Origin of the sequence: Streptomyces sp. NPDC006296 (assembly GCF_040613235.1) — a bacterium.
Taxonomy (GTDB): domain Bacteria; phylum Actinomycetota; class Actinomycetes; order Streptomycetales; family Streptomycetaceae; genus Streptomyces.
This window is the reverse complement of sequence record NZ_JBEXRT010000008.1, coordinates 57,672-168,197: the sequence shown is the minus strand read 5'-3', so window position 1 is coordinate 168,197 and position 110,526 is coordinate 57,672. Positions and strand designations below refer to the sequence as shown.

Sequence of the window (110,526 nt, the reverse complement as noted above, 5' to 3'; positions counted from 1 at the left end):
CCGACTGGCCCGCCCTGTACGACGCCGAGCGGCTCGCGGCCAACGAGGTGCCGGTGGCCGCAGCCGTCTACCACGACGACATGTACGTGGACACCGGCCACGCCCTGCGCACCGCGTCCTCGATCCGCGGACTGCGCACCTGGGTCACCAGCGAGTACGAGCATGACGGTGTCCGCGCGGGCGGACCGCACGTACTGGACCGGCTGCTCGCCCTGGTGCGGGGCGAGGCCGACCGCTGACCGTCAGCCCCGCAGGGCGTCCAGCGTGGCGTCGAGACCGGCCGTCCCCTGCGGGGCGCGGTTGTGCGGGAGCCTGCCGAGGGCGGCCGCCATCCCGCAGCTGTCCGTGACGGCGGAGAACACGAGGCCGGCGCCGATGCCCGCCGACAGCCAGCGTGCCGCCGGGAGGCGCCGGCCCGCCAGCAGGCCGGCCACCACCAGCGAACCGGCGGCGAGGCGCACCTGGCGCTCCATCGGCCAGACGGCCCGGGCGCCCGCCGGCCGGTCCAACTCGTGCCCGGCGCCCTCCCAGGCGGAGGTGCCCCCGGTCAGGGCGGCGGCGTCGACGTCCGCCCCGGCGAGGATCTCGCAGGCCCGCGAGGACCTGACGCCGGAGGCGCACACCACCAGCAGCGAGCCGCGGGCCGCCGCGGACTTCAGGGCGGGGAGGGCCTCGGCGAGCCGGTCGAGCGGGATGTTCAGGGCGCCGGGCACGTGCCCGGACGCGTACTCGCCGGGGGCCCGCACGTCGATGACGGTGAACTCCTCCAGACGTGCGGCGGCCTCGGAGGGGGACAGGGCGGTGGTGCTGATCACGAGCGGGGGTCCTTTCGGTCGCCGGAACGGTGCGGTCCGGGGCGCCCGCTGCCGCGGGCCCCGGTCGGCCAACAATACCGGAGGGGGTATATCGGCCGTCGGTCCCGTCCGGTCCCGCGTCTCCCAGCCCCTGCCCCGAACCCCTTCCGCCATGCCTGCGCCCGGCCCCGCGCCTGCGGTGCGCGGCGCGGACCGGAACGCCGCCCTCCGTGCCGTGTGCACGTGAACGGCCCCGCCGTGCCGCCGGCTGCCGCAACCGTCGTCGCGCGTCCACCGGGGAGCGCGGGACAGCCCTTAGCCTGCTGCGCATGACACAGCAGTTGGAGCCCATGCCCACGGACTGGCGCCGCGCGCTCGCCGTGGTCGCGCACCCCGACGACCTGGAGTACGGCTGCGCCGCGGCCGTCGCCGGCTGGACCGACGAGGGCCGTGAGGTCGGCTACCTCCTCGTGACCCGCGGCGAGGCCGGTATCGACACGATCGCGCCCGCCGACTGCGCGCCGCTGCGGGAGCGGGAGCAGCGGGCGAGCGCCGCGGCCGTCGGCGTCACCTCGGTGGAGTTCCTCGACCACCGGGACGGTGTGATCGAGTACGGCACGGCCCTCCGCCGCGACATCGCCCGCGCCGTCCGCCGCCACCGGCCCGAGCTCATCATCACCCTCAACCACCGCGACACCTGGGGCGGGACGGCGTGGAACTCCCCGGACCACCGCGCGGTCGGCCGGGCCGCGCTCGACGCGGCGGGGGACGCGGGCAACCGCTGGATCTTCCCCGAGCCGGGGCTCGACCCGTGGGACGGGGTGCGCTGGGTCGCGGTGGCCGGCACGGACCGGCCCACGCACGCGGTCGACGCGGCGCCGGGGTTCGAGCGGTCGGTGCGGTCGCTGCTGGCCCACCGCAGCTACATCGAGGTGCTGACGGACGAGGAGCCGGAGGCGTACTGCCGCAGGTTCCTCACCGGCACCGCGTCCGCCGCCGCCGAGCGCTTCGGCGGGCGCCCGGCCGTCGCCTTCGAGCTCTTCGCGCGCTGAACCGAGCCGCACCGGCGCCGCCCCGTGTCCTGCGTGCCGACCTGGGGCCGCCCCCGGGTCGCCCCCGCGCCGGCCCGGCGCCGCCGGAGGGGCCGGGCCGGGGCCCCGGGACTCGCACCGATTGACAAACGGGATTGCTGATTCTGCAATGGGTGCCATGACCGAACAGAAGCAGGACGACCCTGAACTCGACGCCGTGCTCACCGGGGTCGGTCCGCGGCTGCGGCGGCTCCGCAAGGACCGGGGGGTGACCCTCGCGGCGCTCTCCGAGGTGACCGGGATCTCCGTCTCCACCCTGTCCCGGCTGGAGTCCGGCGGGCGCCGTCCCAGCCTGGAGCTGCTGCTGCCCATCGCCCGGGCCCACGAGGTGCCGCTCGACGACCTCGTCGGGGCGCCGCCGGTGAGTGACCCGCGGGTCAAGGCGAAGCCCATCGTGTACGGCTCGAAGACCTTCCTGCCGCTCACCTCCCGGCCCGGGGGTCTCCAGGCGTACAAGGTCGTCCAGGACGTGCCCTGCACCGAGAGCGCCGAGCAGCGCACCCACGAGGGGTACGAGTGGGTGTACGTGCTCAACGGGCGGCTGCGCCTCAAGCTCGCCGAGCACGATCTCGTCCTCGCCCCCGGCGAGGCCGCCGAGTTCGACACCAGGCTCCCGCACTGGTTCGGCCCCGCGGGCGACGAGCCGGTCGAGTTCCTGAGCCTCTTCGGACCGCAGGGTGAGCGCATGCACGTCAGGGCCCGGCCGAAGCGCTCGTGAACCGGGTCCGGCCGGTGGGTGCGGGGTGTTCCCAGAGGGGCAAGCGACCGCTTAGTATGCGCCGGAGCAGTGGTATTGCCGACAGTGTTGTGGAGGCCCCTCATGCAGGCATGGCGAGTGCACCGGAACGGCGAGCCGGGCGAGGTGATGGAGCTCGGGGAGACGGACCGGCCGGTCCCCGGGGACGGGCAGGCGCTGATCACGGTGCGCGCCGCGAACATCAACTTCCCCGACGCGCTGCTCTGCCGCGGCCAGTACCAGGTGAGGCCCCCGCTGCCCTTCACCCCCGGGGTGGAGGTCTGCGGCGAGACACAGGACGGACGCCGGGTGCTCGCCACCCCCGCCCTCCCGCACGGCGGCTTCGCCGAGTACGTCGTGGCGGACGAGGCGGCCCTGCTGCCGGCCCCCGACGCGCTGGACGACGCCGAGGCCGCCGCACTGCACATCGGCTACCAGACCGGCTGGTTCGGACTGCACCGGCGCGCCCGGCTGCAGGCGGGGGAGACGCTGCTGGTCCACGCGGCGGCGGGCGGCGTGGGCAGCGCCGCCGTCCAGCTCGGCAAGGCCGCGGGCGCCACGGTCATCGGAGTCGTCGGCGGGCCCGAGAAGGCCGCCGTCGCCCGCAGCCTCGGATGCGACCTGGTCGTCGACCGACGCAGCGAGGACATCGTCGCGGTGGTCAAGGAGGCCACCGCGGGACGGGGCGCGGACGTCGTCTACGACCCGGTCGGCGGCGACGCCTACGCCAAGTCCGTCAAGTGCATCGCCTTCGAGGGCCGTGTGGTCGTCGTCGGCTTCGCGAGCGGCGTCGTCCCCACCCCGGCGCTCAACCACGCGCTGGTCAAGAACTACTCGGTCGTCGGACTGCACTGGGGCCTCTACAACACCAAGGACCCCGCCGCCGTCCGCGCCTGCCACGACGAGCTCTCCGCACTCGCCGCGCAGGGCGTCGTCAAGCCGCTGATCAGCGAGCGCGTCCCGATGGCCGACGCGGCCCGGGCCGTCCAGCGGGTCGCCGACGGCACCAGCACCGGCCGTATCGTCGTCCTGCCGTCGGGAGGCGACCGATGAGCACCGCCCCCGACGCCTCGCAGATCCGCCGGCTGACCCGTGAGCTGCTGGCCGCCCACCCGCCGGCCACCACCGGCCGGACCGACTTCCTCAGGGCGCGCTTCGACGCGGGCCTGGCCTGGGTGCACTACCCCGTCGGGCTCGGCGGTCTCGACGCGCCGCGCTCCCTGCAACCGGTCGTCGACGACGCGCTCACCGCCGCCGGAGCCCCCGACAACGATCCTCGCCGCATCGGCATCGGCCTCGGCATGGCCGCCCCGACGATCCTCGGCTACGGCACCGAGGAGCAGAAGCAGCGCTTCCTGAGGCCGCTGTGGACCGGCGACGAGGTGTGGTGCCAGCTCTTCAGCGAGCCCGGCGCCGGGTCCGACCTCGCCGCGCTCGGCACCCGCGCGGTCAGGGACGGGGAGGACTGGGTGGTCGACGGCCAGAAGGTCTGGACGTCCAGCGCCCATCTGGCCCGCTGGGCGATCCTGATCGCCCGCACCGACCCGGACGTCCCCAAGCACCGCGGCATCAGCTACTTCGTCTGCGACATGACCGACCCCGGCGTGGAGGTGCGGCCGCTCCGGCAGATCACCGGCGAGGCCGAGTTCAACGAGGTCTTCCTCACCGGGGTGCGCATCCCGGACAGCAGGCGCCTCGGCCCGGTCGGTGACGGCTGGAAGGTCGCACAGACCACCCTCATGAACGAGCGCGTCTCGATCGGCGGAGCCCGCATCCCCCGCGAGGGCGGCATGATCGGCACCGTCGCGAAGACCTGGCGCGAACGGCCCGGCCTGCGCACCCACGACCTCCACCAGCGGCTGCTCACCCTGTGGGTCGAGGCCGAGGTCGCCCGCCTGACCGGCGAACGGCTGCGCCAGCAGCTCGTCGCGGGGCAGCCGGGCCCGGAGGGCTCGGGCATGAAGCTCGCGTTCGCCCGGCTCAACCAGGAGATCAGCGGGCTGGAGGTGGAGCTCCTCGGCGACGAGGGCCTGCTGTACGAGGACTGGACCATGCGCCGCCCGGAGCTCGTCGACTTCACCGGACGGGACGCCGGCTACCGCTACCTGCGGTCCAAGGGCAACTCCATCGAGGGCGGCACGAGCGAGGTCCTGCTGAACATCGTCGCCGAACGCGTCCTCGGCCTGCCCGCGGAACCCCGCAACGACAAGGACGTCGCCTGGAAGGACCTCGCCCGATGACCGAGCAGACCCGAGCCGACCGGACCCCCGACCTGCTCTACTCGGAAGCCGAGGACGACCTGCGGTCCGCGGTGCGTGCCCTGCTGGCCGACCGTGCCGCCGCACCGGACGTGATCGCCCGCACGGAGTCCGGCACGCCCTACGACCCGCGGCTGTGGGAGTCGCTGTCCGCCGGGATCGGCGCGGCGGGGCTGCTGGTCCCGGAGGAGCTGGGCGGCCAGGGCGCCACCCACCGCGAGGCGGCGGTGGTCCTGGAGGAACTCGGGCGCAGCGTCGCCCCGGCCCCGTACCTGACCAGCGCCGTGGTCGCCACCGAGATCCTGCTCGCGCTGGCGGCCGACGGAGGCCCGGCCGCCGTGCTCCTCGGGGAGCTCGCCTCGGGCGGCAGGGTCGCCGTCCTCGCCCTGCCGTTCACCACGCCGCCCGGTGACGCCGCGGCGATGACCGGCACCCTGGAGAGGACCGTGACCGGCGTCGCCGAGGCCGCCGCGGCCGATGTGCTGCTGGTGCCCACCGCCGACGGCCTGTACGCGGTGGAGACCGGCGGGGACGGCGTCGCCGTACAGCCGCTCGTCCCGCTGGACCTGACCCGCCCGGTGGCCACGGTCACCCTCACCGGCGCGGCCGGCACCCGCCTCGCGGATGCGGGTCCCGCGGCCGACGCGGTGGGCCGGGGGCTGCTGGCCGGCGCCGGACTGCTGGCCTCCGAGCAGCTCGGGCTGGCCGAGTGGTGCCTGACCGAGACCGTCCGGTACACCCGCGAACGCCACCAGTTCAACCGGCCGGTGGGCTCGTTCCAGGCGCTCAAGCACCGCATGGCCCAGCTCTGGCTGGAGCTCGTCTCGGCACGCGCCGCCGCCCGCAACGCCGCCGACGCCCTGGCGACCGGCAGCCCCGACGCCCCGCTCGCGGTCGCCGTGGCGCAGGCCTACTGCTCCGGGGCCGCCGTGCGCGCGGCCGAGGAGTGCGTCCAGCTGCACGGCGGGATCGGGATGACGTGGGAGCACCCCGCGCACCTGTATCTGAAGCGGGCCAAGGCGGACTCCCTCGCCTACGGCACCGCGGGACGCCACCGCGCTTCGGTGGCCGCGCTGGTGGAGCTCCCGGCCCCGTAGCGGGGACGCGGTGCGGGGCCGGGGCATCCGTCCGGGCCCCGCCCCGCGCCGTCCGGGAGGCGGACCGGGAGAACGGCGGGCGCAGCGCAGCCGACGCGCGGGCGACGGGATGCTCAACTCTTGGCAGGTACCTGCCTATAGAGGGCTTCCGCCGCCCATACTCAGGGCGTCCCCACGCCCGCTCTGCCCGCCCGAACGCCTCAGGGAGACCCCATGGCACACCTGACCCGTCGCAGAGTCGTCACCACCGCCCTCGCCACCGCGGCCGCGGGCGCCCTCGTCCCGGCACGGGCCGCCGCCGCGACGCCCGCCGCCCGTCCGCACGGTCCCCGTCCGCTGGCCCGCGCCCACGCGCACAACGACTACCTGCACCCGCGCCCCCTGCACGACGCGCTCGCCCACGGCTTCACCAGCGTCGAGGCGGACGTCTTCCTCGTCGACGGCGAACTCCTCGTCGCCCACGAGGCCGAGAGCCTCGACCCCGCGCGCACCCTGGTCTCGCTCTACCTCGACCCGCTGCTCGCCCGGATCCGCGCCCACCACGGCTCCGTGTACGCGGGGCACCCCGGCCCGCTGCACCTGCTGATCGACCTCAAGACCGACGGCGCCGCCGCCTACCTCGCGCTCGACCGTGTGCTCCGCCGCTACCGCTCCGTCCTCAGCCGGTCCGTCCACGGGAGGGTCCGCCCCGGCGCGGTCACCTGCGTCATCTCCGGAGACCGGGCCGCCCGCCTCCCGATGGAGGCGCAGACCACCCGGTACGCCTTCTACGACGGCCGGCCCGAGGACCTCGGAACCGGCGTGCCCGCCTCCTTCATGCCGCTCGTCAGCGGGAACTGGACCACGAGCTTCGGCTGGCAGGGGACCGGCCCGTTCCCCGCCGCCGAGCGGGACCGGCTGCGCACCTTCGTCTCGGCGGCCCACGCCCACGGGCAGCGGGTCCGCTTCTGGGCCACGCCGGACACCGCCGGCCCGGCCCGCGACGCGGTCTGGGCCGAGCTCGTCGCCGCGGACGTCGACCACCTCAACACCGACGATCTGGCCGGCCTCGAAGCCTTCCTCCGCCGACGCCCGGCCCTCGCCCGCGTCGGCGGCTGACCCGGAGCACCCCCGTCAGCGGTCACCGTGCGTGACCGCCCGTTCGGCGGACACGCCAGTGCGCCGAACGGCCTCCCCGCTGCGCCACACTGGCCGCCGAAGGCCGCCGATCCGGCGCGGCGGAGGAGGTTGGCGATGGCCGTTTCGATCTCAGTGGTGCTGCTCCTGCTGGTCCTCGCAGTGATCTTCCTGCGCAACGGCGGTCTCAAGCTCTCGCACGCGATCGTGTGCGGACTGCTGGGCTTCCTCCTCGCGGGCACCAGCATGGCGCCCACCATCCACGAGGGGATCACCGCCACCGCGGACGTCGTCAGCGGCCTCAGGCCCTGAGGGCGCGGGTGCCCACGGGACCGCGGAGAACCGGTCCGATCACGGCACCGCGGCCCGCGGCACCCCACCGGGGCGATACGGTCGACGGGGGCGCTCCGCGCGCTCCGTGTCGACAGGGCCCGGACCGCACCGGTCCGGGCCACGCACCTGGAGAACGCACGCATGTCCTTCCCTCACCCCGGGCGGCAGTCGGGCGCCGCGCACCACGAGTACTGCAACAACGCCCTGTGCTGCCGCTGCCAGCAGCGGCAGTGGACGACGAAGCTCGGCGACGAACGCCTGTGCGGCCCCTGCGCCGCCTGCTGCCGGGACTGCGGACGCGCACCCGCACCCCACCTGGACGGGCTCGACGACGGGCTCTGCGCGGAGTGCCGCGGCCGGTGCGGCCGGTGCCAGAGCGCGCTGCCCGCCGAGGGCCCCTGCCCCTGCCGCAGATGGCGCGAGCGCGCGGCGGGCGATCCGGTCGCCTACATCCTGCAGGCGCTTCCGCAACCGCTGGTCCAGGCACTCGCCCACCGCCACCCCCGCACGGTGCACGACCTGATCCACCAGGAACTCGCCCGGCGCACCCCCGACCAGCTCCTGGAACGGCTCGAACGCCGCTGGAACGTCCGCTGGTCCCACGCCCTCCACGAGAAGGACGAGGACGGCCGGCGCCGCTGGGCCCCCCAGGAGATCGCCGAGGCGCTCGTCAGCCCCGGCCACTGCGCGAACCCCCAGTGCGAGGACGGCTACCTGCTGACCACCGACACGCCCTGCGGCCAGTGCCTGCGCCCGACCCACCGCTTCGTCACCTCGGTGGCCGACCGCACGGCGACCTCGGACCACGCCCGTGCGACCGCCGCGCAGATCCGGCGCGCACTCGTCGAGGGCCGCTCCACCAAGCCGGGCGGCCGGCGGCCGGTGAACTGAGCGGCCGGGCCCGCAGCCACCGGCCCGGCGGTTCCCGCCGGTGCCGGAGGCGGCCGGCTGCCTCAGCCCTTGTCCAGCGCCTCCCGGACGAGGGCCGCCCCCACGACGGCCGGATCCCGGTCCTTCACCAGCCGGGCCAGCTCGGCCGACCCGGTGGGCAGCCCGAGTCGTCGCGCGCCGCTGAGCGCCTTCGCACCGAGGTAGGGCGTGGTCCCGGGCCACACCGTCTGCACCTCGCGCAGGAAGATGTCGGCGCCCGCCGGCCCGATCCCGGGAAAGCGGCGGAGCGCCGCCTCCAGGAGGCCGGGGTCACCGCCGGCCTCCCGGCGCAGCCGCCGCAGATCCCCGCCGTACACGTCGAGCAGGAGCAGCGCGCCGTCTCCCAGCTGCGTCGCCGTGCGCTCGTCGTACCGGCGGTAGCCGCCCTCCCCGAGCGCGTCGACGCGCTCCTGCCACGCCGCGTCAGCCATCCGGCGCGGGGTGCTCAGCCGGTGCGCGAACAGTGCCCGCGCGGCCGTCACCGCGATCCCCGCCCGGATCCGCGCGCTCAGCAGATGGCTCAGCACGAGCAGCTGGTACAAGGGCTGCGGAGTGTCCCGCAGCCGGATGCCCGCCTCGGCCGCGTACGTGGTGCCGTGCCGCTCCAGCAACGCGTCCAGGGTCCCGCGACCGCTCATGCGAAACCGAAGATCCGGGCGAGGAAGAAGCCCGCGACGACGACGGACCCGAGCAGCACCAGACCGGCCCAGAGGGCCGGGTGCTCCCAGATCCCGCCGTCGGGCCGCTCGACGTGCGCTTCGCTGATGCAGCCCTCCGCCGGAGGTGTCTCGCCGGGGGGTGTGCGTGAGATAGCCATGCATCCACCATCACTCCAGGCGCCCGGCACCGCGAGGCAGGCGCCGATGGCGGCACGCGTACGTCCGTACGGGCTCCGGCCGTGCGCCGAAGCGCTGCCGCGGCCCGGAACGGGGCACCGTCAAGGAATGCCCGCAGTCTCCGCGCCCGAGCCCGTCGTCAAACTCGTCCAGCGCACCACCGAGCCCGCAGCGGCCCAGACGCTCAGGTCGACGGCCGCGGCCGTCATCGCCTTCGCGGTGGCCCAGTCGGTCCTGCCCGCACCGCACCCCGCGCCCCTCACCGCACCGCTCACCGCCCTGCTCGTCGTCCAGGTCACCCTCTACGCCACGCTCACCACCGGGATCAGGCGGGTCAACGCCGTCGTCGTGGGAGTGCTGATCGCCAGCGGATTCAGCTCCCTCGTCGGGCTGAGCTGGTGGACCCTCGGGCTCACGATCTTCACCTCCCTGCTGATCGGACGGGTGGTGCGGGTCAACGAGTTCGTGCCCGAGGTGGCCATCAGCGCGATGCTCGTCCTCGGCGTCGCCCAGGTCGCCGACACGGCCTGGGAACGCGTCCTGGAGACGCTGATCGGGGCCGGGGTCGGCCTGCTCTTCAACCTCCTGCTGGCACCGCCCGTCTGGGTCGAGTCGGCGGGCGTGTCGATCGGCGGCCTGGGGGAGCGGATGGGCACCATGTTCCGCGCGCTGGGCGAGGAGATCGGCGGCAACCACCCGGTACGGGAGGCCGCCGCGCGTCTGCACGAGGCGCGCCGCCTGGACCACGACATCGTGGAGGTCGACGCCTCCCTGCGGCAGGCCGAGGAGAGCCTGATGCTCAACCCCCGGGTCAGGGAGGGACTGCTCCACCGGGTCGTCCTGCGGACCGGACTCGACACGCTGGAGATCTGCGCCGTGGTGCTGCGCGTCCTGACCCGGACCCTGACCGACCTCGCCAAGGCGCGGACGGAGGAGGCGCTCTTCCCCGAGGACGTGGCCACCGGTCTCCGGGAGCTCTTCGGCCACATGTCCGACGCGATCGAGGGCTTCGCGCTGATGATCACCACGCCCATGTCCCGGAGCGGGGAGGAGGCGGAGGACCGCCTGGCCGACGCGCTCGCCCGCAGCCGCAGGACGCGCGACCGGGTGGCGGACCTGCTGCTCGAGGACGTCCAGGAGCACACCCGGCAGTGGCAGTTGCACGGTGCGCTGCTGGCCGAGGTCGACCGGATCCTCGACGAACTCGACATCGACAAGCGGACCGAGCGCCTGGGCGAGGAGCTGGACCGCCGTTCCGCGGAGGCGCACGACCGCCACCCGAGGCTCCGGGCGCTGTCCCGCCGGCTGCGCGGGGCGACGTCGGCGCGGCTGCGGGCGGACGGCTGAGGACGTCAGTCCGCGGGGCGCCCGGTGTCCTCGCCGGGCGGTCGGCCGCGGCGGCGGTGGCTGGTGTCGCACCACGGGTACGCCCGGCTCCGCCGGCACAGGCACAGGGCCACCAGGAAGCGGTCGGACACCGCCACGGTGCCGTCCGCGCAGGTGACCTCGACGGGTCCCTCCACGAGCAGCGGCCCGTCGTCACCGAGGCTGATCCTGCGCGGGTGTTCAGAGCCGTTCGGCACGGATCACCACCAGTTCCTCCGCCGTGTCCGCCGCCCCCATCAGCCCGGCGTCCCGGAGCCAACGCAGCCTGGAGCGCAGCACGGGCCCGAGGGGCACGAGGGCGCGGTCACTGACCCGGGCGCGCAGCCCGGCGTCCGAGAGCCGCCGCACCGTGGCCTCGCCGTCGCAGAGGCCGGAGTGCACGAGGAGGAGCCGGCCTCCCGGGCGCAGCGCGGCCGGGGCCGCCTCGCAGACCCGGTCGAGGACCGCCCGGCCGTCGCGACCGGCGTCCCAGGCCCGGGCCGCCCCGTGCCCGGGCAGCCGGTCCAGGGGAGACGGCACGTAGGGCGGGTTGCAGACGACCAGGTCGTAGGACCGCTCGGGCACCGCCGACAGGAGATCGCCGCGCTGCACGGTGATGCGCCGCCGGTGCAGCAACGCGTTGAGCCGGGCGGTCGCCACCGCCCGCCGCGCGACGTCCACGGCCGTCACCCGCGCGCCCAGCAGCGCCGCGTGCAGGGCGAGGGCACCGCTCCCGGTGCCGACGTCCAGCACCTCGGTGCCGGAGCCGATGCCCTCCCGGTTCAGCGCGGCCATGAGCAGGCGGGTGTCGTGCTGGGGCGCGTACACGCCCGGCAGGGTCATCAGGGGGAGACCGGTGCGGCCGGTCCGGGCCGGATCTGCGGACATCTGCGACTCCGTTCGACGCTCCGACGGGGCGGTTCGCGGACGGGGCTGGGGTTCAGACGCCCCAGCCCGCCAGCAGGCGGTCCCCGAGCCTGTCCTCGACGAACGACGTGGCGGTGATGCCGAACGCGATGTCGTCCGCCAACGCGGGTTCGTCGTCGAGCAGACCGCCGACCACGTCGCGCCGCACGACCTGTTCGTGCACCGCGTCGGCCTCGACGTGCTCGGTGTAGAAGAACTCGGCCGCGGGCCCGGCACCGGTGCGCTTCATGGCGTGGGCCAGGCGCCGCGAGGCGGGGGAGGAGGTGATCTCCACGGCGGCGAAGTGGCCCACCAGCGCCCCGCGAAGCCGGCGGTGCAGCCCGAACAGCGACATGAGGTTCACCAGGGCCAGCATGGCGGCGCAGCCCTGGTCCAGGTAGCGGCCGTACGCGGAGTCCAGGCCCAGGTCCGCCATGAGGCCGGCGTACAGCCGGGCGTGGACACGCTCCGCCCGGCCGGCACCGAACTCGTCGTACTCGATCGCCGCCATGCCCGCCTTCGCCCGCCCGCCGAGCCGGGGCAGTACCCAGGCGTGCGGGTCGGCCTCCTTGAGGTGGTAGAGCGAACGCTGCACCGCGTAGTCCCGCAGGTGACGCAGCTCGCCGCGGTCCTGGAGGAACCAGGAGACGCCGGAGCCGCGGACCGGTTCGACCAGGAGACCGCCCAGGACGGCGTCCAGGTCGCCGGCCGCGGGGACGTCCTGCCGCAGGGCCGTCAGGAAGCGGTCCTCCAGCGCGCCCCGGACCGCCAGCAGCGGCGGGTCCCATTCGAGCTCGGGACGCACACCGGCGAAACCGCGGTAGTGCAGCTCGTAGCAGACGTACAGGGCGAGCTGCAGATCGTCGCCGTAGGGATCGGCGTCCCGGGCGGCGTCCGGGTCCGGCAGGGCTCCCTCGTCCCGCAGGCGGGCGATCACACCGGCGGACAGGACCCCGCGTGGGCGGGGGAGAGCGGGTGCTGCGCGGTGGGGTGACATGGTCCTCCCTCCGCCCCGGCGGGTCCCGGGGCCACCTGGGCAACCGTGATCGACTCTACGCCGGACCCCGGTGACCGGCCTGTCCTGGCCGGGCCGAGGCTCCGGCCTGCGCCGCGCCGGGCCCGCTGCCGGCGGGGCCCGGCCCGGTCACCCCCGCGTCCACTCCAGGAGCCGTTCCCGGGTCCACGAGGTGACGACACGGTCCACGGGGACGCCGCACTCCTCGGCCCGCGCGCAGCCGTAGAGCTGCCAGTCCAGCTGCCCCGGAGCGTGCGCGTCGGTGTCGATCGAGAGGAGGGCCCCCGATGCCACCGCCTTCCGGAGCAGCGCGCGCGGCGGATCGAGCCGTTCCGGACGGCAGTTGATCTCCACGGCCGTCCCCGCCTGGGCGCACGCCGCGAAGACCCGGTCGGCGTCGAACACGGACTGCGGCCGCTTCCGCCCGCCCACCAGCCTCCCCGTGCAGTGCCCCAGGATGTCCGCGTGCGGATCGCGGACGGCCGTCAGCATGCGCTCGGTCATCGCTGCGGCGTCCATGCGCAGCTTCGAGTGGACGGAGACGACCACCACGTCGAGCCGGTCCAGCACCTCGGGGTCCTGGTCCAGCGAGCCGTCGTCCAGGATGTCGCACTCGATCCCGGTGAGCAGCCGGAAGGGCGCCCACCGCTCGTTGAGTTCGGCCACCACGGCCAGTTGTTCGAGGAGACGCCGGGTCGACAGCCCGTTGGCGACGGTCAGCCGCGGGGAGTGGTCGGTGAGCACCGCCCACTCGTGCCCCAGCTCCTGTGCCGTCCGGCCCATCTCCGCGATCGGGCTGCCCCCGTCCGACCAGTCCGAGTGCAGGTGACAGTCCCCCCGCAGGGCGGCGCGCAGCGTCTCGCCTCCCGTGGCCAGTGGCGCCGTGGCCTCCTGCTCCAGCGCTTCGAGATAACCGGGCGTCGCGCCCTCCGCCGCCTCCCGGATCACCTTGGCCGTCTTCGGGCCGATGCCGCGCACCGCCTCCAGCGACCCGCGCCTCACCCGGTCGGCGACCTCCGCACCGTCCAGGGAACCGATGACGTCGGCGGCCGTACGGAACGCCTTCACCCGGTAGGTGGCGGCCTGTGAGCGCTCCAGGAGGAACGCGATCCGCCTCAGGGCGTCCACCGGGTCCATCGTCAGGGCCGAGCCGTGTGCTGCGGGTGCCCGTGCGTACGGCGGGCTTCCTTCATCTCGGCCTCGTAGAGGTGGCGCCGCCCGCCCACGAGTTCCTGCCGCACCCGCTTCTCGATCTCGGTGAACGGCCGGTAGTACGTGTCGTCGTACGCCTCGACGAGCTGGAAGGTCCAGCGGCCGGGGACCACGTTGCGGCCCAGGATCTCCCGCTCCACCAGATCGGCGTGCTCCGGGTGCCCACCCATCCGCAGCAGCTCCACCGCCCTGTCGAGCGTCAGGTCCGCGCCGCCCATGAGTTGGTGGAAACCGTAGAGCTGCCCCCGGGCACGCTCCACCTTCTCCAGGGCCTCCGTCAGCGCGCCGAGCGCCTCCACCGTCGTGTCACCGGTCCCCGGCGGCCGTACGTGCTCTTCACCGGGTCGCTCGCTCTCACTCATGCCTACGACTGTGCACGCGGCCCCCTTGCCGCACCGGACCGGAGCGCCGATGGAGTGAGAGCCCCACCTGCCCGGCCCTCTGCCGAGATGCGTCCCAACCGATCCTGTCCAGACTGGATTCCATGGCAGAGAACAGGCCCGCCCGGTCGGGACAGACGGCGAAAAGGGCAGTGAAGAAGTCAGCGAAGAAGGCGGCCCCCCGCCCCTCGGTCCGGCGCGGTCCCGAGCACGCCGCCCGTGCAGCCTGCGAGAGCCTGGAGAGGCTGATCTGCCACGCAGCGGAGGGGGTGTCCGCCGTGAGGCGGAAGGACGACGGATGGTGCGTCGTCGTCGACGTGCTCGAAGTCCCCCGCATCCCGGACACCACGAGCCTGCTCGCCTCCTACGAGGTGCGGATCGACGAGCGGGGCGAACTCACGGAGTACAGCAGGGTCCGCCGGTACCGGCGCGGCTCCGCGGACGAATGACGCGCTCACCCCCATCCGAAAGGACTTTCCATGACCACGACCATGTACGCCGACGAAGTCGTCCCGTGCCCGCCGAGGGCCGGCACGCTCTACGACGTCCTGGAACTCATCCTCGACCGCGGCATGGTCATCGACGTGTTCGTCCGGGTGTCGCTCGTCGGGATCGAGATCCTCAAGATCGACGCGCGCATCGTCGTCGCCAGCGTGGACACCTACCTGCGCTTCGCCGAGGCGTGCAATCGCCTCGACCTGGAACGGGACTCGGGCAGCACCACCGTGCCCGAACTGCTCGGCGGCGGTGTCGCCAAGTCGGTCGGCAAGCGCAAGGTCCGCCGAGCGGCGGAGTCCGTCGGCGACACCGTGCGCAAGGCGGTGGGAGGCGGCGACGACGACGAGGACGACGGCCGGGATGATCGGCCGAAGCGTCGACGGGCACCCGCACGCGACGGCGCGAGCCGACGCCGACGCGTGGATGCGTGAGCCGTGACCGGCAACGGCGTGTACGTCTACGCGATCGTTCCGACGGGTGGGGCGATCCCGGCCGGTACGGCGGGAGTGGGCAGCCCGCCCGCCGCGCTGAGGCTGGTGGTCGAGGGGCGGATCACCGCAGTGGTGAGTGAAGCGCCACCGCAACTGCGCGCCCGAAGACGAGATCTGATGGCCCACCAGGATGTCCTCCTGCGTCTCACGGACACCGGCCCCGTCCTGCCCATGCGCTTCGGAGCGGTCGCACCGGACGACGAGTCGGTACGCGCCCAGCTGGCGGGAGCGCAGGAGGAGCACCTCGCCACGCTGAGCCGTCTGGACGGCGCCGTCGAGTTCAACCTCAAGGCGCTCCCCGCCCAGGACGCGCTCGCTGCCCTCGTCGCCGAGGAGAAGAACGTGCGACGACTGCGCGAGGAGGTCCGCAGGCGCCCTGGATACGAGGCGAACGTCAGGCTCGGTGAGGCCGTGGCCGCCGCCCTGGCGCGCCGTGCGGCCGAGGCGGGGAAGAAGGTCCTCCACAAGCTCACGCCCCTGGCCCATGAGACGGCGACGGGTCCGGACGTCCAGGGATGCGCGCTCAACGTGTCGCTCCTCGTCGACCGGAGCCGGAGCGACGACTTCCGGGCCACCGTGCAGCGGTTCGCCGACACACACCGCGCCCATGTCGAACTCCGGGTGGCCGGGCCGCTGCCCTGCTACAGCTTCGTCTCCTCCCGACCCCTCCGGACACCCGTCGCGGGGGGCTGACATGGGACTGCTCTCCGGCTTGCTCCTGCTGCCCCTCGCACCGGTCCGCGGCGTCATCTGGGTCGCGGAGAAGGCGGAGGACATCGCCGACCGCGAACTCCACGATCCGAGCGTGATCCGGGCGCAGCTCATCGCGCTGAACCAGGAGTTCGAGGACGGCACCGTCGGCCTGGAGGAGTTCGAACGAGAAGAGGAGGAGCTGCTCGACCGGCTGCATGCCGGACGGGTCCGCTCCACGCCGAACCATCGGAGGTGACTCACTCATGGAAGATCAGACGAAGGTGACGCTCGCAGCAGCCGTGGTGGGCGGATACGTACTGGGACGCACGAAGAAGGGCCGTCTCGCGCTCTCCATCGCGACCTATCTGGCGGGCAGGCGCTTCGGCCTCGAACCGCGTCAGATCGCCGCCGAAGGCATGCGCCGACTGGGCGAGATGCCGCAGTTCGCCGAACTGCAGGACCAGTTGAAGGGCGAGGTCCTCGATTCCGGCAGGAAGGCGCTGACGGCCGCGGCGGACCGGGGCATGAACTCGCTGGCCGACGCGCTCAGTGACCGGACCTCCCGGCTCGGCGCGTCCGACGAGGAGTACGAGGAGGACGAGGACGAGGAGGACGAGGGCGAGTACGAGGAGGACGAGCCTGAGTACGAGGACGAGGAGGAACTCGAGGAACTGGACGAGGAGGAAGAGGAGCCGGAGGAAGAAGAGCCGGAGGAAGAAGAGCCGGAGGAAGAAGAGGAAGAGGAGCCTCGACCAGGCCCCCGACGGAGCAGGTCCTCCGGCGGAGAGGCCGGGCGCGGTGCCGGAAGGAGGGCGGCAGCCAAGCAGCCGTCCGCAACGAAGACCGCGGCCAGGAAAGCGCCTGCGAAGAGGGCCGCAGCCGAGAAGGCGGCGGTGAAGAAAGCCGCACCGGCGAAGAAGGCGGCAGCGAAGAAGACCGCACCGGCGAAAAAGGCGGCGGCGAAGAAATCCGCACCGGCGAAGAAGGCCGCGGCGAAGAAGACCGCACCGGCGAAAAAGGCGGCGGCGAAGAAGACCGCACCGGCGAAGAAGGCCGCGGCCAGGAAGGTGCCGGCGAGGAAGTCGCCTGCTCGGACCGCCGCTTCGGCCACGAAGGCGACGTCATCGAAGCGAACCGCGTCCACGCGCGGCGAACGGCGGAGGTAGGCAGCCATGGCCAGGACGGACAAGGGTGAGCCCGAGGCGGGGGAATCGGGTATCGACCGGCTCCGCGAGGAGTTCAGCAATTTTCTGGGGGCGCATACGGAAAAGATCACCCAGAAGGCCGGCGACAAACTGACCGGTCTCACGGGGCAGCTGACCGACATCGCGGAGAACGGCGGTTCACTGGCGTCGGTCGCGTCGCGCGTCATGCAGGGCGAATCCCCGGTGAAGGCCTTCGTCTCGGAGAAGGCCGGGGACGTCAAGGACAAAGTCGTGGACAAGGCGAAGGACGCGTTCGGCGGAGGCAAGGGAAAGAGCCAGTCCGGCGGCGGCAAGTCCATGAACATCATCGAGGTCCTCGACGTGGGGGTGCCCCTGCGCGATGCGTACGATCACTGGACGCGGTACGACAAGTTCGGCAGCTTCACCAAGGGCGTCCAGAGCGTCTCGATGGACGAGGAGATGTCGAGCGACTGGAAGGTCAAGATCGGACCGTCCTCGCGCGGCTTCAAGGCGACGGTCCAGGAGCAGGTGCCCGACGACCGCATCGTCTGGACCTCGGAAGGGGCCAAGGGCTCGACCCGTGGGTGCGTCAGCTTCCATGAACTGGCGCCGAGCCTGACCCGGATCGTTCTGGTGGTGGAGTACTACCCCTCCGGATTCTTCGAGAAGACGGGGAATCTGTGGCGTGTACAGGGCCGTCGTATGCGACTCGACTTCAAACTCTTCCAGCGTTTCGTGACACTCACCGATGAGGAGCCCGAGGGCTGGCGTGGTGAAATCCGCGACGGTGAGGTCGTGGTGACGCACGAAGAGGCCATGGAGAAGGAGGATGACGAGGGCGAGGAGCCCGACGACTCCGAGGACGAGGACGAGGAGAGGTACGAGGACGAGGACGACTCCGACGACGAGTACGACGACGAAGACGAAGCGGAGTCGGAGTACGACGACGAGGCGGAGTCCGACGAAGAGGACGAGGAGGAACCGGAAGAGGAAGAGGAGCCCGAGGAGGACGAAGAAGAGGAAGCCGCCCCCAGGAAGCGACGACGAAGGACGTCAAGGTGACCGATCTCGAATTCAGGCAGGAGGCCCAGCCCATTCCGGGGCCGCCGAACAGCAGCCTCGCCGACATCCTCGAACGCGTCCTCGACAAGGGAATCGTCATCGCCGGTGACATCAAGATCGACCTTCTCGATATCGAGTTGCTCACGATTCGCCTGCGTCTGTTCGTGGCGTCGGTCGACACCGCGAAGAAGGCCGGAATCGACTGGTGGGAGACGGATCCCGCACTGAGTTCGCGCGCCGCCCAGAACTCCCTCCGGGACGAGAACCGCGCACTGCGCGAGCGTCTGGACGCGCTGGAGGCCAGGACGGAAGAGACGTCGGACCACACATGAACAAGGAGGATCGAGCCACATGACGGACCGGGGACCCGAACAGGGCACGGCTGGAAGCGCCCTCTACGTATTCGCCGTGTGCAGGCAGCCCGATCCGTCGGCTCTCACGGGACTGCCGGGTGTCGCGACGGGCGAAGCGCTGCGCCGGCTGCGGTTCGGCGAGTTGACCGCGATCGTCCAGACCGTGCGGGCGGCCGACTTCACGGACGATGCGTGGCAAGCGCGTATGGCGGACCGCGGCGAGCTCGAACGGTACGCGCGCGCACACCACGACGTGGTTGCGGCGGTCGCCGCATCGTGTCCCACGGTGCCTCTCCCGATGGCCACGCTTTACCACGGCGAGGAGCGGGCCCGGCAGGCACTCCTCGACGAGACCGAGCGGTTCCGGACCGTTCTGCGGCGCATCACTGATCACTCCGAGTGGGGAGTGAAGGTCTACGCGGCCGAAGCCGCGGCTTCGGAACCGGCTCGGACCCGCCTCGGCACCCCGGCCCGAGACTCCCTCCCCACCCCGGGAGCGGGACTCGCCTACCTGGAACGAAAGCGGGGAGCACAGGTGCGGCGCGACCGGCGTCACGAGGACTCCCTCCGGCTCGCCGAGACGGTGGACGCCGCGTTCCGGGGCCTCGCCGTCGCGGGACGCAGACTGCGGCTCCACGCTCCTGAGCCGACCGGAACGAGCTGCATCCAGGTACTCAACGCGACCTACCTGGTGGCGGAAGGCCGAGCGGCTGAACTGGAGCCCCTCACCCGTGCGCTGAGGGAGTCGACCGGTGCCCGTGTCGACATCTCGGGCCCCTGGGCGCCGTACTCCTTCGTCGGTGGGGTGGAGTGATGGAACGCGAGGTGGTCCCCTGGGACAACCCCGAACCCCTGCGCGGCCCCATCGGGGTCCCTCTGGTCGACCTGCTGGACCGGGTCCTGGCGACGGGCGTGGTGATCAGCGGTGATCTGGTGATCGCGATCGCGGACGTCCCCCTCGTACGGCTGTCGCTCCACGCCCTGCTCTCCTCCGTGAACGAGCGGGTTCCGGCTCCCTGGGCGGACGGAGGGCCACTGTGAGCAGCTCACGGCTCGATGTCGAACCGGGCGAGCTGGGGCGTGACCTCGTGACCCTGGTGCTGACGGTGGTGGAACTGCTGCGGCAGCTCATGGAGCGGCAGGCGATCCGCCGTATCGACCAGGGGGACCTCACCGACCTCCAGGTGGAGGAGATCGGAACCACGCTCATGATGCTGGACCAGCGAATGGCGGAGCTCTGCGAGCAGCACGGAGTACGTCCCGAAGACCTCAACCTCGACCTCGGACCGCTCGGCTCGCTGCTGCCCCGCGAGTGACGTCCGCCGGCCGTGCGGGTGGACGCGGTCCGGGAATATGATCATATGTGCGAGCATTCTCCGTGCAGAATGCGGTGACTGGAGGCAGCCATGATCATCATCGGAGCCATCCTTCTGATTCTCGGCCTGGTGACAGGGCTCGGGATTCTGTGGACCATCGGGATCATCCTTCTGGTGATCGGGCTCGCTCTGTGGGTCCTGGGAGCGGTGGGGCACGCCGTCGGCGGCCGTCGCCACTACTGGTGAATCCCGCGTCGGGTCCGTACGAGGCGGGGGCGACCGGGTGCAGCCGCGGCTCATGGCGGCGTTCCCGCGCGGGACGGCCGGTCCCCGCACCTCCCCGATGAGGCGCCCGCGACGTGAGGCACGCCGCGGACGCCTCGTCCGGAACACCCGCGGTGGGCCACGGGCCCGGAGGCTGTGCGCCGGACCGGCGTCACGCGATCACGGTGGGCCCCAGGGCGCGGCGTGCGGTGCGGTGGGCGTCACCCATGGGCCGGACGCACGTCCTGGGCAGCGGCGTGACCTCCGCCTGCTCCTGTCGCCGGATCCATGCGGCCCGGCGGGCAAGCGCGTCAGGCGGGCATCAGGCGCGTCGGCAGACCGGCGTCCGCAGTCCGCCGGGTGATCGATTGGCGGTGCCGTCCGGGCCGTCCTAACGTCGACGAGTGACTGTTTTCGTCCACTTTCGTACTGCGTGGCATCGAGCACCATGACTGGATCCCGAGCGAAATCCGCGCCGACTGCCGATTCCCCGGAGCGGGGACACGGCAAGGGCATCGCGCTGCTCATCATCGCCTCGTGCCAGCTGATGGTGGTCCTCGACATCACCATCGTGAACATCGCCCTGCCGCACATCCAGTCCTCGCTCGGCTTTTCGACCGAGAGCCTGTCGTGGGTGATCAACGCCTACACCCTGACGTTCGGCGGCCTCCTCCTGCTGGGCGGACGGCTCGGCGACATCCTCGGGCGACGCAGGGTGTTCGTCTTCGGCGTGCTGCTCTTCGTGCTGGCCTCCCTGCTGGGCGGGCTCTCCCAGGAGTCGTGGCAACTGCTCGCGTCGCGTTCCCTCCAGGGCGTCGGGGGAGCGATCGCCTCGCCGACCGCGCTCTCCCTCATCACCACGACCTTCCGGGAGGGGCCCGAACGCAACCGCGCGTTCGGTGTGTTCGCCGCGGTCTCCGCGGGCGGCAGCGCGATCGGCCTGCTCGCCGGCGGTGTCCTGGTGGAGTGGCTCGACTGGCGCTGGGTGTTCTTCGTCAATGTGCCGATCGGCCTGCTGATCGCCTTCGCGACGCCCCGGTTCATCAGGGAGTCCGAGCGCCATCCCGGCCACTTCGACCTGCTGGGCGCGCTCACCTCCACCGTCGGCATGGTGCTGCTCGTCTACGGCTTCATCCGCGCCTCCGAGAAGGGGTGGACCAACGCCCTGACCCTGGGGGCCTTCGCGGGCGCCGTGGTGTTCATGGCCGTCTTCGTGACCGTCGAGCGCCGTTCGCGACAGCCCATCACACCGCTGCACATGTTCCGCGACCGCAACCGTGCCGGGAGCTACGGGATGATGCTGAGCCTGGCCGCGGCCATGTTCGGCATGTTCTTCTTCCTGACCCTCTTCGTGCAGGACGTCCTCGGCTTCAGCCCGCTGCGGGCCGGGCTCGCCTTCCTCCCGGTGAGCGCCATCATCGCGGTCAGCGCCGGGTTCGCCTCGCAGCTGCTGCCCCGGTGGGGCCCCAAACCCTTCATGGTGACGGGCGCGGTCCTGGCAGCCTGCGGTCTCGCCTGGCTCACGCGGACCGATGTCGACAGCACCTACCTCGGCAGCATCCTCGGGCCGCTCCTGGTCTTCGGCTCCGGCATGGGCATGCAGTTCGTGTCCCTCACCCTGATGGCCGTCTCCGGCGTCGAGCCGAGGGAGGCGGGAGCGGCGTCCGGCATCCTCAACGCGACCCAGCAGGTGGGCGGTTCCCTGGGGCTGTCCATCCTGGTCACGGTCTTCGGCACGGCCAGCCGCAACGAGGCGACGGACCAGATCCCGCGCTTCCTGGCGCAGGCCACCCCCGCCCAGCAGCAGCAGTTCCGCCGGACGGGGCAGCTCCCCGCGCCGTGGGGCGACCAGGTACTCGCCTCCGGGGTGTCCACCGCCTTCGTGGTCGCGGCGGCCATCTCCGTCGTCGCGGCACTGATCGCGTTGTTCGTCATCCAGGTCCGCGCCTCCGACCTGGAACGCCTGCGCGGCGGAGGCGCCCCGGTACCGGGCGGCGCCCCCGGCGGGGACTCGGCCGGCAGCGGATCCGAACAGGGCGGCCGGGACCCCGGAGGGCCGTCCGGGTAGAGGACCGTCCGCCCGGTGCCGGAGGAGAGAGTCGGCGCCGCACACCCGGGTACGGCGTCAGGCCAGGTTGACGAGCCGGATGTACCGCGCCCAGTCCCAGTGCTCACCGGGGTCCGTGTGGTCGCTGCCCGGCACCTCGTGGTGGCCGATGATGTGCGCACGGTCCCTGGCCAGTCCGTAGCGGTCGCAGAGATCCGCGGTGAGCCGCGCCGACCGCTCGTACATCGGGTCGGTGAAGTACTCGGGCCGGTCCACCCAGCCCTCGTGCTCGATGCCGATGCTCCGGGTGTTGTGGTCCCAGTCGCCCGCGTGCCAGGCGATGTCCCGCTCCCGCACGCACTGGGCGACGAGCCCGTCGCCCGAGCGCACCACGTAGTGGGCGGAGACCCGCTGGGCCGGGTTCCGGAAGATGCCGATCGTCTCGGTGAAGGTCTGCTGTGCCACATGGATGACGACGCGATCGACCCGGCGGGCCGATGTCCCGGCGGACACCGTGCAATTGGCGTGGTGTGCGGGCCGCCACCGCGCCGCCGGATGATCCGCCTCCTCCGTCGGGGCGGCCACGGCACGCACCGAGGAGGGCAGGAGCGCCCCGGCGGCCGTGACCGCGGCACCCCGGAGAATCCGTCTGCGTCGCATCAGCACTCCCGCGGGTGGGATGAGTTCCGGTCCACGGCTCAACACGCACCGCTGCGCCGTGCGGTTCCGCACGGCGCAGCGGTTACGTCACACAGCCCCCGGCCCTCACGAGCCGGACGGTATCCCCGCCAGCGCGACCGCCGGATCGTCCTCCGCCGGCCCGGCCGGCACCCAACGGCCGCGCTCCTTGGTGTACGGCCACCACCGGCCGTCCCGCCCGTACCGCAGCTGAGCGTGCGAACCGGCCACGGTCCAGCGGTTGCCGGCCGCCCGCAACCGTGGCGCCTCGCCGTCCTCCCACGCCGCCGCCAGCCGGGCCCGGGCCCTGGCGAGCTCGTCCGGGCCGGGCAACTCGTCCTCGTCGCCGACGGCCAGCGCGGCGGCCCCGCCGAACCGCCAGGCCCGCACCGCGACGTCGAGTCCGGCCGGGGTCCGGCCCGAAGCCGAGGCGAGGCGCGCCACGAGCCGGGCACCGGGACGACCGGCGGCGGTGAGCCGTACCGCGTCCTGCGCCGGCGTCGGCTCGGCCGCCGGCGACTGCCGCTCGTGGCCGGCGGCGAGGGCCTCCGCCAGCAGGGCGAACGCCCGTACGGCGCTGTCCGCCGCCAGGAACTCCAGCCCCGCGGGATCCGTGCCGGCGGACACCGGGGTCTCCACGTCCAGTGCGGGCGGCGGGCCCGGTTCCGCGGGCAGCGGCGGAGGAGGGGGCAACGGCGGCAGCGTCTCCCGCGCCGCGTACGCCTCGTCGGCGCGCACGCCCCGCGGCGCCGGGGCGCCGGCCGGGTCCCCCGCGGGCACCTCGGAGTCAGGTCCCCGGACCGCACGGGCCGCGCTGCGCACCTGCAGCTCGTCCAGCAGCCGCCGTTCGCCGCGCCCCCGCAGCAACAGCAGCACGAAGGGATCCTGGTCGAGCAGTCGCGCCACCTGGTAGCACAGGGCACCCGAGTGCGGGCAGTGGTCCCAGGTCCCGCAGCCGCACTCCGGCTCCAGATCACCGATCCCCGGCAGCAGGTCGAGCCCGGCCGCGGCGGCGTCCTCCACCAGGTCCGGTGGCATCTCACGGTCGAGCAGGGCGGCGATGTGCCCGGACCGCTCGGACGCCATCTCCAGGAAGCGGTCCCACTCCTCCCCGCTCAGCTCCTGGAGCAGCACGTCACTGCGGTGCGCCGTCGCGTCCCGGTCCTGCACGACCGCCGTGAGCCGGCCCGGCCGGACGGACACCGCGCCGACCCTGCCCTCGCGTGCCAGCCGCCGCCCCTCCGCGAGCTGTCCGCCGTCCAGCGCCGTGTCCTCCAGCGCCTTCAGCCAGGCCCGTCCCCACCACGACGTGGCGAAACCGCGTCCCCGGGCCGGCGGCAGCGCGGCGAACACGCGCTCCCGCTCGTGGTCCTCGTTCATCGTGCGCCCCCTCGCAGCTCGACCAGTTCGGCCAGTTCCGCGTCGCTCAGTTCGGTCAGTGCCGCCTCGCCGCCGCTCAGGACCGCGTCCGCGAGCCCCTGTTTCCGGGCCAGCATGGCGGCGATCCGGTCCTCCACGGTGCCCTCGGCGATCAGCCGGTGCACCTGCACCGGCCGGGTCTGGCCGATCCGGTGGGCGCGGTCGGTGGCCTGGGCCTCGACCGCCGGGTTCCACCAGCGGTCGAAGTGCACGACGTGCCCCGCCCGGGTCAGGTTGAGCCCGGTACCCGCCGCCTTGAGCGACAGCAGGAACACCGGGGCCTCACCGGCCTGGAAGCGGTTCACCATGGCCTCCCGTTCGGCGACCGGGGTACCGCCGTGCAGGCACTGGGTGACCGTCCCCCGCGCCGCCAGGTGCCGCTCCAGCAGCCGCGCCATCTGCACGTACTGGGTGAACACCAGCACGCTCGCGCCCTCGGCCAGGATCGTGTCGAGCAGTTCGTCCAGCAGCTCCACCTTCCCCGACCGGTCCGCGATCCGGGGATGCTCCTCCTTGAGGTACTGCGCCGGGTGGTTGCAGATCTGCTTGAGCGCCGTCAGCAGCTTCATGACCAGCCCGCGCCGCGCGAAACCGTCGGCGCCGGAGATCTCGTCGAGCGTCTCGCGCACCACCGCCTCGTAGAGACCGGCCTGCTCCGCCGTCAGTGTCACCGCGCGGTCGGTCTCCGTCTTCGGCGGGAGCTCCGGAGCGATGCCGGGGTCGGACTTCCGGCGCCGGAGGAGGAAGGGGCGCAGGAGCGAGGCGAGCCGCTCGGCCGCGGCGGGGTCCGCGCCGCCCTCCACCGCGTTCGCGTAGCGGGTACGGAAGGTGCCGAGCCGGCCCAGCAGTCCCGGGGTCGTCCAGTCCAGGATCGCCCACAGCTCGGAGAGGTTGTTCTCGACCGGGGTGCCGGTCAGGGCGACGCGCGCCTTCGCGCCCACGGTGCGCAGCTGCCGGGCGCTCGCCGAGTGCGGGTTCTTGACGTGCTGCGCCTCGTCGGCGACGACCAGGCCCCAGGACGTCCGGGCCAGCCGCGCCGCGTCGAGCCGCATCGTGCCGTAGGTGGTGAGGACGAACTCGCCGTCCGCCAGGCCCTCCAGGGAGCGCGAGCCGCCGTGGAAGCGGCGCACCGGGGTGCCCGGCGCGAAGCGTTCGATCTCCCGCTGCCAGTTGCCCATGAGGGAGGTGGGGCACACCACGAGCGTGGGGCCCGCAGCGGACGGGACGCCCTGCCGGTGCAGATGCAGCGCGATCAGTGTGATCGTCTTGCCGAGTCCCATGTCGTCGGCGAGGCAGCAGCCCAGGCCCAGTGAGGTCATGGTGTGCAGCCAGTTCAGGCCGCGCGTCTGGTAGTCGCGCAGGACGGCGTCGAGGGCGGCCGGCGGGCCGACCGGCCGACCGGCCCCCGACTCCGGATCGGCGATCCGCGCGCGCAGTTCCTCCAGCCAGCCCGTCGCGGAGACCTCCACCCGGCGGCCGTCGACCTCGGTGGACCCGGTCAGCACGGCCCCCAGGGCGTCGACGGGGGTGACCTTGCGGTCCAGGGACCGGCGGGCACGCCGGGCGTCCTCCGGATCGACGAGCACCCACTGGTCCCGCAGCCTGACCAGCGGTCTGCCCGCCTCGGCCAAACGGTCGAGCTCGGCCCGGCTCAGCTGCCGCCCGCCGAGCGCGAACCGCCAGTCGAACGCCAGCAGCGCGTCCGCCGACAGACGGACGGAATGCCGGACCCGGTCCGTGTGCCGTCCGCGGCACCGTCCTCCTGTGGACCGACGACCGCCCGTGCGGTGAGCTTCCGTGCGAGCTCCTTGGGCCAGTGCACCCGCATCCCGGTCGCCGCGAGTGCCCTGCCCGCCGCACCCAGCAGCTCGGCGATCTCCTCGTCCGCGGGCTCGACGGCGTCCGGGACGGGGGCCGACAGCAGGGGCGCCAGCGGCGGCCAGGCCCGGGCGGCGCGCCGCAGGGCGAGCAGGGCGTCCATCCGTGCGCGCGGGCCGAAGGCCGCCGGTGAACGGCCGGCCCACACGTCCGCCGCGTCGGCGACCAGCGCGGGGTCCTGGACGCTGTGGATCTGCAGGACCGCGCGGAAGGAGGGCGCGCCCTCCTCGGCGTCCCGGGCGTCGCCGAGCCCCGAGACCTCCACCCGCAGCGAGAGCCGCACCCCCGCGTCGTGGCCTGCGGCCACGTCGGCGGCCCACGGACGCAGATGCGGCAGATGCCGGGCGGCCCGTGCGGCGAACGCCGGTCCGCCCGTGACCGACCCGGCCGCCGGCGTGCGGGGCAGACCGTCCGTCACCGCGTCGAGGAACGACCGCAGCAGCGGTTCCGGCTCGGGCAGCAGCAGGGGCATGGCCGCCGCGTCGAGCGGCACCGCGTGGGCCTCCGGCGGCATGGACGCGGCCAGGGCCCGGATGCGTTCGAGGTCGTCCGGGGTCAGCGCGCCGGCACGCCAGGCATCGTGGTCCGCGGCGCTCAGGCCGGGCAGCAGCAGCCCGCGCGCGACGAGTTGGAGCGCGAGGACGCCTGCCGCACCCCAGAACGCCGTGGAGGGCGAGGCACGGCTGCCGGTCCTGGCCCGGGTCAGCACCGGGAGCGCGTCCCGTACGGGCATCAGCAACGCCGGGACCGTGTGCGGGCGGATGTCGCTGCCGACCACCGTCAGGTCCGCCCGGCTCGCCTCCGTGCCGTACTTCTCCGCCGCCCCGGCGGGGCTGCCCGCACCGCCGGGGGGAGTGCCGCCGTCCGGGTTCCAGAACGCGATCCGGCCGGTACGGGCCGGGTCCGCGGGGAGGAAGACCGCGGAGCAGCGGGACAGTTCGGAGATCTCGTCGGGCGTTGCCGCGGGGAGCCTGTGCACAGCGATGTCGGATTCCTCAAATTTGACTAGTGGGTCCGGGGCCGCCGAGGGTACCCCACCCGCGGCCCGTTCCGGGAGCACCGCCCAGCCTGCCCACCCGCCCTCCGCCCGATCCTGCCGCCGGGAACCGGCAGGGGACTTCAGAGCCGCCCGAGGGTCTTCGAGGTCCTCGGCGGCCAGGAGGTGCGGTCCGCACCACCATCCGGGACGGGGGATTCCCCCCCCCGCACGGCCGGGGTGTTGGCGCCATGGCCGCCACGGCCCCGCCCTTCGTACGTTTGTCGAGGTCAGCGCAGATGCCGAGACACCGGAGACCTCATGCCCCAGGCGGTAGCAGCCACCGCTGCGCAACACGCACGCGACGGATCGGAGAGCCCGGGGAGCCCGCAGGCCCCCGGCAGTGACTTCGCTCCGCTCCTCAGGGCCGTCAGGGAGCAGGGACTCCTGGAGCGGCGCACCGGCCGGTACGCCCTGGGGGCGGCCGCCGACCTGGCGGCCCTGGGAGCCGTCGTCACCGGCATGTTCGTCCTCGGCGACACCTGGTGGACCCTGCTCCTCGCCGTGCCGCTGGCCGTCCTGTGGGCCCGTACGGCGTTCTACGGACACGACGCCTGCCACGCGCAGATGTCCGCGGGTCGGCCGGATCCTCGGACTCGTCCACGCCGATCTGCTCCTCGGCATGAACGCGGCCTGGTGGAACGACAAGCACGTCCGCCACCACGCCAACCCGAACCACGTGGACAAGGACCCCGACGTCGGGGTCGGCGCGCTGGTGTGGACCCGGAAGCAGGCCGCCCGGCGCGAAGGACTCGCCCGCCTGCTCACCCGCAACCAGGCGCGCCTGTTCTTCCCGATGCTGCTCCTCGAAGGCATCGCCCTCAAGGTCCACGGCGTCCGCTTCCTCCGGAACCAGCCCGTCCGTGAGCGCGTCCTGTCCAGCCTCCTGCTGGCCGCTCATGCGGCCCTGTACGCGACGCTGCTCCTGACGGTCATGTCCCCGGGCAAGGCCCTGGCCTTCGCCCTCGTCCACCACGCGCTCTTCGGACTCCACCTGGGCATGGCGTTCGCCCCGAACCACAAGGGCATGGAGATGCCCGACCCCGACGGCGCCCCCTGGGGTCACCTGCAGCGGCAGGTCCTCACCTCGCGCAACGTGCGGGGAGGCGTGGTCACCGACTGGCTGCTGGGCGGGCTCAACTACCAGATCGAGCACCACCTCTTCCCCAGCATGCCCCGGCCCCACCTGCGGCTCGCCCAGCCGCTGGTGAAGGCGCACTGCGCGTCCCTCGGGATGCCCTACGCGGAGACGGGCCTCGTCGAGTCCTACCGGCAGGCGCTGCGGCACATGCACGAGGTCGGTGAACCCCTCCGGTGACCCCTGTGCCAGGCTGCCGGGCGTTCGTCCCGCGCGGCAGGAACCGACGGGGGCGCACAGGCGTTCTCCCCTCAGGAGCGGTTCCGGCCGCAGAGGAGGCACGGATCATGTCGAACGGTGCAAAGATCGCCATCGGAGGAGTCGTCGCGGCAGTCGTCCTGATTCCGTTCATCGGTTTCTGGTGGTCGCTGCTGGTGCTCGTCGGCGTACCCGTGATCGGGTACCTGATGCTCGACCCGTCACAGCGGCGCAGGCTCCGCAGGATCAGCCGTAAGGAGATAGGGCGCTGAACAGCACGGTCGTCGCGGTGAGCAGCAACGGTGTCCACTCCTTCACCAAACCGAACAAGGACAGTGTCACGCTCCTGGCCGGGCTGGGCGTGGAGGGCGACGTCCACGCGGGCGTCACGGTGAAGCACCGCTCGCGTGTCGCCCAGGACCCGACACAGCCCAACCTCCGCCAGGTCCACCTCATCGACCAGGAACTCCTCGGCGAGCTCGGGGACGCCGGGTTCGAGGTCGCCCCGGGGGAGCTCGGGGAGAACATCACGACCAGCGGGATCGATCTTCTCGGCCTCCCCGAGGGGGCGCTGCTCCGCCTCGGGGACGAGGCCGTGGTCGAGGTGACCGGCCTGCGGAATCCCTGTCTGCAGATCGACGCCTTCCAGGGCGGACTGCTGAAGCAGGTCGTCGGCCGGGCGGACGACGGCAGCATCGTCCGCAAGGCCGGGATCATGGGCATCGTCAGGTCCGGCGGGGTGGTGCGGCCCGGCGACGCCGTCGAGGCGGTGCTGCCCGCCGGGCCGCACCGCCGCCTGGAGCGGGTGTAGGAGCCACCGGCCGCACCGGCGCCGACCGCCCCGTCAGCGCACGCGCGGCGGAGCAGGCGGCGCAGCCGTCGGCCACCTCGACGCGATCCCTCGCTCCGCGCACCCGAGGCGTGGCTGTCCCGCACCAGGTCGTGCAGCCGGTGGCGCGCGTCCCGAGGACGCACGCGAGGCGGGGCCTGTGCGCGGACGGAGCCGGGAGAGCCGCACGCAGGCGCCCGCGCGGGGTGCGGGGCGCGGATGCTCCCCGCACCGGGCGGGTCCGCAGGCCCCGCCCGCGGGTGCCGTGCGGGGTCAGGAGGGCCGGACCGCCAGTGCGTCGAGTGAGTGCAGCAGCCCCGGCAGCTCGGGGCCGCGGTCGACCGGAATGACCTCTCCCGGCTCGTCGTCCAGCAACACGAACGCGATGTCGTCCGTCCTGGCCACCAGCGACCAGCCGGGCCCGTCCACCCGCAGGGTGCGCGCGCCGCCCGGGGCGAAGGCGGAGCGTATCCGGCCGGGCGGAGGCGGAGCGCCGAGGTAGGCGGCGGCCGCCTCGAGCGCCCTGCGCACACCGGGATGCCCGCCGGAGCCGGTGGGCCGGGCCGGGCCCGCGTCCCCGGTGACTCCGTCCGCGTCACCGGTGGCCCTGTCCGCCCGGTCCGCGTCGCCGGACGAGGGATCACCGGACGGGCCGGACGCGTCCTCGTCCTCCGTCCGCCTCCGCCAGGCCGCCCACTGCAAGGCGATCTCGTCGGCCCCGAGGCGCCGTTGCGGAGGCCCCCACACCTCGGTGTCCGGCGGCGTGAGCGGCGCCGGATCGTCTCCGCCGGGACCGGGCGGCGGGTCGTGGGGTGCAGGGACCCCGGGTGCGGCGACCGCCAGTGCCAGCGGCCACCCCGGAAGCGCGCAGACCACGGAGCGGTCGTCGGGGGAGAGGTCGTACTCCATCCCGCAGTCCCACGCGGCGATGGCGACCGCCACCAGGGAGACGTCCTCGACCACGACCGTCCAGCGGGCGCCGCCGCCGTCCTGGCCGAGCACGAGGCCGTACCCGTCGGCGTACGGTTCGAGGCCGAGCGCGGCGCACGCGGCCACGTAGTCGTCGCCCAGCACACTGGGGAACTGCGCGGGCGTCAGCAGCACCGCGGTCAGCACGAACAGCGCGTCGTCGTCGGCGGCCGTATCGTCCGTTCCCGCCACAGAGCCCACCCTCGTCCCTCGTTCGTTCCCGCTCGCTCGGTCCGTCGGCGCACCCTAACCACTCGGTAACCTCCCCGTCGAGGCCCTGACGAGCGAGGACCGCCGGGTGACCGGAGGGCCGGAGGGGTCGCCGGCGTGCCGGGGCGCCCCGCGTCCCGTGGTGCCGGAAGGCGCGCCGGCCATAGGGTTGTGGCTCCGTCCGACGAGGGGGCAGCATGAGCCAGCGGTACGAACGACTCGGGCAGATCCGGCGGCTGGACCCGGAGCGGGACTTCCTCGAGATCTACCGGCTCACCGTCACCTGCGAATTCCCCTGGGACATCACCCGCGCTCTGGAACTCGCCCTCTACCGCACCTACGCCGTCCCCCGCATCGGCCGACTGCTGGCCCGGACGGCCGAGCTGACGGAGCGTTCGCAGAAGAGGTACGACGACACCGCACTCCTTCTCGACGCCGTCGTGGAGCACGGCTTCGACAGCGAGACGGGCCGCACGGCCATCCGGCGGATCAACCGGATGCACCGCAGCTACGACATCAGCGACGACGACATGCGCTATGTGCTGTGCACGTTCGTCGTCACCCCCAAGCGGTGGCTCGACCTGTACGGCTGGCGCCGGCTGTCCGGCCACGAAGTCCGGGCCTTCGCCGCGTACTACCGCACCCTCGGCGCACACCTGGGGATCCCCGACGTCCCGCACACGTACGAGGACTTCGAGCACGTCCTGGACGCCTACGAGCGCGAGCACTTCGGGTGGGACCCGGGGGCGCGCGCGGTCTCCGACGCCACTCTGGAACTGATGGGGTCCTGGTATCCGCGCCCCCTCGCGCCCCTGGTGCGCAGGGCCGGCCTCGCGCTGCTCGACGACTCGCTGATCCGGGCCTTCCGCTACCCCCGGCCCGGACCCGTCGCCCGGGGACTGACCCGCGGCGCACTGCGGTTGAGGGCGCGTGCCGTGCGGCTCATGCCACCGCGTTCCACTCCGCATCACGCCCGGCAGAACCCCGAGATCAAGGGGTATCCGCACGGGTACGAGGTCGCCCGGCTCGGCACGTTCCCCGTGCCGGGCGTGCGCGGCTGCCCCGTGCCGCAGCCCGGTCGCGGCGAGCGCGCGCAGGGAGCTCCGGACACCCCGCCGGAGTGAGGCGCGGACGTTGCGCCTGAGCGATTCCGGGCACCGGTCGGAGTGCGGCATGGGCGTTCCGTCGGAGCGGGCCCCGGGCACCCGCCGGAGCGGGGCGTCCGCTCAGGCGGTCCGCACGGCGAGTGCCAGGAACCGGTCGTCCTCGTCGGTGTAGGTGTCCAGCCGCCAGCCCGTGTCCGCCAGCAGCGGCGTGAGGCGAGGCCGCGCCCGGAGGTCGTCGTCCGCCAGGCTGCGGCCGTGCCGAGCGGCCAGCGCGGCCCGCCCGACGGGATGGAAGAGGGCGAGCCGGCCGCCGGGGCGCACCACGCGTGCCAGCTCGGCCAGCCCCCGGGCGGGATCCGGGAGGTGCGAGACCAGCCCGGCGGCGAAGACCGCGTCGACGGCCCCCGAACGCAGCGGAATCCGGGCCGCGTCGGCCAGCAGGAGTGCGCCGCTCGCCTCCCGTCCCGCTCGCCGCGCCGCCTCCAGCATCTGCTGCGTCAGATCCGCCCCGGTCACCGTGCCTCCGGGGCCGACCGCCTCGCGCAGGGCAGGCAGGGCGCGCCCCGTCCCGCAGCCCGCGTCGAGCACCCTGTCGCCGGGGCGAAGGCGGAGCGCGCGGACGGCTGCGGTGTAGGCGGGGCCGTCGTCGGGGAAACGGCTGTCCCAGCCTGCTGCCCGTACGGCGAAGAAGTCCTGGACGTGCGTGCGGTCGTCGGCCATGAGGACATGATCACCCGGTCCTCGAACGAACGGAACGATGCGGAGCGGGGTACGTGTCCGCGCCCGGCCCGATCGTTCGGAAACATCTCCCTGTCATATGTCAGCACTTTCGAAACCCGGCCTGATTCCGGTCCACCGGTGGCCTAACGTCATTGACACAGGGGGGCACTTGCACCACGTCCCCTTCGGCCGGCCGACCCTCGTGCCGGCGTACGCGCCGGCGACCGGCTCCGTACCCGGAGTGCGCCGTGCGGCGCGCACCCCCGGTGCCGGCGGCGGTTCGTGTCGTCCCCGGCTGCCGACGGCTGCCTCGGCACCGGCATCCGAACGATGCGCGCGGTCGAGTGCGCCGGGCGGTCGCGCGCCGCCCGGCTCCTGGACTCCGTCGGCCGAGCGGCCGGACCGGAGCGAGTGAGGGTGCGTTGGCGCGAAGCAACGCCCCCGGGGTGGTGAGGCGCTTGCCCGCAGGGGAGCGGTGCGCGAGGCTTGCGCGGAAGGCGGGGGGAACTGATGAACGGGGAGGACGAGCACATGGCGCTGGACCGGGGACTTGACTGGCTCCTTGACGATCTGACCAGCCGGGTGGAACACATCCAGCACGCACTGGTGCTGTCGAACGACGGGCTGGTGACCGGGGCGGGCACGAGCCTGGCCCGCGAGGACGCGGAGCACCTGGCGGCGGTCTCGTCGGGGCTGCAGAGCCTGGCCCGCGGCTCCGGGCGCCACTTCGGGGCGGGGAAGGCGCGCCAGACCATGGTGGAGTTCGAGGAGGCCCTGCTCTTCGTGACGGCCGCGGGGGACGGCAGCTGCCTGTGCGTACTCACCGCCGCCGAGGCCGACGTCGGTCAGGTCGCCTACGAGATGACCCTCATGGTCAACCGGGTGGGCGAGCATCTCGGAGTGACGGCACGACAGGATCTGGACAGCGTCTGAGCAGGGCTTTTCGCGGCTTGCGAGGAGTTGTCCACAGGCTCACCGCGTCACCCCTCCCGGAGCTACCGTGGTCACACGGAGTGTTCGAGCTCACAGAGAGTTCGTTCCGGCGGGGGAGGAAGAGCATGACGGTCGCGGAAGACACCCGAGCGCGCGCCGCGGGGGCGCAGGCGCTCATGTCCGCAGGACGCGCTGCGGAGGAACTCGCTCTGCGAAGGAGCGAGTTCGAGTTGGCCGTCCACCTGGGGCTGATCGGCGCGGAGCCCGCGGTGGACGGACGGAGGACCCGTTTTCGGCGGGAGGAGATCGACCGGCTGCGCGCGCGGCCGTCCTTTCCGGCGACCCTGCGGGACCGGGTCCGCACAGCGGGCACGGCCGAGGGCGCGGCGCTCCTCGGGATCGGCGTCCCGCGCTTCACCGGCCTGGCGCGCGTCGGCTGCTTCACGCCGGTCGCGTTCTGTCTGAACCGCTGTCGTGCGGTGGTCTGGCTCTACCTGGTGGACGACCTCCTCGCGTTCGCCGCGCGAGAACCGCACCTCCTCGCGGGGAGAAGTCCGGTGGGGATGCGAGCCCTGCTGGAGGCCGGCACCGACCGGCGTGCGCGCAACTGGCGTGCACGCAGGGTCGACCGCTTACTGAACCGCACGGAGGACCCCTGGGTGCGGGCCGCCCTGCAGTCGTCCGCTCTGGGGCCGGTCCAGCTCGCCGAGGTGGTGGATGATCCCCACGAGCGGGCCCACCTCGTCCGGATGACGCCCTCCCACACCTTCGGGCATCCGGGTTCCGTGGCAGGCAGAGAGGCGATGGCCCGGCTGGTCCGGGCGGACGACCCGGACGAGATCCTCTGGCGCCGGATGAACCTGGAGCGGGAGCTGGGGCGGGCACGCGCGCTCCGGCCCGCTCCCCGGCCCTGGCCCGACCCCATGCGGCGGCCGCTCCGAGCCAGGTCCTCGCCGTCCCGGCCCCGGCCTTCTCCGTCCGCCCGGGCCGGATCCCTCACGCGCCCCGGCCCCTGCGGGCGGCCGGCGCGAGGGAAAGGGTAATGCCGGACTGCCCCGGGAGCGGGCCATGGGGGTGGACGTCGCCGGACCTGGGCCGGGCGCCGCTCCGGAGGCTCCGGGCCGGCACCGGTTCGGGACCCGGCCGGGACGGCCCGTCAGGAGAACGCGGTGCGGGCCCGGTCGGAGAGCCCGGAACCCGATTGCACGAGGCCGGCCGCCCCTGCCATCTTGGCGCCCATGCTGATCAGGGAAGCCACGGAGAAGGACTGGCCCGCCATCTGGCCGTTCTTCCATACCATCGTCGCAGCGGGGGAGACCTTCACCTATCCCACCGACCTCGGGCAGGACACGGCGCAGAGCTGGTGGCTCCTGGAGCCCCCGAGCCGCACGGTCGTGGCGGTCGACGAGACCGGGACCGTGCTGGGCACGGCCAAGATGAACAGGAACCACATGGGCAACGGCGCGCACATCGCCAGTGCGAGCTACATGGTCGCCCCGGAGTTCTCGGGCAGGGGCGTGGGTCGCGCCCTGTGCGCGTACACCCTCGACTGGGCGCGGAAGGCGGGATATCGCGCCATGCAGTTCAACGCCGTGGTGGAGACGAACGTGCACGCCGTACGGCTGTACCGATCCCTCGGCTTCGAGATGACCGGGACCCTGCCCGAGGGATTCAACCATCCCGAACACGGCTATGTAGGACTGCACATCATGCACAAGTCCCTCTGAAGCACCCCCACGTCCCGCACCGGTGCACGACAGGAACGACTGCTTCCGGCCATCCTCAAGTGTCCGTGATGTCACAAGTCGCGGCGATTGAGGCACTGTTGATGCATGTTTGAAACGTGGGGCGGGTGCGCCACGGGGGGCCGGGGGCAGTACTGTGCGCCACACCGCCATACAGCGGTGTACTCATATGGAGGAAGAATCCATGACCATACCCAGGAGATCGTGGCGTGGCGCGGGAGCATTCGCGGCCGCCGCGGTGGTCGGCCTGGCCGGTGGGGTCATCTCCGCCGGTCCGGCTGCAGCTCACACCCCCAACTGGGCCGTGACCTGCTCCGAAGTCACGCTCAACCTGAAGGCCTACTCGGACAAGGCCACCAACGAGGTGACCGTCTCCGTCGTCGGTGGCGAGGACATCCTGGCCAAGACCGAGTTCGGCCGTGAATACAGCACGAGCACCCCGCTCCAGCTCCCGAAGCACGACAAGGAGCTGCAGGTCCGCCTCGTCGTGAAGGCGGGAGACAGCGACCGGTACTCCTTCGAGGACACGAAGACCGCCCCGGTGTGCGAGGACGACGAGACCCCGTCGACTCCTCCGACCGAGGAAGCGCCTTCGGAGGCCCCGAGCACGGAGCCGCCCGCCTCCGAGACCCCCGAGCCGAGCGCCACGCCGAGCGAGACCGCCACGGAGGCGGCACCCGCCCCCGCGGAGTCCAGCAGCAGCGCGCCCGACCTGGCCGAGACCGGTTCGTCGTCCGCCACGCCCGTCATCGGCGGAGCCGCCCTCGCGGTTCTGCTCGCCGGCGGCGGCATCCTGTGGTCCGTCCGCAAGCGCCGCGGCGTGCAGCACTGACGCGTCCGAACCACTCCGGCACGACGGTGACACCACACCGGCGGCCGGACGGGGGCGCATCGCACCGGTTCCGGTGCGATGCGCCCCTTCGGCGTCCCACCGGTGGTCACCCGACCCACCGTGCCAAGCCTCCGCGCCGGGCCTCGGTGCCACAGCCGACCGCCTGCGCCACCCTCCGTGCCAAGCCTCCGTACTACCCGCCGTGCCATGTCTCCGCGCGGCCCGCCCGCGCTCCGTGTCCGTGCCACTCGCCCGCACCGAGCTTCCGCGCTACGCCCCGGCCTTCCGCCTGCGCCACTCGCTCGTGTCAAGCCTCCCCGCCACGCCCGTGCGGAACGTTCGCGTCACTCGCCCGCACCGAGCTTCCGCGCCATGCCCGTGCCTTCTGCCCGCGCCACCCGCCCGCGCTCCGTGTCCCCGCTGCTCGCCGGTGGGCAGCGCTGCGGACGGGCTCCGCCGGGACCGCTCGCTCGCCCGTGCCTCCTCGGCCCCGGACCGCACTGTGCCGATGTGGCCCGTGATCCCGTGAAGCGCGCGGACCCCGTGAAGCCCGCGGACCCCGTGGGTCCCGCACGACTCCGGCCTCAGCCGCACGGCCGGCGGCTCGGGCCGATCTCGCACCACACGGCCTTGCCCTCCCCGCGGGGTTCGATGCCCCAGCGCTCCGCCACCGCGTCGAGGAGAAGCAGGCCCCGCCCGGAGTTCGACGTCTCGCCCGGAGTGCGCCGCCGCGGCCAGACACTCGACCGGTCCTGGACCGACAGCCTGATGCGCCGTACGGGCTCCGGCAGCACCTCCAGCGTCAGCACCGCCCCGCCCTCCGTGTGCAGCAGCACGTTCACCAGCAGCTCACCGGCGACCAGTTCGGCGTCGTCGGCCAAGCCGGCCAGGTCCCAGTCGGTCAGCGCCTGACGCACGATCGACCGGGCCTCCGAGAGCCCCTGCGGATCCGCCTGGTGGACGTACTGATGCAGCCGGGGCGCCTGTGGTGACCCCAGATCAGGACTGCGCCGCAGGACCAGCAGCGCCACGTCGTCGCCCGAACCCCACCGCTCCCACAGCCGGTCCGAGAGGTGGTCGGCCAGGGCCTCGGCGCCGTCGGGCCCCTCGCCCACCTCGTGGATCAGCGCGGCGATCCCCGTGTCGACGTCCGCCCCCGGTTCCTCGACGAGCCCGTCGGTGTACAGCACGAGGGTCTCCCCGGGCACCAGGTCGAGACGGGTCTCCGGGTACTCCTCGTCACGGAAGTCGGACGAGATCCCCAGCGGCAGGCCGCCGCGCACCTGGGGCACGCCGACGCGGCCGTCGGTGTGCCGGACCAGCGGTCCGAAGTGTCCGGCGCGCGCCACCCGCACCGCACCCGTGGCCAGGTCCACCTGCGCGTACGTCGAGGTCGCGAACCGGTCGGTGTCCAGCTCCGCGAGGAAGCGGGACGCGCGCGCCAGGACCGTGGCCGGAGGGTGCCCCTCGGCGGCGTACGCGCGCAGGGCGATCCGCAGCTGGCCCATGATGGCCGCGGCGTGGGTGTCGTGTCCCTGCACGTCGCCCACCGCGACGCCGATGCGGCCCCGGGGCAGGGTGATCACGTCGTACCAGTCGCCGCCCACCTCGCGCCCGCTCCACGCGGCGTGGTACCGGACCGCGATCTCCCCGCCCTCGATCGCCTGGATCCGCCGCGGGAGCATGGCCGACTGGAGACCGGTGGCGAATTCGCGCTCCTCGTCGAAGAGGATCGCCCGCTGGAGCGACTGCGCCACGATCGCGGCCAGTCCCAGGCACAGGATCCGCTCGTCCGCGCTGAAGGCGGTGCGCTCGCGGTAGAACAGCGCGAGCCCGCCCAGCGAGCGGGCCTGGGCGACCAGCGGAAGGTACGCCACTGCGCGGAACCTCAGGTCCCCGATGTGTGGTTCGAGCACCGGATAGCGCCGCACGAGCGCCCCGAGCGAGGTGATGAACCGGGGCCGCCCGCTGAGCACCGTGTCCCCGAGGGGGAGCGTCGCGTCCAGCCGACCCGACCCCAGCCCCTCCAGGACCTCCACCGAGTCACCGCTCAGCGCGATGATCCTGAGCATGGAGTTCTCGACCAGGCCCAACGCGAGCCCGTCGGCCCCGATGCCGACCAGGCCGCCCGGACCCGTGAGGGCCGCCGTGACGTCGTCGACCGTGACCGCGCGTGACATCGCGGCGGTGGTTCGTTCGACGATGCTCGTCTGGCGCCTGCGCCGCTTTTCCAGGTCCAGGACGAAGGCCGAATGGGTGACCTCGGCGGTCGCGTCCCGCACCACCCCCACGACCCGGTGCGCCCGGCCGTCCTCCGAGCGCAGGATCTGCGCCTGGACGTGCGTCCACTGGCGGGCCCCGTCCTCCAGCGGCACCTGGAAGTGCACGCTGTAGGAGCTGCTCCCCCCGGAGACCGCCTCGTCGATGGTGGACTCCAGACGCGCGCGGTCCGTCGCGTCCAGGCGGTCGATCAGGGCCGTGGGCGAGTGCGCGAAGCGCGCCGGATCCAGGCCGAGGACCAGCAGACCGGCGTCGTCGATCTCCATGGTCCGGGCGTCCAGATCCCACTCGAAGCTGCCGGTCCTGTTCAGGGCGAAGCGCTCCGCGCTCCCGGCGGCGTCGGCGCGTCGCCGTTCGCGAGGGAGCCGCGACGTTCCGTCGCCGTCTGCGCGCCGTGAAGGCTCGGTCATGCGTGCTCCGGAGGTCGTCCGGCGGGGCGGCCGGGCCGTCGCGGTCCGTGGACCCCAATTGTCGAGCCCGCGCTCCGGGAGTGCCACAGCGGGAGACCCGCCGCCGGTGGCCCGTGACACCCGTCGCAGAATGGGCCCGAGAGACCGTCCACGGCTGACCGGAGCGCACACATGAACGATGACGAGCCCGTCCTGCTGCACACCGAGGGACACCTCCTGCACATCACCCTCAACCGGCCGAGGGCCCTGAACGCCCTCACCCACACCATGGTGCGCGGCATCGACGAGGCCCTGGCCCGGGCCGCCGCCGACGACGCGGTCACGGCCGTGGTCGTCGCGGGAGCCGGCGACCGGGGTCTCTGCGCGGGGGGCGACATCCGCTCGATCTACGAGAACGCCCGGGCGGGCCGCAGCGCCTCGGTGGACTTCTGGCGCGACGAGTACCGGCTCAACGCCCGGATCGCTGGGTTCCCCAAGCCGTACGTGGCGCTCATGGACGGCCTCGTGATGGGCGGCGGCGTGGGCGTGTCCGCGCACGGCGGCGTACGTGTCGTCACCGAGCGTTCACGCGTCGCGATGCCCGAGACCGGGATCGGCTTCGTCCCCGACGTGGGAGGCACCTACCTGCTGGCCGCGGCGCCCGGTCTGCTCGGTACCCACCTGGCGCTCACCGGCCGCGCGGTCGGGGCCGCCGACGCCCTCCTCTGCGGGCTGGCCGACCACTTCGTGCCCTCGCAGCACCTCGCCGACCTCACCGCCGAGCTGGCCCGCAGTTCCACCCCGGCCGAGGTGGAGGCGACCGTGCGGCGGTACGCGTCCACCCCTCCCGAAGGGGAACTGGCCGCTCAGCGCCCGTGGATCGACGAGTGCTACGCCGCCGAGTCCGCCGAGGAGATCGTCGACCGGCTGTCGGACAGCGGTCTGACGGCGGCGAAGGAGACGGCCGCCGAACTCCTCGCCGTGTCACCCACCGCGCTCAAGGTCACGCTGGCCGCCGTGCGCCGCGCCGGCCGGCTCGGCAGTCTGGAAGCCGCTCTCGACCAGGAGTTCCGCGTCTCCTGCCGGGCCTTCACCGGACATGACCTGACGGAGGGCGTACGCGCCCGGATCATCGACAAGGACCGCACCCCGCGATGGAGCCCGGCCGCGCTCGGTGAGGTGACCGCTGCCGAGGTCGCCCGCCATTTCGAGCCGCTCGGGGACCGGGAACTGGGCCTGTCCACGAGCTGATCCCCGCCCCCCTGGATGTCCTGCCACCGGTCCCGGAATACCCGGGTGCAGGGCGGCCGGGGGCCGGGGGCCGCCGGACTCCGACGGCCGGGCGCCCGCCCCGGGGAGCCGGAGCGGCCTGCTATCCGCGTGCCGGCAGCCGGGCCGCCGCCCGGTCCCAGGCCGCCGGATCCCCCTGCGGGGTGTAGTGCCGCAGTTCCTGGGTGCGGGCGACCAGGGCGCGCATCTCCGCCGGCCCGCCCACCAGCCCGTGGGCCCGTGCCTGGAGCAGCACGTTCCCGAGCGCGGTGGCCTCGGCGGGCCCCGCGGTGACCGGCAGGCCCGTCGCGTCGGCGGTCCACTGGCACAGCAGCTCGTTGCGGGAGCCGCCGCCGACCAGGTGGATCCGCGTCAGCTCACGCCCCGCCAGCCCGGCGGCCCGGCGCAGTGTCCTGCGGTGCGCCAGCGCCAGGCTCTCCAGCACGCACCGCACATAGCCGCCGGGCCCGTCCGGGGTCGGCTGCCCGGTCCGTACGAGGGCGGCGTCGATCCGGGACGGCATGTCGCCCGGCGCGAGGAACTCCGGATCGTCCGGGTCGATCACGGAGGCGAACGGCCGCACCCGCGCCGCGTCGGCGAGAAGAGTCTCCAGCGCGACCGGTGTGCCGTCGCGTTCCCAGGTACGACGGCACTCCTCCAGCAGCCACATCCCCATGATGTTGCGGAGATAGCGCACCGTGCCGTCCACCCCGCGCTCGTTGGTGAAGTTCGCGGCCCTCGACTCCTCCGTCAGCACCGGTGCGTCCAGTTCGAGACCGGCCAGCGACCAGGTCCCGCAGGACACGTACGCGAATCCGGGTTCGGCCGCCGGGACCGCGGCCACGGCCGAAGCGGTGTCGTGCGAGGCGACCGTCGTCACCGGGGTGTCCGCCGCGAGGCCGGTGTACGCGGCGACGTGCGGCAGCAGGGTGCCCGCTCGCGCGCCCGGTTCGCGCAGGGCGGGGAACAGCGAACGCTCCAGCCCCAGCCGCGCCATGAGCGCCTCGGACCAGTCGCCGGTCCGCGCGTCGAGCAGCCCCGTTGTCGAGGCGTTGGTGACCTCCGCCCCCACCGACCCCGTCAGCCAGTACACCAGCAGATCGGGCATCAGCAGCAGCGTCCGGGCCGCCGGCCACTGCGCGGTGGCACGGTGGGCCTCGATCTGGAAGACCGTGTTGAACGGCAGGTGCTGCAAACCGCCGACGGCGTACAGCTCCCGGGCGCCGCACCGGCTCAGGACCCGTTCGGCCGCTGCGGCGTTCCGCTCGTCGCGGTAGTGGAACGGAAGCCCCAGGAGCGACCCGTCGGCGTCCAGCAGCCCGTGGTCCACGGCCCAGGTGTCGATGCCCACCGAGGCCACGGGCCCGCCCCGCGAGGCCGCGCGCAGCCCCTCCAGCATCCCCTGATACAGGGCGAGCACGTCCCAGCGGAGCCCGTCGGGCAGCCGGACCGGCGTGTTGGCGAAGCGGTGCACCTCGGTCAGCACCAGCTGGTCGGGGCCGACCCGGCCGGTGATCACCCGTCCGCTGGTGGCGCCCAGGTCCACCGCGGCGAACACCGCGTCGTGTCGTGAAGTCGCAGGCATGGACCCTCTCATCCCATCCGGGCGAACCCGCGCCCCGGCCGTCCGTGGAACGGCGTCCGGGGCGCGGCGGGGCGGCACTCGGTCAGCGCAGGAACGCCGCCGCCACACCGGCGTCGACGGGGATGTGCAGACCGGTGGTGTGCGTGAGGTCCCCGCCCGTCAGGGCGAAGACCGCGTTGGCCACGTGCTCCGGCAGCACCTCGCGCTTGAGTATCGTGCGCTGCGCGTAGAACTCGCCGAGCTTCTCCTCCTCGATGCCGTAGGTCGCCGCACGCTGGGCGCCCCAGCCCGCGGCGAAGATGCCGGAACCGCGCACCACCCCGTCCGGATTGACCCCGTTGACCCGGATCCCGTGCTCGCCCAGCTCGGCCGCCAGCAGGCGCACCTGATGCGCCTGGTCGGCCTTGGTCGCCGAGTAGGCGATGTTGTTCGGACCCGCGAACACGGAGTTCTTGGAGGCGATGTAGACGATGTCGCCGCCGAGGCCCTGCGCGCGCATCGTCCGGGCCGCCTCGCGCGAGACCAGGAACGACCCGCGCGCCATGATGTCGTGCTGGAGGTCCCAGTCCCGGGCCGAAGTCTCCAGCAGCGGCTTGGAGATGGAGATCCCGGCGTTGTTCACGACCAGGTCCACGCCACCGAAGGCGAGCGCCGCGGCCTTGAACGCCTCCACGATCTGCTCCTCGGAGGTGACGTCGACCGTCACCGCGACGGCCCGGTCCGGACCCCCGAGCTCCTCCGCGACCGCGGCCGCGTTCTCGGCGTTCAGGTCCGCGACGACCACACACGCGCCTTCCGCGACGAGGCGGTGCGCGATGGCCTTCCCGATGCCCGACCCGGCGCCGGTGACGAACGCGACCCGTGTGGCCAGCGCCTTCGGCCGCGGCATCCGCCGCAGCTTGGCCTCCTCCAGCTCCCAGTACTCGATGCGGAACTTCTCGGACTCCTCGATCGGCGCGTAGGCGGACACGGCCTCGGCCCCGCGCATCACGTTGATCGCGTTGAGGTAGAACTCCCCGGCGACGCGCGCGGTCTGCTTGTCCTTGCCGAACGAGAACATGCCGACGCCGGGCACCAGCACGATCGCCGGATCCGCCCCGCGCATCGCGGGCGAGTCCGGCACGGCGTGACGCCGGTAGTACGAGCGGTACGCCTCCCGGTACTCCTCGTGCAGCGCCCCGAGCCGGGCCACCGCCTCGTCCAGTGGTGCGTCCGCCGGCAGGTCGAGGACCAGGGGGCTGACCTTCGTCCGGAGGAAGTGGTCGGGACAGGACGTCCCGAGCGCCGCGAGACGGGGGTGCTCGGCGCGCGAGAGGAAGTCCAGCACGGGCGCCGCGTCGGTGAAGTGCCCCACCTGGGGGCGGTCCGTGGACGCCAGCCCGCGGATGACCGGAGCCAGCGCGGCGGCCCGCTCCCGGCGCGCCTCCGCGTCCAGCGCCTCCCGGCCCGGCAGGACGGCGCCGAAGGGCTCGGCCCTGCCGTGCTCGCGCAGGAACGTCTCCGCGGTACGGATCATCCAGAGCGCGTTGCGCTCGCACTCCTCGGACGTGTCGCCCCAGGCGGTGATGCCGTGGCCGCCCAGAACCACCCCGACCGCCTGCGGACGGGCCTCCTTGACGGCCGCGATGTCGAGTCCCAGCTGGAATCCGGGCCGGCGCCAGCCGACCCAGGCGACCCTGTCGCCGAAACAGTCGGCGGTCAGCTTCTCGCCGTCCGCCGCACATGCCAGCGCGATTCCCGAGTCCGGGTGCAGATGGTCGACGTGCGCGGCCTCGACCAGGGCGTGCATCGCGGTGTCGATCGAGGGCGCGGCGCCCCCCTTGCCGTGCAGGCAGTAGTCGAACGCGGAGACCATCTCGTCCTCGCGCTCCACCCCCGGATAGACGTCCTTGAGCGCCCTCACCCGTTCCAGCCTGAGCACGGCGAGACCGGCCTCCGTCAAGGTGCCGAGATCGCCGCCCGATCCCTTGACCCAGAGGAGTTCGGCCTCTCCGCCGGTGACCGGGTCGGCCTCGGTGGCCTTGGCCGAGGCGTTGCCGCCGGCGTAGTTCGTGTTGCGCGGGTCGGAGCCGATCCGACGGGCGCGCTCCAGGAGCGCGGCCACTTCCGGGTGCGTCGCGGACGTCATGAGGGTTTCCTTCGCGGGGAGGGGCGGGTGCGGGGCCGGGCCGGGCGGGGAGAGGCGGGGGAGCGGCGCTCAGGCCCCCCAGCCCGCCTGCTCCCCGCCGACGCGGTCGGCGGCGATGCGCTCCTGGTTGCCGGAGGCGAGATAGGCGGCGAACGGATCGCGGGCCAGGCCCAGTTCCTCCCGGACCTCGGCCAGCAGCGGCCGTACGTCCGTGTTGAACGCGTCCATCAGCACCCCGTTGGAGGCGAGGACGTCACCGGAGCGCTGCGCCTCGGCCAGTGCCTCGGCGTCGATCAGCAGCGCCTTCGCGGTCGCCTCCTGCACGTTGGTGACCGAGCGGATCACCGCCGGGATCTTGGCCTCGATGTTGTGGCACTGGTCGAGCATGAAGTTGACGTCGGTCTCGGGCCTCAGGCCGCCGTTCTTCACCACCTCGTGCATGATCCGGAACAGCTGGAAGGGGTCGGCCGCTCCTGCCATCAGATCGTCGTCCGCGTAGAAACGGGAGTTGAAGTCGAACGCGCCGAGCTTCCCCTCGCGCAGGAGGAAGGCGACGATGAACTCGATGTTGGTGCCCGGCGCGTGGTGGCCGGTGTCGACGACGACCTGGGCCCTGGGCCCCAGCTTCAGGCAGTGGGCGTACGAGGTGCCCCAGTCCGGGACGTCGGTGGTGTAGAAGGCCGGCTCGAAGAGCTTGTACTCGAGCAGCATGCGCTGGTCGTCCCCGAGCCGCTCGTAGACCTCGGCCAGGGCCTCCGCGAGCCGGTCCTGACGGCCCGTGATGTCGTCCTGCCCCGGGTAGTTGGTGCCGTCCGAGAACCACAGCTTGAGATCGGGGGACCCGGTGGAGTCCATGATGTCGACGCACTCCAGCAGATGATCCGTCGCCTTGCGGCGGACCTTCGGATCCGGGTGGGTGACCGAGCCCAGCTTGAAGTCGTCGTCCTGGAAGACGTTGGAGTTGATCGCGCCGATCCGCAGCCCGAGCTCCTCGGCGTGCCGGGTCAGCGCCGCGTAGTCCGCCACCCTGTCCCACGGGATGTGCAGGGAGACCTTGGGAGCGACCCCGGTGTACGCGTGCACCTGCGCCGCGTCCGCCAGCTTCTCGAACGGGTCCCGCGGGACACCGGACTGGGCGAAGACCTTGAAACGGGTCCCCGAGTTGCCGTAGCCCCAGGAGGGCGTCTCGATGACCTGAGACTTCAGAGCTGCCTTGACGGCCGACACATCAGACATGAACACCTCGTAAGCAGAGTCATCCGGCGACCGCTCGGGATCGGGATGTGAATCGTTTCATCCGGAACGTACGCTAGATTTCGGCACTGCTGCTCGTCAAGGAGCTGGTCCGGTTTCTTCGGGGTTTGAATCAATTCACCGACCGGTCCCGCCATCCGCCGGTGTCCGCGTCGCAGGGTGACGACGGGCCGTGTGCTCCGGATCGGCCGACGCGGTCCTCCAGGCCCCCGCAGCCCCGCCCCGATCCTCCCGACGCGGTGCGGTCCGCTCGACGTGCTGTCCCTCGACGGCGGGCGGACACTGGGGGCGCCGGAGTCCCCGGCTCGCGACAGCGCGCGCTTGGCGGTCACCCGGCGGCCCGGTCCGCCGGAGGCGGCACGGCCGGACGCACCGCGGAGGCGGGGGAGGGCGGGGCTCCACGCCCTGCACCGGTGTCGAACGGCTCTCGTCGGTGACTGGCGGGTGGACGGTGCACGAGCCCCGGGCCGCCGGGCCCGGCGACCTCAGGACCCGACCGGAGGACCCCATGGAGAAGGTTTTCGAGATCTACGTCCGCACCACTCCCGAGCGCCTCTGGGAGGCGATCACCGATCCGGAGATCAGGAGCACGTACAACTTCGGCGCCCGCGTCCTCTCGGACTGGACCCCCGGCTCAGGCTTCGAGATGTCCGCCCCCGGTGCCCCGGGCCCGCTGGGAGAGGGGCAGAACCTGGAGGTCGATCCGCCCCGCAGGCTCGTGCAGAGCATGGTGGCGCTCTGGAGCGACGAAGTCAGGGACGAAGGACCGACCCGCATCACCTGGGAGATCGAGCCCGTCCGGGACTCCTGCCGGCTGACCGTCACCCACGGCGAACTCCGCGACGGCGCCGACCCCGAGCTGTACGGCGGATGGCCGATGATCCTCTCCGGCCTCAAGACCTGGCTGGAGACCGGGGAGCTCCTCACCACCCCGGGCTCGCTGCTCCACGGCGGCGGGTGACCGGCGGACGGCCGCGGCGGGCGCGCCACGAGGACGTCCGCCGCGTCCTTGCCCTGCCCGCCCCCGACGCCGAGTGCCTCCGGCGGGCGCCGGCCGGGCAGCGGTCCGCGACCGGGGACCGCGTGCCCGGGACGGCCGGTGTGGAGGCGCGTCAGCGATCAGAACCGGACAGACTCGGCCGGAGCTCCCGCACGAGACGGAAGAGCCGTGCCTCGTTGCCCGCGAGGCCGGCACCCCGCAGGGCGTCGTCCGCCTCCTCCATCGGCGAGGTGAGCAGCGGCATGTGGTGCGGGGGATCGGCCGGGTCGGCGAGCGCGGCGCGAGCGGCCGCCAGCAAACGGACGTACGCCTGAGCCGCGGCGATTTCGGCTTGGTGCATCTCAGCATCTCCCGGTCAGAGGTGTCGGACCGTCAAGCATCCCCCACGGCACCGACAACGCCGCCGGGTCCGTCACGGAGAGCGCCTCAGGGGCGGACCCCGGGCGGCGCCTCGACCTCCAGGAAGCGCCGCCGGCGCGGTCCCCGGTACGACAGTGCCGTCCAGCCCAGCCGCCGCAGCACGGTGAGGCAGCGGGCCAGCGCCTCCTCCTCGTCGTGAGCGGCTCCGCTGCCCCGCGGTCCCGCCCACTCGACGCGCACGGAGCCCGGCGTTTCGCCGTCGCACACGCGGTATCCCGAGGCGCTGCGCTCCCCGGACGCCCCGACCGCCGAAGCGGGTATCCCCGCCGCCTCCAGCGCCAGGGCCACCGCCCGGAGCGGCCGGTTCAGCTCCCACGCGGCCGGGACCGCCTCGGGGTCCACCCGGTCCCCGCCGGTCAGCCGCCTGATCTGAAGCATCCCCTCGAAGGCGGTCCGCACCTCCGCGGCACGCACCTCGGCGCGCTCCGGGACGGCGGGGCCGTCCCCGGTCGCGGGCTCGAATCCGCTCTCCTGCGACGCGCTCACGTCCTGCCCCCTTCACCGGTGCCGCGCTCCGCGGTCAAGTGTGCGCCCGCCCACCGACACACGCCGCCGCGCGGGGTGCCTCCGCACCCATAAGCTGTCCCGACACCGCACATCGGAGGACCGGACACGTGCCCGACCAGGACCGACCGCCGCCGGGCGCGCCGCACTGCGTGCCGACTGCGCGAACTGCTTCGGTCTCTGCTGCGTCGCACTGACCCTGACGGCTTCTTCGGACTTCGCGATCGACAAGGACGCGGGCACCCCCTGCCCCCACCTCGCCGACGACTTCCGCTGCGGCATCCACGCCCGGCTGCGTCCCGAGGGATTCTCCGGCTGCACCGTGTACGACTGCTTCGGGGCGGGCCAGAAGGTCTCCCAGGAGACCTACGGCGGCCGGGACTGGCGGTCCGCCCGGGACACCGCCGGGCAGATGTTCCAGGTCTTCCCCGTGATGCGTCAGCTGCACGAACTCCTTTGGTACCTGACCGAAGCGCTCACCCTGCCGGCCGCCGAGCCCCTGTACGCCGAACTCCGTGAGGCCCTCGCCGTCACCGAACACCTCACGGCTCTGCCCGCCGGCGACCTCGCGGATCTGGACGTGTCCGCACACCGGGACGAGGTCGCCGCGCTGCTGCTGCGTGCCGGTGCGCGCGAACGCGCCGCGATCCCCCGGCGCGACAGGCGCAGCCGACGGGGAGCCGACCTCATCGGGGCCCGGCTCAGGGGAGCCGATCTGCGCGGGGCCGAACTCCGGGGGGCGTACCTCATCGCCGCCGATCTGCGCGGGGCCGATCTGCGCCGGGCGGAACTCATAGGCGCGGACTTCCGCGACGCCGACCTGTCCGACGCCGATCTCACCGGCGCGCTCTTCCTCACCCAGGCCCAACTGAACGCGGCCAGGGGCAACGCCGCCACCAGGCTGCCGGACTTCCTGACCCGGCCGCCGCACTGGGAGCCGAGCCGGTCCGGCTCCGGGTGAAGCCGCCCCCGGCCGATCCGCCGCCCGGGCCCGTGTGGCGGTGCCGGTCCTCCGGCCGCATCCACCATCGAGCCCAACGTCCTTTCTTTCAGGCGTCTTTCGGCGTCCAGTGCGTTGACATGAGCGCGATTATCGGGTCGCCTGAGATCTGCGGTTCCGTCCGCGACGCGGACCGGTGCCGAAGGGTCCCCCACACCTTCGAGGAGAAACCCATGACGGTGTCCCGAAGAGGCTGGGCAGCACTCGCGCTGTCACTCCTTCCCACCCTGATCCTCCCCTCCTCACCCGCGTCGGCCGCCCCGGCCGGAACGGCCGCGACGATCTGCAACCGGCAGTGCGACGCCCGTGATCCGTCCACCGCCACCTCTGAACGCGTCCCCGTCACCGCCGGCGTCCACGGACGCACCATCCGGCTCCATCTCTCCGACAACGATGTCATGGGCTGGGCCTCCGTCGACGCCGGCGACCCCGGCGACGAGGTCTGGCTGGACCGGAGCTTCGACGGCGGACGGACGTGGGCGTCCGGCAGCAGGCTCGGAGCGACGAAGACCCCTGCGGGCTCGCGCGGTTGGCGGACCCAGATGTACAACGTCGACGACTGGAACACCGCCGGAGTCGGTGCGCTCCGCGCCTGTGGCAAGGCCGGCGACCGCCCGGAGATCAGTTGCACCGGCTGGGCCCGCACCGACTGGAACGCCTGGAGCCGGAGCACCGCCGCCGCGACCGCCCTGATGATGTCGTACGACCGGAACACCGGCCTCTTCGGCGGCAACGGCTGGTGGACGGGGGCGAACGCGCTGACGGCCGTGCTGGACAACGCGCGTCTCAGCGGGATGCCGAGCTACCGGTACGCGATCGCCTCGACCTACGACAAGAACATCGGAGCCCAGGGCGGCGACTTCACCAACGACTACCTGGACGACACCGGCTGGTGGGGGCTGGCCTGGATCGCCGCCTACGACGCGACGGGCGACAAGCGCTATCTGGACACCGCGCGCGTCGACGCGGACCACATGAACGACCACTGGACCGGCACCTGCGGCGGCGGTGTGCTGTGGAACGAGACGAAGACCTACAAGAACGCGATCACCAACGAGCTCTTCCTCCAGCTCAACGCGGCACTCCACAACCGGATCCCCGGTGACAGCGTCTATCTGGAACGGGCCAGGAAGGAGTGGACCTGGTTCCGGCAGAGCGGCATGATCAACGGTGACCACATGATCAACGACGGTCTGACCGACGCGTGCGCCAACAACGGCCAGACGACGTGGACGTACAACCAGGGCGTGGTGCTCGGCGGGCTCGAGGAGTTGTACCGGGCCACGGGCGACGAGAGTCTGCTGACCACGGCCCGTCAGCTCGCCGATGCCTCCACCACCCGGCTCCAGACGGACGGCGTACTGCGCGAACCGGGGGAGTCCGACAGCTGCACGGGTGACGGCCCGTCCTTCAAGGGTGCGTACGTCCGCGGTCTCGGCAAGCTCGACGCCCGCCTGGCGGACCACCCCTACGCCGCCACGCTGGACCGGTGGGCCGACGCCGCTCACGCCAGGAACCGCAACTCCCTCGACCAGTACGGTCCGCACTGGAACGGCGGCAACGGCGTGAGCGACTACGGCTGCCAGCAGAGTGTGCTCGACCTGTTCAACGCGGCAGGCCAGTAGGGGAACCCCGTGGGCGGCTCCCCGACCGGTACGCCCACGGTCGCGGAGCCGCCCCGCCCGGCGCCCCGGAGGCCGGCCGCGGACGCGCCGGTTCCGTTGCCCCGCTGTTCCGGAGGCCGGGCATCCTCCGCACGCCCCCCCGCGGGAGGCACCGGCCCCGGCCCCCGTGGCCGGCGGCCGTCCCGGACCGGCATGCTCCCGGACCGGCATGCTCCCGGGCCGCCACGCCGGGGCGGTGGCGGTGCCCCTCCGAGCGGGCGGTACCGCGTGCCGCGCGACGACGGCCCGGCCCCACCGGCGTACCCACGGTGAGGCTGCGCCGCACACCTCACCCGAGGGGCGGCCCGTCCTGCACCCCGCCGTCCTTCTCCGGGTCCTCCCGCTCCAACGCCGCTTTGAGCCGCTCCAGCGTCGTCCGGATGTTCCCGCGCTGGAACTCGGCGAAGGTGTGCCCCCGTGTCGCGACCCGGTCGAAGGCGTTGGCCAGGAAGTCGGGCCACGACCGCCGGTTGTCCGTCCAGGTCTCCGTGACCCGCGTGGAGCCGTCGACGTCCTCGAACCGGTACTCCCAGAGTGCGATCGCCCCGGGCAGGAACGGGCGCCTCGCCCCTATCGCGTGCACGCGGAAGGCGAACCGCTCACCCGGATCGGCGGCCGTCACCGTGCACTTCGTCGTCCACCGGAAGGAGCCGCGTTCGTTCCGCCCCTCGAAGACCATGCCGACATGGGCGCCCCGCTGTTCCCCGAGCACGTTCGCGCCCTTGTTCTCCGGACTCCAGCGGCCCATGGCGGTGGGATCGCTCAGTTCCGCGTACACGGCCCTCGGGGCCGCGCGGATGAGGATGCTGTCCGATACGGACATCGTGCGAGGCATCAGAAGTCTCCTTGCCTCCGGCCGGCCGGGCATCTGCCACGAGCCGGGCGGATCATCTGCGGACGGTCCGGCGGTACTGGTTCGTCGGACAGTGTGTCGTACACGCAGCAACCACCCGGACACCGGACCCGGGCGGTCCGCACCGGTGGGCCCGGCCGGACCGCATCACCGCCCCCGCCCGAGCGGACGCATTTCCTCTGCGATGAATCGGTTCTTCACCGAGGGGACGGATGGGCAGGGGCCGACGGGGCAGATTGGGGAGCGGTAACAGAACCGCAAGGCCCCCGTGGAGGTGGTGCCCGTGCTGCAGGGCGTCGACGTCAGTGCCTATCAGACGGATTTCGGCACGGAAGGCCTGGACTTCGTCTTCGTCAAGGCGACCGAGGGCCGCTCCTACGTCAATCCACGGCTGGAGAACCAGGCGAAGCAGGTCAGGGACGCCGAGTGCGTCCTCGGCTTCTACCACTTCCTCTGGCCCGGAGATCCGAAGGACCAGGCGAAGTACTTCCTGGAGAAGACTCCGGAGCGTGAGGGCGACCTCCTCGCCGTCGACTGGGAGCAGACGGGCGAGGGCACCCGCGCGAGCAACGCGGACAAGGACCGATTCATCCGGGAGGTGAAGAGGCTGCGGCCGCACCACCGGGTCCTGCTCTACTGCAACCGCACCTTCTGGATCAACCACGACACGACTTCCTACGCCGGTGACGGGCTCTGGATCGCCGATTACGGCAAGCCGGCCGCGCCCCGGATCGAGGCATCCTGGCGCATTCACCAGTACACGGACCAGCCCCTCGACAGGAACGTCGCCGACTTCTCCTCGCGGAAGGAGATGCGGGCCTGGGCCACGGTCTGACCCGGCGGCCGGGGGCCCGGGAACACGCTGCGCGCGTCAACGCGGGCACCGGGCCCTTCGGCCAGTGGAGTGTCCTTTGCCAGCCACCCGTGCAGTGCGCACGGAGATGACCTGCCGTGGTCACCGCGGGAGTCCATCCTGGTCGCCGAGTCCGCAGTCGGCCGTCGACCGAAGGAGTGCCGCAGTGACGACGAGGGGTCCCTCACTATCGGCGGAGGCCGATGACGCCTACCAGGACGAACTGCCCGTCCGTCGCAGGCGGCCGGGGAACGTGGTCATCAGATGGCTGACCACCACCGACCACAAGACCATCGGCACGATGTACCTCTCCACCTCGTTCGCCTTCTTCCTCGTCGGCGGCGTCCTGGCCCTCGTCATGCGTGCCGAGCTGGCCCGCCCGGGCACCCAGATCATGTCGAACGAGCAGTACAACCAGGCGTTCACGATGCACGGCACGATCATGCTGCTGATGTTCGCGACGCCGCTGTTCGCCGGGTTCGCGAACTGGATCATGCCGCTCCAGATCGGCGCGCCCGACGTGGCGTTCCCGCGGCTGAACATGTTCGCGTACTGGCTGTACCTCTTCGGCTCGCTGATCGCCGTCGCGGGCTTCCTGACCCCGCAGGGTGCGGCCGACTTCGGCTGGTTCGCCTACTCCCCGCTCACCGACGCGGTCCGCTCGCCGGGCGTCGGCGCCGACCTGTGGATCATGGGTCTGGCGTTCTCCGGCTTCGGCACGATCCTCGGCTCGGTCAACTTCATCACCACGATCATCTGCATGCGCGCCCCCGGCATGACGATGTTCCGCATGCCGATCTTCACCTGGAACGTCCTGCTGACCGGTGTCCTGGTCCTGCTGGCCTTCCCGGTCCTCGCCGCCGCGCTCTTCGCGCTGGAGGTCGACCGTAAATTCGGCGCACTCGTGTTCGATCCGGCCAATGGCGGTGCGCTCCTCTGGCAGCACCTGTTCTGGTTCTTCGGCCATCCCGAGGTGTACATCATCGCGTTGCCGTTCTTCGGCATCGTTTCCGAGATCATCCCGGTGTTCAGCCGCAAGCCGATCTTCGGTTACATCGGTCTGATCAGTGCGACGATCGCCATCGCCGGCCTCTCGGTGACGGTGTGGGCGCACCACATGTACGTCACCGGCGGGGTGCTGCTGCCGTTCTTCTCCTTCATGACGTTCCTCATCGCGGTGCCCACCGGGGTGAAGTTCTTCAACTGGATCGGCACGATGTGGAAGGGCTCCTTGTCCTTCGAGACACCGATGCTCTGGTCGGTCGGCTTCCTGGTCACCTTTCTCTTCGGTGGTCTGACCGGCGTCATCCTGGCCTCGCCGCCGCTGGACTTCCACGTCTCGGACTCGTACTTCGTCGTGGCGCACTTCCACTACGTCGTCTTCGGCACCGTGGTCTTCGCGATGTTCGCCGGATTCCACTTCTGGTGGCCGAAGTTCACCGGCAAGATGCTGGACGAGCGGCTCGGCAAGATGACCTTCTGGACGCTCTTCTTCGGTTTCCACGGCACGTTCCTGGTGCAGCACTGGCTGGGCGCCGAGGGCATGCCGCGGCGGTACGCGGACTACCTCGCCGCCGACGGCTTCACCGCCCTGAACACGGTCTCGACCGTCGCCTCGTTCCTCCTGGGGCTGTCGATGCTGCCGTTCGTGTACAACGTCTGGAAGACCGCCAAGTACGGCAAGAAGATCGAGGTCGACGACCCGTGGGGCTACGGCCGTTCGCTGGAGTGGGCGACGTCCTGCCCGCCGCCGCGGCACAACTTCCTGACGCTTCCCCGGATCCGTTCCGAATCGCCCGCGTTCGATCTGCACTATCCCTCGATCCGCGCCCTGGAGGACGCGACCAACCGGCCCCATGAATCCGTCACGGTGGCTCCCGGGGACAAGCAGGAATAGGGCCCGGTGGCACGGTTCGAGGAGAGGAGGGCCGCATGGAGCAGGAGAAGGAGAGCGCACGGGGCCTGGCCCAGATGGAGGGCTATCTGCTCTGGAACGCCGAGATCGAGGAGGCCCGCCGGCAGGCCCGCAGGTTCACGGACTCCCTGCCCTGGCTGACCACCGCCCAGCGGGACGACGTCGAGCGGATCTACGTGGCCGACCGGGTGGAGGTCTGCCGGCAGACGCTCACCAGGATCGCCGGCCGCGCCGTGGAGCTCCGGGGCGAGTACACCGCACGCTACGACCGGCTCAGGGCCCGCTGTGTCGCGCTGTCGGTCCTGACCGTCGGCGCGGCTGCCGGTACCTGCGCCGCCTTCGCCCTGATCGGCCGCTGACCCCTGCCCCGGGCACCCGGACCGCCGTCCGGGTGCCCGGGGCGAGCCGTGTCACGGCCGGGACGGGCGCCGCCCCGCCGCGCCCCCGGTCACGCCCGGACGGGCGGTCGCGCACCGCCCCGGGGGACGTTCAGCCCGCGGGAACCGCCCGGGCCCGGTCGAGCTCGGAGAGCTGCGCGGCGAGCAGTTCGGCGTGCGCCGGGGGCAGTTCGGCCGTCGGACGGTCCAGGTGCACCGCACACGCCGTCGTGGTGTCGATGAGCCGCTCCAACGCGCCCGCCACCCCCTCCGACCCGGCGGAGTGCCGTGCCACCGGCGGGAGTTCGGCTGCCGAGAGTTCGATGGCCGAGCGCGCCTTCGCCAGTGACCGGTAGGCGTCTCGGCGGAGCGCCCCTCTGCGTGCCCGGTCCTCCGGCGCGTCCAGGACGTGCCCCAGGTAGCGGTGCGCCGCCCCCACCGCCGTGTCCAGTGCCGCCCGGACACCGTGGCCCCGCCGGCCCGGCAGCGGCAGGTGCCCGACCAGCAGCACCGTCCCGCACGCGAGGAGGGACTCCACGATCCGGCCCCACGACGCGGCCGGCTCGCCGCCCAGCAGGACGAGGGACAGCACGAGCACCGTGACCACCGCCGTCTGCACCGCGAAGTGACGGGTCGCGACCGGAAGCAGCGCTCCGCACAGGGCCACCGTCGCGACGGCGGGCAGCGGACCGGACATCAGCACGGCCAGGGCCCCGAAGACCGCGGCGCCCGCCACCGTGCCCACCGCCCGGCACAGCACCCGCGAGGCCAGCGGTCCCAGATCGGGCTTCACCAGGAAGACGGTGGTGGCGGGCAGCCAGTACCAGTGCTCGTGGTGCAGCCACTGCGCCAGGACCGTGCTCGTCGCGCAGCACACCGCGACCCTGAGCCCGTACTCCAGCCCGGCCGGACTCCACGCCCGGCTCAGGACCGACGCGTCCGTCTCCCGCGGGCGGCTGCCCGGCACCGTCCCGGTGGGACGGTCGAACACCGCGGCGGCCCGCAGCAGGGCGTCGTCCAGGGCCCTCAGCCCGGCGTCCGTGCGGGCCGGCGCCGAGAGGGCTCCGCAGGCCGCACCGTCCCGGACGGCGGCGGCCAGCCTGCGGGGTCCCTCCGCGACTCTCTCCGGCACCGGGACACCGGCCCAGGCCAGCGCGGTCGCGGCCTCGGCGAGCGGGAACGCCGCCGCGTACCGCGCGTGCAGCCGGCGTTCGGCGGCAGAGCTCGCGCGCCGCCGCAGACGTGGGCCCGCCAGCGCGTCCTGGGCCAGGTCGAGCGCGGCACTCAGCGCGGCCCGCGCCGCCCGGGCCCCGGGCCCGCCCGCGGCCACCAGGAGCCCCGCCACCGCGTCGTAGACCGCGGCCACCGCCTCGCGCTCGCCGTCGAGTCCGTACGGTCCGCTCCCGCGACCGCCCGGCGAGGGCAGCACCAGCCGGAGCAGCAGCAGCCAACCGGCACCGGCCAGGAACATCAGCGCGCGCAGGGGGCCGGGCTCCGGCAACGGCATGCCCGCCCCGATCACGACCGCGACCAGCACCTGGGTGCCGCACGCGGACGCGACCGGGCCCGTCGAGCTGATCGCCCCGGCCGCCAGCCCCAGCAGTCCGACCACGAGCGGCAGGACGACGAGCGAGCGAGCGGCGCCCACGGTCTCCGCGGCCACCGAGCCGAGCAGCAGACCGGCCGAGCCCGCGAGCGCGGGGAGGCCGAGCCGGGTGACCGAGGTCCGGCGGCTGCCGGGCCGGTCGTTGATGCCGGCCAGCATCGCGCCGAGGGCGGCGGGGACGCCGAGGGCCGGCCGCCCGGCGGCCACGGCCACGAGCAGCGGCAGCGCGGCCAGCGCCCCGCGCAGCACCGCGTTCCACGGGACGGGCCCGCGCTGGGTCCGCAGTACGTGGGCGAGCCACGGGGGAAGCCGATCGGAGGACGGAAGACCAGGAAGGGGCACAGAAACCGGGCTCCTGTCCGCGGGGGAGGGAGGACTGTCGCCTGCGGACGCCGTCGGCCTGGGCTCCTGTCCAGCGTAGAGCCCTTACATGGAGGAGGGGCTACCCGCTCGTTTCCGGGCCGTGACGGTTCCCCGGATCGCGGGTGTCACAGGGCGGTGCCGAAGTTCTGGGTCCACACCGGCCCTCCGGACGAGTCCACCCTGCCGACGCCGATCTCCTTGAAGGCGCAGTTGAGGATGTTCGCCCGGTGCCCCTCGCTGTTCATCCACGCGTCCATGACCGACGCGGGGGTCTGCTGGCCCTTCGCGATGTTCTCCCCGTACGTGCTCCAGCGGTATCCGGCGGCGGTGATGCGCGCACCCGGGTCCGTGCCGTCCGGCGAGGTGTGGGAGAAGTAGTCCCGCGCCACCATGTCCGCGGAGTGGTCCGACGCGGCCTTCGCCAGCAGGCCGTTCCCGCTGACCGCTCCGCATCCGGCCTTCGCGCGTTCGGTGTTGACCAGCGCGATGACCTCGTCGGCCGCCGACGGGGCGGAGGAGGGCTCCGGCGCGGCGGCCGGCTTCGACGACGGGGGACGCGGCTTCGGAGTCTTCACCGGGGTGGTGCCGGCGGGTTTCGGCTCGGGGGCCGACGGGGACGGCGTGGCGGACGGCGACGGCGAGGCGGACGAGGGGGACGGGGAGGGCGAGGAGGGGGAGGCCGAGGGGGAGGGCGGAGCGCTCACCGGCGCCGAGGGGCCGGTGAGCGGTGCTATCGCCGTGGCCGGGTCCTCGTCCGCGTCGTCCGTGTAGAGATGGACCGCGGCCCCGCCGCCGCCCAGGACGGCCACCGCGGCGAGCCCCGCGACGACCGTGGTGCGGCGGCGGCGCCGTGCGCCGTCCCGCCGTCGTGCGGCCCGTCCGGGCCCCGCGAGGGCCGGGGCCGAGGAGAGGAAGGCCGCCGGCAGGAGTTCCGTCGACGGCCCGGCGGCGGCCGCGGCCACCGGAACCAGCGCGATTCCCACCAGCAGGGCGTCCGCCGGGACCAGCCCCGACCGGTGCCCCGCACACACGGTGCACTCGCGGGCGTGGCGCGCCAGCCGCTTGCGCCACAGTGCGGACGGCACACCGTCCCACCGGACCGTCAGGTCCTCCAGCAGCACACAGCGCGGGTCCGCCGACAGAGCGCGCACCACCACCCGGGCGGCCTCCAGGCGCTCCTTCATCCGCTGGACGCGCACCGCGGTGTGCTGGGGGGACAGGTCGAGAGCGTTCGCGACCTCGGCCCGGGACAGTTCCCCCGCGGTCTCCAGCCACCACAGCGACACCAGCGCACGGTCGTCCTCGTCCAGCCAGCGGGTGGCTTCGGCGGCCTCCCGGCGCTGGCCGGTCAGACCGAGCCGGACGATCGTCAGCTCGACGAAGTCCGCCCCGGGGTCGACGACGTCGTACGCGTCCTCCATCCGGTCCGCGGATCTCTCCCCGGTGCTCCGCTCGCGCCAGTGGTCGCGGATCTCGTTCATGGTGATGGCCACCAGCCAGGACCGGAAGCTCTTCGGGGAACGCAGCGAGGGGAGCCCGCGGACCATCCGCAGCACACTGTCCTGGACGACGTCGTCCACATCGGCGTGGCCGTTCAGCGCCCGGCCGACGATGTTGTAGACCAGCGGCAGGTAGGACGCCACGAGCCGGTCCTGCGCCTCGGCGTCGCCCTTCTGCGCCGCCTTGATCAACGCCGTCTCGCGTGCCTCGCCCATGCTGTGCCCACTCTTCCGGGGTCCTGTTCCGTCATTTCCCACACCTGGGAGACGCCGTGCGGCGGGGACGATAACAGGAATCCGGTCACGTGCTCGATATTCGCTCCCGGATCCGGACGCGCCCGGTGCCGGAACCGGCGACGGCACGAGCCGCCACCGGTTCCGGCACCGCTGCGAAGGGCAGGCGACGCCCGGCGCCGCCGCGAGGATCAGGAGTGGGACGGGTTCTCCGGGTCGCGGTCCGCGCCGAGCTGCTGCTTCAGCTTGTCCTGGCCGGTGTCGACGTGCTTGCTGTACTTGCCCTGCGTCCGGTCGTCGATCATGTCGCCGGCCTTGTCGACGCCCTTCCCGGCCTGGTCCTCGTGTCCCTTGAGCATGTTCTTGATCTTGTCCAGCGCGGACATGGCGGATCCTCCTCGCGTCGGTGTCCCCCCGCTCGTCCAGGGTCACCGCACATCGCCCGGTCCGCATCCCCGGGCGCCGCGGGGCGGCCCGACGGGCCCCCGACGTGTGAAGGGCGGCTGGATGGGCAGATACCGGGTTACCAGGAGGAGGTGGTGGCCGTGGGCCGCATCCAGATCGTCCGCCGACCCCAGCCCCCGGCGGGGCCGCCCCCGCTCGATCTGCGCACACCGTCCGGACGGCCCCTACCGTACTGAGCGCCCCGCACGGGCGTGCTCCGCTCCCGTCCTGACGTGGTGTGCGAGCCCGGGCGTAAGCTCCGAAGCATGATCGATCACTCGGAGCACGCCCCCTCCGCGCGCCGGACGAACTGGGCCGGCAACATCACCTTCGGCGCGGAGCGGCTGCACGTCCCGGCCTCGATCGCCGAGCTCCAGGACCTCGTCGCCGCCGGGACGGCCGTCAGGGCGCTGGGGACCGGGCACTCCTTCAACACCGTCGCCGACACCGACGGCTCGCTCATATCCGTCGCCGGCCTGCCCCGTCGCATCGAGGTCGACCGCGACGCGCGCACCGCGACGGTGAGCGCCGGGCTGCGCTTCGGGGAGCTGACCGGCGAGCTCCACCGCAACGGGCTCGCGCTGCACAACCTCGGCTCACTGCCCCACATTTCCGTGGCCGGCGCGTGCGCGACGGGCACCCACGGGTCCGGTGTGCGGAACCGGGCCCTGGCCGCAGCCGTCAGCGCGCTGGAACTCGTCACCGCGGACGGCGGCATCAGGACCGTCGAGCGGGGTGACGCCGACTTCCCCGGCGCCGTGGTCGCGCTGGGCGCGCTCGGAGTGATGACCCGGCTGACCCTGGACCTCGTTCCCGCGTTCGAGATCCAGCAGTGGGTGTACGAAGGGCTTCCGCAGGAACAGCTGCTCGGCCGGTTCGACGAGGTGCTGTCCGCGGCCTACAGCGTGAGCGTCTTCACCGGCTGGCACGGCGGCCCGATCGACCAGGTCTGGCTCAAGCGCCGCGTCGAGGGAGGCACCCCCGGCACCGTCCCGCACCGCTGGCACGGCGCGACCCTCGCCCCGGGCCCACGGCACCCGGTCCCCGGTGTGGCGGCCGAGCACTGCACACCGCAGCAGGGCGCCCCCGGCCCCTGGCACGCCAGGCTGCCCCACTTCCGCCTGGAGTTCACCCCGAGCAACGGCGAGGAGCTGCAGTCGGAGTACTTCGTCGACCGCCGTGACGCCGTCGCGGCCTACGAGGCCCTGGACCGGGTCCGGCAGCACTTCGCACCGCTGCTCCAGATCGGGGAAATCCGGACGGTGGCCGCCGACGACCTGTGGCTGAGTCCTGCGTGGGGGAGGGACTCCGTGGCGTTCCACTTCACCTGGGTCCCCGACACGGCGGCGGTCCTCCCGGCCCTCCGGGCCGTCGAGGAGGCCCTCGCGCCCTTCGCGGCCCGGCCGCACTGGGGCAAGGTCTTCACCACGCCGCCCGAGGTGCTCCGGGAGCTCTACGGCCACTACACCGACTTCGAGCGGCTGACCGAACGGTTCGACCCGGACGGCAGGTTCCGCAACGACTTCCTGGCACGGCACTTCCCGCGCACCGGCCGCTAGCGTCTCGTCGCGGGGTCCCGGGGGTCCGGCGGCCTTCGACGACACCGCTGCCCCGGCGACGGAGGCCACCGGCCGCACGGTCGAGCGCCTCACGCCCGGTCACCCGGCGCGGCCCGTCCGTCCGTCATCCCGCGGACGGTGGGCGCGGTGCCAGCTCCTCCACGAGCGCCGCCAGCTCCTCGCAGGCCAGCTCCGTCTCGCGACGGATGTTGTGGTGCTCGGTCACGACGGCCGCGAGCAGGAGTGCGGTCAGTGCCACGGAGCCGTTGAAGATGCACAGGTTCAGCATGACCTCCAGCACCGAACGGCCGGCGAACGGTCCGACGGCGTCCGTCCCGGCGACGATCGCCAGCACCGACATCAGCAGGGCGCAGGGGGCGCTCCCGGCCAGTTGGAAGCGGAGCGCGGCCCAGATCAGCACCGGGAATACCAGATAGATCAGGGACAGCGGACTCCGGGTCGCGACCACCGTCACCACGACCGCGACGACCGCGAGCGCCAGAGCCTCGGCCCAGCGGTCGTCCCTCCGCGGCGGGCGTGCCTTCCGCAGGACGAGCAGCAGCGGCGTGACCATGAGCACGCCCATGGCGTCGCCCGCCCACCAGGCGGACCAGACGGGCCAGAAGTGGGACGGGGACAGGCCGCCGCTCAGCATCTGGACGCCCGCACCCGCGGTGGCGCTGATCACCATGCCGCCGAGGGCCCCCAGGAAGACCAGGGCGACCCCGTCGCGCAGCCGGTCCAGCTCCTTGCGGAATCCCACGGCGCGCAGTCCGAGGAAGGAGCACACCGGAGCCAGTGTGCTCCCCGCCGCGACGGCGACGCCCCAGAGGCTGAGCCCGTCGCTCATCGCGGCGACCGTGAACAGGGAACCGACCGCGATCGCGGGCCAGACGCGCAGTCCCAGGTACAGCAGAGCGGCCAGTGCGATGCCCGAGGGCGGCCACAGGGGGGTGACGACCGAGCTCTGCACCTCGACCTGCCGGAGGAGACCGAGCCGGCCCGACACGTAGGAGACGACGACGATGCCGAGCATCTGCAGGACGAGCACGGCCCGGCCTCTGGTCTTCTCGCTGCGGATCACGCATCTCATGAGACACCGCCCGTCACGGCGGGCGGTCGTGACACGCGGCGGCGGTTCCCCGCGCTCAGCCCGGTCGCGCGGCGGCGCCGTGCCGGAGCACGAGGACGGCGGCGTCGTCCTCGTGTCCCGTGCGCACGGCGGCCCCCAGCACCTGGTCCGCCAGTTCCTCGGCCCCGGCGAGCGCGCGGGTGCTCACCAGCCGCCTGACCCGCTCCAGGCCGTCGTCGATCGTCAGCGAGGGGCCTTCGACGACCCCGTCGGTGAGCAGGACGAACGCGCCCGCCGCGGCCAGGTCGCGCCGGGTGACGGGATAGTGCTCGTGCGGCTCGACGCCGAGCGGCAGACCGCCCGCGTCGTCCGTGATCCCCGAGCGGCCGTCGGCCGTCGCCCACACCGCGGCGACATGGCCCGCCCGGGCGCTCCGCAGCTCCCGGCTCACCGGATCGAGCCGGAGGAAGGAGCACGTGGCGAAGAGGGGGGACCTCATCGACATGATGAGGTCGTTGGTGCGGCCCATCACCTCACCGGGGTCGGACGTGGAACCCGCTATGGCGCGCATGGCGATCCGGATCTGCCCCATGAAGGCGGCGGCCTCGACGTCGTGCCCCTGCACGTCGCCGATGGCCAGCCCGAGCGCACCGTCCGGCAGCAGGAACCCGTCGTACCAGTCGCCCCCGATGTCCAGGCCGTCGCGTGCGGGGGCGTACCGGGCGGCGGTCCGCAGCCCGGGGAAGGCCGGCAGGGCCGCGGGCAGCATGTCGCGCTGCAGAGCCTGGGCCAGCTCGACCCGGGCCTGGTGCAGCTCCACCCCCTGCCGGGCACGGGCGGTCAGGTGCTGCAGGGTGCTGAGCAGGTCCTCGGCGCTCGCCGACCGGGGAGTTCGACGCCGGTTCATGGGCCGCTCCGCGGTGCGATGGTCCCTGCATGGTATTCCGGCGCAGGAGCCCCGGCGAGCGCTGTGCGGGCGGTACGGGCCGAGGCGGCCGCCGGGGTCAGCCCGCCTCGGCGAGGGAGGCCGTGAGCCGCCTGAGGGTCTCCTGGAGGGTCAGGATCTCCTCGACCGACAGGCCCGTGGCCCGGAGGATCGACCGGGGGACGGGCAGCGCCCGGTCGTGCAGCTCCGACCCGGCCGCGGTGAGGTGGACCAGGACCGACCTCTCGTCCTCCGGGCTGCGCTCACGCCTGACGAGACCGGCCGATTCCAGCCTCTTCAGCAGCGGTGACAGGGTCCCCGAATCCAGGTGCAGGCGTTCGCCGATCGTCTTCACCGGCAGCGGTCCGTGCTCCCAGAGCACCATCATCGCCAGGTACTGGGGGTAGGTCAGGCCCAGGTCCCGCAGGGCCTCCCGGTAGACGCCCCCGAACGCCCGGGAGGCCGCCTGCAGCGAGAAGCAGACCTGGTGGTCCAGCTTGAGCAGCTCCGTGTCCGCCAGGGCGGTCGGGCCGGGAGCGGTGGGCGGTGTCTGCGTCATGGCTCCAGGATAGCCCGTCGCGCGTCATTGGGTTGTGCACAATTCAATTGTGTGCAACTCTTTGGGGGTGATCGGTCCGCGGTCACCGTCGTACGAGAGAAGGCCTTCCATGGACGCGCTGTACACCGCCGCCGCCACCGCGAACGGACGTGAGGGACGGGCCGTGAGCTCGGACGGGCAGCTGGACCTCGCCCTCGCCATGCCGCCGGCCCTCGGGGGCGACGGCAAGGGCACCAACCCGGAGCAGCTCTTCGCCGCCGGGTACGCCGCGTGCTTCGCCAGCGCGATGGGCTCGGTCGCCCGTGAGATGAAGGTCGACACCAAGGACGTCTCGGTGACCGCCGAGGTGTCCATCGGCAAGGACGACTCGGGATTCGGCCTGGCGGTCGTCATGCGCGTCGAACTGCCCGAGACGCTGGAGGGGGAGACGGGGCGCCGCCTGGTCGAGGCGACGCACGCCTACTGCCCCTACTCCAAGGCCACGCGGGGGAACATCGAGGTCGAGCTCGTCATCGAGTAGTGGAGCCGCTCCCCGCCCGGCTGCGGGCGGGGAGCCGGTCCCGCAGGGGAGGCAGGAGCCGAACCTCCGGCATCCGGGTCCGGAGGCCGGCGCACCGGCCTCTGTGCCCCACCTCCCGGGTGTGATCGGCCTCGCAGGCGCCCGGCCTGCGGCAACAGGTTGTGCCGGGCGTGGGCGCTTCCGGGGGACCGGCCCCCGGCCGCCGGAGCGCAGCGCGTACACTCGGCTCCCGTTTCCGCTGATTGGCGGGCATAACCTATCGATAGGCTGTTTCACGTGAGTTCCGTAGAGGTATCCGACGCACCGATCTACGCCGGTCTGGTGGAAGAACAGGGCGATGTGCCGGCCGAGGTGCGGCGGGTGGCCGAGGAGACGCTGCAGGAGGTCGAGAGCGCGCTGGACTTCGGTCCGGCCCGCTGACCCCCGACCGCATCCGGGCGAGTGTCTCCGAGGGTGCGGCCCCGATCATCGGGCGCCTTTGCGGGCAGGATCACCGCATCCCCCGGTCCCTCACCGTTCGGAGTACCGCGTGACCGTCAGCCTGCACCACTCGGCCACCGTCCTCTTCCAGGGCGACAGCATCACCGACGTGGGCCGGCTGGCGGAACCGGACGCCCCCCTGGGCAACGGCTACGTCCGGATGGCCGCCGAGGCCGTGCGGGCCGCCCGGCCCGACAGCGGCATCACCTTCCTCAACCGGGGTGTCGCCGGAGACGGCATCGCCGATCTGCGCGCCCGGTGGCGCGAGGACGCCCTGGACCTCGAACCGGACGTCGTGTCCGTCCTGATCGGCGTGAACGACACCTGGCGTCGCTACGACTCCGGCACCGTCACGCCGGTGCGCGCGTACGAGGACGACTACCGCGCCCTCCTCACCCAGGTCCGTGACAGGACGGGCGCCCAGCTCATCCTCGTCGAACCCTTCCTCGTGCCGGTGCGGGACGAGCAGTGGGCCTGGCGCGAGGACCTCGACCCCCGGATTCAGGCGGTCCGCCGGCTCGCCGAGGAGTTCGATGCCGCACTGCTGGCGGCGGACGGGCTGCTCAACCAGGCGGCGCGTACGGCCGGGGGCCCGGAAGCCGTCGCGGGCGACGGGGTCCACCCGACCCCTCTCGGGCACCGGCTGCTGGCATCGGCGTGGACGGCGCTCGTGGGCCTCTGATCCTCCGGCGCCGGGGGGACCGCGATCCGCGCCCAGACCGTCTTGCCCGTAGCCGTGGGCCGGGACCAGCCCCATGAACTGCTCAGGGCGTCGATGATGCGCAGACCCCTGCCACGCTCGACGCACTCCTCGGCCCGGCGCAGCACGGGCACCTCGGGGCTGGGATCGGTGACCGCGCAGACCAGACTGCCCTCCTGACGGGCCAGTCCGAGCCGGGCCGCCGCGGGGGCGGGCTGCTCCTCCTCGGGGCGGATCCCGTGGCACACCGCGTTGCTCATCAACTCGCCCGCCACGAGGGCCACGTCGTCCGCACAGGTGCGCAGGCCCCAGTGGTCGAGCGCGTCGCGCACGAACTCCCGCGCCTGCCGCAGGCTCTCCGGATCCGCGGCCAGACGGCGCGTGGTGAATCCCGGGGCCCCGATCCCCAGGTCCCGCGCCAGTTCCTCGTGCGGATCCCCACCGGTGAGAGTCGGACAGGAGGTGAGGGCCGCCGTCCGGTGCAGTGACGTGTTCTCCGCGTCCATGAGCGCTCACCCTCTGCCGAAGTCCGGAACGTGGTGTCGTGAGGTCCGGATGACCACTAGTATCCTCGCCGTCCGCGCACGCAGTGCAATTGCATCCGGAATTGCACCCGGAGGTGTGAGCAACGGACAACTGTTCACCGGCATCCGCCCTGGTGACGCACCAGGTCGTGCCCGCGCTACGAGAAGGAATGGACCGCATGCAGCACATCGACAACGGCGTACCCGCCAACTCCCTGTCCGGCGTGGAGTGGAGGAAGAGCCACCACAGCAATCCCAGCGGGAACTGCGTGGAGATGGCCCTGCTCCCCGGCGGTGACGTGGCCGTCCGCAACTCCCGGTTCCCCGAGGGCCCGGCGCTCGTCTACACCAGCGCCGAGGTGCGCGCGTTCCTCGCAGGTGTGAGGGACGGCGACTTCGACACCATGGCGGGCTGAACTCACCGCGCCCCAGGCCGAAAAGGAACGGAACTCTCGCAACGGCCGGGCCTTTCCGGGGCTCCTGATGGCACACTGGCGTCACGACGTCCGTCCTCAGGAGTCCGCATGCCCGGCATCGAACCGCTTCAGCCCGCACGGAGGCCGACACTCGCCTCGGCCACGGGTGCGAGCCCCACGGCGCTGCGCCTCGTGCTGGGCGCGCAACTGCGGCGGATGCGCGGTGAGGCGGCCATCACACCGGATGTCGCCGCCGACCGGATCCGCTGCTCGACGGCGAAGATCAGCCGAATGGAGACCGGTCACTCGCCCTGCAAGGAGCGCGACGCCGCCGATCTCCTCGAGCTCTACGGTGTGCGGGACCCCGCCAGGACCGCCGAGTTCATCGAGCTGGTGCGCAGGGCCGGGCAGCGCGGATGGTGGCGCAACTACGCCGACGTGCTCCCGGACTGGTTCGAACCCCTGGTCGGCCTGGAGGAGGCCGCGGCCTCGATCCGTACGTACGAGGGGCACTACATCCCCGGCCTGCTGCAGACGGCCGACTACGCCCACGCGGTGGTGCGGTCCGGACATGCCCTCGAGTCCGAGGAGGTCACCCGGCGCCGCGTGGAACTCAGGCTCCGGCGGCAGCGGTTGCTGCAACGCCCCGACGCGCCGAAGCTCTGGGTGCTGCTGGACGAGGCCGTGCTGATGCGTCCCACGGGCGGTGCCCGGGTGATGCGCGACCAGCTGAACCATCTGCTGGAGATGACCCGGCTGCCCCATGTGATCGTGCAGGTGGCGCCCTTCGAGGTGACCGCCCACACCTCACCCGGCAACGGCATCACCTATCTGCGGTTCGCGATGGAGGGGCTTCCCGACGTCGCCTACATCGAGCACCTGACCAACGCCACGTCGGTCAACAAGCCGGAGAGCACCGACGAGTACCGGTGGATCCTCGACTCGCTCAGCGCCCAGTCACCGAGCCCGGTGGCGAGCAGGGAGCTCCTGACGCAGGCGCTCCGCCGCTACAGCTGAGCCCCTGCCCCTCGCCACCGGGCGGCCGGCACCGGTCGAAGGCCTCACCACTTGCGGGCGACGCCGCCGAACTCGATCCATTCCTGGGTCTCCTGCTTCGGCGCCAGATCCGTGTCCGGACGCCAGGTCGACACTTCCACCAGGCCCGGATCCAGCACGTCCAGATCCTTCAGGAAGCCGTGCACGTCGGCCTCTTGGCGCACCCGCCCCCACTGGTTGCCGGTGCTCTTCGCCATGTAGTCGGTGACGAAGTCGCGGGTGGCGGCGTCCTCGCTCACCAGCTGGCACACCACGAGGAAGCTGCCGGGGGCCAGCCGTTCCGCCACCCGGCGGACCAGCCCCGCGGGATCGTCCTCGTCGGGGATGCAGTGCAGCACCGACACGAAGAGGGCGGCGACCGGCTCGTCGAAGTCTATGAGCCGGGCGACCTCCGGGTGGCCGAAGATCCCGTCGGTGTCCCGCATGTCGGCCTGGATGACCGCGGTCCGGTCGTTCTCCTCGAGTATGGCCTTGCCGTGCGCGAGGACGATGGGGTCGTTGTCGACGTAGACGACCCGGGAACCGGGGTCCACCAGCTGGGCGACCTGGTGGACGTTGTCCTGCGTCGGCAGGCCGGACCCGTGGTCGATGAACTGGCGTATGCCGTATTCGGAGGCCATGTGGTGCACCACGCGGCGCAGGAATCTCCGGTTGTTCACCGCCAGCACCTTGGTGCTCGGAACACGCTCCAGCAGGTGTTCGCACGCGACCCGGTCGGCGGGGTAGTTGTCCTTGCCACCCAGGTAGTAGTCGTACATCCGCGCGACGCTCGGCACGTTCACGTCGATGTTCTTCGGAATGGAGGTGTCCCCGTTGCTCATCCAGCCCCTCGCGGTTCAAAAGAGAGTGAAGTCGATAGGACGCTCATGCTAGGGATCTAGCCGGGCGGCAGACAGCCCTCGGGGGAGTGAGGCAAGGGCACAGGGGGGTGAATCAGCCACCCCGTGGCCGGGGTGACACGGTCGTTCCGGACGATCAGATGGTCCAAGAGTGATCACTTTGTGCTGACGAAACGTCAACTTGCGCTGCTCGAAGCGCTCATGCCGTCGGAAACCCGTCATCGGGGACACGGCTGCGGACAGGCCGGGAGGGGCGTTCCAACGCGGCCGGAAATCGGTGGCGTTCCCGGCCCGGGAACCCGGTGGTGACGGTCCGAATGTGACCCCCCTGCCGGGTCGCACGACCACGGCTCGAACCCGGCGGTCTATCGTGGACGGCATGTCCGCCCCTGAACTGATCCGTATCGTCTCCCGTGACTCCCCCATGGCCCTGGCCCAGGTCGAGCGCGTCAGGGCCGGTCTCTCGGCCCTCCACCCCGGCACGGTCACCGAGGTCGTCCCCGTCCGCACCACGGGAGACACGTGGATGGGCGATCTCTCGAAGGTCGAAGGGAAGGGCGCCTTCACCAAGGAGGTCGACGCCGCCCTGCTCGCCGGCGAGGCGGACCTGGCCGTCCACTGCGTCAAGGACATCCCCGCCGACCGCCCGCTGCCCGCCGGCACGACGTTCGCCGCGTTCCTGGAGCGGGACGACATCCGCGACGCCCTCGTCCACCCGGGCGGGCTCACGCTCGACCGGCTTCCCGACGGCACGCGTATCGGCACGTCGTCCGTCCGCAGGACGGCGCAACTCGCCTCGTCGCACCCGCACCTGGAGTGCGTCCCGTTCCGCGGCAACGCCAACCGGCGCCTGGAGAAGCTCGCCGCGGGCGAGGCCGACGCGCTGCTCCTGGCCGTCGCGGGTCTCCACCGCATCGGCCGGCCCGACGTGATCAGCGAGGTCCTCGCCCCGGAGGCGATGTGTCCTCCCATCGGTGCCGGCGTCCTCGCGCTGCAGTGCCGTGAGGACGACGCCGAGACCATCGCGGCCGTCGGCGGACTCAACCACCCGGAGACCTACCGGGAGGTCACGGCGGAGCGCATGCTGCTCCACGTCCTGCAGGGACACTGCAACTCCCCGATCGCGGGATACGCCACCGCCCACCGCAACGGCGACCTCTCGCTGCGCGCCTGCGTGTTCACCCCCGACGGCAAGACGGTCCTGAACGCGCACGAGTGGGCGGGCCCGCTCGACCCCGCCACCCTCGGGACCTCCGTGGCCGTGTCCCTGCTGCGGCAGGGCGCGCGTGAGCTGATCGACTCCATCGCACACTGAATCCGGACCCCGCACCCCGGACCTCCGTACGGTGCGGCCCTCCCCGCCGGGTACCGCGGGCGGCGACGACCGCGCACGTCCGTCATCCTCCCCGCCGGTCCGGGAGGCGACCCCGGACGCCCCGCCCGGCCGGAGGCCGCCCGACGCCCCGCCCTGCGCCGTCCTGGCGGACCGGTCTCCCGACCGGCTGACTTCCCGAGCGGCTCTCCGGCGGCGGGTCTCCCCGGGGCCCGGGCGGCGGATCAGGGGTGCGCTGGAGGTCTCCGGACGGCGGGGCCCGCCGAGCGCGGGCGGATGCGGTGTTCAGCCCCTAGGGTCGGGGTCATGGTGCACGTACTGAGCAGCAGGGTTCTGCTGAGGCCCGGGGATCCGGAGGCCTCCCGTGACTTCTACGGCCGGATCCTCGGACTGTCCGTCTACCGGGAGTTCGGCACCGGCCCCGAACGCGGAACGGTCTACTTCCTCGGTGGGGGATTCCTCGAACTGTCGGGGCGCTCCGATGTCCCGCCGACCGACACGCTGAGGCTCTGGATGCAGGTCGACGACTGCGCTGCGGCGCACGAGGAGGTGGCTGCCCGCGGGGCACGCATCCTCCGGCCGCCGCTCCAGGAACCCTGGGGTCTGATCGAGATGTGGATCGCCGACCCCGACGGCCATCACATCGTGGTGACCGAGGTCCCCGCGGACCACCCGCTGCGCTTCCGTCCCTGAGTGCCGTCCCGTCATCCCCGGAGGCGCACGACGACGGCCGCGGCACCGCGTCGCTTCGTCGCGCCCCGCTTCGTCGCGCCCCCACGTCGTCGGGACGCCCGGACATCGGAGCGCACGCATCAGGTCCGTCCGGTCCTCGGGGTCCAGGGGAACCGGCCGGACACGACCTGAACGGCCGACGCGGAGCCGCTCAGGCGAAGGCCGCGAGGGCGACCCGCGCCGCCCGGGCGATGAGCGCGTCCTGCGGTTCCGCTTCCCGGGAGGAACGGCGGGACAGTACGGCGATCGTGATCGGCGCCGAGTCCGGCGGCCAGACGACCGCGATGTCATTGCGGGTGCCGTAGCCGCCCGTGCCCGTCTTGTCGCCCACCTGCCAGCCGTCGGGAGCGCCCGCCCGGATGAGCGCGTCTCCGGTGGTGTTGCGCCTGAGCCAGTCGACCAGCACGGCCCGCTTCTCCGCACCGAGCACGTCACCGAGCGCGTACGCGCGCAGATCGGCGGCCAGGGCGCGAGGCGTACTGGTGTCGCGGGTGTCTCCCGGCGCCGCCTCGCTGAGCTCGGTCTCGTAGCGGTCGCACCGTGTGGTGCGGTCACCCAGGCCGACGAGTGCGTCCTGAAGGCCACGGGGGCCTCCGAGCTCGGCGAACAGGAGGTTGGCCGCGGTGTTGTCGCTGTGGCGGACAGCGGCGTCGCAGAGGTCCCGCAGGGTCATGCCCGAGGTCACGTGCTGCTCGGTGACCGGGGAATTGGTGAGGAGGGCGTCCCGTCCGTACTGCACCCGTCGTTCGAGCTGCTCCAGCGTGTACCGGTCCAGCAGCGCCCCGGCCAGCAGCGCCTTGCAGGTCGAGGCGTAGGCGAATCGCTCGTCGGGGCGGTGGGTGACGGTCAGCCCGCTGCCCGTGTCGACGGCGTGGACACCCAGCCGTGCCCCGAACGTCCGCTCCAGCTCCTGGAACGCGCGCTTCGTCCGCTGCTCGGTGCCTCCGGACGCTGAGGGCGACGGTTCTGCGGTGGCCGGCGATTCGGCCGCCTGCGTGACGGTCCCGCACGCGGCGAGCGGGAGGACTGCGAGGCCGGCGAGGGAGTGGAGCGCGGCGCGGCGGGAGAGAGACGTGGACACGAGGGCAGCGGCTTCCTGGGTCTGTGGGCGATGCACGGCCGGCCCCCGGCCCGCCCCGCAGACTGAGGAGAACGGGGCGTGGCCTGGCACCGACGGCGTTCGGGCCCCCAGCGTAGAACGGGACCTTTCGCACTCGGCGGACATAGGGGTGCAAGGCCGTGTCGCGGAGCGAGAGGGGCACGCTGCCTCGGTGCGGTGCGGTGCGGTGCGGTGCGGTGCGGTGCGGTGCGGTGCGGTGCGGTGCGGTGCGGTGCGGTGCGGTGCGCACCGTGCCTGCCTCCGCCCGCGCCTGACGCGCCACCCGCCTCGCCCCGTCCTGTGCGAGTGCGACGGTGCGGCCCCGCTCGGTCGTCCGATGCCTCGGGTGCTCGCCGGTCTCACCGCCCCTCGCCGGCGGCACTCGCCGAGCGTGCGCACCCCTGAGGCAGGATGAGCCCATGCGAACACGACCTGTGCTGATCTACGACGGAGACTGTGCCTTCTGCACCACCTGTGTGCGGTTCGCCGAACGGCACCTCCGGCCGCACTGCGAGGTCACCCCCTGGCAGTTCGCGGACCTGGCCTCCCTGGGTGTCGTCCAGGAGCGGGCGGAGTACGAGCTCCTGTGGGTCACGCCGACCGGGGCGGTCCACGGAGGTGTCCAGGCCGTTGCCAGGCTGCTCCTGCACACCGGGCGAGGCTGGTCCGTCCCCGGGGCGGTGCTCACCCTCCCGCCTTTCCGCTGGATCGCACACGGGGTCTACCGGATCATCGCGAACAACCGTGAGCGGATGCCCGGAGGGACGCCGGCCTGCGCGCTTCCCGCGGACCGTCGGCCGCAGACCGGGGCGTCCTCGGGTCCTCCCGGACGATGAGCCCGGCCCGCCGGACGTCGGCCGAGGACGGGGAGGCGCGTGGAGCCCTCCGCCGGTCCGCCGGTGCGGAGTCCGGACTCTTGCCCCACCCCGAGCCTCTGGCCAAGCCAGGGCGCTGCCCACTCTGAGCCTGTGTCCGGCCCGGGGCCTTCACGCACCCCGGTCTCCCTGAGCCTCTGCCCGCCCCGGCCCCTCCCTCACCCCGAACGCACGCCCGGCCGCCGGCCTGCCCCTCACGTCCCCTCTCGCCGGCGGCCCCGCGCGCCGCTGAGGGCCGAGCGAGGGCCGTCGGCGAGGCCGTTCGCGCGGTCGTGCGCAGCGAGCGTCCGGGTGTGGCGGGCACCGGTCCTCGGCCCCGGCTCACCGCTTCGTCACGGGCGCCCGCCGTGCGCCCGGATCACAGCTGGAACTCGGCGGGGGAGAGGCCCAGGGCCGTGCAGGCCTCCCGCAGGACCATGTGTTCGGCGTGGGAGAAGCTGCCGTCGGCCCCGGCGATCACGATGCCCGTCTGGAGCACGGCCCGCGCCTCGGTGGGTTTCTTGGCGGTCTTGGCGATCTCCTGCATCGCATCGGCCTTGCCCTGCTGGAAGTTGAGGGACAGCTGGTCCACATGCTTGTTGAAGCGCTGACGCAACTGCTCCGGCGGGAAGTTCTGCAGGACGTCGTTGCCGAGGATCATGGACTCCACGTGCTGTCGCTCGGCGGGATCCACCTGTCCGTCGGCGGCTGCCACGAGCGCGCACATCGCCATGCTGGCGTCACGGTACCCGCCGCTCTTGAGCTCCGTCTTGAGCGAGGCGAGCTGCGACTTGAGCGTGCTGACCAACTGGGCGCGCGAACCGCCACCGGAGCTCTGCCCGGAGCCCTGTCCGGGGCTTCGCCCTGCCCCCGGCCCGCGCCCGCCCTGGCCCTGCTGCAGAGTCCTCGCCTGATCCTTGAGCCGGTCCCACACTGCCATCGAGGTCACCTCGGTCTTCGTCTGAGTGGTCGGTCGTGCGCTCGTGCGCTCCCCCGGTCAACGGCCCGCCAAAGGTAAAGGTTCCGCAAAGTGCGGACTGGTGGATCCCTGCCGCCGAGGGGGGCGCGCTCCGGGGGAGTCCGGCGTGATGCCGGGGCTGATGCCCGGAATTCCCGACCGTGCGGCGGGTGTTCGGCTCGCCGGTATCCGGTGGCTGCGCGGCCCCTGCGGTGATCGTCCGGAGTCTCGCCGTCGGTGCGGTGCAACCATCCGCGTCGATGGACGGTCATATCAAGTGGGAGTAAACCACTCCTCGATACACAAGGGGGAAATATGCGAACTGCACGTAATGTCGCGGCTGTCGGGGCGGCCACCGCACTGCTCGTGGGCGGCACGGCCGCCTTCGGTGCGACGGCCTCCGCCGCGCCGAACGTCACACCGCAGGGTGTCTGCGGCAAGGCCTACAAGACCGTGAACTCGGCCCCCGTCGGCTCGCTGGGCACCGTCTACCTGACGTACAACTCCGCCAACGGCAAGAACTGCGTCGCCACCATCAGGACCAACCCGGGTGCGGCCAAGTCGATGTCCGCGTACATCTACATCCCCGCCACCGACGAGTGGGCCGGGGACGACGGCAGCTACACCTCGTACGCCGGACCGGGCTACGTCTACGGCAAGGGGTACTGCGTGAGCTGGGGCGGCAGCATCGGCAACGTCTACGTGTCGGTGGAGAACTCCAACTGCGCCGCCCTCAAGGAGCAGCGGACCACCGAGATCCGCTGACCCGTGGCCCTCGTCCACCGCGAGGGCATGAGCACGGACACGGTACCGGGGCTTCCTCCCTCGCTCGGCCGGACATGACTCCCGGCCCGGTGAGGCGGCGGGCCGGGCAGCACGTCTGCCCGGCCCGTCCGCATGCGTGGCGTCTCTGTCGCCGGGCCCGCTCGCGGACCGCCCGGTCCCTGCCCGCCCTGCACCCCGGCCCGGATCATCGGCGTACCGATCGCCGGCAGCCGATCACCGCAGACCCGGGCCGTGTCCGCTCGATCCGGAGCGGTCACGGGGGAGAGGTACCAGGGAGCACGGAGGTGACCGCGAGGGCGGCCGGCCGGAGCGGCCGACCGTGTCAGTGCTCCGGACCGTCGCCGTGAGCCAGGGCCCAGGACTCGATGTCGCGGTAGTGGATCGGTCCGGGGCCGCGCACGGCGTTGCTGCCGACCAGGTGCAGGCGCTCCGCGTTCCACCGGCCGCCGGTGAACCCGGCGATCCCCTCGGCGAGTTCCGCCATGGAGGCCCGGTCTCCCCGCCGGGCGCGCGCCAGGGTCAGATGCGGGCGCAGCGGCCGTTCCTCGAAGGCGATCCCGCAGTCGCGCACCGCGGTGCGCACATCGGTGGCGAGCCGGTGCAACTGGTCGAGGTCCCCGTCGATCCCGGTCCACAGGACCCGGTCGTCGAAGGTGCCACCGCCCCGCAGTGCGAGACGGGGCGGCCGGTGCTCCGAGGCGATACGGGCGAGCGGGGCACGCAGCAGCTGAACGGAGTCGACCGGCAGCTCGCCGAGGAACGCCAGCGTGATGTGCCAGTCCTCGATCCGGTTCCACCGGACGTGCGGGTGCGTGTCGTAGGCGGGGCGCAGTTCCCTGGCCAGCTCGTCCTTCGCCCGGTCGGGCGGGGCGAGGGCGATGAACACGCGAACGGTCGCGGGCCGAGTCTCTTCGTTCACACCGACTTCGTACCGCATGCCGGTGCCGGGCTGCGGACCGGGTACGGCCCGTAGCCCGGCACGGTCCTCCGGGTCCGGCGGGCCGTACCCGGTCCACCGGACCCGCGCCCCGCCCGCCGGACCCGGAGGACCGGTGTCCGGCCCCGCCGCTCCGGCTCACGCCCCGGCACCGACCCGCCCGGCCGTGCGGGTCGTGCTACCCGCAGCTGATCTCCGGCTGGGTCCTGGACCGGACGTCCTCGACGGAGACGTCCGGGGCCAGCTCGACCAGGCGCAGACCCCCGGCGGTGACGTCCAGCACGCACAGGTCGGTGATGATCCGCTGGACGACCCGCTTCCCGGTGAGGGGCAGGGAGCACTCCTCGACTATCTTGAAGCTCCCGTCCCGGGCCACGTGCTCCATCAGGACGACGACCCGCCTGGCACCGTGCACCAGGTCCATCGCCCCGCCCATCCCCTTGACCATCTTTCCGGGGATCATCCAGTTCGCGATGTCCCCCGTCGCCGACACCTGCATGGCTCCCAGGACCGCGGCGTCGATCTTGCCGCCCCGGATCATGCCGAAGCTGGTCGCGGAGTCGAAGAACGAGGCACCGTCGCGGACGGTGACGGTCTCCTTGCCCGCGTTGATCAGGTCGGGATCGACCGCGTCGCCGGAAGGGTAAGGACCGGTGCCGAGGATGCCGTTCTCGGACTGGAGCACCACGTCCACACCCGCCGGGATGTGGTTGGGCACCAGCGTCGGCAGGCCGATGCCGAGATTGACGTAGTCCCCGTCGGACAGCTCCGCCGCCGCACGGGCTGCCATCTGGTCGCGGGTCCAGCTCATCGCACCGTCCTCTTCTCGATCCGCTTGTCGGCGGCCTGTTCGGGCGACAGCGCGACGACACGGTGTACGTAGACGCCGGGCAGGTGCACCTGGTCGGGGTCGATCTCGCCGGGTTCGACCAGTTCCTCCACCTCCGCGACGCAGATCCGGCCCGCCATGGCGGCCAGGGGATTGAAGTTGCGGGCGGCCTTGTCGAAGACCAGGTTGCCGTGCCGGTCCCCACGGGCGGCCCGCACCAGAGCGGCGTCCGCCACGATGGCGTGCTCCAGCACGTAGGTACGGCCGTCGAACTCCTGGGTCTGCTTGGCCGGTGAGGCGATCTCGACGCCGCCCGAGCCGTCGTACTTCCAGGGCAGGCCGCCCTCGGCCACCTGCGTGCCGACACCGGTGGCGGTGAAGAACGCGGGAATGCCGGAGCCGCCGGCCCGCAGCCGTTCGGCCAGCGTCCCCTGCGGAGTGAGCTCGACCTCCAGTTCACCGGCGAGGTACTGCCGGGCGAACTCCTTGTTCTCCCCCACGTAGGAGGCGACGATACGGCGGATGCGGCCCGTGGAGAGCAGGAGACCGAGTCCCCAGTCGTCGACACCGGCGTTGTTGGAGACGACCTGCAGCCGGTCGGCACCCGCGCGGAGCACCGCGTCGATCAGCGCGGTGGGAATACCGCACAGGCCGAAGCCGCCCACCGCCAGCGTCGCTCCCGAACCGATGTCCTCGACCGCCTCGGCAGCGGAGGGAACCACCTTGTCCATCAGACCCCCCGGCCGTGTCGCGCGGCGACGACGCGTCCGCGCGCCTCACCGAAGCCGATGCGGGTGCCGCCCGGTCCGGGGGCGGTGGCGCGCAGCACCACCTCGTCACCGTCCTCCAGGAACGTCCGCTGCTGCCCGGCGACCGTCACCGGCTCCGCCCCGCCCCAGGTCAGCTCGATGAAGGCGCCGCGCTGCTCCTTGGCCGGCCCCGAGACGGTGCCCGAGGCGAACAGGTCGCCGGTGCGGGTGGGCGCTCCGTTGACCGTGAGGTGGGCCAGCATCTGCGCGGGCGACCAGTACATCGCGGAGTACGGCGGCCGGGAGACCACCTGGCCGTTCCACTCCACCTCCAGGCCGATGTCCAGGCCCCAGGGCTCGTCCAGCGCCAGGTAGGGGAGGACCTCCGGTTCCTGGACCGGGGTGCGCACCCTGGCTTCCGTCAGGGCCAGCAGCGGTACCACCCAGGGGGAGACGGTCGAGGCGAACGACTTGCCCAGGTTGGGTCCGAGCGGCACGTACTCCCACGCCTGGATGTCCCGGGCGGACCAGTCGTTGAAGAGGACGACACCGAAGAGGTGGTGCTCCGCCCGGTCCGCCGCGACGGGCTCACCGAGGGCGCTGCCGGTGCCCACCACGAAGCCGAGCTCGGCCTCGATGTCGAGACGCACCGACGGTCCGAAGACCGGCGCCGGGTCGTTCGGCCCCTTGCGCTGTCCGGCGGGCCGGACGATGTCGGTGCCGGAGACGACGACGGAGGCGGCCCGGCCGTGGTAACCCACCGGGAGGTGCTTCCAGTTCGGCATGAGCGGCTCGGGGTTGTCCGGGCGGAACAGCCGTCCGAGGTTGGCGGCGTGGTGCTCCGACGCGTAGAAGTCGACGTAGTCGGCCACCTCGAACGGCAGATGGAGGGTCACGTCGGCGGCGGAGTGCACCGCTTCCCGGGGCACGTCGCCGCTCAGCGCGGCGACGATGTCGGACCGCACCCGGACCCAGCGGTCGTGGCCCTGCGCCATGAACGGATTGAGCGACGGGCCCGCGAACACGTCGTCGCCCAGGAGCGTCGCCAGGTCGACGACGTGCTCGCCGTAGCGGGTGCCGACCCGGGGGGCGCGGCCGGGCAGCGAGTACACGCCGTAGGGCACGTTGTGGAGGCCGAACAGGTCGTCATGGGGCACGTCCAGGCGGACGGTGGTGGAAGCGGTCACAGGAGGTCCTTGGTCAGGTCCGGGCCGAGCAGGCCGAGAGCCGCGAGCTCACCGACCGGCTCGGCGAGGGAACAGGTGCCGAACGAGCGGAAGGTCTTCCGGACGTCCGGGGACAGGGCGCGGACGAGCGCGGCGACCGCGGCGGGGTCGCGCTCGGCCAGCACCGCGGCGATGTCCCCTTCCTCGGCTCCGTCGAGCGCGGCGCCGGTGGCCGCGAGCAGGTTGAGGTGACCCTGCTGCTCGAAGAGGGTCCGCGGGTCGGTGTTGCGCACCGCGTGATGCAGTCCCGCCGTCGCCTTGAACGGCAGCCCGGCGCGCACCGCGAGGTGCACGGCGCCCGCGAGTTCCGTCTCGTCGGGATGGAGTGCGGCGCGCACCCCGCCGGTACGGAACTTCGCCAGGTACGGGGAGTCCGCCAGCGAGGCGATCAGCCCGGCCCGGCGTCCGTCGCGCGGCACCTCCACGAAGACGGTCACCCCCGTGTGGTCGTCCGTGTGCGGCACGGCGGTGGACAGCCGGGGCACGATCTCCGCGGCGGGCACCCCGTCGGGAACGGCGACCTCCAGGAAGCGCAGCCGGACCGCCCGCAGCGCGCCGGCCGAGGCCAGCGCCTTCGCCGCCTCCTCGGGGGAGGGGACCGTGACCGCGAGCTCCACGGAACCCGGTGCGTGGCCGGCCGTCAGCTGCGCCAGCTCGGCCAGCCGTGCCTGCGGGACCACGAGGGGGCCCACGAGCGGCGCGTGGGCGGCGGTGACGTGCCGGAGGTGCGCGGGCACCGCCTCGGCCAGCGGCATCTCACCGGGCGGGAACACCGAGGCGTCGTCGCAGAACGCGGCGAACAGCTCCGGCGGGACCGCCCCGGCGCCGGGGGCGGTCCCCGTCACTTCCCGGCCTCCTTGCCGCCCGCGGCCCAGGAGTAGGCGTAGACGCCGTCGTCGCAGGCGCGTGCCGCCTCGCCGAGCTCCAGCGGCCGGAAGGTGTCCACCATGACCGCCAGCTCGTCGAAGGACTCCGCTCCGATGGCGCGTTCGTAGGCTCCGGGCTGCGGACCGTGCGGGTGGCCGCCCGGGTGCAGACTGATCGAGCCCTGCCCGATCCCGGAGCCCTTGCGGGCCTCGTAGTCACCCCCGCAGTAGAACATCACCTCGTCCGAGTCCACGTTCGAGTGGTAGTACGGCACCGGGATGGCGAGGGGGTGGTAATCGACCTTGCGCGGCACGAAGTTGCAGATGACGAAGTTGTGGCCCTCGAATACCTGGTGGACCGGCGGCGGCTGGTGGACCCGGCCCGTGAGGGGTTCAAAGTCACGGATGTCGAAGACGTACGGGTAGAGGCAGCCGTCCCAGCCGACGACGTCGAAGGGGTGGTGCGGCAGCGTGTGCACCGTGCCCGCGATTCCCCCCGGGCCGTTGCCGCGGTGCTTGATGTACACCTCGACGTCCTGCTCCGCCACGACCCTGAGGTTCTCGGGGCCGCGGAGGTCCCTCTCGCAGAAGGGGGAGTGCTCCAGGAACTGCCCGTAGCGCGACAGATAGCGCTTGGCGGGGCTGATGTGGGAGTTGGCCTCGACGGCGTACAGCCGGACCGGTCCGTCCGGGACGATCCGGTACGTCGTCGCGCGGGGGATGACCACGTAGTGGCCCTCGCTCACCGGCAGATCCCCGAAGACGGTCTCGACGCGGGCCGCTCCGGCCTCGACGTAGAGGCACTCGTCGCCTATGGCGTTGCGGTAGTACGGGCTGGTCGTGTCGGCGACGACGTAGGAGAGCCGGACGTCCGCGTTGCCCAGCAGCACCCTCCGGCCGGTCACCGCGTCGACCCCCGCAGCGCCCTCGCCGAACAGCCGGTGCGTGGCGAGGTGGCGTGGCGTCAGCGGGTGGTTGGGCACGAGCGACTGGTCCGGCAGCTCCCAGCTCCGGTACGCCGTGATCGCGGACGGGACGTTCACGTGGTAGAGCAGCGAGGAGTCGGAGGAGAAGCCCTCCTCGCCCATCAGCTCCTCGAAGTACAGCGAACCGTCGGGCGCGCGGTGCTGGGTGTGGCGCTTGGGCGGGATGCTCCCCGCCGTGCGGTAGTACGGCATACCTGTCCCTCTTCTGTCGGCGGTTCGCCCTGCGGCGGTGGACACCCGGAGCGGCAGGGGCTGCCGGGGCGGGTGTCTGCCCGGGGAAGTGGCTGCGAGCTGCGCCGGACGGTGCGCGCAGGCGGTGCGGCCCGAGGTCACGCCCGGCGGCGTCCTTCCCGGAGGTGCCGCCGTCGCTTCGACCGAATGTGCGCCTGGCGCACAAAGTTGTGCGTTGTCCGCAACCTGGATGCAACATAGTTCGCGTCCCGGGCGCGGTCAAGGGCTGCTCCGTCGCCGATCGGCCGAGGTGGGAGCGGTGGGCGCGCGGCCGCGGCGCAGGTGAACGCGGGGAGCCGTCGGCAGGCCGGGAGGCGGGGGTGACTAACCTTCGAGAGGCCGCACTCCCCGCTCGGAGCCGCGGTGCGTCACGACCCTCGGAGCGAACACAGGAGGAAGCCCACGTGGCCACCTTGCAGAGTCTGGACCGTGGCCTGCGTGCCCTCAGCCTCGTCTCCCTCGCCCCCGAGGGGCTCACGGTCGCCGAGATCGCGACACAGCTCGGCACCGACCGGGCCACCGCCTACCGCATCGTCGACACGCTGGAAGAGCACGAGCTGGTGACCCGGGGGGTGGGAAAGAGGATCCGGCTCGGGGCCGGCGCCGTCGTCTTCGCGAACCGCTTCCAGCCCCAGCTGATCCGCGCGGCCGGACCGGTTCTCCAGGAGCTCGCCGACGCCGCCGGGGTGGCCGCGTTCCTCTCGCTGGCCCAGGGCGACGACGCGTGTGTCCCGGTGCTCTCCGCGGAACCGGCCCGGCAGACGATCTTCCAGGTCAGCTACCGCATCGGGGCGGGTCATCCGCTGGACAAGGGGGCCAACGGCATCGCCATCCTGGCGCTCCAGCCGGAGGCGGAGGGCGACCCCGAGGCCGTCAGGCAGGCACGGGCCGCCGGATACGGCGTGACCGCGGGGGAGCTCCAGCACGGAGCCGTCGGGGTGGCCGCGGGCTTCGAGGTTCCGCACCTGCTCGGCGCGTCCGTCGGCACGGTCGCCATGGGGGAGGTCGACGTCGATCGGCTCGGCGCGCTGGTGAAGGACGCGGCCGCCCGGCTCGCCGTGCTCAGCCGCGCCTGAGGCCCGTCCGCCTCCCGCGGCCCGGCCGGGCCGCGGACGCCGCGCCCCGGCCCGCGCCGCGGTCGCCGTGCGCCGGCTCGGCGTCCCGCGGCCGGACCCTCACGGGCGCCGGGCGGACGGCGCCCGCCGGCCAGTCCGCGCTCCGGCCGCCGTCAGTGGAGCAGCTCGCCCAGGCTCCGCGCGGCGCGGGAGACCAGGGCGCCGAGCTGGTCGAGGTCGGCGTACTCGAAGACCGAGACCCCGATGCTGGCCGCCGCCCTCCCGTTGCGTGACGGGACCGCGGCGGAGACGCCGGTCACGGCCGGGATGACCTCGCCCGTGGTGACCGCGTACCCCCGGGCGCGGGCCTCGGTGACCTCGGCGCGCTCACCCTCCCGGTACGGGCCGTGGGCGAGCACGGCGACACCGCCGGAACCCTGCTCGATGGAATGGGTCTGACCGGGCCGGAAGGACACGTGGACCAGGGCGCCGAGCGGTTCCACCACCATGAGCGCGCGCATCTGGGAGTCGCCCTCCCGGACCAGCAGGTGTCCGGTGGCCCGGGTGCTGGCGGCCAGCTCGTCCAGGACCGGGCGGGCCAGCGTGCGCAGATCCTGCTGCACCGGTTCGGCCAGTGACACCAGACCCGTGCCCGGGACGACCCGGCGCTGGTGGTCGCGGCGGCACAGCTGGTGTGCCTCCAGGGTCCGGACCAGGCGGTGTGCGACCGTGCGGTGCACCGAGATGGCGTCCGCCAGCTCGCTGACGGTCAGGCCCTGCGGGTGCTCCGAGACGACTCTGAGCAGCAGCAGTCCGTGGTGGAGCGTCTTGGACATGCCCGCATCGAGTTCGGGGGCCGACCTGGTCGGCGGAGGTGTGGTCACGAATTCATCCCTTGACGGGTTTCAGCCAGCTACCTATGCTCCCATTAATCGCACAGGTGGTGCGAATATCGCACACAATCTCGGTGTGTCGCAAGCTCTCCTCTCCAGCGGCTGGGACGGTTGCCGGAGCAGGACACGAGCCGAACGGATCTCCGTATGAACCCCATTGCGCCCGCGCCCGCCGGCAGTGTCCGGCTGGCCGAAATCCACCAGCTGTACCACCTCCAGAGCCACCTCATCGACGGTGGACGCGCGGCGGAGTGGGCAGATACCTTCACCGAGGACGGCAGCTTCACCTCACCCACCTATCCCGCCCCGGTGACCGGCACCGCCGCGCTGACCGCGTTCGCGGAACGGTTCGCCGCCGGCTGCGCCGCCGACGGAGCCGTACGCCGGCACGTGGTCAGCAATGTGGCCCTGACCGGCGACGACGGAGCCGGAACCCTGCAGGTGGAGGCGTATCTGCAGATCATCGCGACGATCGGCGGCGCTGCACCGCACACCGAGCGGTTCACCACCCTCACCGACCGGGTCGTCCACGACGGCAGCGGCTGGCGGATCGCCGCCCGCGTCGTACGCCGCGACGGCGCCCCCGCCGACCCCCTGGCCTGACAGCCGGGCGGGGACCCGCACAGCTCACGACGCCTCCACGGCGACGCCCGGCCGGAAAGCCACCCTCCGGCCCGACGGCCCGGAGCGTCGGTGAGGGCGCGGGCGACGAGCCCCGGCACCACCTCCGGCCGGGGTCCGCGGTACCCGTCCCGGCCCCGCACTGCCTGAGACATGTGACAGCGACCGCGCTCCGCCCGTCGCCCGTGACCTTCAGTGCCCCACCCACACGCTTCCGCACGTTCTAAGGACCGATCCATGGCACACCTGGCAGCCGGACCGACGCCACCGCACCCGGGGGAGGCGCCGTCCAAGGTCGGCGAGAGCCCCGCCGCGACGCTGCAAGTCATCCGGGCGGCGATCCTCGGGACCGTCGTCGAGTACTACGACTTCGGCATCTACGGCTACATGGCCACCCTTCTCGCGGCGCACTTCTTCGTCGAGAGCGACCCGAACTCGGCCCTGCTCTCCACCTTCGCCGCGTTCGCCGTCGCCTTCTTCCTCCGGGCTCCCGGCGGCATCCTCTTCGGCCACATGGGCGACAAGTACGGCCGCAAGAAGGCGCTCACCTGGACCATCCTGCTGATGGCCGTCGCGACCACCGGCATCGGGCTGATCCCCTCGTACGCCACGCTCGGCATCTGGGCGACCTGCCTCCTGGTGCTGTGCCGCTGCCTCCAGGGCTTCGCGGCCGGCGGCGAACTCGGCGGCGCGAACGCCTTCGTCTCCGAGCACGCCCCCGCCCACCGGCGCGCCTTCCACACCTCGTTCGTCAACACCGGCACCTACCTCGGCTCGCTGGCCGCCTCGCTGGTTGCCCTGCTGCTCACCTCGGCGGTCAGCGCCGAGACCCTGCACGACTGGGCCTGGCGCATCCCCTTCCTCCTCAGTGCGGTGATCGGCCTGATCGGCCTCTACATCCGCCGCCAGCTGCCTGAGACCGAGCAGTTCGAGGCCGTCCGGGAGAGCGACTCGGTCGAGGTGGCGAAGTACCCCATCGCCGACGTGTTCGCCCACGCCTGGCGCCAGATCGTGCTGGTCATCTTCCTCGGGGCGCTGATCGTCGGCGGCTACTACGTGGCCGGCGTGTACGCCGCCAGCTACCTCCAGACGGAAGGGGGACGCTCGGCCGACTTCGCGTTCACCTCCACCTGCATCGCCATGGTCGCCGCGGTGATCAGCCTGCCCATCGCCGGACACATCGGCGACCGCATCGGCCGCCGGCCCGTGTTCTTCTTCGGGAGCGGCATCACCGCCCTCATCTCCCTCCCGGCCTTCATGGTGATGCGCGACGGCAGCCCGGTGGCCGCCGTCCTCGCCCAGTGCTCGCTGACCTTCTTCATCGGCCTGGTCAACGGAGTCTCCTTCGCCGCCTACGCCGAGATCTTCCGGGCGCGCTACCGCTACAGCGGCATCGCGATGAGCAACAACGTCACCAACATGGCGCTGGGCGGCACCGCGCCCTTCATCGCCACGCTCCTGATCAACACCACCGACAACAACCTGGCGCCGGCGGGCTACCTCATCGCCACCGCGCTCATGACCTTCATCGCCACCTTCTTCCTCAAGGAGACCCGCGGAACGGAGCTGAAGCTGTGACCCGCGCACAGACCGGCCGACGCAGGTTCGAAGGCCGTGCGGTCCTGGTCACCGGCGCCGCCGGCGGCCTGGGCCGGGCCGACTGCCTGGCCCTGGCCGCCGAGGGGGCGCACGTCTGGGCCGCCGACATCGACACGGCCGCCGCCGAGGCGCTCGTCACCGAGCTCACGGCGTCCGGCGGGTCCGGCCGGGCCGTCCACCTGGACGTCGCCGACGCCGGCTCCTGGAGCGCGCTGGCCGGCGAGGTGGAGGCCGCCGGGCCGCTGCACGGCCTGGTCAACAACGCGGGCGTCAGCCTGCGCGCGGGCATCGCCGACACCACCGTCGAACAGTGGCGGCGGGTCATGGACATAAACCTCTCCAGCGTCTTCTACGGCCTCAAGACGCTCACCCCCGCACTCACCCGGGGGGCCGAGGACGGCGGCGCCGCGGTCGTGAACGTCTCCTCCATCGCCGGGATGGTCGGCTACTTCTCCGCCACCTACGGCACCAGCAAATGGGGCGTCCGCGGACTGTCGAAAGTCGGCGCGCTCGAACTCGCCGCGCACGGCGTCCGCGTGAACTCGCTGCATCCGGGCCTCACCTCCACCCCCCTGCTCCACCAGGCAGCCGACACCTCCTTCGTGGACGAGAGCGTGCGGTCGGTCCCGGCCGGACGGCTCGCCACCCCCGAGGAGATCGCGGGCGTGGTCGCGTTCCTGCTGTCCGACGACGCCGCCTACATCACGGGCGAGGAGGTCGTCGTCGACGGCGGACTGACCTCCGGCGGGCTCTACCACCGCATCCTCGCGGGACTGGCCGAGAAGCCCTGAACCGCCCCACCCGGCCCGGCCCGAGGCCCGCGCTGACGTCCGACGCGCCGCGGCGCCGTTCCGCAACCCACCCCACACCACTCGTTAAGGATCTCCCATGACCACCACCCAGGCACCCGACGACAACCCCGGCCGCGTCAACCACGACGACCTCCCCGCGATCAACCCCGAACTCGTCGGCCGCACCGTCGTCGTGACCGGCGCGGGCCGGGGCATGGGCGCACTCTTCCTGGAGGAGCTGGCACGCCGGGGCGTCAACGGCGTCGGCGGCGACCTCGACCAGGAGGAGATGGCCTCCGTCGCCGAGAAGATCAACGCCCGCCTCGCCGGCACCGAGGGCGCGGGCCGCGTGGTCGGGGTCGGCGCCGACGTCACCGACCCGGCCGCCGGCGACGCACTGGTGGCCACCGCCGTGCGCGAGTTCGGCCGGCTCGACCTCTGGGTCAACAACGCCGGCGTCTTCCCGCAGGCCGAGTTCACCGACATCACACCCCAGCAGCTCGCGCTCACCTACGGCGTCAACGTCAACGGCGTCGTGTACGGCGGGCAGGCCGCCGCCCGCCACTTCCGCACCGTCGGGGGCGGCGCGATCGTCAACATGTCCTCGGTCGCCGCCGTCCGCGCCCGGCCGACCCGTGCCACGTACAACTCCTCGAAGGCCGCCGTGCGGCACCTCACCACCTGCATGGCCGTCGAGCTCGGCCCCGACAACATCCGGGTCAACTCCATCGCCCCGGGCTACATCGACACCGAGATGACCCGCTGGATCCGCGAGGACCGGGCAGCCATGGACCGGGCGCTCACCACGGTCCCGCTGCGCCGGATCGGCGCGCCCATGGAGGTCTTCGCCGCGCTGTACTTCCTCCTCTCGGACAGCGCCCGGTACATCACCGGCATCAGCATCCCGGTGGACGGCGGTTCCCAGCATGTCTGAGCCCCACGACACCGCTTACGACTACGACGTCATCGTGGTGGGCGCCGGCGGCGCCGGGCTGGCGGCCTCCGTCTCGGCCGCCCAGGCGGGCGCACGCGTGCTGCTGCTGGAGTCCGAGGACGAGATCGGCGGATCCACCCAGCTCTCCGCCGGACTGCTGACCGCCTCGGCCACCAGCGTCCAGGAAAGCCTCGGCGTCCAGGACTCTCCGCTCCGGATGTTCCAGCACTACATGGACCTGAACGGCTGGCGGGTCCGGCCCGGCCCCGTCCGGATGTTCTGCGAGGAGTCCAGCAGCGCCGTCGAGTGGCTGCTCGAACTGGGCGTCGAGATACCCGCCCAGGTCTCGCGCAGCGCCCACGAGCCGGGACTGACCCGGGCCGGTGTGGAGGACGTCTGGCGCGGCCACGTCCCCAAGGACCAGGGCTACGGGCTGGTCCAGGTGCTCGACAAGGCCCGCGCCCGGCTCCACGTGGACCTCGCCCTCGGCAGCCGGGTGGAGGACCTGGTGGTGCGCGACGGCGCCGTCCACGGCGTCGTCCTCGGAGGCGAGGAGGCGACCGCGCCGGCCGTCGTCATCGCCAGCGGCGGCCTCGCGGCCGACCCCGGTCTGGTCCGCCGGTTCCTTCCCGACGCGGAGATCGCCGGGGACGCACTGTTCATGGTGGCCGCACCCGGCTCACGGGGCGACCACATCGGCCTCGCCGAGCGGCACGGCCTCGCCCTGTTCGGGCAGGGCTGGGGCCTGCTCCTGGTGACCGCCGAATTCCAGCGGTACCACCACTGGCAGAGCGGATTCCCGCCCGCCTCCCGTATCCACGTCGGCCTCGACGGCCGGCGCTGCATGGACGAGGACGCGCCGTACGCCGTCAGTCCTGGCATCCTCAAGGACCACGGCGGCTGGGTCTGGTCCGTGTTCGACGACGACGCCCGTACCTCACTGGCCCCCGGCTACGCCGACTGGGACGCCGACCGGATCCTGGAGGAGGTCGCCAAGGGCACCGTCCTGCGCGCCGACACCCTGGAGGAACTCGCGGCCCTGATGGACGTGCCCCCGGACCACCTGACGGCGAGCGTCACCCGCTTCAACGCCCTGTTCGCCGACGGCGTCGACGAGGACTTCCTGCGCCACGAGTCCCTCGCGGCCAAGGGCGCCGACCCGCACCTCGCCCCCCTCGCGAACGGGCCGTTCTTCGCGGTGCGGATGCTCCCCGCCGAACTGGTCTGCACCCACACCGGCCTGGAGGTGGACTCCAGGACCCGGGTGCTGGGCACCGACGGCCGGGCCCTGCCGGGTCTCTACGCGGCGGGCGAGGCCGCCGGCGGGATCCTCGGCGAACGCTATGTCGGTGGCGGCAACTCCGTCGCCCACGCGCTGGTCCTCGGCCGGGTCGCCGGCCGTGAGGCGGCCGCCCGTGCGGCCGCGTCGTCGTCCCGTACCGAGGAGGTCCCCGCATGAGCCGCGCCGACGACCGTTTCGCGATCCAGGACGTCCTGTACCGGTACGCCCGGGCGGTGGACCGGCTCGACCACGACGCCATCGCGGCCTGCTATTTCGACGACGCGGTCGACGTCCACGGCGGGTACACCGGGGACGCCGCCGGGCTGGTCGAGGACATCCGTTCCCGGCACCGCACCATCGACTCCTCCCAGCACTTCATCACCAACGTGCTCGTGGAGTTCACGGGGGAGCACAGCGCCGACGTCGAGTCGTACTGCCTGTGCTTCCTGCGGCAGCAGCCGGCCGAACCCGGCGGGGAGCAGGACCTGGCGATCGTCCGCTGCCGCTACGTCGACCGGTTCGAGCGGCGCGACGGCTCCTGGGGCATCGCCGACCGGGTCGTCGTGTTCGACGAGTCGCGCGTCGTCCCCATGGTCGACGGCCTGTCTCCCGACTGGGTCGCGTCGCGACGCGACGGAACCGACCCCGTGTACAGCTGGGGGGGCCGGAGCCCCGCGTAGGCCGGGAGCGGCAGCGCCGTAGCGCCGGCTCGGGCCGTCGCGGCGGAGGACCCCTGTATCCCGCCGTCCGACGGGGCGCCGGCCTCAGGGGCGGGACGAGCGCCGCTGCGCCGTGCCGTCCGCCGGCTCCCGGCCGGCCGGTCCCCGCCCCGTCGCGTGTTCGGGGTGACGTCAGGAGCCCGGGCGTCGTTGGGGTGGTTGACCGGTATCGGACGGACAGCTTGGGGCTCTGATGGTGACGGCTCGGCGCAGGCACTCCCGGAGGGGCACGACGCTCCGGTACGGTGCCGCGGCTCTGGTTCTCGTCCTGGCCGGCTGCGGTCGCGGGGGAGGTGCCGGGGAGAGCGACGCCAAGCCGCCCGGGAGCGCACCCTCCGCGAGCGCGGCCGACACCGGCACCCCGGTGTCCTCGGCTCCCCGCGCCACCCCCGCACCGGAAACCTCCGACGGGGCCGTGTCCGCGGTGCTGGAGGTGTACCGCCTGATGTCGGCCGAGCAGGAGGCGGCGTACCGGGCGGGTTCCTCGGCGGGGACGGACCTGGGGCGGTACACGACCCCCGCGGCGGCGAGCGAGACCGGGACGGAGCTCGCCCGCATGAGGAAGCAGGGCACGGCGATGCGCGGCACCCGCGGACACGCCCCGGAGGTCACCGCGCTCCATCTCGGCGCACGGCCGGCCACCGCGACGGTGCGCGACTGCGTCGACGTGTCGGGATGGCAGACCCTCGACACGACGACGGGCTGGCGCCTGCCCCCGACGGCCGGTCTGCCGGCACGCCACGTGGCGACCGCCGCGCTGGAACGCCCGGAGGGCGAGCCGTGGAAGGTGTCCGCCTACACGGAGCACCGGGACCGTCCGTGCTGAGGGGTGTCCCGTAGCCCCGGGGGACCGGCGCGCTGCACCGGACACGACCCGAGGACGCCCGTGCACGCGCCGTGCCGGGGTTTTCCGGCACCTCGGCGAGGTGATGTCGTCGTACGCCCGCCGGGGACCGCGGCACGGCGCTCAGGGCACGTCAACGAGCCTCACCCGCACGTGCCGTCAGGGGACGCCCGCGCCCCTCAGACGCGTACCGTCTTCTCCCCGGCGCGCTCGGCGACCGGCACGTCCAGGGGACGGGCGAGCCCGACCACGCCCTCGTCGAGGCGCTGAAGATGGCGCAGGACGCGGAAGGTCACGGTGCCGGAGGGCGGGGTGCCGGACCCGTCGTCCCGCAGTGTCGAGGCGATGCTCGCAGCCGACCTGACCTCGCCCCCGAGGTCCTCGTCCCCGACGTGCGCGGCCAGCACCTCGATGTTGTGGGCGATGCGCCGACCGGCCCGGTGGAGGCGCGGATCGGCCGCGACGGTCCTGCTGTGCGGCACCAGTTCGGCGGTCGCCGCGAGCGAGCGTGCGTGGTAGGCACACGTCTCCAGCAGCGCCACCAGATAGCGCACGGTCTGCCGCCGGCCCCGCAAGGGGGTGATGGGATAGGTCAACGGATCCGCGGAGTCCCGCAGTTCGTCCAGCGCCGTGTCCAGTGCGCGCGCCTTGCCGAGCAGGTCCGACGCGGGCCCTCCGCTGAGCTGTTCCACCGCGGCCGAGGCGACGTCCCCCAGCTTCTCCAGGACGGTGCCCAGCAGCTCGTCGGTGCGCCGGTCCGTGTGCACCGGCAGGATGAGTACGGCGGCGATGATCCCGCACGCGGCGCCGATCGCGGTCTCCTCGATGCGCAGCACCAGGACGTCGAAGCTGTACGAGTTCAGCAGGGTGTAGAGCAGCCCCAGCATCGCCGTGACGAAGAACGACATGACCGCGTACGACAGCGGAGCCGTGAAGAACATCGCGAAGATGAAGACGAGCACCAGCGCGAACGCGACCCAGGTGTTGTCACCGACCAGCCCCGCCAGGGCCACACCGGCCACCGCGCCGAGCAGGGTGCCCAGGAGCCGACGGTAGCCCTTCACCAGGATCTCGCCGGTGGACGCGGTGTTGAGGAAGACGACCCAGCAGGTGAGGACGGCCCAGTACCAGCGCTGGGAGGAGAGCAGCTCACCGCCGATGATGGCCAGGACCGAGCCCACCGACACCTGGAAGGCGGCGCGTGTGGTGGGACGTTGCAGACCGGTGCGGTCGGTGTCGGGATCCTTTTCGGACGTCTCGGAGGAGGCGAGGGCGATGTCCTCCGCGTCGAACTCCTCGCGGGAACGCGTGGTCGCCGGGGAGTCGTCGGACTCGTCCTGGGGTCCGTCCAGTGCCAGCCGCAGCCCCAGGACGGCCCGCGCCGCCTCACCGATACCGCGGAAGGCGTCCTGGATGCCCGCCGGGGCGAGGGGCAGCTTGTCCTCGTCGCGGTAGCCGAGCAGCCGGTTGCGGATGTGGGCGACCGCCGTGCCGCCGTCGCGCGACACGGGCCGGTCCACCAGGAGGTGCAGGGCCTTGAGGTCGCGGCGCAGGGCGATGGTCGCGTCGTCCTCGGCGGGCCGCCAGTCCCCGGTGAGCGGCACGGGCGCGTGCGGCAGGTGCAGGGTGAGGGTGTCCGCGCTCTCGGCGCTGCGGGCGTTCAGCAGCAGCATGCCGAGCCGCTCCGTGGAGATCTCGGCGTCGGCGACCCGGCGTTGCAGCAGCGCCGCCTTGTCCGCGTCGGGTGTGCCCTCCTCCAGGCGGCCCTGGATCATCAGCGCGGTCTCGTGGAGGCGCGCGGTGCGCCGCCGCATGTCGTCGAGCACCTTCTCCAGCTGGGCGGGTTCGGCGTCGAGGAGCTCGATCTGCAGGGAGACGAGCTGGGCGACCCGCGTCCGGAAGGCGTCCCGCAGGCGTGTCAGGACGCGCCGGGGCGTCTCCGGGACGACGGCGAACCGCACCACCGCGCTGCACGCGAAGCCGATGGCCAGAGCGAGGAGGAGCGCGGGCAGCGCGGTCGTCGAGGCTCCGACGAACAGGGAGAGGAAGTAGATCTGGAAGCCGATGAGGCCGAGTGCCGTCCCCCGGTCGCCGAACCGCCGGCAGTAGACGGCGCCGAAGATGAGCACGACGAAGAAGAGGTCGCCCACGACGACCTGAGGGGCCAGCAGGGCACCCAGCGACGTCGCTGCGAGCGCGACCGGCAGGCCGAGGGCGAGGGTGATCGCCTGGTCGCGCACGAGCGTGTCCTTGACGGCGAAGGTCGCGGTCATCGCGGTCATCGCACCCGCGACCAGATGGGTGACGTCCGTGCGGAGCAGCGCCAGGACCACCAGGGTGAGTCCGATCGCCGCGACGGTCCGCAGCCCCGCGGTGAGCCGGAGCAACCCCGGATCGGACGCCGCGAACCGATCCCACATCATGGCCCCGCCCCGCCGCACTGCCCTCACCCTGCGCTTTCTTCCGCTGTCCGCCACGCTCCACGTGCTGTTCAGCATGGCACGGCCGGTCGTCGCAGCACGAACGCGGGCCGAGGGGTGGACAGGACCCCGGGGGCGCCCGCCGAGCCGTCCCCCGCGGGCCGGAAGCGTCGAACCGTCAGAAACCGGTACGCGTGCGCCGACCGAACCCGGGCACGTGCGGAGCATGGCAATCCTGAGGAAAGTCGCCCGCCCCCTGCTCGCTTCCGCTTTCGTCACCGGTGGGATCCGCACACTCCGGGACCCGCACGCCGGGACCGGCGTGGCCGAGCCGGCGGGCAGCCCGGCCGTGCTCGGCGTCCCGCTGCCGCCGGACGACCTGACGCGACTCGTGCGGATCAGCGGCGCCGTGCAGATCGGTGCCGGTGCGCTCCTCGCGACCGGCCGGCTCCCGCGGGCCTCCGCCCTCGCTCTGGCGGTCTCGCTGGTGCCCACCACCCTGGCCGGTCACGCCTGGTGGAACGTCAAGGACCCCGAGGAGCGGGCGCGTCAGCGCGTCCTGTTCACCACGAACGTGTCCCTGTTCGGCGGACTGCTGATCGCGGCGGCCGACACCCACGGCAAGCCGTCACTGGCCTACCGCTCCCGCGCCGCCGCCGCGGTCGGTGCACGGAACGCGCGCAGGACGGGGAACGCGGTGGGCGCCGCGGTGGCGGACCGGGCGCAGGAGGTCCGGTCCGCGGCCGACACCCTGCGGGAGCATCTCCCGACCGGCTGACGGCCTCCGGACCCCTGCGGGGCCGGGAACTCCCTGCGGTCCACCGGCCCCGCACAGCGCAGGACCCACCCGGGGCGAACGCGTTTCCGCGCGAGCCCGCCTCAGGTGGGCCGGGAGTGTCGTGGTGCGTGCCGGTGTGGATCACCGGCACGCCCGACGTGCGTCGCGGAGGTGTTCCGGACACGACGCCGTGATGGGCGGTTCCGGCGCACGGTGCGCGGGAGTCCGCCCCTGCGACGGACCCGGGAGCCGGGCGTCAGGAGACCCGGGGGCCGGGCGTCGGAGGGGACACCGGATCCCGCGGCTGCCGGACGGGACGGGCCGGGGGCGTCGGTTTCCGGGGTCCGGACGGTCAGGCGAGCATCCCCGCGCGCAGCTTGCCGAGGGTGCGGGTGAGGAGGCGGGAGACGTGCATCTGGGAGACGTCGAGGGCCTCACCGATCTGCGACTGGGTCATCTCCTGGCCGAACCGCATTTCGATGAGCCGCCGCTCGCGGTCGTCGAGCTGTTCCAGCAGCGGTGCCAGCGCGTGCAGGTTCTCCACCGTCTCCATGGCGGAGTCCGGTTCACCCAGGATGTCGGCGAACGTGCGGGAGACCGTACCCGTCGTCTCACCGGTGTCGGTCGGCATGTCCAGCGAACCGGCGGTGTAGCCGTTCGAAGCGATGATGCCCTCGATCACCTCGTCCTCGGTGCGGTCCAGGTGCGCGGCCAGTTCCTTCGAGGTCGGGTCCCGGTCGAGGAGGACGGAGAGCTCGTCCTTGGCCTTGGCCAGTTCCACGCGCAGCTCCTGGAGCCGCCGGGGCACGTGGACGGCCCAGGTGGTGTCGCGGAAGAAGCGCTTGATCTCGCCCACGATGTAGGGGACGGCGAACGTGGCGAACTCGACCTCCCGCGAGAGCTCGAACCGGTCGATGGCCTTGATGAGGCCGATGGTGCCGACCTGGGTGATGTCCTCCATGTCGCCGCTGCCCCGGTTGCGGAAGCGGCGTGCGGCGAAGCGGACGAGGGAGATGTTCATCTCCACGAGGGTGTTGCGCGCGTACTGGTACTCGTGCGTGCCCTCCTCCAGGACCTGGAGCCGCTCGAAGAAGAGCGTCGACAGGGCGCGGGCGTCCTTCGGGCTGATCTTTCCGGTGTCCTCGATCCAGGGCAGTTCACCTATGCGTTCCGGTGCTGCCCCGGCGTCGGGTACCCCTTCGACCTGTGCGGTCCCGGCCGTCTGTTCAGCGATCACTGTTCCCACCCTCCCTCGTGCTGAGTGCACATTCAGACGAGCCCCTGCCCTGCCTCGGAAGCCCTATGCACCGGGAGACGGTTTTTTCTTGCTGTGCGGAAACTGTTGCCCCCGGACATCGTAGGATGAGCACCGCCGTTCAGCGGTGCGGGCCCTCGGGCGGCGCGCTGGACCGTGCACAGGCCCCGTACGCTGGAGGCCGGGGGCCGGGCCCGCAGGTGGTCCGGGTTCCGGCGCAGCACGACAAGAAGCAGGATCACGTGGACACATTCGCCGCAGTCGAGCATGAGCTGCGCAAGGCCGCTCCGCACGGACTCCTCGACGTCGTCACCGCGGCCCTGCGGGAGCGGTACGACGTCCAGGACGTGGCGTTGCGGCTCGCCGACTACGGCATGACCACGCTCCAGATCGTGTCCGAGGTGCCCATCGCCGAACCGGTGCACGTGCACGACAGCCCGCAGGGCAGGGCCTTCGGCGCCCAGGAACCCTATGTGGAGCCGCGGGCCACGGAGGGGCGGGTGACGGCCCACCTCCCGGTGACCGTGCGCGGCGACCGGCTCGGCGTCCTCACCGTGACGGCGCCGGAGGGCAGCCTGTCCGGCGGGGACCTGGCCGACATCCAGCGGCTCTGCGAAGCCCTCGGGCACGAGATCCTGGTCGCCGAACGCGACACGGACCTGTACATCCTCGCCCGCCGCGCCACCCGGCTGACCCTGGCCGCCGAGATGCAGTGGCAGCTGCTCCCCGGCCGCGCCGTGTCCCGGCCCGAATTCCGGCTCGGCGCTCATCTGGAGCCCGCGTACGCGATCTTCGGCGACAACTTCGACTGGTCGGTCTCCTCCCACCATCTCACGCTCACCGTCACCAACGGCATGGGCAAGGGGATGGAGGCGGCCCTGCTGACCAACCTCGTCGTCAACGCGCTGCGCAACGCCCGGCGGGCGGGGCTCGACCTCGCCGGCCAGGCCAGCCTCGCCGACCAGGCCGTCTACGCGCAGCACCGGGGCGCGCTGCACGCGTCCGTCCTGCTCCTGCGCTTCGAGCTGGCCACCGGCGAGGTGGAAGCGGTCGACGCGGGATCGCCCCGGATGTGGCGGCTGAGGGGGCGGACCGTCGACGCCGTCGACTTCGACGCGCAGCTGCCCCTCGGCATGTTCGAGGAGACGGAGTACGTCGCGCAGCGCCTGCGTGTCGAGCCCGGCGACCGGCTGCTCATCAGCAGCGACGGCGTCTACGACAGCACGTCGGGCGTGGGGGAGCGGTACGGCGAGCGCGCTCTCGCGCGGTCGCTGTCCGCGCACCGCCTCCTGCCGTCCGTCCAGGTGCCGCTGGCCGTGCTCCGCGACCTGCGGGAGCACCGGGGTGCCACGCCTCTGGACGACGACGCCCTGGTGATCTGCATGGACTGGTTCGGGCGGGAGTCCTCCGGCTCCGACGCCTCGGAGTGACGGGAGCGGTCCGGCCGCTCCCGACCCCCCGCAGCCCCTGACGGAAGGACGTCCGGGGCGTGCGGATCGCCGGACCGGCGATCCGGAGGCGCGGCTTCCCGCAGCCCGGCCGCGGGAGGCCCCGGGGGGCCGGGACGGGCTCAGACGCGGACCACGATCTTCCCCTGCACGTGTCCGAGCTCGGCGTACGCGTGCGCCTCCGCGATCCGTTCGAGCGGGAAGGCCCGCTCGATGCGCGGCGTGTAGCGGCCCTGACGGCCGAGCTCGCCCGCCTCGGCCAGGAGCGTGGAGTCGTTCTCCGCGTTCACCAGGTGCACGCCCAGGCGCGCCGCACCGGAGTGGTCGGCGACGGTCGACACACGGGCGGGGTCGCCCACGATCGCGACGAGGTCGGCCAGGGACCCGGACGCCGCGGTGTCGAGCGCGAGGTCGACACCGTCCGGAGCCAGGGCGGCGACGCGCTCCGCCAGCCCCGTGCCGTAGGTGGTGGGAACGGCTCCGAGCGAGGTGAGGAACGCGTGGTTGTGTTCGCCGGCCGTCCCGATCACCGTCGCGCCCTGCGCCACCGCGAGCTCGACCGCGGCGCTGCCCACGCCCCCGGCGGCGCCCTCCACGAGAAGGACGCGTCCCCGCAACGGGCCCAGCACCCGCAGACCGCCCAGCGCGGTCACGGCCGCCAGGCCGGCTCCGGCGGCCTCCTCGTCGGTCCAGGCGCCGGGCGCCGGGGCCCAGGCGGAGAGGACGGCCAGCTCGGCGCTCGCACCGGTGATCCCGCCCAGTCCGAAGACCCGGTCGCCGGGACTCACGTCCTCCACGCCCTCGCCGATCTCGTCGACCAGGCCGACGGCGTCCCGCCCGGGAACGGCGGGCAGGTCGACCGGCAGCACGGCGCGCAGCGCACCGGAGCGCATCTTCCAGTCGATCGGGTTGACGCCGGCGGCCGCCACGCGGACGCGGATCTCGCCGGGCCCGGGATGCGGTTCCGCCACCTCCTCGATCACCAGGGTCTCCACCCCGCCGTACTCGTGGTACCGGGCTGTACGCATGAGGTTCCGCCTTCCCGAGCGGCCCGAGGTGGCCGTTCGTGCCATCGGTGGTCAGTGATCGGCGCATGCCGATGAGCTCCACGCTAGAACCTGACGTCAGCGTCAACTGCAAGTCGGGAGGCCGTCCGGGGGACGTACGCCGCGGTGCGTCCGCCGAGCGGGTGGCTCCGGGCGCCCGGATGCTCCGTCACGGGGGTGGGGAGGGGCCGCGCGGCGCCCGGCGGAGCCGGTGAAGGAGAGAGGAGGGGCTTCCTGCGGGTCGGCGCGGGGTGTCGGCGGTTCCGCGGCGGCGGTCCGGTCACCCGGGAGGTCGTTCCGCCGGGGTGTCAGCCGGTCGACCGCAAGGGTCTCGCTCCGTCGCTGTCCTGCCCCGCCCCTGCCGCGCTGCGGAAGGCCCTGAGGCCGTCGAGCAGCGAACGCCGGGCCTTGGCGGGCATGGCGTCGATGGTGGCCATCAGGATCTCTTCCCTGCGCGTGCGCAGGTCGACCAGGTAGGCCCTCCCGTGGCTGGTCAGCCGGAGCTCCAGCTCGCGACGGCTCACGGGGCTCGGGGCGCGCTCCACGAATCCGGTGGCCTGCAGCCGGTCGCACAGTCTGCTGACCGACGGGGAGGCCGAGCCCAGTGCCTCGGCGAGCATGCGCAGATTGATGCCCTCCTCGCGGTCCAGCGTGTACAGCACGCGGAGCTGGGAGGGGGAGACCGGTCCGGTCGGCACGGCGTCGCGCCCGTGTTCCCACAGGACTTCGAGGAGTTCGACGAATTCTGAACCCTCACGGGCCGCATCCCGGGACCGCTGGTCGGCTTCGGGGTTCAGGCCCATATTGTTGACACTCCGATTCGGCATCGCCTTGCTCGTCCGTCCGGCCACCGGACCGAGCGAGGCGGCCGGACATCCGATGCGCTCGTACGGAAAGCCAGGACAAAGGTTCCGGGGCGCACGCGCGTGGCCCCGATCATCGTACCCCTGCCTGCCGCAGGCTTCCGATGGTAACGCCTGGCCCTCCGGTATGTTGTCGTGCGGCAACAGTTTCCATCGGGTACGGTTCCGCAGGCGACATCCGAAACATGATCATCCGGCGGTGTCGTCGGCCCCGCCGTGACGGCGACCGTTCCCCGGCCTGGAGTACTGATACCCATGACGACGAAGCAGCCCCTCATCCTCACCGTGCGGTACCCGGCGGATTCGATGGCGGTCCTCACCGTCGCGGGCGAGATCGACGTGGACAGCGTGCCCGACCTGCGGACGAGGGCCCTGGGGCTGATCAGGGAAGGCAGACAGCACCTGGTGCTCGACCTGTCACTCGTGGGGTTCTGCGACTCCTCGGGCCTCAACACGATGATCGGACTCCTGCGGTACGCGAAGGACCGGCACGGTTCCCTCACCCTGGCCGGTCCGCCCCCACACCTCGTCAGACTGCTGGACATCACCGGGATCGCCGAGGTGATACCGGCACTTCCCACCACGGCCGAGGCCCTGAGCCACGTGACCGCTCCCCAGGAAGTGCCGGAGGTCTAGCGGCCCCGCCGCCAGCCGGCGGTGCGGGTCCGGCCGGCCGGCTTCCGGCGGGGCCGCCCCGTGCGGGCCGCGGCTGTCCGCGCGCCCCGGCCCTCACGCTCCGTGCGGCCGCGCCCTCACGGTCCGCGCCAGACGTTGGCGAACGCGGCGTTCTCGATGGCCCGCCGCTGCCGCACGGCTTCGAGTTCCATCACCGCGTCACCGACGGCCAGCAGCACCGTCGTCACGGCCTGGTCGTCGGAGGCAGGGGCGGAGCCGACGCGGGAACCGTCCGAGTCGGAGCCGAACCCGGGGGCGGATTCGGTGCCCGAGCCGGTGTCGTCCTCCGGCCGCCCGTCCGGCACGCCCACGGAGGACGCGAGTGAGGCGAGCGTGGGCTCACCGTCCTCCCAGCGGTCCAGGGCCCGTCGGCGGGCGGGCGTGTCGGCCGCCTCCACGCCGGCCGCCGCGGCCGTGAACCTGCCGCGGCGCCCCCGGCTCAGTGCGCCCTCCTCTTCGAGCGCGGCCTGGTACGCGGCGGCCAGCTCGCGCCCCCGCCGCCACAACCAGTCCTCGGCCCGCTCGTAGGGCGCCTGCCCCACGAGCGCCGACGCCGCCTCGGCCAGCAGGCGGTCGTCCACCGCCGGCGTCGGCTGCTCCGGGACGACGCGGTCGCCGTCCAGGGTGACGGCCCGGGCCGTCACGAGATCGACGAGCTCGGCGCCCGCGAGCGCGAGGGACAGGTCCCCCTGGCCCACCGGGCTCTCCGGCGACCCCAGGTGCAACGCGATGATGAACAGGTCCTTCGCCGTGGTCACGGAACGGCCCCCTCGGATTCGTACGACGTCGTCCACGCCGTGTGCCTGCTGGAAAGCGTCGGCCGGCCGGTGCCGTGCCTCAGGACACAGCATGCCGCCCTCCGCGTCCGGCGGCGGCCGGTACGCGGAGGGCGGACGGGTCAGGGGCCCGGTGCGGTGCGCTACGGACCCGTGGTCAGGCCTTGTCCTGCATGGAGCTGCGCGCGGGATTCCCCTGCTGCGCGGCCTTCGGATCCTTCTCGCCGGCCTTCGCGCGCACGCCCTGTTCGATGCGCTTGCCGACGGTCTTGTCGATGTTCGACCAGTACTCGAACGCGCGGACCAGTACCGGTTCGGTCACGCCGTTGAGCAGGTGGCCGACGACGTTGTCCACCAGCCGGTCCCGTGCCGCGTCGTCCAGGACGTCACGCACGAGGGTGCCGGCCTGCCCCCAGTCGTCGTCCTCCGCGTGGTCGACGTACGCCGCCCGGGTGATGTCCCCGTCGGCGTACCAGCCGGCCGGGGAGCCGTAACGGGCGGTGTCGGCGGCCGGGCCGCCCTTGGAGTTCGGGGCGTAGACCGGATCGGAGGTCTTCCGGTACGCCATCGCCCCGTCCTTGGAGTACGTGTTCACCGGGGCGACGGGCGCGTTCACCGGGAGCTGCTGGTAGTTGGCCCCGATGCGGTGACGGTGGGCGTCCGCGTACGAGAACAGCCGGGCCAGCAGCATGCGGTCCGGGCTCGGGCCGATGCCGGGGACCAGGTTGTTCGGCTGGAAGGCGGCCTGCTCGATCTCCGCGTGGTTGTCGGTGGGGTTGCGGTCCAGCGTCATCTTCCCGACCTCGATCAGCGGGTAGTCGCCGTGCGGCCACACCTTGGTCAGGTCGAACGGGTTGAACCGGTAGTCCACCGCGTCCTCGTACGGCATGACCTGGACGTGCAGCGTCCAGCTCGGGTGGTCGCCGTCGCGGATGTGCTCGAACAGGTCGCGCGTGTGGAAGTCGGTGTCCGCCGCGGCCATCTGGTCGCCCTCGTGCTGGGTGAACGTCTCGATGCCCTGGTCGGTCTTGAAGTGGTACTTCACCCAGAAGCGCTCGCCCTGCGCGTTGATCCACATGTAGGTGTGCGAGGTGTAGCCGTTCATGTGGCGCCAGCTGCGCGGGATGCCGCGGTCGCCCATCAGCCAGGTGACCTGGTGGGCCGACTCGGGGGAGAGGGTCCAGAAGTCCCACTGCATGTCGTGGTCGCGGAGGTTGTTGTCCGCGCGGCGCTTCTGGGACCGGATGAAGTGCTGGAACTTCATCGGGTCCTTCACGAAGAACACGGGGGTGTTGTTGCCCACCATGTCGTAGTTGCCCTCGCTGGTGTAGAACTTCACCGCGAACCCGCGCGGGTCGCGCCAGGTGTCCGGGCTGCCACGCTCGCCGGCCACGGTGGAGAACCGCACGACCAGATCGGTCGTGGCGCCGGGCTGGAAGAGCGCGGCCTTGGTGTAGCCGCTGACGTCCCCGGTCACCTCGAAGTGCCCGAACGCGCCGCTGCCCTTGGCGTGCGGCTGACGTTCGGGGATCCGTTCACGGTTGAACTGGGCCATCTGCTCGATCAGGTACGAGTCCTGCAGCAGGATGGGCCCGGCCGGACCGACGGTGAGCGAGTGTTCGTCGCTCTCGACGGGGATGCCGGAGTCGGTGGTGGTCGGCTCGTGCGATGCGCTGGTCACTTGCGTTCCCCTTCGTCGTGGGGTGTGAGTGCGAAACGTGGGTCGGGGCGGCGGGCACGGACGGGCTCGTCGACGACGGGACCGGGCTCCGGCCCCGTGGCGAGATGCCCGGCCGACCGGTGTCTCCCCGTTCTCCACACATCGCCGTACCGGTAACCGGTATCAACGTAGCCAAACCTGGACGAGCAGGCCATCGGAGACGGCCGCCGTGACCGCTCTGTCCCCCTGCTCCGTCTCGCTACGTGCTCCCGTGGTGGTGACGGCTCCGGCCCGGCGCCGGTGCCGCGGCCGCCCCCGCTCCCGAGGGATCCGGACGGCGGCCCGCCACACGAGTTCCGTGAGGGTTCGCCGCCCGGAGGTGTCCGGCCCGAACGCGGCGCCTCGGCCGGTGCCGCCCGGCGCGCTCCGGCCGCGGTCGCCCTCGTGGCCCGAGGCGCCACCGAGGCGGTGACGCCGGTGGTGGTCGTGCCGGACCCGGCGGCGTCGACCGGCCGGCCGGTCGATCAGCCGGCCGACCCGGACGGGCGGGCCGCCGAGGCGTCGGACCGCCAGCGTCATCGGGGCCGGGGCACCGGCGCGGCCAGGACGTCGTCGGGCCGGTCCGTTCCCGCCAGCACGTCTTCGGGCCGTCCCGCCCCCACCAGGCGGCCGTCGCGCAGCAGCAGGCACGCGTCCGCCGCGCGTGCGGCGTCGAGGTCGTGGGTGGCGTGGACGACCGTCACGCCGTCGGCGGCCAGGTCGGCCAGGATCGCGGTGATCCGGTCCCGGGCCTCCGGGTCGAGCCCCGTGGTGGGTTCGTCCAGGAGCAGCAGATCCGACTCCTGTGCCAGCCCCTGGGCGATCAGGGCGCGTTGCCGCTGTCCGCCGGACAGCTCACCGAGCTGACGCGTGGTGAGATCGCCGATCCCCAGCCGGTCGAGCGCGTCGTCCACCGCCGCGTGGTCGCGCCCGGTCAGCCTGCGCCAGGGCCCCCGTTCGCCCCAGCGTCCCATCTCCACGGTCTGCCGGACGGTCAGCGGCAGGGTGTCGCCGACGGCTCCGCGCTGCGGGACGAAGGCCGGTGGCCGCTCGCCCTCGTGCCGGAGCTGTCCCGCTGTCGGGTCGATCACACCCGCGATCACCCCGAGCAGCGTCGACTTCCCGCTGCCGTTCGGGCCGACGAGTGCGGTGGTGCTCAACGCCGTTATCGAGGCGCTGAGTTCGTGGAGGACCGGCCTGCCCGGATAGCCGGCGCACAGCGCGGTGAGCCGGACGCGTGGCGGCCGGCCGTGAGGTCCGGCGGGGGACTGAAGGGGTTTGTTGAACATGGTTTTCATTGTAGTGTCCTCGCATGGAGTGGTTGACGGCGCCCTTCGAGGTGACCTTCGTGCAGAGAGCCCTGTGGGGCGGAATCCTGGTGTCCGCGATCTGCGCGCTCGCCGGGACGTGGGTGGTGCTCCGCGGCATGGCCTTCCTCGGGGACGCGATGTCCCACGGGCTGCTCCCGGGCGTCGCGGTGGCGGCCCTGCTGGGCGGGAACCTGCTCGTGGGGGCGGTGGTCAGCGCCGTGGTGATGACGGCGGGCGTGACCGCGCTCGGCCGCGCGCCGAGGCTCTCCCAGGACACCGGGATCGGCTTGCTGTTCGTGGGCATGCTCTCGCTCGGCGTCATCATCGTGTCCCGCTCGCAGTCCTTCGCCGTGGACCTGACCGGCTTCCTGTTCGGCGACGTCCTCGCGGTCCGTGAGCAGGACCTGCTGCTGCTCGCTGCGGCGCTGCTGGTGGCCCTGCTGGTCTCGGTGCTCGGCCACCGGGCCTTCCTCGCCCTGGCGTTCGACCCCCGGAAGGCGCGGACTCTCGGACTGCGCCCGCGTCTCGCGCACGGTGTGCTGCTCGCGCTGCTGGGCCTCGCGATCGTCGCGTCGTTCCACATCGTGGGGACGCTGCTCGTCCTGGGGCTGCTCATCGCCCCGGCCGCGGCGGCGCTCCCCTGGGCGCGCAGCGTGCGCGGGGTGATGGCGCTCGCCGCGCTCGTCGGCATCGCCGCCACCTTCGGCGGGCTGCTGCTGTCCTGGCACCTGAGCACCGCCGCCGGCGCCACCGTCGCGGCCCTCGCCGTGACTCTGTTCTTCCTCTCCCACCTGGCATCGGGCCTGCGCCACCGGCGCGTGGGCCCCGCCTCGTCCGCCTGACCGACAGCCGACCGAAGGAAATCCGTGGCGATCGTGCCGACCGTCCGAAGAAACGTCACTCCATGGGCCTCGGCCGCACTGGTGATCACCGCACTGCTCACCGCGGGCTGTGCGGGCGAGACCGCCGGCGGGTCCGCGGCGGAGGCCGAACCCTCCGCCGTCCCCCACGGCTACGTCGAGGGAGCGAAGGAAGCCGCCGAGGAGCAGTCCCGTCTGCTCCTCAACGACCCCCGCACCGGCGACAGCCGGGTGCTCGACCTCGTCACCGGCACGGTGCGCCCGACGGCCCGGGTGGCCGGTGCCGGACGGATCGCCACGGACGGGCGCTTCGGCTTCCTCCACACCCGCCGCGGCGCCCAGGTGCTGGACGGCGGCGCCTGGACGGTGGACCACGGCGACCACGTGCACTACTACCGCGCGGAGATACGCGCGGTCGGCAGCCTCCCCGGCGGCCCGGACGCCCGGATCCGCAGCGACACCGCGGTGACCGCCGTCACCGACGGCAGCGGCCGGACCCGGCTGTACGACCGCACGGCCCTCGAGAAGGGCGAGATCACCTCCCTCCGCACCCTCCCCGGAGTGCACACCGGAGCCGTCGTCCCCTACGCGGAGCACCTGCTGGCCCTCACCGAACGGGACGGAGCGACCCGGATCTCGGTGTACGACCGGGAGGGAAGGACCGTCGCGTCGTCCCCGGACGACCGGTGCGAGGACCCCCGGGGCGACGCCGTGACCCGGCGCGGAGTGGTCATCGGCTGCGCGGACGGCGCCCTGCTCGTGCGCGAGAAGGACGGTGCCTTCACCGTCGAGAGGATCCCGTACGGCGCCGACGTCCCCGCGGCGGAGCGGGCCGCCGACTTCCGCCGGCGGCCCGGCGGCGACACCCTCACGGCCCCGGCCGGAAAGGACTCCGTCTGGGTCCTGGACGTCACGGACCGCGCATGGACGCGGGTGAGGACCGGGCCCGTCGTCGCCACCGGGACGGCGGGGGAGGGCTCGCCGCTCCTCGTCCTGGAGACCGACGGAGCGCTGCACGGCTACGACATCGCCACCGGCGAGCAGGTCTCCCGTACCGAGAAGCTGCTGACCGGCGCCGGGAGGAGCGGGCCCGTGATCGAGGTCGACCGCAGCCGCGCGTACGTCAACGACCCCGAAGGCAGACGCGTGTACGAGATCGACTACAACGACGACCTGCGCGTCGCGCGCTCGTTCGACGTCGGCATCGCACCGCACCTGATGACGGAGACGGGACGATGACCGCGCCCGCGGTGTCCGGGGCGGCGACGCGCGCACGGGTCGGCGTGGCACGGCTGCGCAGCCTGCTCATGGGCCTGATCGCGCTGAGCGTGGTCGCCGCAGCGGGAACGGCCTGCACCCCCGGTGGCGACCGGCCCCGCATCGTCGTCACCACCAACATCCTCGGCGACATCACCCGCGAGATCGTCGGTGACGAGGCAGCGGTCACCGTCCTGATGAAGCCGGACGCCGACCCCCACTCCTTCGGCCTCTCGGCCGTGCAGGCGGCCGAGCTGGAGCGCGCCGAACTGGTCGTCTACAACGGGCTGGGGCTGGAGGAGAACGTCCTGCGCCAGGTGGACGCGGCCCGTGAGTCCGGGGTCCCCGTCCTCGAGGCCGGCAAGGCGGTCGACCCGCTCACCTTCCGCACGGGCGACGACGGAGGGCCGGACGACGAGGCGGGCCGGCCCGACCCGCACTTCTGGACCGACCCCGACCGGGTGCGCACGGCGTCCCGCCTCATCGCCGACCAGGTCGTCGAGCACGTCAGCGGTGTGGACGAGGCCGCCGTACGCGCCCACGCCGCCCGCTACGACGCGCAGTTGGCGGACCTCACCACCTGGATGGAGGAGTCCTTCGACCGGATACCCGAGCACGGGCGGGCCCTGGTGACCAACCACCACGTCTTCGGCTACCTCGCCGACCGCTTCGGCTTCCGCGTCGTCGGGGCGGTCATCCCCAGCGGCACGACACTCGCCTCGCCCAGCTCCTCCGACCTGCGCGCGCTGACCCGGGCCATGGAGGACGCCGGTGTGCGGACGGTGTTCGCCGACTCCTCCCAGCCCAAGAAGCTCGCCGAGGTCCTGCGCACCGAGCTCGGCGGCCGGGTGCGGGTCGTCGAGCTGTACTCCGAGTCGCTGACCGCGAAGGACGCGGGCGCCGGCACCTACCTGCAGATGATGCGCGTCAACACCACCGCCATGACCGACGGCCTCACCGGCGGCTGAACACCCCTCTGCCCACGGGGAGGACGGCGAGCCGTCCCGGCCCGTCCCACACCCCCGCCGCGACCTCGCGGCCAGGAAAGGAAGCACGACCGATGAACCAGACCATACGCAACAGATCCCTCACCGGAGCAGCACTCGCCCTGGCGGTGTCCACGGTCCTGACGGCGTGCGGAGGGGACACCGGATCCTCCTCCGACGCGAAGGCGAAGGAGACGCCGGCCGGTGGGTCCGCCGCCCCGGTGGCCGACCCGCTCGTCGCCGGCTACGACGGCGGTCTCTACATCCTCGACGGGGGGAGCCTGAAGCTCGCCAAGACCATCGAGCTCCCCGGCTTCAACCGCGTCAACCCCGCAGGGGACGACGACCACGTGGTGATCTCCACCGACGCCGGTTTCAGGATCCTGGACGCCACCGGGCAGACCCTGACCGACATCACCTACGACGGCGCCAAGCCCGGCCACGTCGTCCGCCACGCGGGGAAGACGGTCCTCTTCACCGACGGCACCGGCAAGGTGAACGTCTTCGACCCCGCCGAGCTCGGCAAGGGGAAGAAGCCCGCGGGGCGCACCTACACCTCGGCCGAGGCCCACCACGGCGTCGCCATCGAACTCAGCAACGGCGAACTCCTCAGCACCCTGGGCACCGAGGAGAAGCGCACCGGAGCGCTCGTCCTCGACAAGGACGGCAAGGAGACCGCCCGCAACGAGAACTGCCCCGGTGTCCACGGTGAGGCCGCGGCCCAGGGGGAGGCGGTCGCCGTCGGCTGCGAGGACGGCGTACTGATCTACAAGGACGGCAGGTTCACCAAGGTCGACGCCCCCGACGCGTACGGACGGATCGGCAACCAGGCCGGCAGCGAGGAATCCCCGGTCCTCCTCGGCGACTACAAGACCGACCCTGAGGCCGAACTGGAACGGCCGACCAGGATCTCCTTGATCGACACCAGGACGGCGAAGCTCCGCATCGTCGACCTCGGCACGAGCTACTCGTTCCGCTCGCTCGCCCGTGGCCCGCACGGCGAGGCCCTCGTCCTCGGCACCGACGGAGCGGTCCACGTCATCGACCCCGAGACGGGCGACGTGGAGAAGAAGATCCCCGCCGTCGGCGAGTGGCAGGAGCCGCTGGACTGGCAGCAGCCCCGTCCCACGCTCTTCGTCCGCGACCACACCGCGTACGTCTCCGACCCCAGCAAGAGCGCCCTGCACGCCATCGACCTGGAGAGCGGCAAGAAGCGCGCCTCCGTGACCCTGCCGAAGAGCACCAACGAGCTGTCGGGAGTCGTCCCCGGCCACTGACACGCCGTCACCCCGGCCGCCGCCGTGCGGCCGCTCCACCGGACCGGAGCGGCCGCACACGTCGGACGGCACCCGGCGGAACGCCCGTCCGGCAGGCCCCGGCCGGCTCGCCGGTCCGCCTGGCGGCCGTACGGGCCGCGGCGCACACTGGCCGGGGAGGACCGCGGTCCGGAAAGGACGGGGACATGGGCGACCACGTGGACCTCCCCGGCGTCAGGACCTGGTACGAGTCCGAGGGCAGCGGTGAGCCGCTCGTCCTCCTGCACGGCGGCCTCTGCACCAACGACACCTGGGGCGCGCTGCGGGACGGCCTGGCCGCCGCCCATCAGGTCCTCCTGCCCGAGCGGCGCGCGCACGGGCACACCCCCGATGTCCCCGGTCCGCTCTCCTACCAGGACATGGCGGACGACACGGTGGCCTTCGTCGAGACGGTCGTGCGGGGACCGGCCCGTCTGGTGGGCTGGAGCGACGGAGGCGTCGTCGCCCTGCTCACGGCCATCGCCCGGCCGGACCTCGTCCGCGGCGCCGCCGTGATCGGCGCCAATTTCCGCCCGTCCTCCGAGTGCTTCGCCGAACCCGCGATGCTCGACGCGATGACACCGGAGAGCGCCGACCTCGCCCTCCTGCGGGAGCTGTACGAGGCGGTCTCCCCGGACGGCCCCGGCCACTGGCCGGTGGCGGCGGCGAAGGTCATCGCCCTGTGGCGTACCCAGCCGACGCTCACCACCGAGGACCTGAAGCGTGTCGAGGCACCGCTGCTCGTCATGGCCGGTGACGACGACATGATGACGCTGGAGCACACGATCGCGCTGTACCGCGCGGTCCCCGGGGCCCGGCTCGCCGTCGTCCCCGGCGCCTCCCACCTCGTCCCCCTGGAGAAACCGGCTCTGGTCGGCCGGCTGGTCCTCGACCACCTGGCGCAGGACGCCGTCGACACGATGATGCCCGTCCGGCGCGCACCGGCCCCCGGGACGTGAACGCGGCCCGCTCACCGGGAAATTCACTTGAGGCGTGCACCGCGGGCACCGCTATCGTGGTCCGATGCCGTCGATCAAGCAGGTCCAGATCACCTTCGACTGCGCGGATCCCGAGCGCGTCGCCCGCTTCTGGTGCGAGGTGCTGGGCTACGTCGCACCGCCGCCGCCGGAGGGCTTCGCCACCTGGGACGCGTACAACGGGTCGCTGCCCCCGGAGCAGCGGGGAGCGTGGTTCGCCTGCTCCGATCCCACCGGCGCGGGCCCGCGGTTGTACTTCCAGCGGGTCCCGGAAGGCAAGGCCGTCAAGAACCGGGTCCACCTCGACGTGCGGGCGGGCACCGGGCTCGTGGGCGAGGAGCGCCTCGCCGTGCTCCGCGCCGAGTGCGCCCGGCTGGTCGCGCTCGGCGCCGTGTGCGAGCGCGTGCTGGTGGCCGACGAGGACAACGAGTCCTGCATCGGGATGCGGGACGTCGAGGGCAACGAGTTCTGCCTCGACTGAGGCGGTCCGGGCGGGAGGGCCACGCACGCGTCGTGGTGCCGCGAGGAGACGGCCCGTGCCGGACCGGGGCATGTGGTGGGCCGTCGTCACCGGGGCTGTCCGGCTCCTGGCCCGGCTCGTCGGCCGGCCGAGGGGTCTCGCGGGGTGTGCGGCGAGTGCCGTGCCGGTGGTCGTCGCAGCTGAAAGCGGAGACCGTCTGCGGCTGGGCCTCCTGCCGGACGTAGGGGCCGGCGTCCCCGGCGGCGCCGTGTACGGGCCCTGTTCCCGGAGCCCGCTCGCGGTCCTCGCGGCGGATCACCGGGCGGTCCCGCACCGCACCTCGCCTGCTCCCTGCGGGAGCGGGGTGCGTCGTCCGGTGTCCAGGGGGTACGCGACGACGTGCGAACCGGCTCCCCCCGCACGAGGAGGGGCGCGTACCGACGGGAGTGACCGCATGACCGACCGCAGGCCCCAGGGAACCGCCTACGCAGGGGCGGAGCCCAGCCCGCCGCCGATACCGGCGGACATGCCCGACCAGCAGGTCCAGGAGGGCGAGGACGCCCTCGACGTGATCGTCCCGCCCGGTGCGCCGGACCCGGACTCCGCGGCCGGGACGGACGCGCCCGATCTCGACGAGGCCGGATCGGGCCGCGACTCCCCGCGCCACGCGGGGGTCCACCCGGAGCACCCCGTGCCGGACGAGTCGACCGGCTGAGCCTCGGAGGACCGCCGGGCCGCCGCGCGTGCGGCCGGACGCACGCTCCCGTACGGGTGGGGCAGCATGAGGCCATGGACTCAGCTGCGCAGCCGGACCGGACCCCCGACGGTCGGTACATCGTGGTGAAGGGCCGGAAATGGCGGGCGACGGACCCGGAGATCCCCGAGGAGGCCGCGTCCCGCCTGCGCCACCACCTGATGGCCGCACGGCGCGCGGTGGCCGCCGCGCGCCGTGCGGACGATCCGGCGGCCGAGAAGCTGGCCCGGAGCCGGGTGCAGACGGCGAAGGTGGCGCTCGGTGAGCGCGGCACCCCGTGGTGGGACCAGTCCCTCACCGAGCGTCGCGCACGCTGGGAGGACGGCGTCACCGCACTCGACGCGGACCGGAAGGGGTAGGCCGGCGACGGGGTGCGCGGGACCCTCTGGGCCGGGCCGTACCGCCCGGCCCGGTCACGCGCCCTTCCCGTCCCTCACCGCGGGCGGGCGACCGCTGAGGGCGACGGTGTTGGCCCCGACGATCACGACGACGGCCGCCCAGGAGGCCGGGGCGAGCTGCTGGTCCAGCACGATCAGGCCCACCACGGCGGCGTAGACCGGATTGACGCTCATGAACACCCCGAAGAGCTGCGCCGGTACGCGCCGCAGCGCCAGCAGGTCGGCCAGGAACGGTACGGCCGAGGACAGCACTCCGGCGGCCAGGGCGCAGCCGAGAGCGGCCGGCGTCGGGGGACGCCACCAGAGCACGAGGACGCCGACGGGCAGATAGAGCGCGCCCGAGACGACCGCGGCCGCCGCCGAGCCCTCCAGGCCGGGCAGACGCCTGCCCACGGTGCGGTTGAGCATGATGTAGCAGCCCCAGCACACCGCGGCCAGCAGCGCCAGACCGATGCCCGCGTAGTCCGTGGAGGGGGAGGGGCGGGCCAGCACCACCACCGCGCCGGCCGCCGCCAGGGCGCACAGGGCGTCCTTCCGCCGGCGGGATCCGGCGAGGGCGACCGTCAGCGGCCCGAGGAACTCCAGCGTCACGGCCAGCCCGAGCCCGATGCGGTCGACGGCCGTGTAGAGGGACAGGTTCATCGCGGCGAACACCAGGGCCAGCCCCAGGACCGGCCGCCACTGCGCCGAGGTGAACGACCGCGGGCGCGGCCTGCCGACGGCCCAGAGCACCCCGGCCGCCACCCACTGGCGTACCGCGACGACCCCCGCCGGGCCGATCACCGGGAAGGCGAGAGCCGCCACCGACGCCCCGACCTGGTTGGACAGACCGCTGCCCAGCATCAGCGCGATCCCTCCGAGGCGGCCCGCGCCGCTCGCGGACGGGTCCTTGCCGACTGCCACATGAGCCTGTGCGGGGGCACTCCCCGAGGTCTTCAGCACCATGCGCTCACCGTGCGGGTCCCCGGCCCATGCGCAAAATGCATCAGTGCGGGTGTCGATACGCTCAGCGTATGGATACGAGCCGAGGGTTCTCCGCGGAGATGGAGCTGAAGCACCTGCGGTGCCTGACCGCCGTCGTCGACGCGGGCAGCTTCACCGACGCCGCGATCGCGCTGGGCGTCTCGCAGGCCGCGGTCTCCCGCACCGTGCTGGCCCTGGAACGGATCCTCGGTGTGCGGCTGCTGCACCGCACCAGTCGGGCCGTCGCGCCCACCCCCGCCGGAGTGCAGGTCCTCGCCCGCGCCCGGCTCCTGCTGTCCGGCGCCGAGGAACTCGTCACCGAGGCGGCGGCAGGGCACGCCCGTCTGCACCTCGGCCACGCCTGGTCCGCCTTCGGCCGGCACACCACCGAGTTCCAACGCCGCTGGCACCACGCCCACCCCGGGACGGAGCTCCGGCTCGTCCGGCGGAACGCCCCCACCGGCGGGCTCGCCGAAGGGCTGTGCGACCTCGCCGTCATCCGCGCCCCACTCGACCTCCGGCCCTGGTCGCACGCGCTCGTCGGCCATGAACGACGCGTCGTCGCCCTGGCCTCCGACGACCCCTGGGCCCGTCGCCGCAGCATCCGTATCGACGAGATCGCCGGCCGCACCCTGGTCATCGACCGCCGCACCGGGACCACCACCCTGAATCTGTGGTCCGGCACGGAGCGGCCCGCCGTGGAGCACATCCACGACATCGACGACTGGCTCGCCGCGATCGCCACCGGCCGCTGTGTCGGCGTCACCCCCCAGGCCACCGCCGCCCAGTACCGGCGGGACGGCATCACGTACCGACCCCTGCGGGACGCCGCGCCGGTGCCCGTCCACCTCATCTGGCGCCGCCAGGACGCGCACCCGGCCACCCACGCCGCGGTCGCCCTCGCCATCGACCTGTACCGCGAGGAGGGGAACGGCCCCACCCGCTGAGCGCGCGCGCCCCTGGGCCGTACGAGAGCTACACCGGGTGGTCCGCGCGGAGGGGCCCGGTCCTGCCGTCCCCGGCAGGACCGTCACCCCGCCGCTCCCGTAACTCCGCGCCCCTCGGGGGTGCTTGCGCCGCGGTCACCCACCGGCGCGGGCCGGCGATCCGGCCCGCCACCCGCCGGGAGAGGCCGAGCATCCGTCCCGTCACCCGCCGTTGACACCGCCATCGGCCTTCCCTACCGTGTTCCTCCCGGTTACATCGTTGTAATAGTGCAGCGCCCTCCCAGCTGGAACGAGCTTCTCCCGCCCTAAGGAGCCATCCATGCGCGCCCCCCCACGCATCGTCCCGCCCCCGGGTCCTCCGCCGCTGGTCCGCGGTCCTGGTCGCGCTCCTCGCCCTGCTGACCGGCCTGCTGAGCGGTGCGCCGCTGGCGACGGCGGGCGCGGACGGCACGGTTCCGGCGGCACCGGCCGCCGCCTCCGGCACGTTCCGCAATCCGCTGAACACCGGTCCCGACCCCTTCATGACGCAGTGGAACGGGATGTACTACCTGACCGCCACCCAGGGCGACAGCATCCGGATGTGGCGCTCACCCTCGCTGGGCACGCTGCTCACCGCGAACCCGGTCACCGTCTGGACCGATTCCGACACCACCCGGAACCGCAACATCTGGGCCCCGGAGTTCTACCGGTTCGGAGACCGCTGGTACCTCTACTACACGGCCGACGACGGGGTGGACGACCATCACCGCCTGTACGTCCTGGAGTCCGACCGGGACGACCCGACCGGGCCCTACCACTTCAAGGCCAAGCTCGCGCCGCCCAACCACGCGAACGACTTCGCCATCGACGCCGGCATCCTGCAGCACAACGGCCGTCTCTACCTGGCCTACAGCGGGATCAACCAGTACCAGCACAACGGCCTGAACCTCGCCCCGATGTCCAACCCGTACACCGTCTCCGGCAACGCCGTCGCCATCGACGGCGCAGGCGGGTGCCCGGAGGTCCGCGAGGGGCCCGAGTTCCTCTACCGGAACGGCCGGACCTGGATGACCTACTCCGCCTGCGACACCGGCAAGCCCGACTACCAGATCCAGATGTTGTCCCTGCCGTCGGCCGCCGATCCCCTCGTGCCCGGGAACTGGAAGCAGCATCCGGGCCCGGTGTTCTCCCGGGCCGACGACCGGGGCGTCTACGGGCCCGGCCACCACGCGTTCTTCCGCTCCCCGGACGGCACCGAGGACTGGATCGTCTACCACGCGAAGACGACGTCCGTCTCCACCTACAGCAACCGCACCACCCGGGCGCAGAAGTTCACCTGGAAGGCCGACGGCAGCCCCGACTTCGGCCGCCCCGTCGCTCTCGGAGCCACCCAGGACCTGCCCTCCGGGGACCCCGGGCCGGGCGCCTACTGGATCAACGACGACGGGCGGTCGAGCGGCGACGGGACCGTCTCCTACACGGGCACCTGGAACTCCGGTACCGGATGCGCCACCCAGTGCTTCTGGGGCGACGACCACTGGAGCGACGTTCCGGGCAACACCGCGACCTACACCTTCACCGGCACCCGTATCGCCCTGCTGTCCGTCCACGACACCGGCAACGGCATCGCCGCACTGAGCGTCGACGGAGGTCCGGAACAGCGCCTGGACCTCTACGGCTCTCCGCGCACCGGCGAGACGCTGCACTACCTCAGCCCCGTGCTCGCGCACGGCCGGCACACCCTGAGGATCCGGGTCACCGGGGAACACAACGACCGGGCCGGCGCCTCGTTCGTCAGCATCGACCGCGCCGAGGTCTACACCGGCTGACCTCCCGCGCCCGTCCGGCGGGGGACCGTACGCGCCCGCGCCGGCCGGGCCCGGGGACGGAGGAGAGCGACGTCCGGTGTGCCGTGCCACCGGCGGCGAGCCCGGTGGCAGGGAAGGTGACGAGGACCCGGTGCCCGGCCGCGCACCGGGATCCACCGGGTCGGCGGCGGTCCCGCGCGGTCGTCGTCCGCGTCCCGCCCCGGAGCCCGAGCCCGGACACCGGATCGCGCGTAGATTGGAGGAGCAAGGAGTCTCGCTCACAGACGCGGAGAGCGTGTGATGACGGCGGACATCGACTTGGGCGCGTTCTTCGACGCCACCCCGAGTCCGTATCTGATCCTCGACACGGACCTCGACATCACCTACGTCAATGCGGCCTACCTGCACACCACCCGGCGGACCAGAGCCGAACTCGTCGGGAAGTACTTCTTCGACGCCCTGCCGGAGCGCCCGGGCCTGCCGGGTGACGCCGAGCAGAACCTGAAGGCGTCCCTGCGCCGCGTGCTGAGGAGCGGGGAGCCGGACACCCTGGTGCTGCAGCGGTACGACATCCCCGCCCCCGACCAGCCGGGCGGATTCGAGGAGCGCTGGTGGTCCGCGATCCACACGCCGATCGCCGGGGCCGACGGCGCGGTGAAGTGGATCGTCCAACGAGCCGAGGACGTCACGGACTTCGCGCTCTCACGCCGGGCCCGCCGGCTCACCGAGGAGTTCACCGAGCGGGAGGAGGGCATGGCGGCCGAGCTGTACGCCCGGGCGGGCGAGCTCTACCGGCTGAACCAGCAACTGCGGTCCGCGCACGCCCGGGAACGGCAGGTCGCCGTCACCCTGCAGGAAGCCATGCTCTCCGTCCCCGACCTGGACCGCCACGACGACAACATCGCCGTGCGCTACCGGCCGGCGACCACCTCGCTGAACGTCTGCGGGGACTGGTACGACGTCGTCGACCTGCCCCCGGACCGCTACGCAGCCGCGGTCGGGGACGTGGTCGGCCACGGCCTGCACGCCGCCGCGGTCATGGGCATGCTCCGCAGCGCCCTGAGCGCGGTCATCCGGGCCATCCCCAGCCCGGCCCAGGCGCTGGAGGTCCTCGGCCTCTACGCCCGCTCCCTGGACGGCGCGACGGCCGCCACCGCGGTCAAGGTCCTCATCGACACCCGCAGCGAACTGATCATCTACAGCAGCGCAGGACACCCCCCGCCGGTACTCCGGCACTCCGACGGGTCCTGCGACCTGCTCGACCAGGCGACCGATCCGCCGCTGGGCGCCCGCCCCCACCACGTGCCCCGC

Annotated in this window: 112 protein-coding genes and 4 pseudogenes (2 of these 116 running past the window's edge); 70 read left to right on the top strand and 46 right to left on the bottom strand. The window is 72.8% G+C overall.

Translation table 11 applies throughout. The annotated features are described in order from the left end of the window. Positions 1-239 carry the end of an alpha/beta fold hydrolase gene (locus ABZ172_RS08440; RefSeq protein WP_356881494.1) on the top strand. The gene continues 1,063 nt to the left of window position 1, outside the view, so the window shows 239 of its 1,302 coding nt (coding positions 1,064-1,302); the start codon falls outside the window, past its left edge; it ends in the stop codon at positions 237-239. Between the two features lie 3 nt (positions 240-242). On the opposite strand, the gene ABZ172_RS08435 is transcribed toward ABZ172_RS08440, so the two are convergent. Beyond that, positions 243-815 (bottom strand): rhodanese-like domain-containing protein, encoded by a 573-nt coding sequence (locus ABZ172_RS08435; protein ID WP_356881492.1) that lies wholly within the window; start codon positions 813-815, stop codon positions 243-245. 308 nt (positions 816-1,123) lie between these two features. Here ABZ172_RS08435 and ABZ172_RS08430 point away from each other — a divergent pair, with 308 nt between their 5' ends. From ABZ172_RS08430 to ABZ172_RS08395, 8 genes are all read left to right on the top strand, one after another. After that, positions 1,124-1,846 carry a PIG-L family deacetylase gene (locus ABZ172_RS08430; RefSeq protein ID WP_356881490.1) on the top strand — a complete coding sequence of 241 codons (723 nt, stop codon included), beginning with the start codon at positions 1,124-1,126 and terminating at the stop codon, positions 1,844-1,846. Positions 1,847-2,003: 157 nt separating this feature from the next. Continuing rightward, positions 2,004-2,603, top strand: coding sequence for an XRE family transcriptional regulator (locus ABZ172_RS08425; RefSeq protein ID WP_356881488.1), 600 nt, complete (start codon positions 2,004-2,006; stop codon positions 2,601-2,603). Between the two features lie 102 nt (positions 2,604-2,705). After that, positions 2,706-3,674, top strand: a complete 969-nt coding sequence (locus ABZ172_RS08420; protein WP_356881486.1) for an NADPH:quinone oxidoreductase family protein — start codon at positions 2,706-2,708, stop codon at positions 3,672-3,674. Next, positions 3,671-4,861, top strand: a complete 1,191-nt coding sequence (locus tag ABZ172_RS08415) for an acyl-CoA dehydrogenase family protein (protein ID WP_356881484.1) — start codon at positions 3,671-3,673, stop codon at positions 4,859-4,861. Before ABZ172_RS08420 ends, ABZ172_RS08415 begins: the two co-directional genes overlap by 4 nt. After that, positions 4,858-5,976 (top strand): acyl-CoA dehydrogenase family protein, encoded by a 1,119-nt coding sequence (locus ABZ172_RS08410; RefSeq protein WP_356881482.1) that lies wholly within the window; start codon positions 4,858-4,860, stop codon positions 5,974-5,976. The genes ABZ172_RS08415 and ABZ172_RS08410 overlap by 4 nt, the downstream gene beginning before the upstream one ends. Before the next feature lie 213 nt (positions 5,977-6,189). Then, positions 6,190-7,074, top strand: coding sequence for a phosphatidylinositol-specific phospholipase C/glycerophosphodiester phosphodiesterase family protein (locus tag ABZ172_RS08405; protein WP_356881480.1), 885 nt, complete (start codon positions 6,190-6,192; stop codon positions 7,072-7,074). A gap of 135 nt (positions 7,075-7,209) precedes the next feature. Further along, positions 7,210-7,404, top strand: a complete 195-nt coding sequence (locus ABZ172_RS08400) for a hypothetical protein (protein WP_356881478.1) — start codon at positions 7,210-7,212, stop codon at positions 7,402-7,404. Between the two features lie 162 nt (positions 7,405-7,566). Next, a complete protein-coding gene (locus ABZ172_RS08395; protein WP_356881476.1) occupies positions 7,567-8,316 on the top strand; it encodes a hypothetical protein in 750 nt (249 codons plus the stop codon). A gap of 62 nt (positions 8,317-8,378) precedes the next feature. Here ABZ172_RS08395 and ABZ172_RS08390 read toward each other — a convergent pair whose 3' ends face one another. Both ABZ172_RS08390 and ABZ172_RS08385 read right to left on the bottom strand, forming a co-directional pair. Further along, positions 8,379-8,993 carry an endonuclease gene (locus ABZ172_RS08390; RefSeq protein ID WP_356881474.1) on the bottom strand — a complete coding sequence of 205 codons (615 nt, stop codon included), beginning with the start codon at positions 8,991-8,993 and terminating at the stop codon, positions 8,379-8,381. Further along, positions 8,990-9,172: a DUF6480 family protein gene (locus ABZ172_RS08385; RefSeq protein WP_356881472.1), complete on the bottom strand. Its 183-nt coding sequence runs from the start codon at positions 9,170-9,172 to the stop codon at positions 8,990-8,992. Before ABZ172_RS08385 ends, ABZ172_RS08390 begins: the two co-directional genes overlap by 4 nt. Before the next feature lie 127 nt (positions 9,173-9,299). On the opposite strand from ABZ172_RS08385, the gene ABZ172_RS08380 reads away from it, so the two are divergent. Continuing rightward, positions 9,300-10,538 (top strand): aromatic acid exporter family protein, encoded by a 1,239-nt coding sequence (locus ABZ172_RS08380; protein WP_356881470.1) that lies wholly within the window; start codon positions 9,300-9,302, stop codon positions 10,536-10,538. Between the two features lie 5 nt (positions 10,539-10,543). On the opposite strand, the gene ABZ172_RS08375 is transcribed toward ABZ172_RS08380, so the two are convergent. The 5 genes from ABZ172_RS08375 to ABZ172_RS08355 form a co-directional block, all read right to left on the bottom strand. After that, positions 10,544-10,774: a CDGSH iron-sulfur domain-containing protein gene (locus ABZ172_RS08375; protein ID WP_356881468.1), complete on the bottom strand. Its 231-nt coding sequence runs from the start codon at positions 10,772-10,774 to the stop codon at positions 10,544-10,546. Continuing rightward, complete coding sequence (locus tag ABZ172_RS08370; protein WP_356881466.1) at positions 10,758-11,444, bottom strand: HemK2/MTQ2 family protein methyltransferase; 687 nt, start codon at positions 11,442-11,444, stop codon at positions 10,758-10,760. Before ABZ172_RS08370 ends, ABZ172_RS08375 begins: the two co-directional genes overlap by 17 nt. A 52-nt stretch (positions 11,445-11,496) precedes the next feature. Next, positions 11,497-12,459 carry an iron-containing redox enzyme family protein gene (locus ABZ172_RS08365; RefSeq protein WP_356881464.1) on the bottom strand — a complete coding sequence of 321 codons (963 nt, stop codon included), beginning with the start codon at positions 12,457-12,459 and terminating at the stop codon, positions 11,497-11,499. Between the two features lie 147 nt (positions 12,460-12,606). Beyond that, entirely contained in the window at positions 12,607-13,614 is a 1,008-nt protein-coding gene (locus ABZ172_RS08360; protein WP_356881462.1) for a PHP domain-containing protein, read from the bottom strand. 2 nt (positions 13,615-13,616) lie between these two features. Continuing rightward, complete coding sequence (locus ABZ172_RS08355) at positions 13,617-14,051, bottom strand: hypothetical protein (protein ID WP_356881460.1); 435 nt, start codon at positions 14,049-14,051, stop codon at positions 13,617-13,619. Between the two features lie 122 nt (positions 14,052-14,173). Here ABZ172_RS08355 and ABZ172_RS08350 point away from each other — a divergent pair, with 122 nt between their 5' ends. The 12 genes from ABZ172_RS08350 (at position 14,174) to ABZ172_RS08295 (ending at position 21,980) form a co-directional block, all read left to right on the top strand. Beyond that, a complete protein-coding gene (locus tag ABZ172_RS08350; RefSeq protein ID WP_356881458.1) occupies positions 14,174-14,518 on the top strand; it encodes a gas vesicle protein in 345 nt (114 codons plus the stop codon). 30 nt (positions 14,519-14,548) lie between these two features. Further along, positions 14,549-14,998, top strand: a complete 450-nt coding sequence (gvpJ, locus tag ABZ172_RS08345) for a gas vesicle protein GvpJ (RefSeq protein ID WP_356881456.1) — start codon at positions 14,549-14,551, stop codon at positions 14,996-14,998. Between the two features lie 3 nt (positions 14,999-15,001). Then, positions 15,002-15,751 carry a GvpL/GvpF family gas vesicle protein gene (locus ABZ172_RS08340; protein ID WP_356881454.1) on the top strand — a complete coding sequence of 250 codons (750 nt, stop codon included), beginning with the start codon at positions 15,002-15,004 and terminating at the stop codon, positions 15,749-15,751. A gap of 1 nt (position 15,752) precedes the next feature. Then, complete coding sequence (locus ABZ172_RS08335) at positions 15,753-16,007, top strand: gas vesicle protein GvpG (protein WP_356881452.1); 255 nt, start codon at positions 15,753-15,755, stop codon at positions 16,005-16,007. Between the two features lie 7 nt (positions 16,008-16,014). Next, on the top strand, positions 16,015-16,917 hold the full coding sequence (locus ABZ172_RS08330; RefSeq protein ID WP_356881450.1) for a histone protein: 903 nt from the start codon (positions 16,015-16,017) through the stop codon (positions 16,915-16,917). A 6-nt stretch (positions 16,918-16,923) separates the two neighbouring features. Further along, positions 16,924-17,979 (top strand): SRPBCC family protein, encoded by a 1,056-nt coding sequence (locus ABZ172_RS08325; RefSeq protein WP_356881448.1) that lies wholly within the window; start codon positions 16,924-16,926, stop codon positions 17,977-17,979. Then, positions 17,976-18,311 (top strand): gas vesicle protein, encoded by a 336-nt coding sequence (locus ABZ172_RS08320; protein ID WP_356881446.1) that lies wholly within the window; start codon positions 17,976-17,978, stop codon positions 18,309-18,311. The genes ABZ172_RS08325 and ABZ172_RS08320 overlap by 4 nt, the downstream gene beginning before the upstream one ends. A gap of 19 nt (positions 18,312-18,330) precedes the next feature. Continuing rightward, positions 18,331-19,146 (top strand): GvpL/GvpF family gas vesicle protein, encoded by an 816-nt coding sequence (locus ABZ172_RS08315; protein WP_356881444.1) that lies wholly within the window; start codon positions 18,331-18,333, stop codon positions 19,144-19,146. Beyond that, the gene (locus ABZ172_RS08310) at positions 19,146-19,373 is read left to right on the top strand and encodes a gas vesicle protein (protein WP_147960765.1); all 228 of its coding nucleotides are present in this window, start codon (positions 19,146-19,148) and stop codon (positions 19,371-19,373) included. The genes ABZ172_RS08315 and ABZ172_RS08310 overlap by 1 nt, the downstream gene beginning before the upstream one ends. Continuing rightward, positions 19,370-19,648 (top strand): gas vesicle protein K, encoded by a 279-nt coding sequence (locus ABZ172_RS08305; RefSeq protein WP_356881443.1) that lies wholly within the window; start codon positions 19,370-19,372, stop codon positions 19,646-19,648. The genes ABZ172_RS08310 and ABZ172_RS08305 overlap by 4 nt, the downstream gene beginning before the upstream one ends. A 90-nt stretch (positions 19,649-19,738) precedes the next feature. Continuing rightward, on the top strand, positions 19,739-19,894 hold the full coding sequence (locus ABZ172_RS08300; RefSeq protein WP_356881441.1) for a DUF6131 family protein: 156 nt from the start codon (positions 19,739-19,741) through the stop codon (positions 19,892-19,894). Positions 19,895-20,360: 466 nt separating this feature from the next. Beyond that, on the top strand, positions 20,361-21,980 hold the full coding sequence (locus tag ABZ172_RS08295) for an MFS transporter (protein WP_356881439.1): 1,620 nt from the start codon (positions 20,361-20,363) through the stop codon (positions 21,978-21,980). 57 nt (positions 21,981-22,037) lie between these two features. Here ABZ172_RS08295 and ABZ172_RS08290 read toward each other — a convergent pair whose 3' ends face one another. From ABZ172_RS08290 to ABZ172_RS08280, 3 genes and pseudogenes are all read right to left on the bottom strand, one after another. After that, positions 22,038-22,619 carry an N-acetylmuramoyl-L-alanine amidase gene (locus ABZ172_RS08290; protein WP_356881437.1) on the bottom strand — a complete coding sequence of 194 codons (582 nt, stop codon included), beginning with the start codon at positions 22,617-22,619 and terminating at the stop codon, positions 22,038-22,040. Between the two features lie 105 nt (positions 22,620-22,724). Continuing rightward, positions 22,725-24,017 carry an SWF or SNF family helicase gene (locus ABZ172_RS08285; protein WP_356881435.1) on the bottom strand — a complete coding sequence of 431 codons (1,293 nt, stop codon included), beginning with the start codon at positions 24,015-24,017 and terminating at the stop codon, positions 22,725-22,727. Next, positions 24,014-26,913, bottom strand: a pseudogene (locus tag ABZ172_RS08280) (DEAD/DEAH box helicase). Before ABZ172_RS08280 ends, ABZ172_RS08285 begins: the two are co-directional and overlap by 4 nt. A gap of 318 nt (positions 26,914-27,231) precedes the next feature. Between ABZ172_RS08280 and ABZ172_RS08275 the strand changes: the two are divergent. From ABZ172_RS08275 to ABZ172_RS08265, 3 genes and pseudogenes are all read left to right on the top strand, one after another. After that, positions 27,232-28,288: pseudogene (locus ABZ172_RS08275) on the top strand (acyl-CoA desaturase). 107 nt (positions 28,289-28,395) lie between these two features. Further along, entirely contained in the window at positions 28,396-28,578 is a 183-nt protein-coding gene (locus ABZ172_RS08270; protein WP_356881433.1) for a hypothetical protein, read from the top strand. Further along, entirely contained in the window at positions 28,575-29,117 is a 543-nt protein-coding gene (locus tag ABZ172_RS08265) for an MOSC domain-containing protein (protein WP_356881555.1), read from the top strand. Before ABZ172_RS08270 ends, ABZ172_RS08265 begins: the two co-directional genes overlap by 4 nt. A 291-nt stretch (positions 29,118-29,408) precedes the next feature. Here the strand turns inward: ABZ172_RS08265 and ABZ172_RS08260 are convergent, their stop codons facing one another. Next, complete coding sequence (locus tag ABZ172_RS08260; RefSeq protein WP_356881431.1) at positions 29,409-30,296, bottom strand: hypothetical protein; 888 nt, start codon at positions 30,294-30,296, stop codon at positions 29,409-29,411. 215 nt (positions 30,297-30,511) lie between these two features. Between ABZ172_RS08260 and ABZ172_RS08255 the strand changes: the two genes are divergently transcribed. Continuing rightward, positions 30,512-31,438, top strand: coding sequence for an oxygenase MpaB family protein (locus tag ABZ172_RS08255; RefSeq protein ID WP_356881429.1), 927 nt, complete (start codon positions 30,512-30,514; stop codon positions 31,436-31,438). Between the two features lie 102 nt (positions 31,439-31,540). Here the strand turns inward: ABZ172_RS08255 and ABZ172_RS08250 are convergent, their stop codons facing one another. After that, the gene (locus tag ABZ172_RS08250) at positions 31,541-32,140 is read right to left on the bottom strand and encodes a methyltransferase domain-containing protein (RefSeq protein ID WP_356881427.1); all 600 of its coding nucleotides are present in this window, start codon (positions 32,138-32,140) and stop codon (positions 31,541-31,543) included. 531 nt (positions 32,141-32,671) lie between these two features. On the opposite strand from ABZ172_RS08250, the gene ABZ172_RS08245 reads away from it, so the two are divergent. The 4 genes from ABZ172_RS08245 to ABZ172_RS08230 all read left to right on the top strand — a co-directional run bounded on the left by ABZ172_RS08245 (position 32,672) and on the right by ABZ172_RS08230 (position 35,650). Then, entirely contained in the window at positions 32,672-33,073 is a 402-nt protein-coding gene (locus tag ABZ172_RS08245; RefSeq protein ID WP_356881553.1) for a roadblock/LC7 domain-containing protein, read from the top strand. A 125-nt stretch (positions 33,074-33,198) separates the two neighbouring features. Further along, positions 33,199-34,116 carry a DUF6397 family protein gene (locus tag ABZ172_RS08240; RefSeq protein ID WP_356881425.1) on the top strand — a complete coding sequence of 306 codons (918 nt, stop codon included), beginning with the start codon at positions 33,199-33,201 and terminating at the stop codon, positions 34,114-34,116. A gap of 195 nt (positions 34,117-34,311) precedes the next feature. Then, positions 34,312-34,800 (top strand): GNAT family N-acetyltransferase, encoded by a 489-nt coding sequence (locus ABZ172_RS08235; RefSeq protein ID WP_356881423.1) that lies wholly within the window; start codon positions 34,312-34,314, stop codon positions 34,798-34,800. 202 nt (positions 34,801-35,002) lie between these two features. Continuing rightward, entirely contained in the window at positions 35,003-35,650 is a 648-nt protein-coding gene (locus ABZ172_RS08230) for an LAETG motif-containing sortase-dependent surface protein (RefSeq protein WP_356881421.1), read from the top strand. A 584-nt stretch (positions 35,651-36,234) separates the two neighbouring features. On the opposite strand, the gene ABZ172_RS08225 is transcribed toward ABZ172_RS08230, so the two are convergent. After that, complete coding sequence (locus ABZ172_RS08225; protein WP_356881551.1) at positions 36,235-37,830, bottom strand: SpoIIE family protein phosphatase; 1,596 nt, start codon at positions 37,828-37,830, stop codon at positions 36,235-36,237. Here ABZ172_RS08225 and ABZ172_RS08220 point away from each other — a divergent pair. Then, the gene (locus ABZ172_RS08220; RefSeq protein WP_356881549.1) at positions 37,824-37,910 is read left to right on the top strand and encodes a twin-arginine translocation signal domain-containing protein; all 87 of its coding nucleotides are present in this window, start codon (positions 37,824-37,826) and stop codon (positions 37,908-37,910) included. The genes ABZ172_RS08225 and ABZ172_RS08220 overlap by 7 nt on opposite strands. A gap of 13 nt (positions 37,911-37,923) precedes the next feature. Here ABZ172_RS08220 and ABZ172_RS08215 read toward each other — a convergent pair. Next, positions 37,924-38,340 (bottom strand): annotated as a pseudogene (locus tag ABZ172_RS08215) (PAS domain-containing protein); the annotation flags it as partial. A 171-nt stretch (positions 38,341-38,511) separates the two neighbouring features. On the opposite strand from ABZ172_RS08215, the gene ABZ172_RS08210 reads away from it, so the two are divergent. After that, complete coding sequence (locus ABZ172_RS08210; RefSeq protein ID WP_356881419.1) at positions 38,512-39,570, top strand: enoyl-CoA hydratase/isomerase family protein; 1,059 nt, start codon at positions 38,512-38,514, stop codon at positions 39,568-39,570. Between the two features lie 121 nt (positions 39,571-39,691). Here the strand turns inward: ABZ172_RS08210 and ABZ172_RS08205 are convergent, their stop codons facing one another. From ABZ172_RS08205 to rhaI, 3 genes are all read right to left on the bottom strand, one after another. Continuing rightward, positions 39,692-41,173, bottom strand: coding sequence for a rhamnulokinase family protein (locus tag ABZ172_RS08205; protein ID WP_356881417.1), 1,482 nt, complete (start codon positions 41,171-41,173; stop codon positions 39,692-39,694). Positions 41,174-41,255: 82 nt separating this feature from the next. Next, positions 41,256-43,301: a bifunctional aldolase/short-chain dehydrogenase gene (locus tag ABZ172_RS08200; protein ID WP_356881415.1), complete on the bottom strand. Its 2,046-nt coding sequence runs from the start codon at positions 43,299-43,301 to the stop codon at positions 41,256-41,258. A 69-nt stretch (positions 43,302-43,370) separates the two neighbouring features. Beyond that, positions 43,371-44,537: an L-rhamnose isomerase gene (gene rhaI / locus ABZ172_RS08195; RefSeq protein WP_356881413.1), complete on the bottom strand. Its 1,167-nt coding sequence runs from the start codon at positions 44,535-44,537 to the stop codon at positions 43,371-43,373. A gap of 526 nt (positions 44,538-45,063) precedes the next feature. On the opposite strand from rhaI, the gene ABZ172_RS08190 reads away from it, so the two are divergent. Then, a complete protein-coding gene (locus tag ABZ172_RS08190) occupies positions 45,064-45,516 on the top strand; it encodes an SRPBCC family protein (protein ID WP_356881411.1) in 453 nt (150 codons plus the stop codon). A 151-nt stretch (positions 45,517-45,667) separates the two neighbouring features. Here ABZ172_RS08190 and ABZ172_RS08185 read toward each other — a convergent pair whose 3' ends face one another. Both ABZ172_RS08185 and ABZ172_RS08180 read right to left on the bottom strand, forming a co-directional pair. Then, the gene (locus tag ABZ172_RS08185; RefSeq protein WP_356881409.1) at positions 45,668-45,895 is read right to left on the bottom strand and encodes a hypothetical protein; all 228 of its coding nucleotides are present in this window, start codon (positions 45,893-45,895) and stop codon (positions 45,668-45,670) included. Between the two features lie 86 nt (positions 45,896-45,981). Beyond that, positions 45,982-46,461: a hypothetical protein gene (locus ABZ172_RS08180; protein ID WP_356881407.1), complete on the bottom strand. Its 480-nt coding sequence runs from the start codon at positions 46,459-46,461 to the stop codon at positions 45,982-45,984. A 166-nt stretch (positions 46,462-46,627) separates the two neighbouring features. On the opposite strand from ABZ172_RS08180, the gene ABZ172_RS08175 reads away from it, so the two are divergent. Together ABZ172_RS08175 and ABZ172_RS08170 are read left to right on the top strand one after the other, a co-directional pair. Next, a complete protein-coding gene (locus ABZ172_RS08175) occupies positions 46,628-47,440 on the top strand; it encodes a pentapeptide repeat-containing protein (protein ID WP_356881547.1) in 813 nt (270 codons plus the stop codon). 212 nt (positions 47,441-47,652) lie between these two features. Beyond that, positions 47,653-49,104: a glycoside hydrolase family 76 protein gene (locus tag ABZ172_RS08170; protein WP_356881405.1), complete on the top strand. Its 1,452-nt coding sequence runs from the start codon at positions 47,653-47,655 to the stop codon at positions 49,102-49,104. A 328-nt stretch (positions 49,105-49,432) separates the two neighbouring features. Here the strand turns inward: ABZ172_RS08170 and ABZ172_RS08165 are convergent, their stop codons facing one another. Next, a complete protein-coding gene (locus ABZ172_RS08165; protein WP_356881402.1) occupies positions 49,433-49,978 on the bottom strand; it encodes an SRPBCC family protein in 546 nt (181 codons plus the stop codon). A 301-nt stretch (positions 49,979-50,279) separates the two neighbouring features. Between ABZ172_RS08165 and ABZ172_RS08160 the strand changes: the two genes are divergently transcribed. From ABZ172_RS08160 to ABZ172_RS08150, 3 genes are all read left to right on the top strand, one after another. Beyond that, positions 50,280-50,831 (top strand): GH25 family lysozyme, encoded by a 552-nt coding sequence (locus ABZ172_RS08160; protein WP_356881400.1) that lies wholly within the window; start codon positions 50,280-50,282, stop codon positions 50,829-50,831. A gap of 184 nt (positions 50,832-51,015) precedes the next feature. Then, positions 51,016-52,746, top strand: a complete 1,731-nt coding sequence (ctaD, locus tag ABZ172_RS08155) for a cytochrome c oxidase subunit I (protein WP_356881398.1) — start codon at positions 51,016-51,018, stop codon at positions 52,744-52,746. Between the two features lie 35 nt (positions 52,747-52,781). Then, the gene (locus ABZ172_RS08150; RefSeq protein WP_356881396.1) at positions 52,782-53,123 is read left to right on the top strand and encodes a hypothetical protein; all 342 of its coding nucleotides are present in this window, start codon (positions 52,782-52,784) and stop codon (positions 53,121-53,123) included. A gap of 130 nt (positions 53,124-53,253) precedes the next feature. On the opposite strand, the gene ABZ172_RS08145 is transcribed toward ABZ172_RS08150, so the two are convergent. The 3 genes from ABZ172_RS08145 to ABZ172_RS08135 all read right to left on the bottom strand — a co-directional run bounded on the left by ABZ172_RS08145 (position 53,254) and on the right by ABZ172_RS08135 (position 57,229). Continuing rightward, positions 53,254-55,089, bottom strand: coding sequence for an FUSC family protein (locus ABZ172_RS08145; RefSeq protein WP_356881394.1), 1,836 nt, complete (start codon positions 55,087-55,089; stop codon positions 53,254-53,256). A gap of 146 nt (positions 55,090-55,235) precedes the next feature. Beyond that, positions 55,236-56,825: a sigma-70 family RNA polymerase sigma factor gene (locus ABZ172_RS08140; protein ID WP_356881392.1), complete on the bottom strand. Its 1,590-nt coding sequence runs from the start codon at positions 56,823-56,825 to the stop codon at positions 55,236-55,238. A gap of 209 nt (positions 56,826-57,034) precedes the next feature. After that, positions 57,035-57,229, bottom strand: a complete 195-nt coding sequence (locus tag ABZ172_RS08135) for an antitoxin (RefSeq protein WP_356881390.1) — start codon at positions 57,227-57,229, stop codon at positions 57,035-57,037. A 324-nt stretch (positions 57,230-57,553) separates the two neighbouring features. Here ABZ172_RS08135 and ABZ172_RS08130 point away from each other — a divergent pair, with 324 nt between their 5' ends. Continuing rightward, positions 57,554-58,846: an FAD-binding protein gene (locus ABZ172_RS08130; RefSeq protein WP_356881388.1), complete on the top strand. Its 1,293-nt coding sequence runs from the start codon at positions 57,554-57,556 to the stop codon at positions 58,844-58,846. A gap of 124 nt (positions 58,847-58,970) precedes the next feature. On the opposite strand, the gene ABZ172_RS08125 is transcribed toward ABZ172_RS08130, so the two are convergent. From ABZ172_RS08125 to ABZ172_RS08115, 3 genes are all read right to left on the bottom strand, one after another. Continuing rightward, entirely contained in the window at positions 58,971-59,930 is a 960-nt protein-coding gene (locus ABZ172_RS08125) for an MASE1 domain-containing protein (RefSeq protein ID WP_356881386.1), read from the bottom strand. 64 nt (positions 59,931-59,994) lie between these two features. Then, the gene (locus tag ABZ172_RS08120) at positions 59,995-60,825 is read right to left on the bottom strand and encodes a PP2C family protein-serine/threonine phosphatase (protein ID WP_356881384.1); all 831 of its coding nucleotides are present in this window, start codon (positions 60,823-60,825) and stop codon (positions 59,995-59,997) included. A 97-nt stretch (positions 60,826-60,922) separates the two neighbouring features. Further along, complete coding sequence (locus ABZ172_RS08115; RefSeq protein ID WP_356881382.1) at positions 60,923-61,402, bottom strand: MarR family transcriptional regulator; 480 nt, start codon at positions 61,400-61,402, stop codon at positions 60,923-60,925. A gap of 109 nt (positions 61,403-61,511) precedes the next feature. Here ABZ172_RS08115 and ABZ172_RS08110 point away from each other — a divergent pair, with 109 nt between their 5' ends. From ABZ172_RS08110 to ABZ172_RS08100, 3 genes are all read left to right on the top strand, one after another. Next, positions 61,512-61,922 carry an organic hydroperoxide resistance protein gene (locus ABZ172_RS08110; protein WP_356881380.1) on the top strand — a complete coding sequence of 137 codons (411 nt, stop codon included), beginning with the start codon at positions 61,512-61,514 and terminating at the stop codon, positions 61,920-61,922. Positions 61,923-62,198: 276 nt separating this feature from the next. Then, positions 62,199-62,342 carry a hypothetical protein gene (locus tag ABZ172_RS08105; protein WP_356881378.1) on the top strand — a complete coding sequence of 48 codons (144 nt, stop codon included), beginning with the start codon at positions 62,199-62,201 and terminating at the stop codon, positions 62,340-62,342. Between the two features lie 109 nt (positions 62,343-62,451). Next, positions 62,452-63,084, top strand: coding sequence for an SGNH/GDSL hydrolase family protein (locus ABZ172_RS08100; RefSeq protein WP_356881376.1), 633 nt, complete (start codon positions 62,452-62,454; stop codon positions 63,082-63,084). 38 nt (positions 63,085-63,122) lie between these two features. Here ABZ172_RS08100 and ABZ172_RS08095 read toward each other — a convergent pair. Then, positions 63,123-63,608 (bottom strand): annotated as a pseudogene (locus ABZ172_RS08095) (ATP-binding protein); the annotation flags it as partial. A 197-nt stretch (positions 63,609-63,805) separates the two neighbouring features. Here ABZ172_RS08095 and ABZ172_RS08090 point away from each other — a divergent pair. Then, complete coding sequence (locus tag ABZ172_RS08090; protein WP_356881374.1) at positions 63,806-64,042, top strand: DUF397 domain-containing protein; 237 nt, start codon at positions 63,806-63,808, stop codon at positions 64,040-64,042. A 108-nt stretch (positions 64,043-64,150) separates the two neighbouring features. After that, positions 64,151-65,059 carry a helix-turn-helix transcriptional regulator gene (locus tag ABZ172_RS08085; protein ID WP_356881372.1) on the top strand — a complete coding sequence of 303 codons (909 nt, stop codon included), beginning with the start codon at positions 64,151-64,153 and terminating at the stop codon, positions 65,057-65,059. 44 nt (positions 65,060-65,103) lie between these two features. Here ABZ172_RS08085 and ABZ172_RS08080 read toward each other — a convergent pair whose 3' ends face one another. After that, positions 65,104-65,919 (bottom strand): SAM-dependent methyltransferase, encoded by an 816-nt coding sequence (locus tag ABZ172_RS08080; protein ID WP_356881370.1) that lies wholly within the window; start codon positions 65,917-65,919, stop codon positions 65,104-65,106. Positions 65,920-66,316: 397 nt separating this feature from the next. On the opposite strand from ABZ172_RS08080, the gene hemC reads away from it, so the two are divergent. Both hemC and ABZ172_RS08070 read left to right on the top strand, forming a co-directional pair. Continuing rightward, positions 66,317-67,252 (top strand): hydroxymethylbilane synthase, encoded by a 936-nt coding sequence (gene hemC, locus ABZ172_RS08075; protein ID WP_356881369.1) that lies wholly within the window; start codon positions 66,317-66,319, stop codon positions 67,250-67,252. A gap of 324 nt (positions 67,253-67,576) precedes the next feature. Continuing rightward, a complete protein-coding gene (locus ABZ172_RS08070) occupies positions 67,577-67,963 on the top strand; it encodes a VOC family protein (RefSeq protein WP_356881367.1) in 387 nt (128 codons plus the stop codon). A 190-nt stretch (positions 67,964-68,153) separates the two neighbouring features. Here the strand turns inward: ABZ172_RS08070 and bla are convergent, their stop codons facing one another. Continuing rightward, entirely contained in the window at positions 68,154-69,083 is a 930-nt protein-coding gene (gene bla / locus ABZ172_RS08065) for a class A beta-lactamase (protein ID WP_356881365.1), read from the bottom strand. A 437-nt stretch (positions 69,084-69,520) separates the two neighbouring features. Between bla and ABZ172_RS08060 the strand changes: the two genes are divergently transcribed. Further along, on the top strand, positions 69,521-69,937 hold the full coding sequence (locus ABZ172_RS08060) for a DUF393 domain-containing protein (RefSeq protein WP_356881363.1): 417 nt from the start codon (positions 69,521-69,523) through the stop codon (positions 69,935-69,937). A gap of 397 nt (positions 69,938-70,334) precedes the next feature. On the opposite strand, the gene ABZ172_RS08055 is transcribed toward ABZ172_RS08060, so the two are convergent. Further along, positions 70,335-70,895, bottom strand: coding sequence for a TerB family tellurite resistance protein (locus tag ABZ172_RS08055; protein ID WP_356881361.1), 561 nt, complete (start codon positions 70,893-70,895; stop codon positions 70,335-70,337). A gap of 333 nt (positions 70,896-71,228) precedes the next feature. Here ABZ172_RS08055 and ABZ172_RS08050 point away from each other — a divergent pair, with 333 nt between their 5' ends. Further along, positions 71,229-71,678: a spore-associated protein gene (locus tag ABZ172_RS08050; RefSeq protein WP_356881359.1), complete on the top strand. Its 450-nt coding sequence runs from the start codon at positions 71,229-71,231 to the stop codon at positions 71,676-71,678. Between the two features lie 343 nt (positions 71,679-72,021). Here ABZ172_RS08050 and thpR read toward each other — a convergent pair whose 3' ends face one another. The 6 genes from thpR to ABZ172_RS08020 all read right to left on the bottom strand — a co-directional run bounded on the left by thpR (position 72,022) and on the right by ABZ172_RS08020 (position 77,484). Next, positions 72,022-72,636 (bottom strand): RNA 2',3'-cyclic phosphodiesterase, encoded by a 615-nt coding sequence (gene thpR / locus ABZ172_RS08045; RefSeq protein ID WP_356881357.1) that lies wholly within the window; start codon positions 72,634-72,636, stop codon positions 72,022-72,024. A 178-nt stretch (positions 72,637-72,814) separates the two neighbouring features. Further along, on the bottom strand, positions 72,815-73,447 hold the full coding sequence (locus ABZ172_RS08040; protein ID WP_356881355.1) for a CoA transferase subunit B: 633 nt from the start codon (positions 73,445-73,447) through the stop codon (positions 72,815-72,817). Continuing rightward, the gene (locus tag ABZ172_RS08035) at positions 73,444-74,196 is read right to left on the bottom strand and encodes a CoA transferase subunit A (RefSeq protein ID WP_356881353.1); all 753 of its coding nucleotides are present in this window, start codon (positions 74,194-74,196) and stop codon (positions 73,444-73,446) included. The genes ABZ172_RS08040 and ABZ172_RS08035 overlap by 4 nt, the downstream gene beginning before the upstream one ends. Continuing rightward, positions 74,196-75,401 (bottom strand): fumarylacetoacetase, encoded by a 1,206-nt coding sequence (gene fahA / locus ABZ172_RS08030; RefSeq protein ID WP_356881351.1) that lies wholly within the window; start codon positions 75,399-75,401, stop codon positions 74,196-74,198. The genes ABZ172_RS08035 and fahA overlap by 1 nt, the downstream gene beginning before the upstream one ends. Beyond that, positions 75,398-76,285, bottom strand: a complete 888-nt coding sequence (locus ABZ172_RS08025) for a hypothetical protein (RefSeq protein ID WP_356881349.1) — start codon at positions 76,283-76,285, stop codon at positions 75,398-75,400. The genes fahA and ABZ172_RS08025 overlap by 4 nt, the downstream gene beginning before the upstream one ends. Next, entirely contained in the window at positions 76,282-77,484 is a 1,203-nt protein-coding gene (locus ABZ172_RS08020) for a homogentisate 1,2-dioxygenase (protein ID WP_356881347.1), read from the bottom strand. Before ABZ172_RS08020 ends, ABZ172_RS08025 begins: the two co-directional genes overlap by 4 nt. 443 nt (positions 77,485-77,927) lie before the next feature. Between ABZ172_RS08020 and ABZ172_RS08015 the strand changes: the two genes are divergently transcribed. Next, the gene (locus tag ABZ172_RS08015) at positions 77,928-78,599 is read left to right on the top strand and encodes a helix-turn-helix domain-containing protein (protein WP_356881345.1); all 672 of its coding nucleotides are present in this window, start codon (positions 77,928-77,930) and stop codon (positions 78,597-78,599) included. Between the two features lie 152 nt (positions 78,600-78,751). Here ABZ172_RS08015 and ABZ172_RS08010 read toward each other — a convergent pair whose 3' ends face one another. Next, positions 78,752-79,414, bottom strand: a complete 663-nt coding sequence (locus ABZ172_RS08010; protein WP_356881545.1) for a helix-turn-helix domain-containing protein — start codon at positions 79,412-79,414, stop codon at positions 78,752-78,754. Positions 79,415-79,618: 204 nt separating this feature from the next. Between ABZ172_RS08010 and ABZ172_RS08005 the strand changes: the two genes are divergently transcribed. From ABZ172_RS08005 to ABZ172_RS07975, 7 genes are all read left to right on the top strand, one after another. Beyond that, on the top strand, positions 79,619-80,074 hold the full coding sequence (locus ABZ172_RS08005; protein WP_356881343.1) for a nuclear transport factor 2 family protein: 456 nt from the start codon (positions 79,619-79,621) through the stop codon (positions 80,072-80,074). 255 nt (positions 80,075-80,329) lie between these two features. Continuing rightward, a complete protein-coding gene (locus ABZ172_RS08000) occupies positions 80,330-81,670 on the top strand; it encodes an MFS transporter (RefSeq protein ID WP_356881341.1) in 1,341 nt (446 codons plus the stop codon). Beyond that, positions 81,667-82,482 (top strand): SDR family NAD(P)-dependent oxidoreductase, encoded by an 816-nt coding sequence (locus ABZ172_RS07995; RefSeq protein WP_356881339.1) that lies wholly within the window; start codon positions 81,667-81,669, stop codon positions 82,480-82,482. Before ABZ172_RS08000 ends, ABZ172_RS07995 begins: the two co-directional genes overlap by 4 nt. Positions 82,483-82,579: 97 nt before the next feature. Continuing rightward, positions 82,580-83,416 carry an SDR family oxidoreductase gene (locus tag ABZ172_RS07990; RefSeq protein ID WP_356881337.1) on the top strand — a complete coding sequence of 279 codons (837 nt, stop codon included), beginning with the start codon at positions 82,580-82,582 and terminating at the stop codon, positions 83,414-83,416. After that, entirely contained in the window at positions 83,409-84,875 is a 1,467-nt protein-coding gene (locus ABZ172_RS07985) for an FAD-dependent oxidoreductase (protein WP_356881335.1), read from the top strand. Before ABZ172_RS07990 ends, ABZ172_RS07985 begins: the two co-directional genes overlap by 8 nt. Continuing rightward, a complete protein-coding gene (locus ABZ172_RS07980) occupies positions 84,872-85,378 on the top strand; it encodes a nuclear transport factor 2 family protein (protein WP_356881333.1) in 507 nt (168 codons plus the stop codon). The genes ABZ172_RS07985 and ABZ172_RS07980 overlap by 4 nt, the downstream gene beginning before the upstream one ends. A gap of 232 nt (positions 85,379-85,610) precedes the next feature. After that, positions 85,611-86,243 carry a secreted protein/lipoprotein gene (locus tag ABZ172_RS07975; protein ID WP_356881331.1) on the top strand — a complete coding sequence of 211 codons (633 nt, stop codon included), beginning with the start codon at positions 85,611-85,613 and terminating at the stop codon, positions 86,241-86,243. 197 nt (positions 86,244-86,440) lie between these two features. Here the strand turns inward: ABZ172_RS07975 and ABZ172_RS07970 are convergent, their stop codons facing one another. Continuing rightward, positions 86,441-88,684, bottom strand: coding sequence for an FUSC family protein (locus ABZ172_RS07970; RefSeq protein WP_356881329.1), 2,244 nt, complete (start codon positions 88,682-88,684; stop codon positions 86,441-86,443). A gap of 223 nt (positions 88,685-88,907) precedes the next feature. On the opposite strand from ABZ172_RS07970, the gene ABZ172_RS07965 reads away from it, so the two are divergent. After that, the gene (locus ABZ172_RS07965) at positions 88,908-89,459 is read left to right on the top strand and encodes a DoxX family membrane protein (protein WP_356881327.1); all 552 of its coding nucleotides are present in this window, start codon (positions 88,908-88,910) and stop codon (positions 89,457-89,459) included. 352 nt (positions 89,460-89,811) lie between these two features. Here ABZ172_RS07965 and ABZ172_RS07960 read toward each other — a convergent pair whose 3' ends face one another. Beyond that, positions 89,812-90,624: a SigB/SigF/SigG family RNA polymerase sigma factor gene (locus ABZ172_RS07960; RefSeq protein ID WP_356881543.1), complete on the bottom strand. Its 813-nt coding sequence runs from the start codon at positions 90,622-90,624 to the stop codon at positions 89,812-89,814. Between the two features lie 332 nt (positions 90,625-90,956). Here ABZ172_RS07960 and ABZ172_RS07955 point away from each other — a divergent pair, with 332 nt between their 5' ends. Further along, positions 90,957-92,144: a PP2C family protein-serine/threonine phosphatase gene (locus tag ABZ172_RS07955; protein WP_356881325.1), complete on the top strand. Its 1,188-nt coding sequence runs from the start codon at positions 90,957-90,959 to the stop codon at positions 92,142-92,144. A gap of 140 nt (positions 92,145-92,284) precedes the next feature. On the opposite strand, the gene ABZ172_RS07950 is transcribed toward ABZ172_RS07955, so the two are convergent. Together ABZ172_RS07950 and ABZ172_RS07945 are read right to left on the bottom strand one after the other, a co-directional pair. Then, a complete protein-coding gene (locus ABZ172_RS07950) occupies positions 92,285-93,190 on the bottom strand; it encodes an NADP-dependent oxidoreductase (RefSeq protein WP_356881323.1) in 906 nt (301 codons plus the stop codon). Between the two features lie 326 nt (positions 93,191-93,516). Next, positions 93,517-94,011, bottom strand: coding sequence for a MarR family transcriptional regulator (locus tag ABZ172_RS07945; protein ID WP_356881541.1), 495 nt, complete (start codon positions 94,009-94,011; stop codon positions 93,517-93,519). A 315-nt stretch (positions 94,012-94,326) separates the two neighbouring features. Here ABZ172_RS07945 and ABZ172_RS07940 point away from each other — a divergent pair, with 315 nt between their 5' ends. Further along, positions 94,327-94,707, top strand: a complete 381-nt coding sequence (locus ABZ172_RS07940) for an STAS domain-containing protein (RefSeq protein WP_356881321.1) — start codon at positions 94,327-94,329, stop codon at positions 94,705-94,707. A 116-nt stretch (positions 94,708-94,823) separates the two neighbouring features. Here the strand turns inward: ABZ172_RS07940 and ABZ172_RS07935 are convergent, their stop codons facing one another. The 3 genes from ABZ172_RS07935 to aztA form a co-directional block, all read right to left on the bottom strand. Continuing rightward, positions 94,824-95,504 (bottom strand): GPP34 family phosphoprotein, encoded by a 681-nt coding sequence (locus ABZ172_RS07935; protein WP_356881319.1) that lies wholly within the window; start codon positions 95,502-95,504, stop codon positions 94,824-94,826. 175 nt (positions 95,505-95,679) lie between these two features. Further along, positions 95,680-97,203: a catalase gene (locus ABZ172_RS07930; protein WP_356881317.1), complete on the bottom strand. Its 1,524-nt coding sequence runs from the start codon at positions 97,201-97,203 to the stop codon at positions 95,680-95,682. A gap of 554 nt (positions 97,204-97,757) precedes the next feature. Continuing rightward, entirely contained in the window at positions 97,758-98,519 is a 762-nt protein-coding gene (aztA, locus tag ABZ172_RS07925; RefSeq protein WP_356881314.1) for a zinc ABC transporter ATP-binding protein AztA, read from the bottom strand. 14 nt (positions 98,520-98,533) lie between these two features. On the opposite strand from aztA, the gene aztB reads away from it, so the two are divergent. The 8 genes from aztB (at position 98,534) to ABZ172_RS07885 (ending at position 105,479) form a co-directional block, all read left to right on the top strand. Then, positions 98,534-99,373, top strand: coding sequence for a zinc ABC transporter permease AztB (aztB, locus tag ABZ172_RS07920; protein WP_356881312.1), 840 nt, complete (start codon positions 98,534-98,536; stop codon positions 99,371-99,373). A gap of 24 nt (positions 99,374-99,397) precedes the next feature. Then, positions 99,398-100,630 carry a hypothetical protein gene (locus ABZ172_RS07915; protein WP_356881310.1) on the top strand — a complete coding sequence of 411 codons (1,233 nt, stop codon included), beginning with the start codon at positions 99,398-99,400 and terminating at the stop codon, positions 100,628-100,630. Beyond that, on the top strand, positions 100,627-101,616 hold the full coding sequence (aztC, locus tag ABZ172_RS07910; RefSeq protein WP_356881308.1) for a zinc ABC transporter substrate-binding protein AztC: 990 nt from the start codon (positions 100,627-100,629) through the stop codon (positions 101,614-101,616). The genes ABZ172_RS07915 and aztC overlap by 4 nt, the downstream gene beginning before the upstream one ends. Positions 101,617-101,708: 92 nt before the next feature. Next, positions 101,709-102,911 (top strand): zinc metallochaperone AztD, encoded by a 1,203-nt coding sequence (gene aztD, locus ABZ172_RS07905; protein WP_356881306.1) that lies wholly within the window; start codon positions 101,709-101,711, stop codon positions 102,909-102,911. Between the two features lie 185 nt (positions 102,912-103,096). Further along, positions 103,097-103,888, top strand: coding sequence for an alpha/beta hydrolase (locus ABZ172_RS07900; protein WP_356881304.1), 792 nt, complete (start codon positions 103,097-103,099; stop codon positions 103,886-103,888). 64 nt (positions 103,889-103,952) lie between these two features. Beyond that, positions 103,953-104,387, top strand: a complete 435-nt coding sequence (locus tag ABZ172_RS07895; protein ID WP_356881302.1) for a VOC family protein — start codon at positions 103,953-103,955, stop codon at positions 104,385-104,387. A 433-nt stretch (positions 104,388-104,820) separates the two neighbouring features. Next, entirely contained in the window at positions 104,821-105,081 is a 261-nt protein-coding gene (locus tag ABZ172_RS07890; RefSeq protein WP_356881300.1) for a hypothetical protein, read from the top strand. Between the two features lie 74 nt (positions 105,082-105,155). Next, positions 105,156-105,479: a hypothetical protein gene (locus ABZ172_RS07885; protein ID WP_356881297.1), complete on the top strand. Its 324-nt coding sequence runs from the start codon at positions 105,156-105,158 to the stop codon at positions 105,477-105,479. A 54-nt stretch (positions 105,480-105,533) separates the two neighbouring features. On the opposite strand, the gene ABZ172_RS07880 is transcribed toward ABZ172_RS07885, so the two are convergent. Beyond that, positions 105,534-106,463 (bottom strand): EamA family transporter, encoded by a 930-nt coding sequence (locus ABZ172_RS07880; protein WP_356881295.1) that lies wholly within the window; start codon positions 106,461-106,463, stop codon positions 105,534-105,536. 68 nt (positions 106,464-106,531) lie between these two features. On the opposite strand from ABZ172_RS07880, the gene ABZ172_RS07875 reads away from it, so the two are divergent. The 3 genes from ABZ172_RS07875 to ABZ172_RS07865 all read left to right on the top strand — a co-directional run. Next, entirely contained in the window at positions 106,532-107,428 is an 897-nt protein-coding gene (locus ABZ172_RS07875) for a LysR family transcriptional regulator (protein WP_356881293.1), read from the top strand. Positions 107,429-107,805: 377 nt separating this feature from the next. After that, positions 107,806-109,236 (top strand): glycoside hydrolase family 43 protein, encoded by a 1,431-nt coding sequence (locus tag ABZ172_RS07870; RefSeq protein ID WP_356881539.1) that lies wholly within the window; start codon positions 107,806-107,808, stop codon positions 109,234-109,236. Positions 109,237-109,515: 279 nt separating this feature from the next. Beyond that, positions 109,516-110,526, top strand: partial view of a SpoIIE family protein phosphatase gene (locus ABZ172_RS07865; protein ID WP_356881291.1) — the 5' portion only. 228 nt of this gene lie beyond the right edge of the window; the window shows 1,011 of its 1,239 coding nt (coding positions 1-1,011); it begins with the start codon at positions 109,516-109,518; its stop codon lies off the right edge, out of view.

Excerpts from the sequence above, each read along its gene's own strand:
- ABZ172_RS08430 (WP_356881490.1), top strand. The coding sequence starts at position 1,124 with ATGACACAGCAGTTGGAGCCCATGCCCACGGACTGGCGCCGCGCGCTC.
- ABZ172_RS08425 (WP_356881488.1), top strand. The coding sequence starts at position 2,004 with ATGACCGAACAGAAGCAGGACGACCCTGAACTCGACGCCGTGCTCACC.
- ABZ172_RS08420 (WP_356881486.1), top strand. The coding sequence starts at position 2,706 with ATGCAGGCATGGCGAGTGCACCGGAACGGCGAGCCGGGCGAGGTGATG.
- ABZ172_RS08415 (WP_356881484.1), top strand. The coding sequence starts at position 3,671 with ATGAGCACCGCCCCCGACGCCTCGCAGATCCGCCGGCTGACCCGTGAG.
- ABZ172_RS08410 (WP_356881482.1), top strand. The coding sequence starts at position 4,858 with ATGACCGAGCAGACCCGAGCCGACCGGACCCCCGACCTGCTCTACTCG.
- ABZ172_RS08405 (WP_356881480.1), top strand. The coding sequence starts at position 6,190 with ATGGCACACCTGACCCGTCGCAGAGTCGTCACCACCGCCCTCGCCACC.
- ABZ172_RS08400 (WP_356881478.1), top strand. The coding sequence starts at position 7,210 with ATGGCCGTTTCGATCTCAGTGGTGCTGCTCCTGCTGGTCCTCGCAGTG.
- ABZ172_RS08395 (WP_356881476.1), top strand. The coding sequence starts at position 7,567 with ATGTCCTTCCCTCACCCCGGGCGGCAGTCGGGCGCCGCGCACCACGAG.
- ABZ172_RS08390 (WP_356881474.1), bottom strand. The coding sequence starts at position 8,993 with ATGAGCGGTCGCGGGACCCTGGACGCGTTGCTGGAGCGGCACGGCACC.
- ABZ172_RS08385 (WP_356881472.1), bottom strand. The coding sequence starts at position 9,172 with ATGGCTATCTCACGCACACCCCCCGGCGAGACACCTCCGGCGGAGGGC.
- ABZ172_RS08380 (WP_356881470.1), top strand. The coding sequence starts at position 9,300 with ATGCCCGCAGTCTCCGCGCCCGAGCCCGTCGTCAAACTCGTCCAGCGC.
- ABZ172_RS08370 (WP_356881466.1), bottom strand. The coding sequence starts at position 11,444 with ATGTCCGCAGATCCGGCCCGGACCGGCCGCACCGGTCTCCCCCTGATG.
- ABZ172_RS08365 (WP_356881464.1), bottom strand. The coding sequence starts at position 12,459 with ATGTCACCCCACCGCGCAGCACCCGCTCTCCCCCGCCCACGCGGGGTC.
- ABZ172_RS08360 (WP_356881462.1), bottom strand. The coding sequence starts at position 13,614 with ATGGACCCGGTGGACGCCCTGAGGCGGATCGCGTTCCTCCTGGAGCGC.
- ABZ172_RS08355 (WP_356881460.1), bottom strand. The coding sequence starts at position 14,051 with ATGAGTGAGAGCGAGCGACCCGGTGAAGAGCACGTACGGCCGCCGGGG.
- ABZ172_RS08350 (WP_356881458.1), top strand. The coding sequence starts at position 14,174 with ATGGCAGAGAACAGGCCCGCCCGGTCGGGACAGACGGCGAAAAGGGCA.
- gvpJ (WP_356881456.1), top strand. The coding sequence starts at position 14,549 with ATGACCACGACCATGTACGCCGACGAAGTCGTCCCGTGCCCGCCGAGG.
- ABZ172_RS08335 (WP_356881452.1), top strand. The coding sequence starts at position 15,753 with ATGGGACTGCTCTCCGGCTTGCTCCTGCTGCCCCTCGCACCGGTCCGC.
- ABZ172_RS08330 (WP_356881450.1), top strand. The coding sequence starts at position 16,015 with ATGGAAGATCAGACGAAGGTGACGCTCGCAGCAGCCGTGGTGGGCGGA.
- ABZ172_RS08325 (WP_356881448.1), top strand. The coding sequence starts at position 16,924 with ATGGCCAGGACGGACAAGGGTGAGCCCGAGGCGGGGGAATCGGGTATC.
- ABZ172_RS08315 (WP_356881444.1), top strand. The coding sequence starts at position 18,331 with ATGACGGACCGGGGACCCGAACAGGGCACGGCTGGAAGCGCCCTCTAC.
- ABZ172_RS08310 (WP_147960765.1), top strand. The coding sequence starts at position 19,146 with ATGGAACGCGAGGTGGTCCCCTGGGACAACCCCGAACCCCTGCGCGGC.
- ABZ172_RS08300 (WP_356881441.1), top strand. The coding sequence starts at position 19,739 with ATGATCATCATCGGAGCCATCCTTCTGATTCTCGGCCTGGTGACAGGG.
- ABZ172_RS08295 (WP_356881439.1), top strand. The coding sequence starts at position 20,361 with ATGACTGGATCCCGAGCGAAATCCGCGCCGACTGCCGATTCCCCGGAG.
- ABZ172_RS08290 (WP_356881437.1), bottom strand. The coding sequence starts at position 22,619 with ATGCGACGCAGACGGATTCTCCGGGGTGCCGCGGTCACGGCCGCCGGG.
- ABZ172_RS08285 (WP_356881435.1), bottom strand. The coding sequence starts at position 24,017 with ATGAACGAGGACCACGAGCGGGAGCGCGTGTTCGCCGCGCTGCCGCCG.
- ABZ172_RS08270 (WP_356881433.1), top strand. The coding sequence starts at position 28,396 with ATGTCGAACGGTGCAAAGATCGCCATCGGAGGAGTCGTCGCGGCAGTC.
- ABZ172_RS08255 (WP_356881429.1), top strand. The coding sequence starts at position 30,512 with ATGAGCCAGCGGTACGAACGACTCGGGCAGATCCGGCGGCTGGACCCG.
- ABZ172_RS08250 (WP_356881427.1), bottom strand. The coding sequence starts at position 32,140 with ATGGCCGACGACCGCACGCACGTCCAGGACTTCTTCGCCGTACGGGCA.
- ABZ172_RS08245 (WP_356881553.1), top strand. The coding sequence starts at position 32,672 with ATGGCGCTGGACCGGGGACTTGACTGGCTCCTTGACGATCTGACCAGC.
- ABZ172_RS08240 (WP_356881425.1), top strand. The coding sequence starts at position 33,199 with ATGACGGTCGCGGAAGACACCCGAGCGCGCGCCGCGGGGGCGCAGGCG.
- ABZ172_RS08235 (WP_356881423.1), top strand. The coding sequence starts at position 34,312 with ATGCTGATCAGGGAAGCCACGGAGAAGGACTGGCCCGCCATCTGGCCG.
- ABZ172_RS08230 (WP_356881421.1), top strand. The coding sequence starts at position 35,003 with ATGACCATACCCAGGAGATCGTGGCGTGGCGCGGGAGCATTCGCGGCC.
- ABZ172_RS08225 (WP_356881551.1), bottom strand. The coding sequence starts at position 37,830 with ATGTCACGCGCGGTCACGGTCGACGACGTCACGGCGGCCCTCACGGGT.
- ABZ172_RS08210 (WP_356881419.1), top strand. The coding sequence starts at position 38,512 with ATGAACGATGACGAGCCCGTCCTGCTGCACACCGAGGGACACCTCCTG.
- ABZ172_RS08205 (WP_356881417.1), bottom strand. The coding sequence starts at position 41,173 with ATGCCTGCGACTTCACGACACGACGCGGTGTTCGCCGCGGTGGACCTG.
- ABZ172_RS08200 (WP_356881415.1), bottom strand. The coding sequence starts at position 43,301 with ATGACGTCCGCGACGCACCCGGAAGTGGCCGCGCTCCTGGAGCGCGCC.
- rhaI (WP_356881413.1), bottom strand. The coding sequence starts at position 44,537 with ATGTCTGATGTGTCGGCCGTCAAGGCAGCTCTGAAGTCTCAGGTCATC.
- ABZ172_RS08190 (WP_356881411.1), top strand. The coding sequence starts at position 45,064 with ATGGAGAAGGTTTTCGAGATCTACGTCCGCACCACTCCCGAGCGCCTC.
- ABZ172_RS08185 (WP_356881409.1), bottom strand. The coding sequence starts at position 45,895 with ATGCACCAAGCCGAAATCGCCGCGGCTCAGGCGTACGTCCGTTTGCTG.
- ABZ172_RS08170 (WP_356881405.1), top strand. The coding sequence starts at position 47,653 with ATGACGGTGTCCCGAAGAGGCTGGGCAGCACTCGCGCTGTCACTCCTT.
- ABZ172_RS08165 (WP_356881402.1), bottom strand. The coding sequence starts at position 49,978 with ATGCCTCGCACGATGTCCGTATCGGACAGCATCCTCATCCGCGCGGCC.
- ABZ172_RS08150 (WP_356881396.1), top strand. The coding sequence starts at position 52,782 with ATGGAGCAGGAGAAGGAGAGCGCACGGGGCCTGGCCCAGATGGAGGGC.
- ABZ172_RS08140 (WP_356881392.1), bottom strand. The coding sequence starts at position 56,825 with ATGGGCGAGGCACGCGAGACGGCGTTGATCAAGGCGGCGCAGAAGGGC.
- ABZ172_RS08135 (WP_356881390.1), bottom strand. The coding sequence starts at position 57,229 with ATGTCCGCGCTGGACAAGATCAAGAACATGCTCAAGGGACACGAGGAC.
- ABZ172_RS08130 (WP_356881388.1), top strand. The coding sequence starts at position 57,554 with ATGATCGATCACTCGGAGCACGCCCCCTCCGCGCGCCGGACGAACTGG.
- ABZ172_RS08120 (WP_356881384.1), bottom strand. The coding sequence starts at position 60,825 with ATGAACCGGCGTCGAACTCCCCGGTCGGCGAGCGCCGAGGACCTGCTC.
- ABZ172_RS08115 (WP_356881382.1), bottom strand. The coding sequence starts at position 61,402 with ATGACGCAGACACCGCCCACCGCTCCCGGCCCGACCGCCCTGGCGGAC.
- ABZ172_RS08110 (WP_356881380.1), top strand. The coding sequence starts at position 61,512 with ATGGACGCGCTGTACACCGCCGCCGCCACCGCGAACGGACGTGAGGGA.
- ABZ172_RS08090 (WP_356881374.1), top strand. The coding sequence starts at position 63,806 with ATGCAGCACATCGACAACGGCGTACCCGCCAACTCCCTGTCCGGCGTG.
- ABZ172_RS08085 (WP_356881372.1), top strand. The coding sequence starts at position 64,151 with ATGCCCGGCATCGAACCGCTTCAGCCCGCACGGAGGCCGACACTCGCC.
- ABZ172_RS08080 (WP_356881370.1), bottom strand. The coding sequence starts at position 65,919 with ATGAGCAACGGGGACACCTCCATTCCGAAGAACATCGACGTGAACGTG.
- hemC (WP_356881369.1), top strand. The coding sequence starts at position 66,317 with ATGTCCGCCCCTGAACTGATCCGTATCGTCTCCCGTGACTCCCCCATG.
- ABZ172_RS08070 (WP_356881367.1), top strand. The coding sequence starts at position 67,577 with ATGGTGCACGTACTGAGCAGCAGGGTTCTGCTGAGGCCCGGGGATCCG.
- ABZ172_RS08060 (WP_356881363.1), top strand. The coding sequence starts at position 69,521 with ATGCGAACACGACCTGTGCTGATCTACGACGGAGACTGTGCCTTCTGC.
- ABZ172_RS08055 (WP_356881361.1), bottom strand. The coding sequence starts at position 70,895 with ATGGCAGTGTGGGACCGGCTCAAGGATCAGGCGAGGACTCTGCAGCAG.
- ABZ172_RS08050 (WP_356881359.1), top strand. The coding sequence starts at position 71,229 with ATGCGAACTGCACGTAATGTCGCGGCTGTCGGGGCGGCCACCGCACTG.
- thpR (WP_356881357.1), bottom strand. The coding sequence starts at position 72,636 with ATGCGGTACGAAGTCGGTGTGAACGAAGAGACTCGGCCCGCGACCGTT.
- ABZ172_RS08040 (WP_356881355.1), bottom strand. The coding sequence starts at position 73,447 with ATGAGCTGGACCCGCGACCAGATGGCAGCCCGTGCGGCGGCGGAGCTG.
- ABZ172_RS08035 (WP_356881353.1), bottom strand. The coding sequence starts at position 74,196 with ATGGACAAGGTGGTTCCCTCCGCTGCCGAGGCGGTCGAGGACATCGGT.
- ABZ172_RS08020 (WP_356881347.1), bottom strand. The coding sequence starts at position 77,484 with ATGCCGTACTACCGCACGGCGGGGAGCATCCCGCCCAAGCGCCACACC.
- ABZ172_RS08010 (WP_356881545.1), bottom strand. The coding sequence starts at position 79,414 with ATGTCCAAGACGCTCCACCACGGACTGCTGCTGCTCAGAGTCGTCTCG.
- ABZ172_RS08005 (WP_356881343.1), top strand. The coding sequence starts at position 79,619 with ATGAACCCCATTGCGCCCGCGCCCGCCGGCAGTGTCCGGCTGGCCGAA.
- ABZ172_RS08000 (WP_356881341.1), top strand. The coding sequence starts at position 80,330 with ATGGCACACCTGGCAGCCGGACCGACGCCACCGCACCCGGGGGAGGCG.
- ABZ172_RS07990 (WP_356881337.1), top strand. The coding sequence starts at position 82,580 with ATGACCACCACCCAGGCACCCGACGACAACCCCGGCCGCGTCAACCAC.
- ABZ172_RS07985 (WP_356881335.1), top strand. The coding sequence starts at position 83,409 with ATGTCTGAGCCCCACGACACCGCTTACGACTACGACGTCATCGTGGTG.
- ABZ172_RS07980 (WP_356881333.1), top strand. The coding sequence starts at position 84,872 with ATGAGCCGCGCCGACGACCGTTTCGCGATCCAGGACGTCCTGTACCGG.
- ABZ172_RS07975 (WP_356881331.1), top strand. The coding sequence starts at position 85,611 with ATGGTGACGGCTCGGCGCAGGCACTCCCGGAGGGGCACGACGCTCCGG.
- ABZ172_RS07970 (WP_356881329.1), bottom strand. The coding sequence starts at position 88,684 with ATGATGTGGGATCGGTTCGCGGCGTCCGATCCGGGGTTGCTCCGGCTC.
- ABZ172_RS07965 (WP_356881327.1), top strand. The coding sequence starts at position 88,908 with ATGGCAATCCTGAGGAAAGTCGCCCGCCCCCTGCTCGCTTCCGCTTTC.
- ABZ172_RS07950 (WP_356881323.1), bottom strand. The coding sequence starts at position 93,190 with ATGCGTACAGCCCGGTACCACGAGTACGGCGGGGTGGAGACCCTGGTG.
- ABZ172_RS07945 (WP_356881541.1), bottom strand. The coding sequence starts at position 94,011 with ATGGGCCTGAACCCCGAAGCCGACCAGCGGTCCCGGGATGCGGCCCGT.
- ABZ172_RS07940 (WP_356881321.1), top strand. The coding sequence starts at position 94,327 with ATGACGACGAAGCAGCCCCTCATCCTCACCGTGCGGTACCCGGCGGAT.
- aztA (WP_356881314.1), bottom strand. The coding sequence starts at position 98,519 with ATGAAAACCATGTTCAACAAACCCCTTCAGTCCCCCGCCGGACCTCAC.
- aztB (WP_356881312.1), top strand. The coding sequence starts at position 98,534 with ATGGAGTGGTTGACGGCGCCCTTCGAGGTGACCTTCGTGCAGAGAGCC.
- aztC (WP_356881308.1), top strand. The coding sequence starts at position 100,627 with ATGACCGCGCCCGCGGTGTCCGGGGCGGCGACGCGCGCACGGGTCGGC.
- aztD (WP_356881306.1), top strand. The coding sequence starts at position 101,709 with ATGAACCAGACCATACGCAACAGATCCCTCACCGGAGCAGCACTCGCC.
- ABZ172_RS07900 (WP_356881304.1), top strand. The coding sequence starts at position 103,097 with ATGGGCGACCACGTGGACCTCCCCGGCGTCAGGACCTGGTACGAGTCC.
- ABZ172_RS07895 (WP_356881302.1), top strand. The coding sequence starts at position 103,953 with ATGCCGTCGATCAAGCAGGTCCAGATCACCTTCGACTGCGCGGATCCC.
- ABZ172_RS07890 (WP_356881300.1), top strand. The coding sequence starts at position 104,821 with ATGACCGACCGCAGGCCCCAGGGAACCGCCTACGCAGGGGCGGAGCCC.
- ABZ172_RS07885 (WP_356881297.1), top strand. The coding sequence starts at position 105,156 with ATGGACTCAGCTGCGCAGCCGGACCGGACCCCCGACGGTCGGTACATC.
- ABZ172_RS07880 (WP_356881295.1), bottom strand. The coding sequence starts at position 106,463 with ATGGTGCTGAAGACCTCGGGGAGTGCCCCCGCACAGGCTCATGTGGCA.
- ABZ172_RS07875 (WP_356881293.1), top strand. The coding sequence starts at position 106,532 with ATGGATACGAGCCGAGGGTTCTCCGCGGAGATGGAGCTGAAGCACCTG.